The organism is Brevibacillus sedimenti (assembly GCF_020923495.1).
GTDB lineage: Bacteria > Bacillota > Bacilli > Brevibacillales > Brevibacillaceae > Brevibacillus > Brevibacillus aydinogluensis.
This window is the reverse complement of record NZ_CP064048.1, coordinates 1877501-1992409: the sequence shown is the minus strand read 5'-3', so window position 1 is coordinate 1992409 and position 114909 is coordinate 1877501. Positions and strand designations below refer to the sequence as shown.

The following is a 114909-nucleotide window of genomic DNA, read 5'->3' as shown; positions in this document are numbered from 1 at the left end:
ATGGCACCGGACAGATAGGAACGCTCTTTGGCAATCAGCCGTCTGGTTTTCGCTTCGTAGTCCGCTTCCTCCAGGCAAAGCTCCCCGGCCGCAAGCGCCAGACTGTTGACACTCCAGCTGACCTGCTTGTCCCGCAGCCGCTCAATCAGCGCGGGCACGGCGACGGCGTAGCCGAGGCGCAGCCCGGGAATGGCGAACATCTTCGTCAGCGAGCGCATCACCAGCACGCGCGGAAACCGGGAAAGCTGGTCGGCCAGCGTAAACTGACGCTCCTCCGCGACAAAGTCGAGAAACGCCTCGTCGATCACCAGATGCGTGTCTGTCCTGTCGGTCCAGCCGGCCATCCGCAGCAGTTCTTCCGGTTCATACAAGAGGCCGGTCGGGTTGTTAGGAGAACCGACAAAGACAAGGTCTGCCTGTTCAAACAGCCGGTCCAGCTCCGCCTCGTCCGGCTTGAAGCCGCGATCTTCCCGCCCCGGGCAGGTCAGCACGCGGGCGCCGAACTGCCTGGAAAGTTGGGCATATTCGGAAAAACAAGGCGTGACGATGCCGACCGTCTGCGGCTTCAGTGCGAGGATCGCCAGGGCCATCGCCTCGGCCGCCCCGTTGGTCGGCAGAAGCCACGATGCCGGCAGGTTCAGCTTTGCCGCCAATGCGCTGCGAAACGACCGGTGCCCCGGATCGGGATAGTGAACCACCCGAGGCAGCACCTCCCGCAGTCCTTCCAGCACGCGGGCAGGCGGGCCCAGCGGGTTGATGTTGGCGCTGAAATCGACAAATTGCCCGACTTCCACACCGAAGCGCTCCGCCGCCGTAACCAGATCGCCGCCGTGACCGAACACCTCCAACACGGCGGTCATCAATACTCCACCCCCAGCACGGCGGGGATGCCTTCGTCATAGTAGTGCTTGACCGCTTTCATCTCCGTTACCAGATCGGCAATCGCGATGATTTCCGGCCGCGCGTCCCGTCCCGTAATCACCAGATGCACGTGGCTCGGCCTGTTTTTGATCGTGTCCACTACATCGTCCAGCGGCAGCACGTCCGCTACGGGAAAACGATCAATCGCCAGCGCGTTGTTCAATTCGTCGAGAATCACCATGTCGTATTCGCCGCCCAATACCTGCTCCTTGGCGTATCGCCACGCTTCCCGCAGAGCGGCGCGATGCTCCTCGGGCGTTTTCGTCCAGGTAAAGCCGATGCCTTTTTGCATCATCTCGATGCCCAACCGGTCAAAGACGATTTTTTCCCCGTAGGTGCGTTCCGGCGACTTGATAAACTGTACCACCAACACACGCTTGCCGCGGCCGGTCGCCCGTACGGCCAGCCCCAGCGCCGCCGTTGTCTTCCCTTTTCCGTCCCCGGTGTACACCAGGACCAGTCCTCGCTTGTTGTCGGATTTGTTCATCGACCATTTCCTCCCCTCTGGCCGGCCAACCAGGGACGCGATGCCAAACGGTCCGCCCCTTGTGCCAGCTCATCTACCGTTCACGGTGTCTTTTCAGATACAATAAAAAACGCTTTGCTTTCCTCGAAAACCAAAGGAAGCAAAGCGTCGACACGACGTCCACGACAATCCTCACCTTTTCCTTTGACCCGAAGGAAATCAGTGCTCACGCAAAACAGGCAGGTCTCCTGGCTTGAGGATCGCCGCTTTCCTTCTCCTTCCCACTCCCGCTGGAGCAGTGGATGGCTGTCGCCGCGAAGGAAAACTCCCCTCTTACAGTGGCGGGACCGCGTTGGATTTTCACCAAACTTCCCTTTTAACTTCACCCGCCCGGAAGCGTCCGCGCAGGTGAAGACCTGTTTGCCGTATGCAGTTGTCGGTGCCGCACATGACCGGCACTTGTCTCCATCATAACAAAAGTGGCCGTGGATAGGAAGGAAAAAGCGAGCGGGCAATGGGCTGACTCTTAATCGACGGGCGCCATCGAGCCATCTGGATTCAAGATTTCTTCTGCTCTGGTTCCATTCACATTGGAGTAAACATGCAGATTGCGATTGGGGCCTTGAAGGTAAGCGATGGTGTACAGGTAGACTCGTTCATCTTTCCAGCCGATGAAGAAGGCGGCTCCTACTTTTCCGCTGCGAATCCCCTCTTGATCAATGACATGGTCGGGCACAGAGGACTGGTAATCCTCCTCGGTGAAAAAGCGGTACAGCCAGATTTCATCACAGCCGTTTTCGAGATCCCCCTGGTCATCCACGAGAACGTACCTGTCACCGAACAGTGCGGCGACTTCTTGTTTGGTTGAGCCGATTGTTACGTTGTCTTTTATCCTGGCAACGGTTTGCAGCACTTCTTCTTCACGGACCGTCTGTCTTTCGGGCGGGAGTACGAAGATTCTGTCAAATAAATCAAAGGGATAACAGGCGACCAGGATCGCGGCCATGACTGCGGGAATCAGATATAGGTACGTTTTTCCTTGCAAAATGGTTTGTCCCCCTTCGTTCTTTGAACAGCAGCGAAAACACGTCACGCTTGCATTTACCTTCTACCAATATTTACTATAATATTATACTGCTGGAATTTATTGAACCCGCCCGAACCAATCAGGCCTGATCTGATAATGCTCCACGCACAAAAAAGCAGCCCTGCATGCAGCCGGAGATCATTCCGGTGCACGAGGGCTGTGTTCGCCTTTTAGTTTATCTTCTTCCCCGCTCCGCTGTTTTGGGCCGTACCTGTGCAGCGGGTATGCTTATCCGCTCTTTGCCCATCAGCAGGATCCCTACGACCGCCAGACAGGCCGGAATCAGCGCCCACATGAACGTCTGCGCAATCGACGAGGAGAGGACTGCGGTAATCTGCTCCAGGACAGGTGCCGGAATGGACGCCCGGGTTTCCGGAGTCAGCACCGCCCGCGGGTCAACCAGCCCCCCTGCCGGAATGCCGCTTCCACCGGCAAATACCTCTTCCAAGCCGCTCTGGAACAGGTTGCGCTGTACGATTCCAAACACGCTCACGCCCAGCGTCATGCCCAGCGAGCGGAAAAACGAGTTGGTCGAGCTGGCCGAACCGCGCTGACGCATGTCAAAGTTGTGGATCGCAGCCATGCCCAGGACGGAGAAGGAAAAACCGACGCCAAACCCGGTAAGGACCATGTAGACGGTCACCAGACTGCGCGAGACCTCCGGTGTCAGCGTCCCCAACAAAAACAAGCCGGACAGGAAAAAGGCGGCGGACAGCAGCATGATGTTGCGGTAGCTGGTCTTCGTCGTCAGCATCCCGCCCGTTTGGCTGCCGAGTACCGATCCGAGCATCATCGGAGTGAGCAGCAGCCCCGAGTTGGACGCCGAGCCGCCAAACACTCCCTGGATAAAGATCGGAATGTAGACGGTCGTGATGATGAAGGACGCGCCGTACAGAAGAGACACCATATTGCTCGCGGCAAACAGCCGCTGTCTGAACATGGAAAACGAAATGATCGGCTCGGCCGCCCGTCTCTCCACGTACAAAAACACGGCAAACAGCACGGCAAACGCGGCAAACAGACCGAGAATCACCGCAGAGTCCCAGGCGAATTGATTGCCGCCCAGCTCCAGTGCAAACATCAGGCTGACCACCGCTCCCACCAGCGTGATCGCACCCCACCAGTCAATGCTCTGCTTGCTGTGTTCCAGCGACTCCTTGTAGTACGCGGAGATGAACCAGAGCGACAGAAGACCGATCGGCACGTTGATGTAAAAGACCCAGTGCCAGCCAAAGTAATCGGTGATGTAGGCGCCGAGCAGGGGACCGACAACGCTGGACGTGCCGAACACCGCTCCGAACAGGCCAGTCATTTTCCCCCGCTTCTCCGGTGGGAACACGTCAAAAATGATCGTAAAGGCAATCGGCATCAGCGCTCCACCGCCAATCCCCTGGATGGCCCGGTAGATGCTGAGCTGAACAATGCTGCCTGCCGTCCCGCAGAGGATCGATCCGAGCAAAAACACGATCAACCCAAACACGTAAAACCGTTTGCGGCCGTACATGTCGGACAGTTTGCCGAAGATGGGCATCCCCGCCATCGTCGCCACCATGTACGCCGACGTGACCCAGACAAACTTGTCCAGACCGCCCAACTGGCCGACGATCGTACCCATCGCGGTGGCGACGATCGTGTTGTCCATGGACGCCATCAACAGACCGAGCAGGAGCCCGGCAACCACAAATTTCACATTCGACTTCTTGGCAATCACGCCGATCTCCTCCTCTTTCAACTTCTCTATGAACTTGATTATTGCCAATGTGGCCCGGAAAAAATAAACCTTCCCTCCTGGTCTATACGGAGAGAAGGATATGGAAATTTCAACAAGTATCAGCTTTTTAGCACGTCGTGGTCGACGTAGCGCTCGCCGTTCAGCTCGCTGATGACGTTGATCGCCACCCTGGCCCCGTCACCGGCGGTGATGATCGTATGCACACTGACGCCGGCGCACGTTCCGGCCGCCCAAATGCCCTCCACACTGGTCTTGCCGTCCCGGTCGACGTCAATCACCGTTTTGATCCGCGGCTCGGTACCGGGCTTGGTCGCCACGCCGATCTTTTCCGCCAGATCGACCAGGATGCCGGTAGCGAGAATCACGTGTTTCGCTTCAAACGTCCCTGCGCTGTCTGTCTCCAGCGTAAAGCCCTGTTCCGTTTTGACGATGTTGGTCACCTGGCCGGACACCAATTCCGCGCCAAATTTTTCCGCCTGCTTTTTCCCGATATCCACCAGGTCAGGCCCGGTGATCTCCATTACGCCGTAGTGATTTTCCACCCAGGCTCGTTTGGTGATGCTCTTGTCACTGTCGATCAGCAGCGTTTTTTTGCCAGCCTTCGCCGTAAACAGCGCCGCGCTGGCTCCTGCCGGTCCTGCCCCAATAATCGCAATCTCGTACATTCTGACATGCCCCCTTCCAGTTTTTATGATACCCAACTTAATCATATACCAAGTATGGAAAAAAGAAAATCCACCGGGCACATCGGGGCCAGTCTCAACAAAAAAACCTCTTGAGCTTGATAGCCCAAGAGGTTTCGCCTCGTTTCGCCTTGTCTTTCGACCTTACTGCACCATGGTGTTGAAGCTCATGACCCAAATGGAGCCGGCGACGATCGTCAGCACGATCACTCCGCCCAGGATCAGTGCCTGCACATTGTAGCGGGGTTTCTCCCCTTCGCGGATGTGCATGAAGAAGAACAACTGTACGAACAGCTGCAGAACGGCCATCGCCATGATTGCAACAACCAGTGCAGTACCGGTCAGCACCTTGTTCATGACCAGCACCAGCGGGATGATGGTCAGCACGATCGACAGAACAAACCCGATGACGTACGACTTGAGGGAGCCGTGCCCCTCTCCGTGACCATGACTGTCGTGTTGCATCATCTTACATCACCCCCATGAGATAGACGACCGTAAAGAGGAAGATCCAGACGACGTCAAGGAAGTGCCAGTACAGGCCCAGATTGGTGACTTTCCGCTTGGTGACCGCCGTGATGCCGTGTTTGCCCAACTGAATCATCAGCGCAGCCATCCAGAACAGACCGAGCGTCACGTGCAGACCGTGCGTACCCACCAGCACGTAGAACGCGGACCAGAATGCACTGGTGGAAATGGCGGCGCCTTCCGAGACCAGATGTGCAAACTCGGTCACTTCCAGCACGACGAACGACAGACCCAGGATGGCAGTGATCGCCAGCCAGCCAATCACCTGTTTCACTTTTCCCTTGTGCATGGCCAGCATCGCCACCCCGCTGGTGAAGCTGCTGGTCAGCAGGATAAACGTAGAAGCAATCACGCCCGGGAGTTGGAACAGCTCTTTACCGGTCGGCCCACCCGCGTAGCTGTGCATCAATACGGCATAGGTGGCAAACAACGTGCCAAACAGAACGCAGTCCGTAACCAGGAAGATCCAGAACCCGACGACCTTGAGAGATTCGTGGTCCTCGTGTCCGTGGTCGTGGTCATGATGTGCCATCGCTTGTTGCATTATACAGCCCTCCCCAGAGAAGCCTCGGTGCGTCTCACTTCGTCCACAGGGATGTAGTAGTCCGTGTCATACTGGAACGAACGCACCAGCATCGAGATGCCGACACCTGCCAGACCAATCACGATCCACCAGGTCCAGCCCCATACGAAACCAAATCCGGCAATGAACCAGAAGAACGACATGATAAACGGAATGCCCGAGTTTTTCGGCATGTGAATCGGCTCCAGCTTGGCCGGCGTTTCGTTTGCCGTGCCGTTTGCTCTCGCCTGCTTGGTCGCCCACCAGTCATCCCGCTCTTTGACCTGCGGAATGACAGCGAAGTTGTACAGCGGCGCCGGAGACGGAATCGACCATTCCAGCGTGCGTGCGTTCCACGGGTCGCCCGTGGTGTCGCGCTCGCCGTGTTTAATGCTGTAGGCGATCTGCCATACCTGGAAGATGAAGCCGAATCCCATCAAGAACGCGCCGACGGTAGAAACCATGTTGAGCGGTGCCCAGCCGAGGTCCCATCCGTACGTGTAAAGGCGTCGGGTCATGCCCATGAAGCCAAGTGCGTACTGCGGCATGAAGCAGACGTAGAAACCGATGTTCCAGAGCCAGAAGCCCCATTTGCCCAAGCGTTCATCCAGCTTGAAGCCAAACATTTTCGGCCACCAGTAGTAAATCCCTGCGAGGTATCCGAACACGACCCCGCCGATCAGCACTTGGTGGAAGTGCGCGATCAGGAAGTAACTGTTGTGGTATTGGTAGTCCGCCGGAGCGACAGCCAGCATCACACCGGTCGCACCCCCGACCAGGAAGCACGGGATAAATGCGATCGTCCACAGCATCGGCTGTTTCAACTGAATCCGTCCGCGGTACATCGTGAACAGCCAGTTGAACACCTTCACCCCGGTCGGAATGGCGATTGCCATCGTCGTGATCGCAAAGAACGCGTTGACGTTTGCCCCCGCACCCATGGTGAAGAAGTGGTGCACCCAGGTGAAGAAGGACAGCACGCTGATGATCACCATTGCGAAGACCATCGACTTGTAACCGAAAACCTGTTTCTTGGCGAACGTTGCCACGATCTCAGAGAAGATACCAAAGGCCGGCAGCACCACGATGTATACTTCCGGGTGGCCCCACATCCAGATCAGGTTGACGTACATCATCGGGTTCCCGCCGCCGTCCATCGTGAAGAAGTGAGCGCCGAGGAAGCGGTCGATGAAGAGCAGTGCCAGCGTCACCGTCAGGATCGGGAACGCGTAGATAATCGTGATACAGCTCGACAGAACCGACCAGGAGAACAGCGGCATCTTCATCAGCGACATGCCCGGTGCACGCATTTTCAGGATGGTCACCAGGAAGTTGATCCCGGTGGCCAAACTACCGATACCGGAAATCTGAATCCCCCAGATGTAGAAGTCCTGTCCGACACCCGGGCTGAACATTTTCTCCGACAGCGGCGGATACGCGAGCCAGCCGGACTCTGCAGAACCCCCGATCACAAAGGAGAGGTTGAACAGCATTGCACCAAAGAAGAACAGCCAGAAGCTGAGTGCGTTCAAAAACGGATACGCGACGTCGCGCGCGCCGATCTGCAGCGGCACGACGATGTTGAACAGCGCGAACATCATCGGCATCGCCATGAACAGAATCATGATCGTGCCGTGCGTCGTAAAGATCGCGTTGTAGTGCTCGGAGTGCAGAAACTCCACATTGGGCATGGTGAGCTGCATCCGCATCAGAAGCGCATCCACGCCGCCGCGGAACAGCATCAAGAGCGAGCAGATCAGGTACATGATCCCGATCTTCTTGTGATCGACGGTTGTCAACCATTCGCGCCACAGCCAGCCCCATTTTTTGTACTTGGTCAGGACAAACACGATGGCCAGGGTGGTCAGCACAATAGCCACATCCGCCCCGTAAATCAACGGGTCACCGGTGACAAAAAACGTGGATGCAAAAGACTTGATGTCCTCCCACATACGGTGATCCTCCTCCCTTTCCGTTTATGTGTTACTGGTTCGATACGGACATTTCATGCTGGTGTGAAGCCTGGGCGTCATTCGCGCCGTGGCTGCTGTGTTCTCCACCGCCTTGATGTCCTTCATGTTGATTGTCGTTGTTTTTCAGATTGTTCTTGTAGTGGTTCATGCCGTTTGGATGATTGCCGTGTACGTGGCCGTATTTCATCACGATTTCCTCGAACAGCCCTTTCGGGAAAGCCGAATACGTCAAGCGGTCGGACAGACCCGGTTTCACCAGGTTTTCGTAATCCTGTTTGGTCATGCCCGGCGCAGTGTTTTTCACCTGCTGCACCCACTGGTCAAACTTCTCCTGCGGTTCGGCAATTACCTTGAACTGCATGTGGGCAAAGCCTTTCCCCGTGAAGTTGGCCCCGGTGCCGTAGTACTCACCCGGCTCATCCGCCTGCATCCACAAGCCCATCGCCATGCCCGGCATCGTATAGATCTGGCCAGCCAACTGCGGTACCCAGAACGAGTTCATCGGCGCCTCGGCGGTCAGCTCAAATTGAACGGGAACGTCCGTCGGAATATGCACGTAGTTAACAGTAGCGATGTTTTGTTCAGGATAAGTAAACAACCATTTCCAGTCGAGCGACGTAACCTGTACCGTGATCGGCTTTACGTCTTTTTTGGGAGGCTCAACCAGCGCATAGGTATCGCGCACCGTAAAATAACCAAGAATGGCAATAATGACGACAGGAATCCCCCACCAGATTAGCTCCAGCGTGGTGTTGTGCGCCCATTCCGGTTGGTACGGAGCCTTGTTCCCCGGTTTGTCCCGATAGCGCCATACGATGTAGAAGGTGATCGCAAACACCGGCAGGATCACGATCGAGACGAGAATAATGGAAGTAATAATCAGATTGTACTGCGTTTCAGCAACGGGCCCCTTCGGATTGAGGACCAGGTATTCGCTCCCGCATCCGCTCAACAGGACGCAGGCCAATACCGCCATGATCCAAAACTGGACCCGTCCGAGCCACTTTCTAGCTGCCATTTCTTCCTACCCCTCCTAACGTTCCAACAGAAAGGAAACGACCGTTCACATTCAGTTTTAATAAACTTGCTTTTTGCCTTCATATCGTATCAAAAGCGCATTTGTTTTGTACCTTCGTTTGCACACCGTTCAAGAATTCGCCGCTTTTTCGTGACAAAGTGTTCACATATACTTCACTTTTTGCTCAAAACTTTGTTACCAATATCCTGTTTTTCTAACCGCCACCTAATAATGGTTGATTTTTCAAGAAAAAAAGCCCCCTCAAGATCGCTCGTCTTGAGAGGGCTTTCACCCAAATTCTTCATTATTACTATATTTGATCAGTTCATGAATTGCCGTATATTTCCTACGATTCGGTGTGAAGTAACTGGAACACCGTGCTCAGCAAAAAGATGTTCATGCCGCCGATCAGCAATCCAATCGCCGCCATCAGTCCAAAATTATCCGCACGGAAATCGCTTACATTCATCATAAGCAAAACAGCACCAAGTATTGTAGCTGCCCACGCGAGCCATTTCAAGGTTGTCGCAGCTTTGATACCATTGCTCAATTGGTCCATCGCATCCAACCCCTGTCCGTTTTCTTTGATTGATGGCTCTATTGTAACACATTTTTCACACTTTGTTCACGTTTTGTTCAATTTTTTCTCAAAAAAATGTCGTTTTTTTCGAGAGGATGGGGGACGTTTCCAATCTCGTGGACGGAACAGCTGTTACACGCAGAGCAGAGATCGCCATTTCCATGTTACATACTATGCGGACAGGTTTGACGAGCCGGGGCGGGTTGGAAAAGTTCGCGAGCGATGGCATGTGTATACCCGGAGAGGCCTTGAGATGTGCAAGCCGGAGACTACACCGGATATGCTTTCAACGATTGGCCAAGTTTCCCCCTTGTAACTCATCCTGTAATCTATTGATAAATGTTTTCGCCGCATGGCTAAGAAACCTGTCAACGCGATAAATAATACCGATATCCCGAGTTGGGCCTCCCTCGATCTTGATGGCACGCAAGTCGGGATCATTCATGGATAAAATTAGTGGCAGTGGTTGAATTGTCGCACCGATATTCGCTTTGACTAATCGAATAAGCGAAAAAGGTGTTGTCGTTTCAATAATAGGATCTAAGCTGAAGCCACGCTTTCTACAACAATCATCGACTATCTCGCGTCCAAGAGTGCCTTTCGGGTACATCACGGTTCTAATATGTCGAAGTTCCTCCAACTCGATGGAGCTTCGATCCGCCAATTCGTGGTTCACCGATACGACCAGCACATACTCTTCGCGGGATAAGGGAATTCTCACAATCCGCTCATCTGGGAGAGGCAGGATTGCAATTCCAATATCCACCTCCATATCCAATACTTGCTTCAAGATTTCGATTGATGTCAATACGGTTAGTCGTATTTGAGGAAATTCATGGTGAAAATCGATTAATAGTTGTGTAATTCTGTAATCGAGATCAGATGGGATCGCGCCAATGACCAGTGTTCCACGCTGTTGATTGCGCAGTTCATCAATGGCGTCGATTGCATTTTTACGGGTTCTGAACATCTGGATACTGTATTCTAGCAGCAGTCTGCCTGCTTCGGTTAGTGCGATTCGTTTGCCAATCCGATCAAACAACGGCATCCCAATTTCATCTTCCAACGATCGAATCTGGTGACTGAGCGTCGGTTGCGATATGCCCAATTTGTCCGCTGCTTTGGTAAAGTGCAGTTCCTCGCATACAGCGGCAAAGTATTCTAGTTGCCTAAGATCCATAATGGCCCCATCCCATTTCAATCATTCTTTTTTTCTATCATTTTAATAGAAATCATAATATTGATCAATTAACTTGTGTATTTTAAACTTAACCTCATTCACAAGAAAGTATTCACGCCAGTGATGTTTTAAGGAGTGAGTGTAATGAAACCTCGTTCAACGCTTTTGGTAATCGCCCTATTTTTGGCATCTCTAAACTTGCGGCCGGTTATTTCTTCGATTTCGCCGCTATTAGAGACGGTTCGGAGCGATCTCGGAATGAGCGCATCCTCTGCCAGTCTTCTCACCTCTATACCGGTTCTATGTATGGGAATCTTCTCTCCGATAGCTGTCAAGTTGGGAATTCGTCATGGAATCGAACGGATGATAGCGTTAGCTCTAGTGCTCGTGGGCGGAGCTACTGTTCTCCGATGGTTTACGCCTTCTTATACATTCCTGCTACTGACCTCACTGATCGCTGGCATCGGTATTGCGACTGCAGGTCCGCTTCTATCTGGTTTCATTAAACGTTATTTTCCCAGCCAGGTGGCTGCCATGATCGGTGTCTATTCCGTAGCAATGGTGGCTGGAGCAGCCCTAAGCGCAGGTCTATCCGTTCCCTTCCAAAATGCCTTAAATGGCTCCTGGCGATCAGCATTAGGCTTATGGGCAATACTTGCCGTTATCGCTTTGCCTGCCTGGTGGTTATTTGTACCAAGACGTGTAGAGCCGAATCTTGATCAATCATCTTCTCTGAAAAACGCGGGGCAGTTGCCCTGGAGAAATCATAGGGCATGGCTTTTGACAGTATTTTTCGGAATGATGGCGTTTTTGTTCTACTCCATTACAGCATGGCTTGCACCAGCCGTCTCAAACATGGGGTACAGTAAGATTTACGCTGGCAACATGCTTACACTTTTCACATTGGTTCAAATTCCGGCGACCTTCTTGATTCCGATGCTGGTTAATCGTTATCCAAATCGACTTCTATGGATGGTTGCATGCTCTTTGCTTGAATTGGCAGGGTTACTGCTTGTCATCCTTTCTGGTTCACCATGGATTTCTGCGATTCTTCTCGGTATTGGCTGTGGTGGTCTCTTCCCTCTAGGGTTGATGCTGCCGATTGACGAAACATCGAACGCACAAGATGCCAGCTCATGGTCCGCCATGACACAATCGGTGGGATATGCGATTGGAGCACTTGGACCGTTTTTGGTTGGATGGATACAAGACATGACAAACAGCATTGTGTTCGCCTTCGTCGGACTAGCCGTGATCTGCACAGCGATGATTTTCTTGCAACTTTTCATCGGTTCCAAAAAGGAGCCAGACAGAGAACTGCCCGCATTCCCGAAATCCTCAAACTCTCTTGGCAATACCAACTAATTTAAACGATATTGACCTTCCGATCGCGTTCTAGCATAACTGGGGCTTGGCTCCTCCTGTGACCGGACTCTCACCGGCAAGAAAATAAGCTGAGCAACACCGCGCATAAAAAGAGAAGGCATCCTTGAGAATGCCTTCTCTTTTTTATGTGCTTTTGCAGACCCCATTATGCTCTTTAAGATGCTTCTCATCCGTCAACGCGGGCAGCTTAATGTTTCTGATCTTTGGAGAACACCGGCAGCAGCACCTCATCCACCAGACGGGTCAAATACGCGGCAGTGATCCTCTCGTGGCGGATAACATTTTCGACACGCAGAAGATCGAAGGGGAGACGCATTTGCAACTCGGTAAAATCATGGGTGATTTCTCCGCGCCGCTTGGCGTTTTCTTCCACCGTCTTCATAATCCTCACATTGCTGTCGAGCGCCTGTTCGAACCAGTCCCGGAACCGTTCATAATCTCTGCTGAATTCGGTCATCACGGCGCTCATCAGCTTCTGCCCGATGGCATCGAAAAACCGCTGGTAGATGCGGACGACCTCAAGCAAATCGGCGCGCAGACTTCCCTGGTCCCTGAGCAAATCGATCATTCTGCCGCCCATCGCCCGGGTGGACCTGTACTGGACCAGGGCATGCAGCAAATCAACGGGCGTTTCGTACCGGCGGTAAATGACCGTTCGGCTGGTTTGCGCCTGTCGGGCAACGCGTTGAAAGGTCATTTCCTCGTACCCCGATGTTTCGATGATTTCGTACGCAGCGTCCAGAATCGCCTTTTCCAGTTCTTCTCCCCGTCTTCGTTCCGCTTTCAATGACTTTTCCTCCCGAAAGATGCTGCAATCATTATACAACAAATAAGATACATGTTGCACCTTATTCAAAAAGCATGTATACTTATTTCGAAAATAAGATACATCATGTACCTTAATTAAGGAGTGGACGCACGTGAATCAAACCGACGGAACACTGCCGAAAGATCTTGTCCGCGTCGCACTGGTGCTGGTGTTCGGAGCGGTCGCCCCCATGCTGGACACCACCATGGTGAACATCGCGGTGAATCATTTCAGCCGGGATTTTCAAACTTCGCTGGAAACGGTGCAGTGGGTCATGACCGGCTATGTGCTGGCCCTGGCCATCGCCGTCCCTTTCTCCGGCTGGCTGGTTCAGCGGTTTGAGGGTAAATCCGTATATTTCATCGCGGAGCTGCTGTTCCTGCTCAGTTCCCTGCTGGCGGGGTTGTCCTGGAACATCGAAAGCCTGATTGCGTTCCGCATTGTGCAAGGGTTCGCCGCCGGGCTGATCATTCCCCTGCTGACCACGCTGCTTGTACAAGCCGCGGGACAGGATCAAATGGGGCGCTTGATGGCCATCGTGGGCTTGCCCATCATTCTCGGCCCCATCCTCGGCCCGGTCGCCGGTGGACTGCTCGTGGAGTATGCCTCTTGGCGCTGGATTTTCTACATCAATGTCCCGATCGGAATCATATCCCTGGCTTTGATTTACATGAAAATGCCGAGATTTCCCGCCACCAACAGACGCGCTGCGCTGGATTGGACCGGCATTCTGCTGCTGGGCGGACTTTCCGCAAGTTTCATCTACGGGATCTCGCGAGGGCGGAAGGCGGCAGTTTTGGCGGCGGGGCTTCGATCGGCTTTATCGCGCTGGGCGTTATCTTGACGATCGCCTATATCGTTTACGCCCTTGTCCGCTCCTCGGCCGTCATCGTGCCCCTCAGCCTGTTCCGATACAAAAGCTTCACCGGGTCCGTCATCGCCTTGTTCCTGGCCGGTTTCGGGACGAACGGCGCCATGCTGCTGCTGCCTTTGTACTTTCAAAATGTTCGGCACGACTCCGTCATCTCCGCCGCGCTCGCGCTCATTCCGCAAGGTGCGGGCATGCTGCTCGCCAGACCCGTTATTGGGACGCTCACCGACCGGATCGGAGCCCGGCTTATTGTCCTGGCCGCTACGGCGATTACGGTCGCGGGAACCGTTCCGTTCATCCTTTTCCCGCCGGACGTTCCTTATTGGCAGATCGGCCTTGCACTGTTTATTCGGGGAATCGGTGTCGGCGGCATCACGATTCCGGTGATGACGGATTCCTATACGGGGCTCTCCGGCCATCAAGTTCCGCAAGCGAGCGTCGCCACGCGCATCATCCAGAATATCGGCGGTGCCTTCGGTTCGAGCGTACTGGCAACGGTCGTGGCCCTGCAATTGCGACAAGCCGTTCCCGCTCTCCCGCATGAAGCCGCCGCCTATCACACCGGCTTTCTTGTCGCTACCGTGATGACCGCGGCAATGGCCATACCCGCCTTCCTCTTGACAAGCAAGACGAAGGCAAAGGCCCGAGCGTGACCAAGTGCTATTGAAAATACTTGAGTCCGCTTGGAAAACAAAGGGAAATTGTGGCAAAGCAAAGCCCCAAACTTCCCTGCTGATCAGGGGGTTTGGGGCATTGCTTTTGTAAGCCGCGGTGAGGGGGGAGTCTGGGCTGTGCCTTTTGTCTTCTATCTATATCATTACTCATTTACAAAAACCGTTTGTGCACCTTTTTTCCATCGTAGGTAAACTGCACCGCACGCTCCTCGATCACCGTCTCCAGATGGACGTTTTTGCCCCAAAGCTGGTAGATGTACGGCAGCGTCTTTTCCAGGTACTTGACATCCAGCTCCAATCCCTCGTAGTAATGCTTCAGGTACAGCTCGCCGGCCCGCAGGTAATCGCCGTCTTCGACCATGACGTACGGAAAGCCGCCGTTGACACGCGTCGCGGCCAGGCCGTCCCGCACCTGTTCCCAGGATTTTTCCGTCACCACCCAGTCGTTTCCCTGCTTGCCGAACAGGTACAAGTCCAGCTTTTCGACCAGCTCCTTGGTCAGGTAATTGCGCAGAAAGCTGATGTCCGACTCCAACTCGCGCACCTCGAAAATCTTTGCCCTTCCCTGTCCCGGCTTGCGTCCATAGCGCTCCTGCTCTTCCTTGGTCGGGTTATCCCAGCGCTCCTCGATATCCTCAAAAATTTTCAGCCCGAGATGATACGGATTGATGCTGGTCGGCGACGGTTGGATCACCGAGGCGTGCAGCTTGGCAAAGTCGATCGTCTCCGCTTCCGTCAGGTCCAACTCCCGCAGGATGCGCAAGTGCCAGTAGGTGGCCCAGCCTTCATTCATGATCTTCGTCTCCAACTGCGGCCAGAAATAGAGCATCTCTTCGCGGATGATTGTCATGATGTCCCGCTGCCAGTCCTCCAGAACGGTGCTGTACTCCATGATGAACAACAGCAGGTCTTTCTCCGGTTCGGGCGGGAACTTGCGGGTCGGCTTCCCTTGATCGGCTGGCTGTTCGTCTGTGCGATCCAGCCGCCACAGGTCGTCGTACGGCGTGGTCCGCTCTGTTTTGCCCGGTTTGCCGGTCGTCTCCTCCACCTCCCGCTTCCAGCGCAGTTTCGGCCGCAGCAGACTGGGATCGATGTGCTCCTGAATGGACAGGCAGGCGTCCAAAAACGACTCCACTGCCTCCTTGCCGTGCTTGATCTCGTACTGCCGAATCCGCTCCGAGCTGGCCGCCATGCTCTCCACCATGTCGCGGTTGGTGTTGGAGAACCGCACGTTGTTTTTGAAAAAGTCGCAGTGGGCCAAGACGTGGGCGACGATCAGCTTGTTCTGGATCAGCGTGTTGCCGTCCAACAGAAAGGCGTAGCACGGGTTGGAGTTGATCACCAACTCGTAGATTTTGCTCAAATTGAGGTCGTACTGCAGCTTCATCCGGTAAAAGGATTTGCCAAAGCTCCAATGCGAGAACCGCGTCGGCATGCCGTACGCGCCAAACGTGTAGATGATGTCCGCCGGGCATATCTCGTAGCGCATCGGGTAAAAGTCAAGGCCGAAGCCTTTGGCGATTTCCGTGATTTCTTCAATCGAGCGCTCCAGTTCCTTGCGTTCGTCGTTGGTCATGTCGCTTCCCCCCATTTCTTCTCTCCACTATGTATATGGGAGCAGCTTGCATGAGAGCACTCGACAAGACGACGATGTAAAGCCGACCACCTTTGAGCTGGCCAATGACAAAGACGCCCCTTTTGCCGGGACGTCTTTGCCGCTGTCTGCACCGATCCGGTTGTTAACCTTGGATCCAGTCGCGTACGCCATAATAGATGAGTGCACCCGAGAACACGACTGCCGCCACGATACCAACACCATCGACGACAGGATCGATAAAGGAGAGGAACGTGCCTTCCAGCGGAATTTTCAAGAAGGACCAACCGCCTACGAGGCCGCCCACCAGCGTTGTCCATTTGCCCATACTGCTCACCTCCTGCGGCGGCGACATCAGAAAGCTGCCGCCTTACTGCATCCTATGTCGCAAGTTGTGAGACGGTCTGGACGAAAGGCCAAAGTGCGCGTTCAACAATTTGCAATTGGGCATGGACGCCGTGATTGCGGTACAATAACGCTATATATGCATATCGTTACACAAAGGAGCGAATGTTTCGTGCGTATCTTTTTATTGCTTGGCGCTATCAGCGGTTTTCTCTCCGTCGCCTTGGGCGCATTTGGTTCCCATGTGCTGAAAGGCAAACTGAACGACTACCTGCTCGGCGTCTACCACACCGGGGTTACCTACCAGACGACACATGCGCTGGCGCTGGTGCTGGTCGCCCTGCTGTGCAAATGGTACCCTGAATCGTCTGTCCTGACCTGGGCGGGCTGGTGCTTCACTGTCGGCACCCTGCTCTTTTCCGGCAGCCTGTACGCCCTCAGCTTCACCAACATCAAAGCGCTCGGGGCAATCACGCCATTTGGCGGCGTCCTGTTCCTGGCCGGCTGGGCGCTTATCGCCGTGCACGCCTGGAAATCTGTCTCGTAAGGAGGTTTTCCATGTCGCGGTTACCCGCTTGGGCATCTGCCTATCTCCATCATCTGGGAATAGCGCCGCGCCCGGCCAGTTACGCCTTCCTCAGCGAACTGTGCCGCGCTCATCTGCAGGCGTTTCCGTTTGAAAACGTCGGCAAACTGCTGCAGGCCCGGCGACCGGGGTACAAGAGCCTCCCCTCGCCTGAACAGTTTGTTGCCGATGCCGTCCGCTGCGGGTTTGGCGGCACCTGCTACGCCATCCACGCCAATCTCCTCTGGCTGCTGCGCGAGCTGAGCTTTTCTGCACATCTCGTGCCGGTGGGAACCTCCCATACGGCGGTCATCGTCCGGCTGCCGGAATGGGGAGGAGAGCAGGTCTACGTCGATCTGGGCTCCACCGCCCCCGTGTATCAGCCGGTCCGCTTTCGCCGCGATCCCGACAACTGCATCCGCTTTGGCCCGGAGACGGTGCGAATCACACCGGATGCGGAGCGGCCGGGCCGCTACCAATACCTGCATTACCGGGGGAGAAGCTGGTGAACGAAGACTGGCACTTTGACCCGGAGGAGCGGCGGGAGCCGGACGATTTCGCCGAAGCGATCGACCGCTCGTTTGCCCCCGGCGCCTTCTTTCTCAACTGCCTGCGCATCCATGTGTATCAATGGGACAGCGAACGCAGCCTCTCATTGAAAAACAACACACTGCTGATCACGCACGCTGACGGCGGCGAGCGCCGGCTGACGCTCGGTTCCATCCGGGAGCTGGAAGAGACGGTGGCGGACGAATTCCGCCTGCCCCGCTTGCCGGTCAGGGAGGCGGTGGAGATCCTGCAGTCGCGGGGCGTTGATCTATTTGCAAATGAAACCTAGACACGTCTAGCTGGCTGCTGCTGCTGGAACAGCCGGTGTACGGATGCACGAAAAAAACCGCTGAATCAGCGGTTTTTTGGGCGAAAACGAGGTTCGCAAGGCTTTCCTCCCTGATCCTCTCTTTGCGTGACGGCCAGATACATGGTCACCGCCAGCAGGATGAGATCCAGCTCGTACCCTCCTGCGCCGTTCGCACCGATCAGGCCGTTTGACCATTTGACGGTAACGATGGCACCGACCATGATCACAGCCAGAAGCAGCGACGCAGGCCGTACCGCCAGCCCGATCACAAGCGCCATCCCACCCAGCAGTTCCGCCAGCGTCACCAGATAGGCCAACCATGTCGGAAGTCCGACACTCCCGAACCACTCGGCCACCACTCCCAATCCTTTTTGCAGCTTCTGCAGGCCGTGGGCAAAGAAAATCAAGCCCGTCACCATCCGCAGGACGACGAACGCCGTTTTCTCCCGCATCCGACTCCCTCCTCACCACCAGCATATGCCGATGCCCGGACAAACAGCATCACGATATCCGTCCCCGCCAACAAAAAAAGCAGTCGGAAAACCCAATTGTTCCCGACTGCTTTTTACGCTTGTCCGGCGAAGGTCCGCTTTCGCCGATACCTCCAAAGCCGTTTTTCTTACATCAGGACCAGATACAGCACCGCTGCCAGCACGATGCGATAAAGGGCAAACGGAACCAGTTTGATCCGGTTGATCAGCTTCAAGAAGAAGCGGATGAAGAACAGCGCAAAAACGAATGCGCTGATGAAGCCGACCGCAAAAAACGGCAGGGCATCAAGGGTGAAGGAATCCCAGTGCTTCAAGAGCGACAGGCAGCTTGCCCCCAACATGACGGGGACAGCCATGATAAAGGTAAAATCGGACGCAGCGCGGTGGCTCAATCCCAACAGCACCCCGCCTGAAATCGTCGAACCGGAACGGGAGAAGCCCGGCCACAGCGCAATGCATTGAAACAACCCGATCAAGAAGGCCTGCTTGTACGTAAGCTGGTCAACCGTCTCCACTTTCGGCCTGCCCGGTCGGAACCAATCAGCGGCCAGCATCAGGAAAGCGCCCGCCACCAATCCGATCAGCACGGTGTTCACCGAAAACAGGTATTGGTCGATGTAGTCCTCAAACAGGAGGCCCAATACGGCAGCCGGCAGCAGCCCGACGATTACCTGACCCAGCTTCAGTTTGCGGCCGGAGGCTTGTCCGCCTGTCGCGCGTCTCCGCAGCCCGAGCAGATCGAAAAAGCGCTCTTGAAAGACGATTACCACAGCCAGGATCGATCCGAGCTGTATCACCACCTTGAAGGTGTTGGCCACCTCGGGGGAAAACATCTCCTTGGATTTCAGCCACATATCGTCAACGATGATCATATGCCCGGTCGAGGAGACGGGCGCAAATTCCGTCAGTCCTTCCACAAGCCCTAACACGAATGCTACGAACATTGACCACAGATCCATTGTACTCACCTTTCTGGCAAAAGAGGCAGTTTAACGACGCCGTTTGCCTCCTCGCTTGTCTCGCGCATGATCGCTTGCGCCACGCCCTTCATTTTAACGTACTTTCCCATTCACCCCAAGCCTAAATTTTTTTGCTCCGTTCGTCCCATAAAAACCCCCGCCGGAGCTTGAGACACCGGCAAGGGTTACCCTCACGCCGCCGGCAGACGCCTGGCGGATGTGCTGATGTGCAGGGCGCGGGATCAATTCCCATCCGATCGTCGGGATGACGTCCGCTCGCGCTGATATTCCCCGTTTTATTTCGTCAGGTGGAGAAACTCGTCGATGTCGGCGACGGCCCGATCCACGGCCTTCTGCCAAAACCGGACGTCGGTAATGTCCTCATCCAGATGCCGCTTTGCCAGCTCTTCCACGGTCATCCGTCCCGTATCGCGCAGCAGGGCGTCGTACTTGTCGGCAAAGGCCGGTCCCTCCTGCAGGGCGCGCGCGTACACGCTCAAGCTGAACAAATAGCCGAAGGTGTACGGGAAGTTGTAGAAGGGATACGTCGTGATGTAAAAATGCAGCTTGGACGCCCAGAAAAGCGGCTCGTATTCGGCCAGCGCGTCGCTGTACGCCTTTTTCTGCGCTTCCAGCATCATGCGACTCAGCTCCTCTGCGCTGACCAGCCCGTTTCTCCGCTTGGCGTAAAAGTTTTTTTCAAACAGGAAGCGGGCCTGGATGTTCATGAGAAAGGCGATGGTCTGCTGCACTTTGTCTTCCAGGAGAGCCACCCGCTCCTCCGTACTGGCGGCGTTCTTCACCGCCGCGTCCGCCACGATCATCTCGGCAAATGTAGAAGCCGTCTCCGCCACGTTCATCGCGTAGTTTTGCGCCAGCGGGGGCAGATCGTTCATGACGTGCTGGTGATAGGCGTGCCCCAGTTCATGCGCCAGGGTGGACACGTTTTGCATGCTGCCCGCGTAGGTCATAAACACGCGAGACTGGCCCTTGGCCGGAAAGCTGGTGCAGAAGCCGCCTGGCCGTTTGCCTGGCCGGTCCTCTGCCTCGATCCATCCATTCTCGAAGGCGTTTTGAGCAAAGGCGGCCAATTTCGGGCTGAACCGGCCAAACTGTTCGAGGATGAACGCAGCGCCTTCCTCATAAGACAACTTCTTGTGCTGACGGCCGATCGGAGCGGACAAATCGTACCAGCTCAATTTGTCCACGCCCAGCAGCTTGGCCTTGCGCTCCAGGTACGCGACGAGCCGATCCTTGCGGTTGTCGATCGCCTGCCACATCGCGTCCAGCGTCTTTTCCTGCATCCGCCCGATGTCCAGCGGCTCTCGCAGCACGGAGTCCCATCCCCGATGCCGGTACAGCGCCAGACGAAAACCACCCAAGTGATTGAGCGCCTGTGCGCACAGTTCCGCCTCCTGTGCCCAGGCCTCCTTCCATTTGGCAAAAACGCGAGCGCGGACGCTGCGGTCCGGATGGTGCATCAAATTGGCGGCCTGGCCGACGGAGAGACGCTTCGTCTCGCCATCCACCTCCACTTCGATGGTCATGCGGCCGACGACGGTATTGTAGAGGTCCTGCCAGGCGTGGTATCCGTCCACGGCCAGGTCGTTGGCCAGCACCTCCTGCGCGGGCGGAAGTTTTTCCTTTGCCCGTCTGCGTCGTTCATTGAGATTGAACGCGACCGGCTTCACCTCCGGAGCGGCGAGCAGCTTGTTCCAGGCCGGCTCGTCGATCGCGAGCAGGTGTTCCTCCCATTTGGACAGCGCCGCAGCGAATGACGCGGATACGGTTTTCACCCGTCCGCTCAGGAGTTTGGCCTGTTCGTCTTTTACATCTTGGGCGGTCAGGCAGGAGACAAACGCTCCCGCCTCCTTCAGCCGAACAGCAATGCTCTGCACTTGGGTGAGCAGGGAAACAAATGCATCCTTGTCGTCGATCCGCGCGCGATCGGTGCTCACCTGCGCCTGCAGTGCGGCAATATCTCCTTCCAGCATGCTGAGAAATGCGCGAAAGGACTCGGACTCGCTTCCGCCGGAAAACAGCACCTCCAGATTCCAGCGCATCGGCAATGGCGTTTTCATGTATATCCCTCCCTGATTATGTATACGCACAAGTACTCTCTTTCACAGCACTCAGCAAAAACCTCTTTTTCAGTCAAAATTTTTGTATATGATCCTGCTGTAGTTACCACATGCTTCACTTACAAGGAGATTTCTTACATGAATTACCTCTTTCAACGAAAAAAGCAACCTGCAATGTCAGGTTGCTCAGCATGCAGACAAAGTCCGTGGCGCATGGGTGATCGGGCCCGCTCGCTCTCTTGACGACCAAGCAAAGAAGTGGATGATGTCCGCTCCAAAACGCGACGCGGGCAGGGGGCACAAATCTCACCCGCCACATATTGCCCGCTCCCACTACCGTTCTTTCATTATATATCTGTTCAGGATAAACCTGGCCACACCCGCTGCGTCGTCAATGGCGTACACCGGCAGTGTCGGGTGCGCAAACGGCTCCCAGCTAGCCACAGCCACGGGCCGGGTGACTGCCTCCACCAATTCACGGTGCGCCGGGTCGCGGAGCACGACCAGTTTCTCGTAGTCCTCTTGCTTGAATCCCTCGACCAGCACAAGATCGGCACCGGCTTCCGCCATTCGTTCCACCAAAACAGGCAGCGGGACAGGCTTCAGCTCCAGCATCGCCGTCTTGCTCCGCGAGACGATTGCCACCAGTGACGCTCCCGCATCGCGGTATCGCCATGTGTCCTTGCCCGGTCGGTCCCACTCAAAATCGTGACCGCCGTCGTGTTTGATCACGCCGACGCGCAGCCCCTCCTGCTCCAGCAGCGGAATCAGTTTGGTCAACAGCGTTGTCTTGCCCGAATTGGAATAGCCCACCACCTGCAGCACGCTCGGCTTGTTTGCCATGCACTACGCCTCCTCTCTCCACTCCGGCGCGGCGTGGGGAATCACGTCGACGGTCTCCCCCGCCTGTTTGCCCCGGCCACCAGCCGGGATGATCAGGAAGCATTCGCTTTTGCCCAGCGTGGACAGGTTGCCCGCCTTGTCGTTGTGGTCGGGAACGACGTACAGTTTTCCCTCCCGCTCCGTCAGCCGACCGCGCAAATAGCGCGGGAAGGGACACGGTTTCGTGTAGGACTCCGCCAGCGTGGCCCGGATGCGTCGCAGGCCAGTCTCTCGGTCGCCCTGCAGCCGGCGCAGCACGGGACGGACGAACAGCTGGGCGCCGAGAAAACAAGCCCCCGGATTGCCCGACAGCGCACAGACCAGTTTGTCTAGGAACAAAAGGCCGGTTGTCGGTCCGCCCGGCCGCATCGCGACACGGTTGAACAGCAGGGTGACCTCCGGATCGTTGGCCAACGCGGCCATTACGTCGAAGTCTCCGACCGACACACCGCCGCTCGTCACCAGCAGGTCGACCTCCTCCAGACAGTTGGCCAGCTGCCGCTTGGCCAGAGCCAGATCGTCCGGCAATCGTCCGAACCACACCGGGATGCCGCCCGCCTCGGCGATCAAGGCGGACAGCATTACCGCGTTGCTGTTGCGAATTTTGCCCGGCTCAAGCGGCTGGTCCACATCCAGCAGTTCCGTGCCGGTGGAAATCAATCCGACGCGCGGTCTGCGGACGACCGGAACCTGCGCGTAGCCAAACGCCGCCAACACGGCCAAGATCCCCGCGTTGATCCGCGTTCCCGCCCGGGCCACGCACGCTCCGGCAGCGATTTCTTCCCCCCTGCGGGAGATGTTTTCTCCAGGGCGAAGCGCCCGTTTTACCCCGACCCACTCCAGCTGCCGGCCGGGCTGCTCCGTCTGTTCGAACATGATCACGGCATCAGCTCCCGGCGGGATCATCGCGCCAGTCATGATCCGGACGGCTGTTCCGGCGGTTACCGTCTGCCGGGGGACTTGTCCGGCCCCGACCGTTTCCAGCACCCGCAAGCGAACCGGCTGATCCGGTGTGGCTCCGGCCGTATCCGCTGCTCGCACGGCAAACCCATCCAGCGGCGAGCGGTCAAACGGCGGCATGTCACATGTGGCGGCAAGGTTCTGGGCCAACGTCCGCCCATACGCTTCTCCAATGCCTACCAGCTCTTCCGGCAGCGGCGTCAAGTCCGCCAACAGCCTGCGCAGCGCTTCCTCCACGCTGATGGTTTGTCGCTGAACGTGCATCGTCTGTTCCTCCTTTTGCTGCAAGACCCGTCCCCTGAAGTCGGCCGGTGAACCTGCGTAACGTGCAGGACGACAAAAAGACAACCACCCATGAACCAGTCCCTTCTCATCGGACAGAGAATGTCCACGGTGGTTGTCTCAGGCAGGGGCGCTGCCAAGTCCCAACTACGCGCGCGTTTCCCATGCTCTCTTGTCTGCCCGACAAACAGGGTCGCTGCTTCGGCGCAGACTCACGACTCGTTTTTAAACTTCTTCTCGATATCTTGATCAAAGACGAAAATGGACATGCCAAAATCGCGTTCAATGTCAATATCGACGAATAAATCGACGAAGTTTGCGCCCAGAAATGCCTCCATTTCGACCGGCCGGTTTTTGCGGTACATTTCTTTTACCATTTCCGTGCGGGCCGCGCGAAGCATCTGTTTGCCTTCATCAGCCGTCGCAATGAACTTTTCCACCGGGGAAAGATTCCCCTCCATTTCGCAAATTGCCCAGTTCTTGCAAAACGTGGTCACAATCTTGCTGGGGCCTTTGCCCATGTGACGCTTGCGGAAAGCTCTGACTAAATTGCTGAACTCAGCTTCGTATTTATTCATCGAAATGTCACCTTTACAAAATTCTCTTACCTAAAAATTTACCATCTATCAGCAAGCCAATTCAACTGAGTTTTCATTCTGTTTCGCCTGCTCCCGCAATTTCTTGATGTCCAGTCTGATGATCAGCGAGATGACCAAGGCGACGGCGAACATGGCAGCAAAGACGGTCATCGTACCGATGTAGCTGCCGGTGCTCTCGCGCACCCAGGCGGCGAAAATCGGCCCGGCCAGCCCTGCCGCTGCCCATGCCGTCAGGATGTAACCGTGAATCGCGCCCATCTGCCTGGTGCCGAACAGGTCGGCAATATAGGCCGGAATGGAGGCAAAACCGCCGCCGTAACAGGTCATGATGATAAACATGGCCGCCATAAACAGTGCCGGCATAGTCAGGTTGGGCAGCAGGAAGAACAGGACGAGCTGGATCAGGAAAAACGCCGTGTAGGTGTTGGGCCGACCGATGTAGTCGGACAGCGTCGCCCAGCCAATCCGGCCGCCCCCGTTGAACAGGCCGTTCAGGCCAACCATCGTCGATGCCATTGCCGCAGACATGCCCACGATCTCCTGTGCCATCGGCGAGGCGACGGAAATGACCGCGATGCCGCAGGTCACGTTGATGAACAGCATCAGCCACAGCAGGTAGAATCGGCGGGTTTTTACCGCTTCGTTGGCCGTCAGCTGACACAGGTCCTTCTTGATTTGCTTGCCGCTTCCTTCTTCAGCCGAATAGCCCTCCGGCACCCATCCCTGAGGCGGCGGGGAAAGGTATTGAGCGGAAGCAAACATGACGACAAAATAGACGGCTCCCAGAATGAAGAAGGTATTGGCGATCCCTACGCTTTCGATCAGCGCCTGCATGATCTGGCTTGCCACCAGCGAAGCGAAGCCGAAGCCCATGATGGCCAACCCGGTGGCCAGCCCGCGGCGGTCCGGGAACCATTTCACCAGCGTGGAAACGGGCGTTATGTAGCCGACCCCGAGACCGATGCCGCCGAACACGCCGTAGCAGAGGTACAGCAGCGGGAGGCTTTCCAATTGAATGGCCAGACCGGACCCGGCGATCCCCAAACCGAAAAAGATAGACGAAAGAGTGCCTGATTTACGGGGACCGTGTTTTTCCACGTAGTGGCCGAGAAACGCAGCCGACAGGCCCAGGAACAGGATCGCGATGCTGAACGTGAACTGCACCTTCGACAGCTCCCAGCCAAATTGGTTGATGATCGGCTTGGTGAAGACGCTCCAGGCGTACACCGAACCGATGGACAGGTGGATTCCCACCGCAGCCGCAGCAATCAGCCAGCGGTTCTTCAATTTTTCCTGCATGTGATTCATCTCCTTTTAAGCGGGGTAAAGAGCGTCCACTTTCGCGAACAGGCTCTCGCAGAAAGAAAAACTGCCGCATCCATCAGTTCTCCTCGTCGTCCGCGCGTTGGCCCCGAGGAGGGAACAGATGAAACACGGCAGTTAATCATCAGCAGGGTCGCTACTTCAGCATCAACAGCAAGTGTTTGCTATTCACTTTCGGCAGTTCACAAATAAACCGGCGACAGGTGCGCTATCCCGTGTCTATATGTGAACTGTTGCAAGAAAAGTTGAATGTTTTGTGACAAGTAAAACCTCACATAGTATACTATCATGTGAGCGCTTTCTCGACAATACATTACTTTCAAAATTTTGCTACATCCTGCGTGAAACGGCAAGGAGGCTGCTATGTCAAACCTGATGAGTACGATTAGACGGCCGGTGCTGAAGATCGGGCAGGACCGGTTCGCCTGGGAAGACGACGAGATTGTTACGGAATACCCGCTGACGATATTTCTCAATGACGAAGAGTTTGCGACGATTGTCTGCACGCCCGCCGACCTGGAGGAAATGGTGATCGGCTTTCTCGCCGCAGAGGGAGCAATCCGGCAATACACGGACATCAAGCAGATGTCCATCGACGAAAGCCGCGGATTTGCCTACGTGGATCTGCATCAGCAAACCGGACTGTCACACAGTTTTTACACGAAGCGGCGAATCACGTCCTGCTGCGGGAAAAGCCGGCAGTCGTTTTACTTTTTCAGCGATGCGCGAACGGCAAAACCGGTGGCGGGCACAGTCACGCTCACGCCGGCGCAGGTGTTCCGCCTGATGGACGAGTTGCAGGCGTCGTCCCACATCCACCGCAGCACAGGCGGCGTGCACAATGCCGCGCTGTGCACGCCGGAGCAGACGCTGCTAAGGTACTCCGACATCGGCCGGCACAACGCGCTGGACAAGATTTACGGATACTGCCTGCGGGAAAACCTGCCGACGGAGGACAAAATTCTCGTGTTCAGCGGCCGCATCTCCTCCGAGGTGCTGCTCAAAGCAGCCAAGATTGGTGCCGGCATCATTCTCTCCAAGTCAGCTCCCACCGACTTGGCGCTGCAGTTGGCGGAGGAGCTGAACATCACCGCCGTTGGATTTGTCCGCCCCGACAAGATGAACGTGTATACGCATGCGGAGCGGATTGTAGCTCTCGATAATCGAGTAGGAGGGGGTGGTTAACCCCCGTCCTCTCACACCACCGTACGTACCGACCGGTATACGGCGGTTCACCAAGCTTGACGAAGTGTGAAATATCGCTGTATCAAACTCATCAGCCCTTGTTGTTGCCAGTAGGCAATACCAAGGGCTTTGTGCATGTGCGGGGATTTTGTTGTCCGCCACGCCCCCTTTCGGGTGTTTGCGATTTCCAGTGCTCTGTTGTGAGAAAATCCAAGCGAACGAAGTTCGCGGTACCTCGTACGAACTCGTTTCCACTGCGTCCATAGACAGAGCCGGAGCCTTCGGCGAATCCATTCCTCTATTCGCAGAAGATGGGTTTTCGCCTCGGCCAGCGCAAAATACCCGATCCATCCCATGAGGTATTGGTTGAGTTTTTGAATCCTCTCCTGCATGGCCATGCTTCGATGTGGGTTGGTTAATTGGCGAATTCGTCCTTTTAACCGGGTGATCGATTTGGGATGCAGACGTATCCGCGCTTCCTTTCCCGGAATAAAGCTAAAGCCGAGGAACTTCCGGTTGCACGGGCGGTCCACCGCACTTTTCTGTTGATTTACCTTGAGTTTGAGAACCCTGGTCAAGTATCGCTCCACACTTGCCTTTACACGTTCACCCGCACGTTTGGAGCGGACGTAGATGTTGCAGTCGTCCGCATAGCGGCAGAAACGGTGTCCCCTTTTCTCCAACTCCTTGTCCAGGTCGTCTAGCAGAATGTTGGCCAACAGCGGACTTAAGGGGCCACCTTGCGGCGTGCCCTCTTCCGTCGTGACACACACTCCGTTGACCATGACTCCGGATTGCAGATAAGCGCGAATTAGTTTAAGAAGGCGCTTGTCCTTCACCTTGCGGGCAACCCGGCTCATTAGGATATCATGGTTGACCCGGTCGAAGAACTTCTCCAAGTCGATGTCGACCACATACCGGAATCCTTCGTTGATGTACTGTTGTGCTTTCCGCACAGCACTGTGAGCACGGCGGCCTGGACGGAACCCGAAGCTGGAGTCGGAGAACTCTGGGTCGAATATGGGAGTCAATACCTGCAGGATGGCCTGCTGGATGAAGCGATCTACCACGGTAGGGATGCCTAGCAATCGTATTCCCCCGTCAGGTTTCGGGATTTCGACCCTGCGGACAGGAGACGGCTTGTAGGTTCCCTTCTCGATTTGCGACCGGATGGTCGCCCAGTGCTGACGAAGGTAGTCGCGCAGTTGTTCGGTTGAAACACCGTCGATTCCCGCAGCACCTCTGTTGGCCTCCACTCGTTTGAGAGCGGCCATGAGGTTGTCCCGTGACAGCACTTTCTCCAGCATGCCCCTGACGATACTCCTCTCTTCGCACACATGTTGCTAAGCTTGCCGTACGATGCTCAGCCCTTCTCTGTACCCTCGGGGCTTCACCCCTACTATTCAGAGGAAGTTCCATTTCGGAATTCTGCTTCGACGCACCGTATCGAAAGGGATTAGAACATGTGTTGACTTGATGTTCGGCCCTTCCTCCTTCGAGCGTCCTCTATCGGAGTACTATGGCCTCTGCTGACTTCTGCATGTTCAGCGCCCCCTCGCGCAGACGGTTGCCAACGGTAGTAGGCGTATCATGCAGACCTCCCCGGGTAAGGGCGGTAACTTTCGTCCCATGTACCTGCCCAATTTACTGCTGCACTCCTTGGCTGTATGGGGCTTCACCTTGTTCGGCAGGCTCGCCCGAGTACAACAGCCTCAAATTGGGTTCGTGTACCTCAGGTCAGGACTTTGCCGCCGGCTTCCTTCAGATTCCGCCTCACGGCGGACACCCTTGCCTTAAGCTAACGGTTGGTACAGCCAACCCCCGTTCGGGACTTTCACCCTATAGCTACCGCCCATGCCGGGCGCACCGTAAAGGAACCCCCCGGTTTTGCCGGGGTTTTTCCTATTGCTTGATAAAGCCGCGATTCACAACAAACCTACCTCCGCTCCATGTCCCGCGCGTGCTGTTCCGCGAGGGCCATCCGGTATTCTTCCGGCGTGTTGGCGTTGAAGGCAGCCCAGTCATCCAAAAGACCGGGCGGCGTCTCGGCAATCCGCAGCCGCTCCAGCACATCCATCAGTCGATAACGGCCTGATCGCAGTGCTTCTTCCCACATCGGCTGCGTCCTTCTGTGATACAGGGCAAACAACGGATGAAGCCGGCCGGCCGTGTGCGCTGCCACGACATCCCACTCCGCCGTTTGCTGCGCATGGGCGAGCAGGCGGCCGATCTGCTCCCGGTCAGCAAACGGCAGGTCGCAGGAGAGGATGAGCAGCGCTTCTTCCCGCCGCACGCGAAACGCCGTCACGATTCCACTGATCGGACCGGCGGAGGGCACCAGGTCACCGGTGATGCTCACTTTCGCCAGCCTGGTCACTTCCTCCGGCAGCCGTTCAGGGGCGTTGGAGACGATCAGACAGGGCAGGTTCAGCGCAGTCACTTCGCTGACCACGTGTCCGATCAATGTGCCCCCTTTCCAGCTCAGCAGTTCCTTGGGCCGTCCCATCCGGCTGCTGCGGCCTCCCGCCAGCACCACTCCGCCGATTGTCAGCACATCCAGATTCACCACTCCCCTCACCTTACCGGTTATTTTCCATGATAAACCGAGCAAAATATTGGCTGTAATGAAGCCATTGACAAAAGGGGGTATTAGTTTATAATAAGTATTAAATAATAATAATTTTAATTAAGGAGCGGATAAACCATGAAACATCAGGTACACAGTGTATTGAACAAACAAATCGCCAACTGGACCGTCCTGCACATGAAACTGCACAACTATCACTGGAACGTGAAAGGCCCTCATTTTTTCACGCTGCACGCCAAATTTGAGGAGCTCTACAACGAAGCAGCCGCCCACATCGACGAACTGGCTGAACGCGTCCTGATGCTGAACGGCCAACCGATCGCCACTCTCGGCGAATGTCTGCGGGACGCCAGCGTCGAAGAGGCATCCGGCATCGAAACAACCGAACAGATGGTCGAGACCCTGATCGACGATTTCCAGACGCTGGTGGACGAACTGCGGGAGGGCATCAAAACGGCCGAACAAGCAGACGATGAAGCGACCGCCGACATGCTGCTCTCCATCCAGCGCAGTCTGGAAAAACACCTCTGGATGCTGAAAGCCTTTCTGAGCTAATCTCCAGGCCTCAGCTGCTTCCCCAATTCGCTGTTCCCCCGACATCACCCATGCACAAAAAGGGCGTTCGTGCTTGAAACACAACGCCCTTTTTGCGGCTGTTGTCACCGTTTCAGGGAAAAGATCAGCTTGCGGCCGTCCTTGTCTACTTTCACCTGCGGCAGGTGCTTCAACGCTTTTTGGATGCCGATATACGGACTGGCAAACTCCACGCCGTGCCGCTGTTTCAGTTCGCTGCATAATTCCATCAGCGTCAGCGGCGCCGACGCCTCCCGCAAGATGGCTTCTACCTGTTCGGCCACGGCCGCGTAATCATGACGGATAGGCGTCTTTCTTTTCCGCAAATGCTCCAGCACTTCCGTCGGAACTTCCTCGGCCGCGGGCGCCTCCACGTTCGTTTGGTAAGCGTTTTCACGTTCATCTAACTCCCTGATCCGGGCCAACAATTCCTTGATGTCCAATCCCAATTGTTTGTCCTGATCCACATACTGTCGCCGCAGTGCGGCACGCTGTTCCAGCAGCCCCTGCAGCGTCATGTGCAAAGCCTTGCGTTCATCAAAAAACGACGCCATCCCCTGCCCCCTTTTTTCACATTAATTTCTTTATTCATTATCATAATAGAAATTTGACTGATTGGAAATTGGAGATTTCCGCTGGTTTCCCGCGCCGCTCGCTATCCAAATCGAGGATGGATGCCAACTGGTGCGTTGGCCTGGGGGATGGGCCTGTTTACGTGCGTATCTGTATCTCACTCCCCTACCTTGTCTTTGATTTCTCGCAGTTCGCAGATGATCAGATCGTACTTGTCGCTGAACTTGTCCAGCAGGTCCTGCAGCCGGGTTTCCCGCTCGCGGTTGGTTTTCATCACGTAAAACAACAGCCAAACAAACAGCGCTGCAAATGGCCCCTGCTGAATCAGCGCGTCCAAGAGCGTATGTTCCATGGCGCCTTCCTCCTTCCTTAACTGGTTTCAACTCCACGTTCTCGCTTCACTTATATAAGGAAAACATCACGGTCGCGTAACAACCGGGTCATCTCTTTTTCTTCCAAACAGAAAAGAGCCTTGCGAAGGCTCGTTCGACGCATGTTTTTTTGTACGACGCAGAAACATGACCGGGCGCAGAAGCGTCTTGCATTTAGAAATAATTTCAATAAATGTAAATTATATATGGATCGAGGTGCGAAAACCAACGATGCTTATACAGATCGTCGCTGTGCTGTGTGCAGCGGTAAGTGGTCTCTATTCCCCGCGTCCTCGGAAACAGGCGCGGACGAACCGGCTGCCTCCCAAGAAAAAGCAGTGTCCGAAATCGTCATTCTGTCCCCTCAAGAACGGAGCGTATTCACACTGCCGCTTCCCGAAAACCAAATCACTGTTGCGGGTAAAATCGACGGTTACGTGCAAACGGGCAAAACGCTTCAAATCGGATTGTATGGCGGTCAGGAGAATTACAAGCAGCATATGATGTACGCGTTTGACTATCCTGTCAATCCTGACGGTACCTTTACCGTCCATTTCCCCGTGGGAAGGTTGGTTCCCTTTCCGAATGCCAAACCGGATCACTATACACTGGAATTGACATATCCGCATGCGCCAACGAAAACGGTGACTGTTGTCATCCAAAAACAAACAGCCTTCGATTAGCTGCTCACTCCATTTCGTATAGAGAAAGGCCGAGAAGCATCAGTTCCCGGCCTTGCATATTCCTTACGGCCCAAAACAAACCGTCATGCAGCCTTTTTTCTACAGGCTTGTCCGCCGTCCAACCTTGCATCAATCAGACAGATGAGCGATGCCATTCGATCAAAACCAAGCTGTCTGAGCATCCGCACGGTCATTCACCCTCGCGGATAAACGCGATAAACTGCGCCTTGATCTCCTGGATGCTGTCTTCTCTCGGCATTTTGATAAACCGGGCGAGCGCGTGAATCTCCGGTTCAAACCATTCCAACAGCTGGAGCAGCGCTTCATTGTCCCCTTTCCGGGCTTCGTCCATCAGCCGTTCAAATGCTGCAGACGCGTGCGCAGCTGTTGCAGCGCTTTCGTTTTGCATTTGTTCACCCCCTGCTGTGACATGGCCAGTTCGCGAGCCACTTCCCGTTCGGGATACCCGTGCAGGATCACGCGTTGAACGATCCACCTGCCCTTGTCCGACGAGATCGCGGCCAACATTTCCCGGACGTACAGCGCAGACATGTCCTGGTCCGTTGATACCAGGGCCACAACCCGTTCGGCCCCCAGGCATTCCCGCTGTCTGTACTTCCTGGCTTGGTATTGGATGCGCCAAGCAAGCCGGCGCAGTACCGTGCGGCATTCTTCCTCTGTCAATGTTTGCTGATTCAATGTACCCTCCCCCTTTCCAACATTCCTCTCATACATGTAGGAAAAATATGGATCACCATAACAACTACATAAGAACACGTGTTCTGCATTGGAAGATATTCACATCATATAGTACAAGAGTCTTGTATGTCAACGAGGAAATACAAGTTTTTTGTACCATATTTCCTAATAACCTCCAATTGTGTACAATATATTTGTACCCATCTCACAGGAAGGAATGGATGGTCCATGCTGTCCCAGCGCTTGCGAATGGCCCGCAGGGCGAAAGGACTGACGCAGGAAGGTCTGGCGGAAATGGTCCGGACGACCAAGGGAACGATCAGCAACTACGAAAACAATCACAGCTCGCCCCCCAACGACATGCTGACCATGTTGGCCGACGTGCTGAACGTCTCGACCGACTGGCTGCTCGGGCGAGTGGACGAGCAGCTTCCTCCATCCGCCGCGAACGACCATAAGCGCGAACGGACACTGGACGAGCTGCTCCAGGAAAAAATCGACGATCCGGACGACTACTATTTTCTCGACGGGTATTTGGAAGCATCCGAAGAAGAGAAAAAAGAGATTCGCCGATACTGGTACGATTTGAAAAAGCAAATGAAGCCCCACCATGTAAAAGAAAGCCATTCTCCCTCCCTGTATGCCATCACGGAGGAGATCAAAAAGATAAAGTAGCCCCGCGACGGGGCATTCTTTCCACCCATCAACCGAACATACGTTCCGCATAAAGGAGGTTTCCATGCACTTCCTCGTAGCTGATATCTGCCAGCCGCAGACGTGGCTGGAATCACGTGTATACCTGCTGCTGCGGCATCACGGGATCCAGCGTCCCGAGCAGATCGACCTTCCCGAACTGTGCGCCAGTTACGGCATCGAGCTGCGCAGCATCCGCGGGCGGAGCCGCACGCACCGTCATCCACAGGAAGCCGGCCGCTTCGTGATCGCTGTCGACGAACGGCTGGACGAGCCCACACGGCGGGTCAAAATCGCTCACGAGCTGGGGCATCTGCTGCTGCATGAAGGGGTTCAGCCGTTGGGCAGCGACCTGATGATTGACTGGCAGGAGGCCCAGGCCAATCACTTCGCCGAACACCTGCTGATGCCGTATTACATGTTTGACTCGCTGATTGGGCATTGCAGTCGCTATGAAGCACCCAGCTACCTGGCCAGGACGTTTCGTGTGCCGCTCGACTTTGCCCACAAGCGGTTTGAACGTTTTCTCAACAGACTGTACACCAAAGGCTATCCTGTTGCGTGGTGATGAGAGGAGGTTGTGGAATGAAGCGCGTGTTTATTGCCGGTGATGCTTACAGCACCCGTTTCTTTGAGCTGCCGTTGGAGGATGAGGAGCTATATTTGATGCCGTATTTGCTTGCGGCCAGCTATCACGTGGCCCGTTTCGCCTTGATCATGCGGGACGACGGGCTTGCAAACATCGGGATTCGGGAGGGGAACGCCCTGCTGATTGCCGACTATTCACTGGAGCCGGTGCGGGGCAGACCTGTGCTGGTGAGGCAGGAGGGGGAGTACATCGTCCGCATCGCCGAAGACGTCAATCCGCTGGAGTGCGTGTTTACCGCCGCCAAAAAGGGCGTCGCACCGCTCGTCTTGCCGTCGGAAAACATCCGCATCATCGGTGTCGTCTCCGGCATCATCTCTCCGCCGTACGAGACCGGACGGATTGGGAATGCGGGAGATACGCTGTTTTGATCAGGGTGGCTACCGCCAAATCCGTTATCTCATCCATGCGTAAAACCGCATCGGTTGCCGACATCGGTGCGGTTGCTTTTGTCCTGAAAAAAGGCTGCTTTTGGAACAAATGCGTTCCTTTTCCTCAATATCATCGGCGTCTGCACGAGATTTGTCCTAGATTTGCCAGAATATGGACAAGCGGCTGCTCCTTTTTTTCTCCTCTCCCTTCGCCTTCTCTCCCTCCCGACGAACTGCACTGTCCTTCCAGTTTTAGGAGGCTTCCGCACAACGTTTTCTCGTACCAACCGATCATGAACATTTGACTGAACCGACATGATTCGGGTGAAGATGTGCCTGTTCCTGCCCCGGTTGGAGCCAGCATGCGAAGGACCAAGGCTGTATAAATTTTTTGGTCTATTCGATCATTTTCCCACTAGCAGTATTTGGTAGAATGGCACTGTCACGAAACATCGACATCATTTGCGAGAAGGAGGAGGATTACAGATGAAAAAGATCGTAACGACCTCTCTCACGGCTGCCTTGATGGTGGGCGCCGTACCTGCAGCACTGGCACAAGCGGAAGAGCTGGCGAACCAAAATCCAGCGGTCTATGCCGAAGTGCAGAGCGAAGATGCTGCAGCGACGACGGATGAAACCGGCACTGACACATCGGCAAACACAGATGAGCAATCGTCGGCGGACAAGCCCTCACAGACCGAAGACGATACAACAACTCCCTCCGCAACTGCACCCGATCAGTCAAACACCACTCTGACTGTCCAGGAAGCAGTGCAGGATGCGGAAAAACTGAGCAAACTCCGCCAGCAGTTGAAAGACGCACCTGAGGTGACAGAGCAGGTGGCAGCCACGTACAAGGAGCTGGTCAACGCACTCGTCGACATCTCCGATCTGCCGCTGGCCATCGAGGTGCAAAAGGAACTGCTGAAGCGAACCTATCAGGCCGGAAATACTGAGCCGTTTCAAACGTTGGGCCAGCTGTACACCAAGGCGAACGTGACGGGTATCAAAGCGTTCGTCAACGGCGTGGAACTCACGCTGGATCAGGCGCCGTTTATCGTAGGCGGACGTGCGCTGGTGACGGAGCGGGTCATCCGCGAGGCGTTGAACGCGGATGTGCGCTGGGATGAGACTACAGGGATCGTCACCGTAACCCGCGGAGACCGCACAATCTCGCTTACGGTGAACAAAAACGTGGCGGTAACGAACAACAACAGGCTCACGACCGACGCCGCGCCCGTTGTGAAAAACGGCAGCCTCTACCTGCCGATTCGCTTGATCAGCGAACAGTTGGAGGCCAAGGTCGACTGGCAAAAAGACGGACAGATCATCATCATCGACGACAATGCAGACCAGGCGCAACCGGCAGACTCCACTGCACCGGACGCAACGGACCAGACGGGCGAAGGAACGTCGGGTGCGGACAATGCCTCGGACAAAGACACTACGGCCCCGGACAACTCCACTGACGGCTCTGATTCGGACCAGTCGGCGGATCAAGACTCGTCTGATTCCGATGATTCCGCGGATGGCGACTCCTCCAGCACGGACGATGCTGCCAATACCCAATAGCGCAGACAAAACTTGGTGAAGTGTGAAATATCGCTATATCAAACTCATCAGCCCTTGTTGTTGCCAGTAGGCAATGCCAAGGGCTTTGTTCATGTGTAGTGTTTTTGTTGTCCACCATGCCTCCTTTTAGGTGTTTGCAATTTCCAGTGTTATGCTGTGAGAAAGACTATGCGAACGAAGCATGCGGTAACGCATACAAACACTTATCCATTGCATCCATAGGCAGATCCAGGACCTTCGGTGACGGAGGCAATCCTGCTGGATGTATTGATCTACTACGGCGGGGATCAAGAGTCTGTATCCAAAAATGGATGATGATTTATAAATTTCCATGTTTTGGTTGACAATCTCATTCTTTCGAACTAACATATTACTTGCTGGTACCAGTCCTTATTCCTATTAATTGAGTATTAATGGAGGTGAAAATATCAACAAATCAAGAATTTTCATAATTTTCTTATGTATTATTTGATTAATAGATGGAGGTGGAATTAATGAAAAAACGTAAACTGATTCCTCGAGTTGCTCTAGCATCTACTATATTCACAGCGCTTTTGCTCCCACAAACTGTAATGGGAGAAGGAACTGGTGATGATCCTAGAATGATCGAAGATGTTAAGACTGAAAAACAGGTAAAAGCTGAAAAAGAAAAATTGAGGAAGGTAAGAGAACACATTACTAACAAGAGAGAAGCAGCGGAATCGGAAGGGAAAGTATCTGCTTTAGGTCTTTTTCGAGTCATCTCGGTCCCAAGTTTCGAACAGGAGACAAGTTATTGGTGTGGTCCTGCCACCGTTAAACAGGTACTGGATTACATCAATGGCACATCGAAAAGTCAACGTTACTATGCCGACGAACTTGGTACAACTAAAGACGGTACAGTCTTCTCTGTTGTGGATGACGTATTAAATGATCATCAGGATGAAAATTATTATGTTTACACAACTCATGATTCCGATGAACAAAGTAAATTTAATGATAAAATTGAATGGGGAATCGACAACGGATATCCTAGCATACTCGATTTGAAGATTGACCCGGATTATATGCCCAAATATACCAGGTCCGTTGCAGGACACATCGTAAACACCTCAGGGTATGACTGGGATGATTGGGAAATTCGTATCACAGATCCTTTTGACCAAGGTAATCGCGGTGTAACCCTTGGTAATGTATGGCATCCTGCAGACGGTATTTGGGAAGCCAACCAAGCACACTTCAGACAAGCTATGATTTGGTGAGTAGTTAGAGTCCTAGGGGGAAAAATATTCCTCCTAGGACTCCTATCTTTGCGAATGGAGGAAATCAAATGGGGAGACGGACGATTACAATTGTTGCAATTGCTGGAGTAATGGTATTAGCAGCCTTTGGAATTTGGTATACCCAGTATGATAACCATCAAATGACAACTTCGAATGAAACTGATGATGAGATAATTGAGAACAAAGAAATGAAAACAGTTGAGGATGGTCGAACATTAATCAATATTGAAGAGACCCCCGATGTAGAAATTAACTCCGTTGAGGAATTTTCTTATCCGTTCCAGATTGAGGAGTATGTAGTAGAAAGTCCTGATTTTCGCTGGGCTCCAACCGCACCACAGTTTGTAAACGATCGAGTGATTGCTTTCGATATGGACGACAGTAAGCTCCAACAGTCGTTTGTCGGACTGTTTGACCGGAGTAGTAAGAAATATGAAAAAATATATAGTGCCCCTCCATTTTTTATCATTAATTCTTTAGTGGGAATTGATAACGTTTTATATTGGGTAGAATATGACAGAAATCCCTCCCTAGAACTAAAGTGGAGGATCATGTCCATGGACTTAGGGAATAAAAAAATTGAAATGATCAAGCAGGGCATAAGTCAGGACGGTACAGATCCTCCTATCCTGCGGGTTTACGGAAAAAAAGTTACTTGGATCGAGTATGAGGTAGAGAACCAAATCGTAACAAGTAAGGCGATGATCCTGCATCAAGATCGCCAGAAAGCTATAGAGGTTATTGCAGAAACAAAACTAAGCGAAAAAGATGGTCGGGACGGATATTATTTTGCAGTACAAACCCCCACTGATCGAGGACTAGTCATCCAACAGTCAAAGTACCAAAATAAGGACGGAAAGTCACAAAAGAGTTATGTCATCACTTTGTTTCCTTATGATCGTTCCAAAGCTGTTGATTTGTTAATTGGTGAACGCATCATTGATTTCAACGTTCATGGGAACTGGTTTGTATGGACTGAAGAGGGAAAAGTATCCGTAGCTTCATTGCAGGACGGAAAAGTAAAATACAGATTTTCTGGAAAATCAAAAACCTTGACGAACGATACCCCCTTTATTAAGAACGATTTTCTGATTTATCGCTATGGAATGAACCGAGTTTTTATTGCCAATCTGAAAACAGGCAAGCACCAAGGTTTATTGGAAGAAAAAATAATCACGACGAAACTATTTAGGTCTGGAGAGTATCTGTCTTATGGAATAATTGAAAGAAATGGTCAAAATAGTCGCATGAAGTTCGTCGTGATAAAATAGCTAGAATAGACTGATGACAACTGCTCATTTTTTAGTAAGGTCTCGCTAGAAACCGATCTTCCCATAAAATCCAGTCCAGAGGCTCGGTTTGCCCCCTGCCCGCGTCGCGTTTTGGAGCGGGCGCTATCCACTTCTTTACTGGTCGTCAAGAGAGCGCACGGGCACCATCACACATGACATCACGGACTTTGTCTACAAACGGAACCCGGACCATTGACTGGTCCGGTTTTTCTGTCGCGGCTGCACAGATTTCCCTCCGGATTATGCCTCCCGCCTCATCCGGTTGGTGAGACGGCCCAGCTTTTCGATCTCGATCGTCACCACGTCCCCGTCCTTCAGCCACACCTGCCGCTCCTTGGGATAGCCGAGGATCACGCCCTCCGGCGTACCGGTCAGGATGACATCCCCCGGCTCCAGGGTCATGTACCGGGAGATGTAGTGAACGATTTCGTCGCAGGCAAAAATCATGTCCGAAGTATTGGAGTGCTGCCGCACGTCCCCGTTGACAAAGGAGGTGATCTCCAGATTGTTGGGATTGCCCACTTCATCGGAGGTGACCAGGTAGGGACCGAGCGGACTGAAGCCGTCACAGCTTTTGCCCAGCAGCCACTGGCTGGTGCGCATCTGCAGGTCGCGGGCGGACAGGTCGTTTGCGTTGCAGTACCCGGCCACGTACGAGAGGGCCTCCTCTCGCTTTACCCGCTTGGCCCGCCTGCCGATCACGATGGCCAGCTCCGCCTCGTAATCCACCTGCTGCGCTTCCGCGGGCAGCGTGATCTCGTCGTTGTGCGCGGCCAGCGCGTTGCTGTACTTGTTGAACAGCACCGGATATTCGGGCACGGCCATGTTGGACTCTTCCGCGTGCTTCCGGTAGTTCAGTCCCACACAGATGATCTTGCCCGGCTCCGGCACGCACGGCCCGAAGCGCAGCGACTCTTCGTCCAGGAACAGCTGCGCCTCCCCCGCTGACTCCATGCGGCGGACGTGGGCCGCAAGCGCCTGAAACGCCTCCTCCCCTCCCTCGAGAAACTGACGGATGGTCTGCGGAACAGCAGCCGTTCCGCCGTGCCGCTCCACCGATGCCGCTACGTCCAGCACACCGCGGTCCGTCTTGACGCCAAGCGTCAGGCCGCGCTCCGCATAAAAGGTCAACAGCTTCATCTTACTCCCCCCGTCTGTCTTCTGGCATGTATGCAAACACGAACCCGCTGTCGATGTACAAGGGTGATTCCATCATCAGGCGGGACTCATCTGCTCCAATCACAGAGCAGCCTTCCTCCTTTGGTTCTTGTATGTAAAACCAGGTTTTATATCATGATTACTCTCATCATAGCAACGATTTTCGCACCAAACAATCACCAAATTTGAAAATATTTTTTATTCAGAAAACAGTTGCAATTGCGCTTCCATTTGCTCTATCATAAAAATTGCCAACCATTATACGATATTGTCGTATGTCGTTTTATATTATAAAACTACTCAGACGTTCTGCCGAACATGCCTACACGTCCCTTTCTTGCACCCGACATCCCGGTATTTCCATCCCCCGTGTTACATACGGAAAGGAGGCTTGTCCATGTCCGCCTATCGCGCCATCATGATGCAGCCGCATGACAACGTGGCCACGGCCCTCGAACCCATACCGGCAGACAGCCGCGTCACCGTTTCCTGTCTGGACGTGCAGCATACGGTGACGCTCCGCCAGGCGATTGAATTCGGGCACAAGTTTGCCGTCCGCCCGATCGGAAAGGGAGAGGACATCGTGAAATACGGGGAGGTCATCGGAGTCGCGACCCGTGACATCGCCCCCGGCGAACACGTCCATGTGCACAATTTGGAAGGAAAACGCGGGAGAGGAGACAAAATCGCTCATGAAGCATGACACAACGTTTTGGGGTTACCGCCGTCCGGATGGCCGCATCGGCGTGCGCAACCACGTCCTGATTCTGCCCACGATTACATGTGCCACACAGGCGGCCAGGCATATTACCGAACTGGTGCAGGGGACCGTCTCGTTTATCCACCAGCACGGCTGTGCCCAGGTGGGCAGCGACTACGAGCAGACGTTTCGCACGTACGTCGGAATGGGCGCCAACCCTAATGTCTACGGCGTCGTCGTCCTCGGACTCGGCTGTGAAACGCATCAGGCGCGGAGCGTAGCCGAGGAAATCGCCAAGACGGGCAAGCCGGTGGAACTGGTCTCCATCCAGGATCACGGCGGCACGCTGACGGCGATCGCGCAGGGCGCAAAAATAGCTGCCAAGATGGTGCAGGACGCATCCGTCTTGCGGCGGGAGCCGTGCGATTTCAGCGAACTGATCGTCGGAACGGAATGCGGCGGTTCGGACGCCTGCTCCGGTCTGTCCGCCAACCCGGCCGTCGGCGTGGTCAGCGACATGATTGTCGACCTTGGCGGCACCTCCATCCTGGCGGAGACGACGGAGCTGATCGGCGCGGAACATCTGCTGGCCAACCGCGCCGTGGACGACAAGGTGGCCAAGCGCGTCTACGAAGTCATCCACGCCATGGAACAGCGCTCCATCCAGATGGGCGTGGACATCCGCACCGGCAACCCCAGTCCCGGCAATATCAAGGGCGGCCTCAGTTCGCTGGAGGAAAAGTCCCTGGGCGCGGCCAACAAGGCCGGCACCCGGCCGCTGCAGGAGCTGATTGATTACGCCCAGCGGCCGACCAAAAAAGGCCTGGTCTGGATGGATACCCCCGGACACGACATCGAGCAGCTGACCGGCATGGTGGCTGGAGGAGCACAGGTGGTGCTGTTTACGACCGGCCGCGGCACGCCTACCGGTTCACCGATCGCTCCGGTGATCAAAATCGCCACCAACACGCCCATTTTCGAGAAAATGGGGGACAACATCGACCTGAATGCAGGCACGATCATCGAAGGAAAAGAAACGCTTCAATCCGTGGGGCAGCGGATTTTTGACGAATTGGTCCACGTCTGCTCCGGCAAGCTGACCAAAGCGGAAATCCTGAAGCAGCACGACTTCGGCATCTGGCGGATCGGCCCCACGTTCTAGCAGTTGTTTCCCTGTAAAACCATACGTTGAGAGGAGGAATCATCGTGAGCGTTCATACACAAGCGCAAACCTACCAAAACTACATCGGCGGCGAGTGGCGGCCGTCCGCGTCCAACCAGGTGGAGGCGAGCATCAATCCGGCCAACCGACACGAGGTGATCGGATACGTGCAAAAATCGACAGCCGAGGATCTGGATCAGGCGGTGAAAGCGGCCCAATCGGCACAAATCGCCTGGCGGAAGCTCTCCGGTCCCGCCCGCGGCGAATACTTGTACCGCCTGGCCAACGTGCTGGAGCGGCACCTCGACGACATCGCGGCAACCATGACGCGGGAGATGGGCAAAACACTGCCGGAAGCGAAAGGTGAAACGGCCCGCGGCGTGGCCATCCTGCGCTATTACGCGGGGGAAGGCATGCGCAAAATCGGCGACGTCATCCCCTCCACCGACAGCGAAGGGCTGATGTTTACCAGCCGTGTGCCGCTGGGCGTCGTGGGCGTGATTACGCCCTGGAACTTCCCCGTCGCCATCCCCATCTGGAAAATTGCCCCGGCCATCGTCTACGGCAACACGGTCGTCTTCAAGCCGGCACAGGAGACCGCTGTCACCGCCGCCAAGCTGATGGAATGCGTGGACGAAGCGGGGCTGCCCCCGGGGGTCGTCAACATGGTGACCGGCGCGGGTTCGGTCATCGGCCAGGGAATCGTCGATCATCCCGGCATCGCCGCCGTTACGTTCACCGGCTCCGATCAGGTGGGCAGGCAGGTGGGCCTGGGAGCGCTCGCCCGGGGAGCCAAGTACCAACTGGAGATGGGCGGCAAAAATCCGGTCATCGTCGCGGCCGACGCCGACCTCGATCTGGCCGTGGAGGCGACGGTAAGCGGCGGTCTTCGCTCCACCGGCCAGAAGTGCACGGCCACCAGCCGCGTCATCGTCCAGAGCGCCGTTTACGACGCGTTCAAGCAAAAGCTGCTGGAACGGGTGGCCGCTCTGAAAGTGGGCGACGGCCTCGCCCCCGACACCTGGATGGGACCGTGCGCCAGCGAACGGCAGATGCAGACAGTGCTCGGCTACATCCAGAAAGGGCTCGAAGAAGGAGCCGTACTGCTGTGCGGCGGAAAACGCGTGACCGCGCCCGGCCTGGAACACGGATTTTACGTGGAGCCGACTGTGTTTGAAAACGTAACGCCGGACATGACCATCGCCCGGGAGGAGATTTTCGGCCCGGTGCTGGCGCTGATGAAAGTGGACACCCTGCAGGAAGCCCTGCAGCTGGCCAATGATTCCCGCTTTGGACTCAGCGCCTCCATCTTCACCCGGGACATCGGCAACATGCTGGAATTTATCCGCGACATGGACGCCGGCCTGGTGCGCATCAACGCCGAGAGCGCGGGTGTGGAGCTGCAGGCCCCGTTTGGCGGCATGAAGCAGTCCAGCTCCCACTCCCGCGAGCAGGGTCAGGCGGCCATCGAGTTTTTCACCGCGATCAAGACGGTGTTTGTGAAAGGATAAAAACAAGCCAAGGGGAAGCCTCTTTCAGCTTCCCCTTTTATTTTTCTGCCGCTCGCGAAACCGGCCGACTTTCTTGTGGTTGTTGCCCATCTCGTCGTCACACCAGCGGCGGGCCCGGTTGCGGCTGTGTCGCCAAAAATCCGGCAGGTCAGCTCAGCGTACAGGCAATGCAGCACGTTGAGAACGGTGGGTTGCAGCACGTCCAGCGCCTGTAGATTTACTCTGCAAGCGTTACGACGTTGCCTGGAATGGTAATTTTCACGTAATTACGGTTCCATATGGTTGTTTCCACGATTACGTTCTGCTGCTCCTTTGTAAACAGATAACCGCTGCCCATTTGTGTGTCGTAGGTCCAGCCTTCCTTGTTCATTCGCTCTTGCAGAAGTGTTAGAACATCAGAGCTGCGTCGTTTGTCCGTCAGATATATGCCATGCCCTTCCGGGGTGACTGTGACCGGAACGAGAGGTTGATCTGTTGTGTTTAAGATGTGCATGGGCATGAGGTAATCGCGATCGGCTTGCTTCAGCGTAAGCAGCAGTTGCAAATTGTCGTATCCGATCCGATTCACAAGCAGCACGACTGCTGTCACACCGAGAACCACCGCGCCAGCCAAGCCAAAAAAAGCAATCTCCACGGATTTTTCATGATTGAACCTCACCGTCCCTTTACATCTTAATTATTTATTATCTTTCAAAAAATTCACCGTCGCCAAGAAACGACGGTGAATTCTCTGCATAAATCAATTTGTAGCTTTATCCATTTCATACCCGTAGACTGTGTAACCATCATTGTACCACTTTGCCAGAGGATCAAGTTCATCTTTGTGTGTAAATTCCCCACGGTTAGAGAAATAAACCAGCTGTCACCGCCGGGATATAATTGACCCAGGTTCGCCGGAAAGAAAATGACCCACCCATAGCGAATATATCCCCTTCGTAATTAACGGCCAAGTTAATCTTCGGAGGGAGACACATGCTAAGGAGTGGGATAGTGATATCGTTACATACCATGAGGGCAGAAGGCAAGAGTATTCGTGAAATTGCCCGTCTAACGGGGCATTCTCGAAATACAGTTCGCCGATATCTCCGGGGTGAATTCTCCCCCGAAAAGGGAACCCGTAAATCTCGTGGTTCCAAGCTTGATCCGTATAAACCGTTCCTGCAGGAACGTCTTCAAGAAGGTATCTATAACTGCGAGGTTTTATTCGATCTTCTACGAGAAAAGGGGTATACCGGGGGACGTACCATCTTGAAAGACTATGTGAAGGACTTCCGTCCTCCCAAACAAGTTCCCGCTGTTCTTCGTTACGAGACGAAACCTGGTGAATATGCACAGGTCGACTGGGGACTGTGTGATTACGTAGATTTGGACGGTACAGTCCGAAAAGTGCCGGTATTTGTCATGGTATTGGGGTACTCTCGTTCCACCTATATAGAGTTCACTAAGCGTTGTGACATTCACAGCTTTCTTCGTTGCTTGATTCATGCTTTTGAATATTTTGGGGGCATCCCAAAGGTAATGCTGACCGACCAGATGAAAACCGTCGTACTGGGCATGGGAGATGATCGAAAACCTCGCTGGCATCCGCTTTTTGCCGACTTTGCTGCAGCGATTGGGCTTGTTCCAAAAGTATGCAAAGTTCGACGCCCCGAAACAAAGGGAAAAGTGGAACGAGGCGTTCAATACGTAAAAAACAACTTTCTTCCTGGCAAACGCTTCGTTGATTTACAGGATCTCAATCAACAAGCCCTACACTGGTGCGAGCGGATTAACCGCCGTATTCATGGAACAACCGGCGAACGTCCCATCGACCGACTCCGTGAGGAAAATCTGTCGCCTATCCCTTCAGCTGAACGATGGGAAAAATACTTGCATGAACCGAGACAGGTCAGCCGAGACGGATTTGTTAGCTACGATGGTGTACGATATGGGGTTCCATGGAGGTACAGTGGACGTGAGGGTACCGTGCGAGAAGTGAATGGGTGGGTGGAAATCTGGGCCGACGGCACATGTATTGCTCGACACCAAAAGGTCTATCGATCCCGTGCAACTGTTTTTTGTGAAAACCAGTATGCAGGTCTTACGACTGCTCAAGGATATGCCTATCCACGTCCGCAAGCCCGACAGATTTCATCGCAGCAAGTGGAAGTGCGTTCGCTGGATGTCTATGAGCAGCTGACGGGGGTGGGAGCATGATTGAACTGGAACAGGCACGGCTACGTCTTGAGGAACTTGGGCTTCAGCAAGCGGCTCTCCTCTTGGATGCCCATTTGGAAGCGGCAAGTCATGGACAGCCCACCTATCTGTCCTTTCTCAACATGCTTCTAGATGCAGAGATAGCGGAACGTCAAAAACGGAATATGGAGGTACGCACCAAACTCGCACACTTGCCTTACCGAAAAACGCTGGAGGAGTTCGATTTTGCTTTCCAACCCAGCATTGACGAACGGTTGATTCGAGAGCTGGCCACGATGACTTTTGTAACCCGACACGAGAATGTCTTGTTCTTAGGGCCTCCCGGAGTAGGAAAAAGTCATCTGGCGGTGGCGTTGGCTGTAGAAGCCATCTCGCAAGGGATATCCGTTTACTTTGTCAGTCTCTCGCAACTCATCGAAGATCTGCGAAAAGCTTACACGGAAAACAGGCTGGATAAACGCCTACGCATCTATATTCGACCAAAGCTCCTGATTATTGACGAAATTGGTTACTTACCGTTTGACAGTTTGGCAGCTAACCTCTTTTTCCAGGTAGTAAGTGCAAGATACGAGAGAGGGAGTATTCTGTTGACCAGCAACAAGAGTTTCGGTGAATGGGGGGAACTGATGGGCGATCCGATACTTGCTACGGCTATCCTGGATCGGCTCTTACACCATTCCCACATCGTCAATATTAGGGGGAATAGTTACCGACTTCGTGAGAAGATGAGGACTGGAGCCTACGGCTCCCCCTCTACCACCTAACCAACAAAAAATCGCCGGGTGGGTCAATTCTAAACCGGCGATGGTGGGTCAAAATAAAGTCGGCGTTGACACCAGCCAACACGAATCACTTTAGACAACGCAGTTGTGGCCTGCATTTCTCGCCATTCTAAGTACTCTCCCATATCGAGATACTTTTTGCCGCCTGCCCATTTTTTGTCTATCTCCATAAGTAAAGCTCCGATTAGGCGGATAACCGATTCACGGTTAGGCAATATGCGAATGACACGTTCTCGTCGGCGAATTTCTTCGTTGAGTCGCTCCATGCCATTCGTTGTCCGAAGTCAATCTGACCTTCCCAGTCGATCATTTCCACTAAATAATCTGACACAAGTTCGGCAAGATCAGCCTTAGCAGGTCGCTCCTGTGTAAATCACGTTACTTTCCACTAAATAGTGGTCAGGAAAAGAGTCGACATAACAAATAACATCCAGCACTCTGCATGGGGTATATATTGCGATTTAATAGCGAGGGGATAATAAACTAGAATCGCCAAGCAAAATTTTAGTGATTTCGAGCCTTTAATCGGATCCATTCGCCTAAAACAGTGCTGTCATAACGACTACAAAAAGAATTAACGCAACAAATAATAAGGCAAAAATAATGCCCCATAAAACTTCTTGTTTTTTATTATCGGCAGAGCGAATATGGAGTATTTTTTTTAAAGCGAACAAGCCAATCAAAACGATCAACCCGATAACAAATGTACCTATTGAAGCGTAGTATAATGTTATTTCTTCTTGGGTTGCTATAATAATAGCTAGAACTGTTAACCATATGATTGCATATATTGCAATTATTTTTGACATGATTTTGTCCATATATTACTCCTTGTTATTGTTTTCAACAAATCCACATTTTTACTAAAGTAAAGGGAGGAAATGAACTGCCAAGCTATTTTCCTCCCTCTTTTTTATTTCCCATGCTTATTTAATTTTTAGAGCGATCGTCATATGCTCCTGTTAACGCTTTTTCTACATAGTATGGTGTTCTTGGGTGTTTACGCATTGTACTATGTCCTCCAAACTCATCATCCCAAATCAGGAATCTAGTATTCATTTCTACTGGAGAATCACCGAAGTCTTCCTCTGGGTCATAATCCGAGCCAAGAGCTGAATCAATATTTACTGGACCATCTTCAATATCTCCGTACAAAGGATAATCTCCCGTTTTATCATAATACTTTTCATTTACATATTCATTCCAACTCGAATAAGTTTTTGTCGGTCCAACCCCTAGTCCAGTCTGATATATGTTTCTTATATCGCCAAAATCCCCAACCAGTGTATTATAGCTCGGGTTCCATCCAGCAAAACCAATAAGTGGTTTGCTGAAATCATTTTCAAGCTTCCTGGAACCATTCCACAATTCACTATCATCTCTATCTAAATCTCCAAAAGGTGCCTGATCGCTTCCAAAATGCGGAGTCCCCAAGGTAACCACCCTTTCAACATCTGCGCTTCTGATATTCTCAACTAAATACCGAGAAACCAAGCCTCCCATGCTATGCCCAACCAGATTTACATCCTGCGTTGAACTACTGAATACACTATTTTTCAACTCACGAATAACTGAATTTAGATGGTTAGCTGCTGTTCTAACACAACCTGAAGTACCATCAGCGTTATATATAAATGTAAAAATATCTTCATTAGGGGTATACCCGTAATCAATAATTAACATTGGACCAAGCTCTTCATCATCAACAATTCCAGTTATTGAATGAACATCAATATTTGAATATGTAGTTTCTTCATGAGTGCTATAGCTTTCTCCAGTTATCGTTTCATAAGAACGAATGGGTTCAGAGGCCCAAGGTTCATCGTATCCAATATGATACCATCTATCTTCAAATCCCCAAGTGTCAGCCCCTCCCAATAAGCCATGAACTAAGATAACGGGTGTCTTTCCAGACTGGGTGGTGACAGCAGTAGCAGTAGCTATTGTCTCATCCCCCTGTTCATACACATCTTCTATTTTATAAGTAGACTCCAATAAATGGGTGTTATCAACATCATCCGCTTCGCCATCCAGACTGATATCATCATCATATTTTACAGTCTTTGAAATTTTAAATGTCCCATCATCACCAATGCTCTCAGCGTCGATTTCTAGTGGTAAATTGATAAGTTTTACTTTCCCTTTTTTCCTCTTGAATTTTCCTCTTTTAGCTTCTTTTGTTGGTACATATTCTGTAAAATCTTTGCTGGATAGTAAAACAAAAGTCCCTCCTCCTACAAACTCAACCTCTATTGAATTTGTCCTTTTGGAATACTTTTGTTCCTTAATAGGTTCTAACTGAACTTTCTTTTCATTGTATTTATATAAAACATAGTCTTCATTTTTTTCTTTCTCATTAACCGGTATCGACAGATTAAATTCTATGTTTGGATCCAAGCTTACAATATTGAAAGTTAGCGCACTCCTTATTTTTTGGGCTAACAGAACCGGTGTCTGACGGACAATTACTTTCTGAGGAACGTTTGAAATTCCGATCATTTCGCCTTTTATGCCAAATTCATTTTTTGGAAATGTGTATTTATGTTTCTCATCCCCATCCAACTTTTTGTTGTTGTTTTCATCAGAATTTAATGGATCCGATCCTAAATACGAAATTTCAATACCATCTTTAAGACCGTCTCCATCAGTATCTGCAACTGATGGTTTTGTTTGGTATTTATCTATTTCAACTTTATCATCTAAACCATCGCCATCACTATCTTTAGCATCTAATTTTGTTCCCAATTCCTGCTCTTCAAGATTTGTAAGTCCGTCACCGTCATAATCTTCATCACCATCTAATATCCCATTACCATTAGTATCATTGTTTATTGTGCTGGTAATAAACAATTCATTAAAGTCTGTTAATCCATCATTATCGCTATCCTGTTTAAACTCTATACTGTCAATAGTTTTTTGCTTAGATTTTGCATAAGCTTCAGGTGTCATCACCCCTTGGAAGAAAAATAATGTAACAAGTGATGCTGATAACGTTAGAATATGTATTTTCTTCATTAACATTATTAAACCTCCTATTTTTCAATTTTTTACCTTTACGTTGGTATTATATTCTTATAATTTTGACATATCAACACTTTATATGTCATATTTTAGGATTGATCTTTAATCGTGCTTGAAATTTTTCTAACGTAGTTTTCGTTTTTTATATGGCTTGTTTACGAATCTCTACAGTCCCAAAAAAGTGCACAGCCCAAACTGGTACGTCGCCTGCAATTCTATGAGTCCCTGATGCACCACTTCCTGTCGTCAGGAATTTGCTGTAGGGGCGGGACCACTCATTGAGCCGTCTGAGACGGTCACTCCCGCCAAATCTTGGCCATCGTTCCTCTATCTTCATTTGTCGAGTACATATTTTTTCGAAAAGCTTGAATGCCATGACCTTCATCTGCGGCTAGCCTTTAGCAAGTACGCCGTAGCTATAAACGATTGAATTATCGATGCCTCATCAAATAGATGTCTATTATTCATGCTTTGTACATATACATATTTCTCCCTTTCTACTAGACGCCCTAATTTCATTTAAGTAGCTTTTCCAATAGCCAAGTATTGCTCGGCGTGATATCCTTTAATAAATCTTTCGGTAACCCCAAAAGCAAAGCAAGCAAAAAAATAAACCACCAGCACTGAAGTGACCCCAAAAAGTTAGACAGTAATTTTAGTTAAGCCGCAAGTAAGGTTTGAGTTCGGTATTGCACTGGATTCAAGCCTTTTAATTTTGCCTTGATGCGTTTGTTATTATAGTAGTCGATGTATTTTGCCAACTCTTGTTTAAAATGCTTAATGCATTCAAACTCTTGCATATTATAATAATTCTGATTTCAGGATACCAAAGAAGTTCACAGCATTGTCATGACAGTTTCCTTTCCGCGACATACTCTGCATAACGTTCTTCTCTTTCAATGCATGTTGGTACTTGCTCATTTGGTAATGCCAGCCTTGATCTGAGTGAATAAGCGTCTTCACTTTCGGGTAGATAACTGAAGTCAAATAGCCGTTGACCTGCTTTGTCAACGGCTTTACACTTTCATCTCGTCTTGTCAAAAATCAATTGCAACGTGACCCCCGGTCACGCACGACGCGCTCCTTCCTCCAGCGCCTCGTCGCTTTCCGGAAGCTGGCGGATTGACGCGATCAAGCGCGCGATCATCTCCCGCTGGCGTGCAGTCTCCTCGTCGTCCCACTGCAGTGCATCGGCCATCAGCCTGACGACCTGCTCCGCCTTTTCTTCCGCCTTGTGCAGTTGAAAATACGTCCAGCCGGTGCGCAGCCGCAGGAAGTCCACGGCGTGCACTGTCATCTCCTCCTCCACGGCGTACTGAATCTGCGCCCGCAGCAGCTGTTCGGGGGTGAGCGGCGGTTCCGGCAGCCGGTCGTAAATCCGCAGCGTGTTGGTGCCGTATGTGTCGAGCCACTCCTGCGCCGTATGGCGATCGACGCCTTTTTCCATCCCCATCCGCAGCATCTCCTGCTTCCAGTCTTCATACCGCTCCCATCCTCGCCGCTCTCCGCCGCTAATCACGATCCGGTCGGTCGTGCAGCCGGGAAAGGATCGGCCTTTCCGCTCCTGCAGCCGCTGCGCCACCAGATCGACCACCTTCTCCGCCATCTTGCGGAAGCCGGTCAGCTTGCCTCCTGCAATGGTGATCAGTCCGGAAGGGGAATGAAACACCTCGTCTTTCCGCGACAGTTCCGACGGTCCTTTGCCCTCCTCGTAAATCAGCGGGCGCAGTCCGGCCCAGTGGGAGAGCACGTCCTGCGGCTTCAGCCTGACATCGGGGAACATCGCGTTGACCGCACGCAGCAGGTAGTCGCGATCTTCCACGGTGGTGCGGGGCTGGTCGATGTCGTTGCGGTAGGGCGTGTCGGTCGTACCGATGTAGGTGACCGCGCCGCGCGGGATGACAAACACCATGCGTCCGTCCGGGGTGTCAAAATACGCCGCTTGCGACACCGGCAGACGATCGTAGGCGACCACCAGATGGACGCCTTTCGTCAGGTAGAGGCGCTTGCCGGCAAGCGAGCCGTCCAATTGTCGCAGTTCGTCCACCCAGGGTCCGGCGGCGTTGACGATGCAGGCGGCGTACAGATCAAACGTCTGGCCCGACACGCCATCCGCGACGCGCACCCCCGTCAACCGGCCGTTGTGGTAGAGAAACTGGCGCGCTGCCGCGTAATTGACCGCCCGCGCTCCATGTGCCACCGCCGTCTTCATGATGTCGAGCGTCAGCCGGGCGTCGTCCGTGCGGTATTCCACGTAGAGGCCGCCTCCTTTGAGCCGGTCCCGCCTGAGCAGCGGCTCCTGCCGGATCGTCTCGTCGCGGCTGAGCATTTTCCGCCGCTCCGCTCGCTCCACGCCGGCCAGCAGGTCGTACAGGTAGAGGCCGACCGACGTGGCCAGGTAGCCATAGGTTCCCCCTTGGTAGATCGGCAGCAGCATCGGGGCGGGAATGACCAGATGGGGGGCGTTTTTGTACAGGATGGCTCGTTCTCTCCCCACTTCCCGCACCAGCTTCACTTCTCCCTGCTTCAGATACCGGAGCCCGCCGTGAATCAGTTTGGTGGAGCGGCTGCTCGTCCCCGAACCGAAGTCCGCTTTTTCCACCACGCCCACCTTCATGCCGCGGACGCTGGCGTCCAGGGCGATGCCCGCACCGGTAATCCCGCCGCCGATCACGAGCAGGTCAAGCGTCTCTCCTGCCATTTCCTGAAGTACAGCCAGTCGGCTGCTCGCTGAAAATGTCATGTTCACACAAAAGCCTCCTCTCCGGCGGGAACAAAGCCTCCCTGCTGCTTCGCCCGCGCCGGTTCTTCTCACGCGCTCCAATGTTTCATGAAAAAACCCCCGTGAAAAGTGCAGCCTGCCGTCATCAGACAAGCTGTCCTTTCAAGGGGGTTCTCCTGTTCTCTTCCCTGTATCCTATTTATGAAAAATGATCAAGAAGACTTGCGATACAACACGCCGCTAGTACCACAGTTCCTTGGTGCCGACCGATACAGCCAGCGCCCCGGCGGCAAGCGCGTCGTCAATTTCCTGCTTGGTGCCCACCAGTCCGCCGGCAATGATGGGCAGCGGCGTCAGGTCAGTCATCTCCCGGATCACCCGCGGCATCACCCCAGGCATCACTTCGACCGCGTCCGGCATGCTCTGCTCCACGACCTTGATGCCTTTGATCACGGCGTTGCGGTCGATCAGAAAGATGCGCTGGATTGCCATCAGCCCCATCTCCTTGGCGACCCGAATCAGGTTGCTGCGGGTGGAGATGATGCCGGTCGGAGCGATGTATTGAGCCACGTACGCCACGCCGCTTTTATCGGGCGCGATGCCTTCGATGAACTCCATGTGCAAAAAGACGCATTTGCCGGCCTGCTTGATCCGGTCGACCAGCTCCTTGACGTTGAAAATCGAGCCAGTCAGCAGAAAGACGATATTCACGTCGCTGTTGATCGCGTCATCCACATCGGCTTCCGCTTGAACCGCAGCGATGGTCTGGTGTTCGACTAGATCGACAATAGGATACATCCGTTACCCTCCAGGTCAGGTTGGTTGTACCTATTATACCACCAGTTTCTAAATATTCACAATTTCTTTAATGCTATTTAAAATGTAGCGCGGACGGTATTCGCTCCGCTCGGCCATCTCCCTCGTGGAGATTCCGGTCAGCACGAGGACGGAATTCATCCCGGTATCGTTGCCCATTTTAATGTCTGTTTCCAAACGGTCGCCCACCATGTAGCAGGAAGCGTAGTCCAACCCCAGGTGGCGGACGGCCTCTTCCGCCGCGATCGGAGAAGGTTTGCCCACCACGAGGTCGATCGGCCTGCCCGTCGCCCCTTCCAATGCGCCGATAAACGCGCCGGTGTCCGGGATTTGTCCGTCTTCCAGCGGGCACGTCCGGTCCGGGTTGGTGGCGATCACCTTTGCTCCCCGTACCGCCGCCTGATACAACGTGTTCAGCGTCTCGTAGCTGAACCGCCGATCCCACGACAGGACGACGTACTGCACATCGTACGGGTCGTCGCTCATGACGATGCCATGGGCCGCCAGCTCGTCACGGATCGGCTGCTCCCCGATGACCAGCACCCGCTCGCCCGGCTGCAATACCCGCTGCAGATACCGGGCCGTGATCAGCGAAGAGTTGAGCACGTCGTCCACTGTTGTGGGGATGCCCATGTTTGTCAGCTTCTCCGCGTAGGACTGGCGGGTGGCGATCGGCTTGTTGGAGAGGAACACCACCTTGTCGCCGCGCGCTCGCAGCGTCCGAATCGCCTCCGCCGCCCCCTCAATCAACCGATCACCCAGATAGACCGTACCGTCGAGGTCAAAGATAAACCCTCTCATTGTCCGTTCTCCTTAGTACAGTTGGTCTTTGGTCAGTTTTTTTGCCAGAGACTGCAGTGCGATGACAATGGCGATGATCAGGATCGCCATGGCTGAAGCGGTGTAGTACTCGCCCCGCAGCAGGTTTTGAAACACAGCCAGGCTCATCGGCGCCCAATCCGTCGGCGCCAGCAGCAGCGAGATGCTGGTCTCCTTGATTACCGTCACGAACACCAGGATCGCACCTGCCGCGATGCCCGGCAGCATCAGCGGGCCGATGACCGTAACGGCTGCCAGCAGGTTGGAGGCGCCCAGGTTGACGGCCGCTTCTTCGATGTCTTTGCGGATCGCCATCATTGAGCTCATCGTCGAGCGGATCATGTACGGCATCCGCCGGATCGTGTAGGCGACGATCAGCAAGAGGGCGGTGCCGGTCAATTTCAGCGGCGCCGTATTAAACGTCTGGATCAGCGCAATTCCCAGGGAAATACCCGGCACGATCAGCGGGATCGACGAGACGAAGTCAAGTCCGCCGGAGCCGCGCCGCACCACGAAGTAGGAAACAAACGTGGCAATCACGACGCTCAGCACCAGCGCGCCAGCCGCCAGCACCAGGCTGTTCACAATATTTTTATGCGACGTGCTGAAAATGGTCAGATAATGCTTCAGCGTGTAGCCGTCGGGCAGGGCGTGATGCCCCCAGGTGGTCGCCAGCGACGAGAGAAAGACGGAACCGACTGCCAAAAGCGGCACCAGCATCACCAGGAAAGTGTAGACGGTGAGCACGGAGACGACCCCTTTGTGGTCATTCAGCTTCTGCCGCGTCGGCTTGCCCGAGATGGTGCCGTACTCCTTCCCTTTGATCACTAACCGCTGCAACCAGAAAAAGAAGGCGGCCACCAGCAGCATGATGACGGTCAGGACGGCCGAGCCCGCCCAGTTGTAGAAGCCGGCGATCTCGCGGTACGCTTCGACCACGATCAGGTTCAGGTCTTTGGGCGCCAGAATGATCGGCGTCCCGAAATCGGAAAAGCTGACGGTAAAAATCAACAGCATGCTGGAGACGATCCCCGGCACGGCCAGCGGCAGGGTCACCCGCAAAAAGGTGTACCAGCCTTTCGCCCCCAGGTTTTGCGACGCCTCCTCCAGCGTCAGGTCGCTGATCTTGAACGCCGCCACCATCGGCCACAGCGCGTAGGGAAAGAAGAAAAAGACCTGTACCAGCACGATTCCCAGCATCGACTGCACGTCAAACAGCACGCCTTCGCCGCCCAGCGACCGGTAGATGTGGTTGACCCACCCGGTCTTGCCGAACATCAGCGTAAACGCGTAGGAGGAGATGAACGTCGGCACCACCAGCGGGATGGTGCAGAGCGCGGCGAAGAACGGTTTCCACGGCATGGTGGTGCGGGCGAAGGCGTAGGCGATCGGCAGCACCAACACCGTCACCAGCAGCGCCACCCCCGTGCTCAGCTTCAGGCTGTTCATCAGCGCGGCAAAGTACCCGGTGCCTTCCACCAGCGACGAGTACGCGTCCAGCGACAGGTTGGAGAGCTTCTTCAGCGTGGACATCAATATTTTTTGACTGGTCAGGCTGCCAAACAGGTTGACCGGCTCTCCGGTCAGGCTGACGAGCAGGATGGAAAACAGCGGGACCAGCAAAAACACGAGGAAAAAAAGATACATCAACCATTTCAGCACGGTAAAGCCGCTGAGGGCAAAAGAGTACCGCTGTTTCATAAGATCACCACGACATTCGGATCGATTGCCAGCTTCACGTTCGTCCCCGCCGGCAGCACCGGGCTGCCCGCTTCAAAGGTTTTGTCCACTTCCATCTGCAGCTGCCCCACCTGCACGTCGTAGCGGATGGTCGCTCCCAGATAGGTGGACATCAAGATCGTGCCTTCCAGCAGATTGTCTCCCGCATCCGCCTGCGTCCCGTCCGCGAACAGACGGATGCTTTCCGGCCGGATAATCACGTCCACTTCGCTGCGGTTGGTCGAAAACGCGGAGCGGATGATTCCGTCGCCGACGAGCTGCAGCACCGTGCCCGCCTCGCCGGACTCCTTCACCGTCGCTTTAAAGATGTTGGACGAGCCGACGAAATCGGCGACAAACGTGGAGGCTGGCTGGCTGTACAGGGACGTGGGCGTGTCCACCTGCACCAGTTTGCCACCCTGCATCACCGCCACGCGGTCGGCCATGCTCATCGCTTCTTCCTGGTCGTGCGTCACGAAAATCGTCGTGATCCCCACTTTCTGCTGGATGCGCCGAATCGTGACGCGCATGCTGTTGCGCAGCTTTTTGTCCAGGTTGGACAGCGGCTCATCCATCAGCAGGACGGCCGGCTCCATGATCAGCGCCCGGGCCAGCGCCACGCGCTGCTGCTGGCCGCCCGAAAGCTGTCCGGGCAGTCGGTCGGCGAGGTGGCCAAGCTCGACGAAGTCAAGGGCGTCACGCACCTTTTGTTCGATCTCCTTGTCCACTTTCCCCAGCTTGCGGTTGAGCATGTGGGCCAGCACGGACAGCTTCGTGCCCAGGCCGCCCTGGTAAAAGCGGCGCACCTGCAGGCTGTAGGCGACGTTTTCAAATACGCTGAGATGGGGAAAAAGCGCGTAGCTTTGAAACACCATGCCGCAGTTCCGCTGGTTGGCGGGCACGTGGCTTACATCCCGCTCCCCGATGAAAATCTTTCCTGAGGTGGGGCTTTCAAAACCGGCCACACAGCGCATGGTCGTCGTTTTGCCGCAGCCGGATGGCCCCAGCAGAGCGAAGAATTCGCCTTCGCGAATCTCCAGATTGACGTCTTCCAAAGCGGTGATTCCGTTGAATTGCTTGTGCAAGTGCTCGATTCGAACCGACCCCATGCAAGAGCCTCCTTACTGGAATTTTTGCCGCCACTCGTTGCGCACCCGGTCGTAGTTGCTCACGACCCAGTCGATGTCCAGCTCCTGCGCGTGCGGGATGACTTTCTCCAGGGTAAGCGGCGTTTTCGACTCCACGTCTTTGGAGATCGGGATATGGTACCAGTTGGCCAGCGTTTGCTGCCCTTCCTTGGACAGCAGGTAGTCGATCAGCGCCTTGCCGCCATCAGGATTCGGGCCGTCTTTTACGAGCGACACCGGGTTGACGATGACCGGCGTCTTGTCCGGCACGATGAAATCGATTTTCTCCCCCTTGGCCTTCATTTCGTACACCATGAAGTCAAAGGCGATCGCAATGTGCGCCTCCCCTTTGGCTACTGCTTTGGAAGGTGCGGAGCCGGAGTCGGGCATGGCGCTCATCTGTTCCACCAATTTTTTGAAGTAGTCCCAGCCCTGCTCTTCGCCGCGGGCCATCAGTTGACTCAGCACAGTGAGGGTGGCTGTGCCGGAAGCGGCGGGGTTGGGCATCTGGATTTTGCCCTTCCATTTGGGGTCAAGCAGGTCGTCCCAGGTTTTCGGCGCCTCTTCCGGCTTCACCAGGTCGCTGTTGTAGGCAAAGCCGAGTACGAACACTTCCGCGCCGATCCACTTCCAGTCCTTGTCGCGGAGCTTGATGCCGTCCCGCACTTCCGGCCAATCCTTGATTGCTTCCGGCGTGTACGATGTGATGATGTCCTTGTCCTTGGCCGCTTCAAACGGCAGGAATCCTCCGCCGCCGTACCAGACGTCCGCCTGCGGGTTGTCTTTTTCCGCAATCATGCGGTTGACCAGCACGTTGGTCCCCGCGTACTGCACGTTGATGGAAGACCCTTTGAAAGCCTTTTCAAAATTGAGACCAATTTCTTTGGTCATATCCGGCGTCTCAGGGGAATACAGCGCGATCGGGCCCAGTTCTTTTGTTCCTCCCGATCCGTCTCCCGCCGGTGTGCTGCCGGACGAAGCCTCCTGGCCGGAGGAGCACCCTGCCAAGGCGACAGTGGAGAGCAAAACGGCTGTGGCTGCTACGTTCAACCATTTTTTCAACATGTGTCAGACCCCTCTTTCTGTGATTGTTGATCGAATAGTCAAACAGTTTCCGAGGAAAAAGAAAAACCCTCACGTAGATAAACACATCCCCCTTTGGGAGTGTGTTTACGGGTAAGGGTTTCTCCGTTTCTCCGCCTAACCGTATGGGAAAATATGCTATCCGATCAGTGTTTCTTCCAGTATAACCAGTTTCTTTTCTAACTGTCAACGAAAATGATCGAATTTTTCGGACAAGTCAGTCTAGAATGAAGGAAATTACTGGGTCCCAAACGTAAATAAATAGGTATGCGGAAAATAGTTTTGAGTGAAGGAGTCCTTCCCCCGCTTACCTTGCTTTTGTTGTGATGTTGGGGCAGCCGTTTTATTTCATCAGAAAGCTTGTAAAAAATGAATATCTCATGGCTGGTCTTGTGCATGTTCTTCAATAAAAAATCATTTCAGCTAATCGCTTTGTATGCAAAACGACCTCTTACAGTTTTTAGTGCTTGATTTTGCCGCGATTTTCTATATACTTGAACCGTAACAAAACTTCACAGATTATCCTCATCACATGCGATGGGGATAGAGGTCGCGGCTTTTATATGATTCTGGCACGAGATCCAGAGAAGATCGATGACTCCAGAGGAGGGAAAAGCCGCCGAAGTCCGCTGTGCATTCTCTGGGCACACGGGCTGGGGCTGTACTCGAAAGGGGCAGAACTGTCACGTTTGCGAGCCGGGCAAACGTGATGTGCTATCTTCAACGAAGGCTTGGTGGGGATGTAACAGTACCGCCCTGTTCGTTGGGGCGGTATTTTTTATGTCCGACCTTCCTTCTGACTATCTTTGTAGAAAGGTCGTGCAAGCACTCATGGAATCCAATCAACTGCAGCGGGGCCTCAAGGCCCGACATCTGACCATGATCGCCATTGGCGGCTCCATCGGCACGGGGCTGTTTTTGGCGAGCGGCGGCTCCATCCACTCCGCCGGTCCGGGCGGCGCACTCGTCGCCTACGCGGCCATCAGCCTGATGGTCTACTTCCTGATGACCAGTTTGGGCGAGATGGCGGCGTTTCTCCCCGTCTCCGGTTCATTTTCCACCTACGCGACGAAGTTCGTCGATCCGTCCCTCGGCTTTGCGCTGGGGTGGAACTACTGGTACAACTGGGCCATCACCATCGCCGTCGAGCTGTCAGCCGGGGCCTTGATCATGAAATACTGGTTCCCCGACACGCCGTCCATCTTGTGGAGCGCCCTGTTCCTCGCGCTTATGTTTGGTCTGAATTATTTGTCTGTAAAAGGATACGGCGAATCGGAATACTGGTTTTCCCTCATCAAGGTAGCGACCGTAATCATCTTCATCGTCATCGGCCTGCTGATGATCTTGGGCATCATGGGCGGTGAAGCAGTCGGCTTCCGCAACTTTACCGTCGGCGATGCACCGTTCAACGGCGGCTTCATGGCGATGCTCGGCGTCTTCATGATCGCCGGCTTCTCCTTCCAGGGGACGGAGCTGGTCGGGATCGCTGCGGGTGAAAGCGAAAACCCTGCCAAAAACGTGCCGAAAGCGATCAAGCAGGTGTTTTGGCGCATCCTGCTGTTCTACATCCTGGCGATCTTCGTGATTGGGCTGTTGATCCCGTACGACAACCCCAACCTGGTCAACGGCGACATCGAGAACATCGCGATCAGCCCGTTTACGCTGGTGTTCCAAAAAGCCGGACTCGCCTTTGCCGCATCCGTCATGAACGCCGTCATCCTGACCTCCGTCCTGTCGGCGGGCAACTCCGGCATGTACGCCTCCACCCGTATGCTGTGGACGCTGGCCAAGGAAGGCAAGGCGCCCAAGCTGTTCAGCAAGGTAAACAAGCGGGGCGTTCCGGTTAATGCGCTGCTGCTGACTGCCAGCATCGGGATGTTTGCGTTTCTCGCCTCCCTGTTTGGCGACGGGACTGTCTACATCTGGCTGCTCAACGCCTCGGGGATGTCCGGGTTTATTGCCTGGCTGGGCATCGCAATCAGCCACTACCGCTTCCGCAAAGCGTTTGCAGCCCAAGGCCGCGATTTGAACGAACTGCCGTACCGGGCGAAGTGGTTCCCGTTTGGCCCGATTTTCGCATTCGTCGTCTGCTGTTTCGTCATCCTCGGCCAAAACTACACCGCCTTCACCGGGGAGACGATCGATTGGAACGGCATTCTCGTCTCGTACATCGGCCTGCCGCTGTTTTTAATCGTCTGGCTCGGCTACAAAGCCGTGAAAAAGACGAAAGTGGTGCCGCTGCGGGAAGTGGATCTCTCCACGGACGAATCAACGATATCCAACTAATCGGTATAGCAAAGGCCGGGGAACCCCCGGCCTTTCCCTTTTTACGACAGTCGCTGCACGAACCGCCCCATCCGTTCCAGCGCCTTCCCAAGCTGATCCAGGGAAGTGGCGTAGGAGCAGCGGATGTGGCCTCTGCCGCTGTCGCCAAACACATCACCCGGCACCACGGCCACCTTTTCCTCCATCAGCAGCCGCTCGGCAAACTCGCCGGCATCCAGCCCGGTGGACGCGATCGAAGGAAACGCGTAAAACGCCCCTTCCGGCTCGTGGCAGGACAGGCCGATCTCCTTGAATCCCTGCACGACGAAATTGCGCCGCTGCCGGTAGCTTTCCACCATCCTCTCCATGTCCGCCTGACCATGCCGCAGCGCCTCCAGAGCGGCCATCTGCGCCATGATCGGCGCGCACAGCATGGTGTACTGGTGAATCTTCAGCATGCCGCCGAGCAGATCTTCCGGCGCGCAGACGTAGCCGAGGCGCCAGCCCGTCATCGCGAACGCTTTGGAAAAACCGGAGATCAGGATCGTCCTCTCCTTCATCCCGGGCAGGGCGGCGATGCTCTCATGCCGCTGACCGTAACTCAGCTCCGCGTAAATCTCGTCGGAGATGACCAGCAGATCGTGCTTGACGAGGATCGGGATCAGCCGCTTCCACTCCTCCGCCGACATCGTGCTGCCGGTCGGGTTGTTCGGGTAGCAGAAGATGATCGCCTTGGTGCGCGGCGTGATGTGCGCCTCCAGCTCCTCAGGCGTTAATTTAAACGACTGCTCCGCGCGCGTGTGCAAAAACACCGGCACCCCGCCGGCCAGACGGATGACCGGTTCGTAGGAGACATAGCAGGGCTCGACGACCAATACCTCGTCGCCAGGATCGACGATGGCCCGCAGCGCGATGTCAATCGCTTCACTGGCGCCGACTGTAATCATGATCTCTTTTTCCGGATGGTACGAGACGGCGAAGCGCTCCTCCAGGTACTTGTGAATCTCCCTGCGCAGCTCGATGAGACCGGCATTGGAGGTATACGCCGTGTAGCCCCGTTCCAGCGAGGCGATGCAGGCTTCCCGCACGCGCCACGGGGTGACGAAATCCGGTTCCCCTACCCCGAGCGAGATGACCCCTTCCATCGAAGCGGCCAGGTCAAAGAAACGGCGGATGCCCGACGGCTTGAGCGAGGCGACCGTGGCGGACAAGCGCTGACGTACACTGATTTGCTGACTCATGGGGTTACCACCATCCTGTGGTCTTCGTCTCTGTCTTCAAACTGAATGCCGTCGTGTTTGTACCGCTTGAGGATAAAGTGGGTCGCGGTCGAGACGACGGAATCCAGCGTGGCCAGCTTTTGCGACACAAACGACGCCACTTCCCGCATCGTTTTTCCTTCCAGCACGACGGACAGGTCGTAGCTGGCGCCGGACATCAGGTAGACGGCCTTCACTTCCGGGAAACGGCAGATTCGCTCCGCCACCTCGTCAAAACCCACTTCCCGCTTCGGCGTCACCTTGACATCGATCATGGCCGTCACGTACGGATGGTCCTCCACCAGCTCCCAGTTGATCAGCGCGGGATACTTGACGATCACTTTATCCGCTTCCAGCCGGGCGATTGTCTCTTTTACGCTATCCACTGGTTCGGCCAACAAGCTGGCGATCTGTTCCGGGGTCAGGCGGCTGTCCTGTTCCAGCAGCCGCAAGAGTTCACGCTGCTTTTGACGATCCATTACTTCCACTCCATTCCTGTAAAATTGCGCGTGGCCAACCCGCGTACTCCAACAAAAAATCGCCCCGCAACCGAACCCGGAACATTCGTCCCAAAGATTCGATTGCTGAGGCGACGGAATCGCGGTACCACTCAGCTTTTCTGCTCTCCTCACGAAAAGCAGACTCGGAAAGTCCTGCACAGACTTTCACCCGATAACGGGGGCTGATCCGCTGCTTTCTACTCGCAATTTCAAAAGCAGGAGCTCCAAGGCGGCTTCAAAGAGAGATGACGGCCCCCCTCTCAGCTTGCAGGCAGGCTCTCTGAACGTCAGCGCCCTCTCTTACTCTTCCTCTTCAATGCCGTGGTATGCTATGCATCTGTCGGCTCCTTCGCTGGTGCAAGGAAGGAGGTAAGCATGAGAGATTATAAAAACAGTTGACCGCGTTTGTCAATACGCCCTACCTTCCTCCCCGCAGGCCGGTTTCCCAAACAAGGGGGACATCATCACTGGGCGTACTCGCCGTTGTAGCTGACCAGCACCACGTCCTTGACCCCTTCCAATGCAGAGAAATCGTTGACAAACGCGGTGTTGTCGTCGCGAATCCGCAGTTCCACCGTCAGCTCGGTCAGCTCCTTGCGCACCGTCTTTGACTTCAGCACGGCGTTCATTTTCCGAATCCGCCGCTTGACCTCGTCTTCGGCAATCGCTTCGTAATGCAGGATCAACAGATAGGGGGAGGAGGCTTCCTTGCGCCGCGTCAGCCACCAGATCGTAAGACCCACCACCAGCGAACCGACGATGGCAACGGAGTATATCTTCGCCCCCGCGGCAATGCCCGCCGAGATAGCCCAAAACATGTAGACGATGTCCATCGGATCCTTGACCGCCGTCCGAAACCGGACGATGCTGAGTGCTCCGACCATGCCGAGCGAGAGCACGATGTTGGTGCTGATGGTCATGATAATCAGCGCGGTGATAATCGTCATCAGCACGAACGTGACGTTGTAATTGTGGCTGTATACCACTCCCCGGTAGCAGACGCGGTACACGTAGTAGATAAACATGCCGACCGCAAACGCGACCAAAAGACTCAGACACATGTCCACCCACGATACATTGGTAAACGCCCCGAGGTTGAGCACGCTTTTTTTGATGATATCCCGAAACGTAATCAGCTCGTCCATAACGCACTTCCTTTCCCATCCATACAGTGCATCCCACCGCGTATCCGCCGTTAGCGGTCGTATACTTTTTGCCTCTCCTTGCACAGGACGTACTTGGAGATCGCCGAACGCTGGTGAGCCGACACCTGCGCCAGCGAGCGAATCGTCCCCGGCAAAAAGCGCCGGAATTTGATCTCCATGATCATCCGCGGCCCCTGGATCGCTTCCCAGGTAGCCAGGTTGGGGTCAAACAGGTCAAACGAATGAAGCCCGGCTGCCAGCTGTTTGTCAAAGGTAACCCGGGTGTTGGTGGAAACATCCACATACGCCTCCCGGATGTAGTCGACGATGACGGACGGCCTCATCGCACCTGCCTTGAGATCCTGGTAAAAATCAGCCAACAGGCGCTGCCCCTTGTCCGCCAACCAGTCGATGTCACCCTCCAGCAGCCGGTACACCTGACTGCGGGTCAACGGGGCCGATTCCTTGAGCACGTACTCGTTCCACTTGCTTTTTCGCTCCAGCCGGATGATCCGGTCGCTGACGTTGTAGATGCGGATGCGGTACTTTTTCCGCTGGAAGTAACCGCTGATCTTGTCGTACAGCGCGCTCTCCCGGATGTCGTCAAAATACAGGCTGCGGATGTGGTAGCCTTCGTCGTTTACGGAATGGCGGTCCAAGGGAAGGAGCGCCCGCAGCCGGTTGCGCAACCCGACGTAATCGTGCGGATGAATATAGTACTTCAGTTCATGACGCAGCGTGTTTCCGTTTCCATGCACGCACAGGCTCCCCTCCCGTCATTTCACGTAAAAGTCGCGGACGCCGTTATAGACGTTGCCGTTCTCGTCAAAGAACTTGTCAAAGGCCGTCATCACGTGCCCCTTCGCGTCCTTCACCGTGACTCGCCAAAAGTAACGGCCCTTGCCGATGCCGTTCAGCACGAGCGAGGTTCCCTTCAAACCATCGCGATCCACCAACGGGCGGGCAAACGACGGCTCTTTCGCCAACTGGAAGCGGTAGGTCAGCTCATCGCCCTGCAGGTCGTACGACATCCCCCAGCGAAACGTCAGCGTTCCGTTCGCCTGCTCCACATCTGCCAGATAATACGGCATCGGTGCCTGCAAGCTGGCGATGAATGCCTGCTCATTCTTCACGGGCATTTGGATGATCCGCTCCAGCTCCTGCTCGTACAACTCCACCCGCCCCGGCAGGTAGCGGATGTCCGGTTCGCGTCTGACGAAAGCGGACACGACCGGTTTGTACGTCTCGATCATGCGCCGCGAGTTTTCCGGATTGATGATGGTGCGAAGTTGGCGCACTTTGGCCACAAGCTGCTCGACGTTTTGCGGATTTTTAAAAAACCGGTTGGCCAGCACGCTGCCCCAATAGTTATGAATCCCCCGCTCCCACAATGCGCGCTCATTGGGATTACCGGCCGGGCTGCCGTAAAAATCAAACGCCGCGTCGTAATCCCATGGGAGGAAATACCATTTTTCCGCGTTCAGCGGAGAATAGAGGAAAAAGTTTTGTGTCATCGTGTCAACATTGTCCATCAGGATGTTGGCCGCCATCCAGGTCAGGAAGTTGTCGCGGTCGAAATGGCGGTCAAAGACTTCGTCGAAATCCTTGGTCATGTCATTCACATCATCCAGCATGCGCAGCAGTTTGGCATGGTCATTGGAACCGTTGATTTCCAGGACGGACTCGAAAGCCTGTTTGTCGTACGTGGGATCGTCCGCCATTTTCAACTTGTCGGGATAGCGGAAAAACTCAAAGTTGGTAGCCTTGTACAGATGGCCGTAGGGGTCCAGCCCGTGCGTCCGGAGAAACGACTTGTTGGGCTGTTCAATCTGGGTGTACAGGCCGTAATCCTCAAACGGCGCCTGCGCCCGCCCGCTGGTGAGATCCCTGACATGCAGGTGAACGAACTGGGTGCGCAGGCTGGTGATGTCCGGCAGCTGCTTGAAGTAGTCAAAGCTCAGTTTGTTGCGCAGCCGGGAAAAATCGTACACGTGCTTGTTCAGGTTGATGGTCCGCTGATCCCGCCAGTAGCCGGCATTGTCAAAGAGCCTGATCTTGTACGACTTCTGCATCGCCTTGATCGACGACTTGCCCCGAAGGGTGATGGAAGCGTTGGGCTCGTTCGTTCCGTAACCAAACATCCCCTTTTGTGGTCCCTGATCCGTCCCTTCCTGCACGATGACGTTCAGTTTTCGCTCGACCGTGTTGTCGTTCTCGTTGGCGATGCGGTTCAACTCCGCCCAGGTCATCGGCCGCTCGTCGCTGAGGTTGTCATCCGTCACGGTAATGTACAGGTGTACGACGCTTCCCGGCTGATCCTTATCGTAGACCAGCCGATTTTCCTGCAATTTGGGCGCGTACTCCACGGCAGGCGGCACGACCGGCCCCTCCACCTGCGGCTGGCTGACATCTGCGTCCGGCGCACAACCGCCAGCTGCGACGCTTATCGCCAGCAAGACAGCCAGCCACCCGCTTCTCCATATCTGTTTCATTCCATTTTTTCCTCCTCCATTGTCACCCTGCCCTGCCGCGCATCCGGTCTTGCTCCCGCGATGCCAGCGGCTGTGCGCTGAACGTCGCGTAGTGCAGCCGGCGCAGCCGGTATATCAGCCTGCTCAGAGTGGCGATGAGGACGGGAAACGAGGCGGCAAACAGGGACAGCCCCTGGTATTCGATGTCGCGCAGGGCCCAGGCAGCTGCTATGTTGGCCGCCAAAAAGATCGCCGAGAGCGCCAGCGCTCCCTTTCGATCATCAAAGTAGAGCAACAGCAACAGCGAAACACTGGTCATGATGTACGTGTAAAAGGACATAACCAAAATGTTGAAGGTATCCACCTGTTGGGCGGTAAAACCGATGTAGGGCAGATACAGGATGCCGCAGGCTACAGCCACCAGCGAAAAGACGAGTTGAATCCCCATCAGCTTGGCCATCTCGCCGATCAGCACCTGTTCCATCTCGCGGCGGGCGCGGTCGATCTCGATAATGCTTCCCTGTCCAAGAATCGCGTCGTAATACTGGCGATACTTCGGGTAAAATGCCGTCTCCACCGACACCACGAACCAGACCAGCGTCGGCAGCACGGAGAGGACGGCGTAGTAGACGGCCACATCGTATTCCGGAGCAAGCAGAAACGTCCCCTCCAGCCACTCGCCGTGAAACACCCACTGGGCAAACTGATGCGCATACATCGAGAAGGCGGTGAACAGGCCGATCGCCAACAGGGAGGGATACTGGCGCAGATACGAGACCAATCCATTCGGATACAGCGGCTTGGGTGTGCGAAAGAAACGCTCAATCTCCCACAGCAGTACCGATGCCGTGACAAAAAATCCGCCGGCCAATCCGGCAAACAGCCCCCACGCTGCCAGATGCTCCCCTTCCAGACGAACGTACAGCCAGACCGCAATCATCGCCAGCAGCATGCCTGCGAAAAATGCCCCGGCAATCCGGCGGTACGCTTTCATCGCCGACACGTACACCACGCCCATCCAGATGACAATCAGCTCCATGTACATCACAACCAACACCAGCTTCTCCGCCAGCTCCAGCGGCGCCAGCAGGAGAAAAGCCGCAGCGGGCACCGCAGCGCTGCCCAGCGCCAGCTGCAGGCTTCTATAAAACGTCGGCAGCAGTTCGTCGTAGCGTTTATCGTAGAGCTGGTCGGACGCAAGCCGGGTAAACAGCATGGAGAACGGAGCCGCGACGATAAACGAAAAGGCAAAGACGTACGCTGTTCCCGCCTGAAACAGCAGCCGGGCCCGATACGGCGCCATTTCTGTGACGAGCAGCCAATGGACGGCCGCGACCGCCGCCATACAGCTCAGAATCGGCCCCACCGTCACCAGCGAAGCGTACGAGATGGCCTGCACGCGGCCAAACAGGCCTTCACGGTCAAACAGCCGCTTTAGCTGGAAGCCGATACCTGCCATGTCTTCTCCTCCTTTCCGAGCGAGGCGTACAGCGATTCGTAACGGGAAATGAACTGCTCGTGGGTATACGCCGACAGGACGCGGCGCCGTCCGTTTTCTCCCATTTCCCGGCGCAGCGATTCGCTATTGCACAAGGTGATGATGGCGCGGGCAATCTCTTTGTCGTCCAGCACCGGCACGACCAGCCCGGCGCGGCCTTCCACCCCGCCCGCCTCGCTGCCGTAGAGCAGTTCCCGACAGCTTCCGACGTCGGTCGCCACGACCGGTTTGGCCGCCGCCATCGCTTCCAGAACGGCCAGCGGCTGCCCTTCGCTGATGCTGGTAAGCACGACCACGTCCAGCTTGCCGATGCGAGTCTTGACGTCGACGCTGCCCGTGAATGTGAGATCCCGCACGCCCAGCATTTCCGCCAGTTCCACGCATTCGCGGTAGTAGTCCGGGTCCTCGTCGTACGGCCCCATGATGCTAAACCTGGCTTGCGGCACTTCCCGCTTGACCACAGCGAAGCTCTGGATCATCGTCCGGATGTCCTTGATCGGCACCACTCGCACGATGGCACCGATGTGAACGGCCGGGTCGTCCGCCGTTTTTCGCGGCAGGTCGACGTATTCGTCCGCCTTGATGCCGTTGGGGATAATCGCGATTTTTGACTCAGGGCAGCCCAGCTCGATCTCGATCTCCCGGTTTCGGTTGAACAGCGTCACCACCTGGTCGGCATACTGGTAGGCGCAGCGGGCCAGACCGTAAAAATAGCGAATCCACAAGTCTTTGAAATACCCTTTGACCCAGTCCGCCTTGATGATCTCCTCCTCCCGCTCGCGGGAATAGATGCCGTGCTCGGTCAAAAGCATCGGACGGCCGTAGCGGTGCTTGCCCAGACTGGCGATGACACCGGCGTACCCGGTCGAGACGGCGTGGTACAGGTCCGCCTCGGGAAGCGGGTGGCGAAGCAGCTGCATCAGCGGCAGCAGCATGGAACGGACCGTCCAGAACAACTCCCGAAACGGAAGCTGCTCGTACCGCTGTCGTGCCACATCGCTCAACAGATCAAAGTAATCCTGGCTCATCAAAAATTCCGTGGACGCATCCCAGCGCCCGCCGCACAGCAGCTGAAACAGTGTCTCCCAGTCGGTATCCCGCTCGCCGACAATCAGCCCCTGCAAGGCGTCCCGTTCTTTGCCGCTCAGTTCAATCCGGCGGCCCCAGCGGCCTTCTTCCTGCAAAAAGGTGTCGAGAAACACTTCACGAACCTCGCATACATTGTCGGGCGGCCGGTAGGAGAATCTCCCCCTGTTTCGCTCCTCCGCTCCGATGGCAAATATGACAAACTCGTGCTGGGGCATGGAGTTGATCAGGTCATGAATCCAACTGGACACCCCGCCGGTCACATACGGATAGGAACCTTCCGCAACAATACAAATTTTCATGGTTTATCCGTCCAATCAATTGAAAAGATTTCTTGATCGGCGCGCACCAGAAATGCGCCCTGATCGATGCGCCGCACTTCGCACTGCTTCGTGCGCACGATGTTTCGGTCGGTCCGCAGCAGAAAGTACTGCGGGCCGGAAAAGCCGTTGATGTAGCCGGTTAGGCCATCTGGACGCCGTTCAAACACAGGCTGGCTCACTAGCGTACGCCTTGCCTCAGCGCTCGCCTCTGCCGAGGTCATGGGCCGCAGCCAACCGTATTTGTCCTGCACCAGTTCCAGGAACTCATCCAGGCGCGTGTACAGATCGCGCCAGCTTTCTTTGCCGCCCCGTTCCTCATCAATCACGTCGTCCGGGTGAACAAAGTGGGAAAAGATGCCATGAGCGGTGACTGCGTTGGCCATCGCCCAGCGGTCGTACTCATCGATCAAGTGCCCGGACGTCACGCGCGGCAGCTCCACCAAGCCGTCGGGAGCCAGTTTGTATTCCTGCACATAGGAGATATCCTGGTGGTCTTCGATGTAGAGGGACGAGATGTTGTCAAGGTCGGGCAACGCCTGTTTCAGCACCTGCCGCCCCGCACCATCCAGTGCGTTGGACGGCGGCACGTAGGTACGCAGCGGGTAGTGGGGAAAGACAGACTCGACGTACTGCCGCAAGGAGCGAAGCGAGTCCTTCATCTCCTGCTGGCTCGACCACACGTTGTAGCCAAACGCCCGCGACAACCGCGGAATGGTGGTCAGCGACTGATGGTTGTAGCCGTGGATGCCGATTTCTCCCCCTTCCTTCAGCAGTTCGCGCCCGTACATCACCAGGCTGGAGACGTCCGCTTCGTTCTCCCAGTCAAACGGCGGGGTAACCCGGTCGCTGTAAGTGACGATGAGCGCCCCTGTGTACTTCAGATCGTGCCTGCGCGCCAGCCGGATCATGTCCGGCCACCACACTTTCTTGAAAAATTGCGGCAAATCCATCCGGTAGTCCCGGTCGATGATGGGATGGGTTCCCTGGGGGAACGGGGCGGGAAAGTCGTCGAGAAACATCAGTTTGGCGTTGAGCACCGGATAGATCAGGTCGGGCAGCAGCACGCCGATGGCGCCCGCAAACAGTCCGCGGTTGATCTTCTCCTGCAGCAGCACGCTGTTGAACACAATGTAGGCTCCCTTTTCATACGGCGCCTCCCACAACAGCGGCACATGTTCCCCCGCCGAGACGTGAACGCGGCTGCGCTGTCCCAGCTTGACGCGCAGCACGTGATTCTGCAGGCCGGGATCGCGAAACACGCTGTCGGCAAACCCGAGCAGCACGTTGGTGTGGAGGTGAATCTCGCTGGTATCCACGTACGTGCCGATCTCAACGATATCCAGCCGGCGGTACATGGCGGAAAACGCCTCGTTGTTGTCCGGCTCGATCGCCAGCAATACGCGGCCGCCCCGCGCCACGTAGCCGTTCAGCCATTCCGATCCGGCAAGCCGCGTCAAATCGGACACGGTCACAATCACGCCATCGGGCGCTGGAACAGGCACGGCGCTTCCCACAGGCAACCGCTCAAACTGCTTTTTCATCCCGATCAGGAGTTGTTCCGCCTGATACGCCACCTTTTGGCTCATCGCGTCATTCGGGTCTGCCAGGATGACCAGCCGTTCCTGATCGATGCGGGCCAGCTCCGCAGGCGTCAGCGCGTTGCGGGCCGCGGCCTTGGCACTAAGTCCGTCGTTGAACCCATTCCAGCGCATCACCAGCGTTGAACGGGACATCTGCATCAACAGCGTCAGCAGGAGTACGAAGACGAGCAGCACAATCATGCGTCTGAGCGATTTTGTCCTGATTATCATACGAAATCCCTGCTCCAGTACCGGATAATCTGCAAAGTCGGATACGACACGGTGATGGACGATTCTTTCAGCCTGTTCAGCGTCTCGTGAAACTTCATGACGGCCCGCAGCGAGTAATACAGTTTCAGCGCCGTGTAATAAGCCATCTCCGATTGCGGATAAGCCTGGAGAAACCGCTCGCAGGCTGCTTCTGCCCTGTCGTAGCGGCGCAGGAGAAGTTCGCATTCCACCTTGTCGGCAAACGCCTCTTCCCCGCAGTCCTCACGTCGGATCAAACGCTCCAGTACATCCGCCTGCTGCAGGCGGTAGGTGCGCTCCATCTCGGCATCCATCAGCCCGCTGCCGATATACCGCTTCAACGCGTTGGCATACCCGGCCAACACGGTCGGATCATCAGGGGAACGCTCCCGTTCGGCCGACCACCGCTGCAGTTCGGCCATCATCCCCCGTTTCATTTCCACAATGGCGGTGACGGCGTAGTGGGCGGTTTCACTGTCATCGTTACGGGCGGCCTTGGCGAGGTAGCTGACGAGGTCCAGCGTTTCCTCCTTGAGAGCGTCCATCACGATCCGGCGGCGGGTGGTGTGATCATTGAGCACCAGTGCCTCTTCAATCGGCACAATCGACGTCTCCTTCTCCAGATCCACTTTGACCAGGACGCCTCCCGAATCCGCCTTCAGTCCCACCACGTCGGCGAATCGGTCCGGATTGGCGGACGCACTCTTGGCCCCCGCCCTGCTGGCGACCAACACCAGCGGCAACCCGGCAAACGGGAGCAGGCAGGCCAGCGCTGCCCTGCCGCCGCGCATCGGTTCCCGGCGGCGAAACAGGATCACCAGATACACCGCCGTCAGCACGTAATAAGCCGCAATTGCTCCGTTAAGCATAGACCGTATCCTCGCTCACCAGGCGCGTTGCCACGCCGTATTTTTGCAGCCGCTCCATTGCCGCCCCGGCCTCTTCCGGCCCGGAGTTGGACAGGAGCAGCACCAGCTGTCCCCGCAACAGCCCGATATAATCCGTGTCGCGCAGCAGGTGGGCAAGACGCGCAGCCGTTTCCTTGAAGCCGTTTTCGGAGGTTTCCACGTGCAGCAAGGTGTACGCGGCCTGGTACCGTTTCTTGGCCGCCTGTTTGCTGCGCAACACTTCCAAAAAGGCTCCCTCCTGCAAAATCGGGGTCTCCTCCACGAAGCGTTCGCTGCGCGTGGCGGCCACGTAGATAAAGGCACGGGAGAGCGAGCGGGAAATCATGTCTACGGCAATCCGAAACAGGTTTTCGTGGTACAGGGTAAACTGTTCAAACCCCTGCTCGTGCACGCAGACCAGCGCGACCGTCTCTCCCTGGTGAACCACCGGCGCTGCCAGCATCGGCAGCTCCGGCACCAGATTTTTGTTCACCCACAAGCGCTGCGACGTAACGACCTCGGAGAGTTCCGGCACGTCTCTCAGGTGCAGCGAACGGGGGGCGCGCAGTTCGTCGTCGTTGGACTGCAACAGCAGCCGCAAGTAGCCGGTCGCCGATACGGCATAGATCGAGATTTTCCTGGACTCCATCAGGTCTTCCATCACATTCACCGCTGCGCTGACCACCTGTTCCGGCTCCAGGCTCTCCAGTTCGGTCACGAGCGCATGGATGCGGCCCAGGCTGTCCCTGTTGGTCAGCACCTGTCGCTGCAGGGACTCCTTGACGCTGCGCGTGTCCTTGTACACGTCCATCAGCAGCTTATACCGCTGCGCTTCCACCGCCAGCTCGTTTTTGGCAAACGCCAGCTCTTTTTTGTATTTGTCCCGCACAAACCCGACCGACAGGCCGAAAAACAGGTAGACTGCGGCGACAAACAGCGTTTCCGGGTCAAACAACAGCGAGCCCCAGGCGCGCCCGTTGGCCAGGTTGTCGGCCACATACAGGCTGATCACCGCCGCAGCGGAGAGAAACGACTGGCGCGAGCCGTAGAGCAGCCCGATCAGCAGAATGTACAACAGCCGAAAATCAATGCCATATTCGTATAAAAGACCGCTCTGGTCGCGGGACAGCAGGACGACTGCGGCAAAGGCCAGCCCGTTTTCCACATACGGCCGGACGATCCGCCACCATCTGGGCGTCTCTCTTGCGGGTGCTGCCTCTTCACGGGCCGCAACCGCCTCCTGCCGCAGCATCCATTCGTAGGTTTTGGCAATCCCCTCCTGCAGCGAATAGAGCGGCACCCAGTCCAGGTCGTGCTTCAGCCGGCTGTTGTCCAGCAAGGAGCGGGTGATCTCGCCCGGCCTGCTGTCGAGGTACTGGACATCATTTATCGGAACCAGCGTTCGGACCAGCTCGATCAGCTCGTTCACACTGGTTTCCACGCCCGTCGACACGTTGTAGATGCCCGTCACATTGCTCGTGGCGCCGCGGTAAATGGCATCGGCCACATCGTCGACGTAGATGAAATCGCGCGTCTGCGTTCCGTCGCCAAAGACATACAGCGGTTTGCCTTCCCGTGCCTGGTTCAGAAAGGCGGAAATGACGCTCCCTTCCCCTGAGCTGCTCTGACGGGGGCCGTATACGTTGGAGAAGCGCAGGCACAAGGTATCGAGCTTGTACAACTCCTGCCATTTCTCGCAGTACATCTCTCCCAGCCGCTTGTTCATCCCGTAGGGCGACAGCGGATGGCAGGCTGTCTCTTCACGGATCGGAAGCTGGGCGGTATCGCCGTAGACGGCCGCGGACGAAGCGAAAATAAACTTTTTGACGCCGTGCAGCCGCGCGCAATTCAGCATGTTGAGCAGCCCGAGGATGTTCGCCTCCGCATCGTGGCAGGGGCGTTCCAGTGAGTCCATGACGCTCGTATGGGCCGCCAGGTGAACCACGACGTCGAATCCCACGCTGCGAAATACTTCTTCGCAGGCCCGGTCATCCACGCTGTAGATGTACGCTTTGTGGGGGACGGTCACGCGTTCCCGCCTGCCCGTAGACAGGTTGTCGATAATGTACACCCGATGACCCTCTTTGTGAAAACGTTCGACCACCGAGGACCCGATGAAGCCATATCCTCCCGTTACGAGAACGTTCACGCACAGACACCTCCAATAGACAATCGACAACAATTGACAATTACGTTCGTTTTATTCGGAATTCCCATCCGCTTTGGGACATAAGACCTTGAACAAGTACGAAAACCTAGATCATTTGATTCATTCGTTGCATTCCTGCTTGTGCTGTCGTGTCTGCTCACGCAGGCCGCAGACGCCTCGTCTCCGACTGCTGCCGCTGCAGATGCGCCTAGTCTGCCGGCTGTTGGTCTGCTTTGATATTTCAACGGGCGTTAAGCAGGTATGAGGTGAATACAGGGCGGTCGGGACGAGGAAAATTTCCATACATAGCCAATGAATAGGACTATTATACTATGGCGATCAACCATCTTGCCACGTATGATTATCGAGTTTTTTCGCGCGGAGGCTTTTCATCCGCTCGCTGTCGGGCGATCACTTGTGCGTGGTTCCCGAAACCGTTCGCGGCTTGCCGGCTCTGCTCGGTACTTTTCTCCTATCTGTTATCCGATTTCTTTGAGGTGTTGAATGGCCCATGCCACCCGGTCTTTCTGCAGCGGTTTGGCCAGAAAGTCGGACGCGCCCGCGTCGATCGTCCGCATGATGGCATCCCGCTGCACAACGGCTGAACAGACGATGATCTTGGCCTTTCCGTCGATTTTCCTGATCTTTTTCACCACCGCCAATTCGTCCATGGCGGGTGTAGATACATCCACGGCGACCAGGTCGGGACGGAACAGCATAAATTGTTTGACCGCCTCCTCTCCCGACTCCGTCTCCACCACCACCTTCAGCCCGAGCGATTCGAGCATGTCGCGAAGGATTCCCCTGGTCAACGCCGTGTCATCGACAATCATGGTCGTTTTCACTGGTACTCCCCATTTCTTCTGTCCTGGTGCCGCACTAGTATATTCCCTCCTTCTTACCATATTTCGCCGCTCGCAAAGCATGACATGACGCACATGACTTTCGAGCCAATCCGGGGCCGAGAAGAGACTACCTGCTTTGCGTTTTCTTCCAACGCAGATACCACTCCCGAACGGCCTTGTGGGGGGCGACGCCGTACTCTTCGCTCAACATCCTGTTCAGGTTCATGTACTCTCTCACCACGGCATTGCGGTCGCCTAGTCTGTCATACAGCTTCATCAGCTTTACGTACGTCTCTTCCACATGCGGGTGAAAGCGCTGGATGCGGTGATAGACGGCCAGCGCTCGGGCGTATTCGCCAACAGACTCCAGATAGCCGGCTACATGATTCGCGTGGTAAAACCAGTGCGTCCGCAGCCGCTGCCGCTCGCTTTCCGCCCATATGTAGTCGTAGTCGTCCAGGTAATCTCCGCGGTACAATTCAAGCAAGCGCAAGTGTTCGGACAGTCTTTCCCGCGTAACGGGGGACCACATCCTTATGCCGCGCTCCCATTCATCCACATCCACCCTGACGTGTTTCATGTCCAGCAGATAGCCGTCGTCGCAGTTGCTGATGTGAATGCCGACGTTGAGCTCTTTCAATGTTTTTCTGATCTGGTAGATGGTTGTGTACAGCAGGGCAAAACCTTTTTTGTGGTCCGCATCCGGCCAGAACAATTCCAGCAGCGCATCTTTGCGAACGGGCTGGCCCCGCCGATGAACCAGGTACGCAAACAGTTCCTGCGCTTTGGCCGTCCGCCAGCGGATGGGTTCCGGTCCGCGCGGCGGAATCTCGATCTGCAGGGACTGAAAGCAGCGGATCATGATGGCTTGTCCTGCGAGCGAAACGACGTGCGTCTCATACCGCCTGTCAATCAGCCGCTGCACCGTTTTGATCAGGCGGTCGCGCTGAACCGGTTTTAGCACGTAGTCCAGTGCGTTGAGCTCAAACGCCTTGACCGCGTACTCATCATAGGCCGTTACAAAGACAAGATCCGTTTCAGGCGAGAGTCTGAGCACCTGTTCCGCCGTTTCGATGCCGTTCAACTCGGGCATCTCCACATCTAGAAAGATGACGTCGGGCTTTACCTGCGAAAGCTCATCCAAAGCGCGGCGGGGATTTTGATATCGCCCGACGATTTCCAGACCTCCGCATTCCCGCAGCAGTGTTTCCAGGTGGTACAAAGCCAGAGGTTCATCGTCAACCAATACGGCTTTCAGAGTTTCACACCTCGCTTTTTCAACCCGAATCCGACACAAGCCGCACATTCTATTATCATAGGCATTCGATCTCAACAATTTCTGAACACGATCACGGGCGGCCCGCAAAGACAGGCCGCCCGTTTTCAGCTGGCCTCCGCCAGCCATCTACGACGCTCCCAACTGTGCCAGCATGTTCATCAGCACATTGGATTGCCGCAGCTCGTCTTCTGCTGCTCGGGTGAACCCCCTTCTGATCGCGAGCGTCACCGCCCGATCGGCAATGTCCCGGTACAGATCGGCGGCGGCCAGCTCGTCCCGGATGGCAAATTCCAATCCCCGGGCAAATGATTCCGGTGCCGGCACTTCTTCCCGCCTCACTTGCGGCGCCCGTCCGGTCAACTGCCGGTAGATTGTCGCGAATCGCTGGGAATGCTTGATCCGCTCGTCGCGGATGATGTTCAAAACCGTCCGGATGCTGTCGTTGGGGGCCAGCTCTATCAGCCTGCTGAAATAATTGATGGCCCGCTCTTCACGTTGGGTGGCCCGCAAGATATCGGCGGCCAGCGCCCGATCGCGCGGTTCGCTAAATCCCGGCTGCTGTACGAGCCTGGGCCAGTAGCGGGGAAAAGCTATCGGATAACCATGCATGAGAATCTCCTCCACATGTGTAAAGATGATGTATACCCCAGCTTATGGTTGTGCCCATGAGGTAGTGAACCCAGATGCGCAGGGAATATCGTGGGCTGCCAGAAAAAAATGAAAAAGACCCTTTGCCAGGGTCTTTGCATCGCTCGCGCCATCTGACGCGTTCAGCCCGCTTTTCGCAGCGTGGCCGCCTGTCCCGGCGGGAAGGAGACTATCGCTTCCATGTCGCCCGCCAGTCTGTACCTGCCCAATGTTCTCGGTAACAGCAGGTGATCCCCTTTTTTCACCGTAAGCTCACCGCCGCTCCATTCCAGCAGGGCTGATCCGGCGAGAACGGACACGAGGGAGAACCGGTCCCCGGACTCTTCTTCGCGCGAGCCGTGCAGCGTCCATTTTTCTACCGTGAAAAACGGGCTGTCCAGGTAGTGGTTCACCTGCAGGAAGCGGCTGCCTGCTGTCTTTGCCCGGATCTGTGCCGGCTTGTTCGGCACATTGGTTACCTGCAGCACCTTGTCGATGTGCAGTTCGCGCTTCCGTCCGGACTGGTCGACGCGGTCGTAGTCGTAGGCGCGGTATGTGGCGTCTGAGTTTTGCTGAATTTCCAGGACGACAATGCCTTTGCCCAGCGCGTGGAGCGTGCCGTGCGGAATGTAGAAGAAGTCGCCGGTCCGCACCGGGACTCGCACCAACAGGTCGTCCCAGCGGCTGGCCTTCACCATCTCCGCCAGTTCCTCCCGCGTCCTGGCGGTATGGCCGTACACGATTTCTGCTCCAGGTTCGGCGTGCACGACGTACCAGCATTCCGCCTTTCCCAGTTCGCCGTTCTCATGGACATGGGCAAAGCGGTCGTCGGGATGTACCTGTACGGATAACGAGTCGTTGGCGTCCAACAGTTTCACCAACAGCGGAAAGCGGTCCGGACGCTTCGGCGCAAACCAATCGGGCTGTTCCGCCAGCAGTTCGCTGATCGTCTTTCCGCGATAGACGCCGTTTCTGATCGTGGTTCTGCCTTTCGGGTGATCGGATATGACCCACGCCTCACCCGTCTGCTCACTGGGAATGGGATAGCCGAATAATGTACGCAGGCGATTGCCGCCCCAAATCCGTTGATGATACATCGGTGAAAACAGTAACGGATACGCGTTCATTTTCCTCACTCACCCCGGTTGATCTCAGTATGCAAACAGGCACTACCAGCGAATCACGACAAGATGGTACGGGTACACGAGTCCGCTGTTTCGAGGTTACCAGTCCACCGTCAGCGCGGAATCGGCAAACGCAAGAGACTTCTCGATCTCCCGTTTGATCTCGGCCAGCCCTTCCGCCGATTCCGCCTCCGCCCGCAGGACCAAAATCGGCTGCGTGTTGGAGGCGCGGATCAGTCCCCAGCCGTTCGGGAAGATCACCCTCGCGCCGTCCACGTCAATAATCTCGCGCTCGGGCCGGAAATACTGTTTGACCTTGTCCAGGATGGTCCGCTTTTTGCTTTCCTCGCAGGGGACTCTCGTCTCCGGCGTGGCGTGGTAGCGGGGAATGTCGGCAAACAACGCTGACAGCGGCTTGTCGCTGTTGGTCAAGATGCGAAGCAGCCGCCCCGCCGCGTAGAGCGCGTCGTCAAAGCCGAAATACTCGTCCTTGAAGAAGATGTGGCCGGACATTTCACCGGTAAACGGCACGTTCAGCCGTTTCATCGAGGCTTTGATATGGGAATGGCCGGTGCGGTGAAACACGGGCACTCCGCCCAGCTTCTCGATTTCTTCCACCAGTGCCCGCGAGCATTTTACTTCCACCAGCGCCTGGCATCCGGGATGTTTCGGCAGGATCTCCCGCCAGAACAAAATCATCAGCTGATCGCCCCACAGGATATTGCCCTGCTCGTCGACGACACCCAGGCGGTCGCCATCGCCGTCGAAGGCCACCCCGAGGTCGGCTTTTTCCTCGCGCACCTTGCGAATCAAGTCCTGCAGGTTTTTCGGGTCGACCGGATCGGGGTGATGATGAGGGAAATTGGGATCGGATTCACAGTAGAGCGGAACCACTTCGCAGCCCCACTGGACCAGCGCTTTCGGCACGAACGGCGAGGGGGTGCCGTTGCCGCAGTCCGCCACCACCTTCACTTTGCGCGGTCCAAGGACAATTTTTTCCCTGAGCATCGCCAGATAGGGCTGTTCGATGTCCACCCGCTCCACTCCTTCCTGTAGGGAGAAAGGTTGGTGCGGCACGCCTTCCTCGGCGAGCAGCGCGCGCATGGTGTTGTACAGGTCCTGAATCGCCTCGCCGTAGATGGTGGTCTTGTCCATGGCAATTTTAAAGCCGTTCTCGTCACCGGGGTTGTGGCTTGCCGTCACGATCAGCCCGGAAGGAATGTCCAGATGCTCCAGGCTGTAGTAAAACATCGGTGTCGTCACCTCACCGATATCGACGACGCGGATGTCCGAGCGAAGTAGCCCGGCCATCAGAGCGGTTTGCAGCTCCGGCGAGGATTTCCGGTTATCCCTCCCCACGACCGCCTTGTCCAGCCCGGCCGCCTTCAGCTTTCGGCCAAACGCTCTCCCCAGGAGCCAGGCAAACGCCGGATGAATCTCTTTCCCGGCTCTGCCCCTGATGTCGTACTCCCGGAAAACGTGGGACGGGATGTGAATGCCGTGTGCAGCCGTAACGTCCATATGCATCAACCTCCAGTCACCGCATTGTGATAAATCGCTTCCGTCAGCAAGTAGGACAGGGTCGATTCCGCTCCCCGATTCAGATTGGCTCCGTTTGGTGTCAGTCCGTCGCAGCAGCTGCCTTCCGCCGCATCTGCCATCGGCACGGCTCCATCGTTGCCGCCGTAAAACCACGCCCGGCATTTTTCCACTGTTTGCCAGTACATAGGATCAGCCAGTACCGCATGGGCTTCCGCCGAAGCGAGCGCCAGTTTCATTACTTCCAACGGCTGCTGATCCCAGTCGCTACGGGACTGCGGCGTGCACCAGCCCCGGTTGCCGATGGGGCGAATCACGCCGTTTTGTCCGGTCATCCTGGCGATCAGAAAATCGAGACTCTCTTTGGCAATGGACAGCGTCTCCTCCCGCTTCGTCACGCGGCAGGCGGAAAACAGCGCCCACGGCAGCACGCCGTTTCCGTAGGTCATCACCGGTTCGAACCAATGCCAACCTTCTCCGGACGCCTCCCGGTACAGCCGGACCAGCCGTTCTTCAAACAGCTCGATCAGCTCCATGCAGACGGCGGAATTTGCATAACCGCTGCCGTTCCTGAGCAAAAAGCTGCACGCTGCCAGCGCGAAGGCCCATCCGCGCGGAAACTTCATCGCCGTCGCCCGCGGCAGCCCTTTGGCAAGCAGTTGGGAGGCGACAAACCGCCGGCCGCTGTCGGGAAGCGACGCCGATGCGACCGCGCACGCCCACAGCGCACGTCCGAGACAGTCGTCGGACGGCTTCTCCGGTTCCGGCCTGCGGTCGTAGCCGATGTTGTTGTGAAAGCTGCCATCCTCCTGCTGAACCCACAGAAGAAACCCGAGATAGCGGTCGATCAGGCGGTCAAGGGTCGCCAGCAGATCGCGGTCGCCTGTCCGGTTCGCATGCTGCCGCCAAACGGCACACGCCCACAGCGCTCTGGCGTTGTCATCGGTCGTATAGCCCTCCCGGCGGCGCGGGATGTTTCCGAGACAGTGCTCCAACAGTCCGGTGTCATCGGTCATTCTCTCCAGGTGTCGAAAGCTAACGGGAAAGGGCCGCAACGGGTGTCCCCTCCGTCTGTTCAAACGTGCTGCCGGGCTGTTTGGAGAGGGTGGCAAACAGGGAAGCGCAGCGCTTGCCGATCTGCGGCCAGTGCATGGCGGAGCCGACGCGGCCGATCTTTGCCTCCCAGTCCCGCCTCAGGCTGTCGTCACGCAAGAGCGACGCGATTTTTTCCGCCCACCGGTCGGGCTCGCCATACGGAATCAGCAGCTCGTCGCAGCCCTCCAGCAAATCCTGGGCATAGCTGTACGGCGTGCTCAACACCGGACGTCCCAGCCCGACGGCATAGGCCAGCGTGCCGCTGGTGATCTGCTCCATTCCCGGGTAAGGGGTGACGTACAAATCGCACGCCGTCAGAAATTGGACCAGTTCCGCTTCGTCCACGTACCGGTCGATCATCACCACATGGCGTTCCAGGCGGTTTCGCCGGATCAGCTCCATCAGCTCCTCCCGGTACGCTTCTCCTTCCCGTTTCTTCACTTCCGGATGGGTTTGGCCGACCACCGCGTAGAGCAGGTTGGGGACATCCTTGACCGCTTGCGGCAGCGCCTCCAAAATCAGTTCCAACCCTTTTCCGCGGCTGAGCAGGCCAAACGTCATCACGACTTTTTTATCCGCCCAGTTCAACCGCTGCCGAACAGCCTCCCGCTGCTGCGGGTCGGGGACGGGGGTGCCGTGCGGGATAAACGCGATTTTCGCTTCCGGAATCCCGAACGACTGCCGCAGATAGCCGACGGCCCGGCGATTCATTACGACGATCCGATCGCTCCGTTCGGCAATCTCCCGCTGAATCGACCGGTACGGTTCCTTAGGCGAGGCAAACACGGTGTGGAAGGTCGTGACCAGCGGTTTTTTCAGCTCGCGTACAAAGTCCAGCACATACGCCCCTGCTTCCCCGCCAAAAATGCCAAACTCATGCTGCAGGGAGACGACCGACACGCCGCTCGCGTTCACTCTCTGCGCCATCGCCCGATACGCCTCCCTGTCGTGTTTGGCAAGCGGCCACAGCGCCTGATCGTTCCCGTACTCCTGTTCATCCCCGTCGGTCATCACGATCACCGGGTCCGCTGCGTTCCACAGGTTCGCCTGTTTCACGTAATGCCGCAGGTGATGGGTATACGTCGCCAGTCCGCACCTTTTCGGAACGTACGTGCTCATGTAAGCCACCTGGATCATCCTTGTCCTCCTCCCGCTGTCCGGTTCATCACCGCTTCATGCAATATGTGGCTGGCTTCCAGCTCCAATCCGTATCCAATGATGCAGTTTTTCAACTGGGCCGCGTCACGCACCTTGCAGCCGTTCCACATGATCGTTTCCGAGCAGCGGACGCCCTTGCCCAGTTCGCAGCCGTCGCCGATCACCGCATACGGTCCAATCACGCTCCGCTCGCCGATTTTTACCCGCCGGCCGATCAGCACCGGCGGCACGATCAGCACGCCTTGGGCGACCTCGCTCTCCTCCCCGATCAGGATGCCCGTGCCGTGTTCTTTTTCTCGCAGCGGCAGGGACAGCTTGCGGTCCAAGAGGTCCCAGTGCACCTGCCGGTAACGGTTTTTCGTCCCCAGATCCATCCAGTAGCCGTCGATCAACGTGCCGTAGACCCCCACGTTCCGTTCGATCAGCAGCGGGAACGTCTCCCGTTCGATCGAAACTTCCCGTCCCTGCGGTATCCACTTCAGCACCTCTTTTTCCATCACGTAGATACCGGCGTTAATCCGGTTGGACGGCGCCGACTCCTTGTCCGGCTTTTCCACGAAGCGGATAATTTCCCCGGTGTCACGCTGTTCCACCACGCCGAACTGCGACGGGTCATCCACCTCGGTCAGCCCGATCGTGACGCCTCCCTTGTGCTTCACGTGGAAGTCCAGCAGCGGGAGCAGCGAGACCTGGTGAACGATGTCCGCATTGACCGCCAAAAAACGGTCGCTCAGCAGTGTTTCCGCGTTTTTGATCGCCCCTGCCGTGCCCAACAGTTTTTTTTCCACGGCGTATTCGATGTTGACGCCCCACGCCTGTCCGTCGCCAAAGTACCGTTGAATCATTTCCGGATAATGCTTGACGGCAATCACAAAATCGACGATTCCCTGCTGTTTGAGGTGAACGATGAGATGCTCCAGCCACGGGCGGTTTCCCACCAAAGCCATTGGTTTTGCCAGATTTTCCGTCAGCGGTCTCAGCCGGGTGCCCAAACCACCCGCCAACAGCAATGCCTTCACGAGTCATCATCCTCCCTTTTTTGAGAAAATAAAAAAGAAGCTTGCACATAAACGAAATCTTTTACCTTCATTTGGAAAAATGAGAAATAAAAAATTTCCATTTATGAACAATCTTCTTTTTTGTTACACAGCACTCAGGAACTAACAGCGATGTGCCGTATGGGTTCTGGAAAGACAACGGTAACGTGCGGCGTCGAACCGGCTGAAGCCTGTGTTCTTCACGCTTGTCGCACCACTACTGTTAGCACTCGATTGGTGTGAGTGCTAACAATTCATATGGTAAAATTATGATAACTTCCTGGCAACCGTGGATTTCAGCGATTTTTCCCGACTTTCACTAAAAATGAGGATATTTCCCACATTACAATTCGTTTTCTCCATACTCTTCCATAAATCTCGCTATTAGGCCGTTTTTTTGTAGACTTGTCCCTCGTCGCATTGGTCGCAAACGCATGAGCTGCCGAGGAAGAGCGGCCCGTTGTGTATGCGGTACCCATTTCCAAAGCGCCTGGAGCCGGGCAGACAGGTTTTTCCCAGCCCTCCCGAACATGACACACAGCTGTCACGGACGCCGGTCAACTGTCTGTGCCATAATAAAATCTGTACCATAGCAAAAACGACCCTGCGAGGGGCCATCGCTCAAGGAAAGGAACCAAAGCTGATGAACAACATCCGCACGATTCGCGAAGAACTGTTGAAACACCCCGTGTACCGGGAGATCAACACGCCCGAGCGCGTCCGTATCTTCATGCAGCACCACGTGTTTGCTGTATGGGACTTTATGAGCCTGTTGAAACGGCTGCAGCGGGACCTGACCTGCACGGAGGTTCCCTGGATGCCGTCCCGACACAGCCAGTACGCCCGTTTTATCAACGAGATTGTGCTGGGCGAGGAGACCGATGAAGACGGTCAAGGCGGCTATGCCAGCCATTTCGAATTATACGTGGAAGCGATGAACGAATGCGGCGCGGATACCGGTCCCATCAATCGCTTTCTGGCCGAACTGCAGGCCGGACAAGACCCGCTTGCAGCGCTCAAGGCCGCGGAAGTTCCGGAATCCGTCTTTCGCTTTGTCCGCCATACCCTGGACCTGGCGAAAAACGGCGGAACCCACGAAGTATGCGCTGCCTTCTTCTTCGGACGGGAAGACATCATCCCGGACATGTTTCAGGTGCTGGTCGACGAACTGAACCGAAACGGCCAGTCGACCAAACGGCTGAACTACTACCTGCAGCGGCACATCGAACTGGACGGGGACGAACACGGCCCGCTGGCGGAAAAGCTGCTGACCGCCTTGTGTGAAGACTCCCCGGAAAAACAGGCGGAGGCGGAACGAACGGCCGTGCAGTCGCTTCGTGCCCGCATCGATCTGTGGAACGGAGTGCTGGCCGTACTGTAGCCGCACCGGAGGAACAGACGCAAAAAACCGGACGGTACCCGTCCGGTTTCCTCTGCACTCATCCCGTACTGACTTCCTTTTTCCCGAAAAACGTCTTGAGCGCTTTGTACACTTCCCCCTTTTCCCGGATCACACAGTGCATGAACTTCGGATCTTTGATGTGCCGGAAGGCGGACATCAGGGTAGAGTGCCGGTTGTACTGATTCACTTCTCCATATCCAAATATGTTGCAGCGTTCCATCAATTCCTTGACCAGCTTGACGCATCGCTCGTTGTCGGACGTCAGATTGTCGCCGTCTGAGAAGTGGAAGGGATAGATGTTGTACTGGGACGAAGGATAGCGGCTGTCGATGATCTCCAATGCCTTCTTGTAGGCGGAGGAGCAGATCGTGCCGCCGCTCTCTCCTTTTGAAAAAAAGACCTCCTCCGGCACTTCCTTGGCTTCGGTATGATGAGCGATAAAGACCATTTCCACCTTTTCGTACTTGGTGCGAAGAAAACGCACCATCCAGAAGAAAAAGCTGCGGGCGATGTACTTTTCAAACACGCCCATCGAGCCGGAAGTGTCCATCATGGCGATGATGACGGCGTTGGAATGCGGCTTGACGATCTCCTCCCACGTCTTGAAGCGCAGGTCATCGTCGCTGATGCCCAACTCCAGGTCGTTGTAACCGGCCAGGGCATTGCGGCGGATGGCGGCGAGCAGCGTCCGTCTTTTGTCGATGTTGCCCATCAACCCTTTTTTGCGGACGTCGTTGAAACGCGTCTCCTCCACGATGATCCTGTCCTCGTCCTTTTGCTGGAGGTTGGGCAGCTCCAACTCGGCAAACAGCATCTCTTCCAGCTCTTCGACAGTAATCTCCGCTTCAAAATAATCGACACCCGGCAGATCGCCCGCTCCCTGTCCCTTGCCAGGGCCCTGGGCAGCGTCCCCGTCTTTGGCGATGACGTCGCCCACTTTGCTGTCTCCTTTGCCCTGACCGCCGTGCTTTCCCTTGTGAAAGTTAAAGCGGAGCCGGTACTCATCCAGGGAACGGATCGGGATTTTGATCACTTCCCGCCCGTTGGACATGATGATGTTTTCCTCACTGACCAGATCGGGCAGGTTTTTTTTGATCGCTTCCTTCACTTTTTCCTGATGCCGGTTCTGATCCTGGTATCCTTTGCGGTGCAGCGACCAGTCTTCCCGGGAGACGACGAACGGTGACGAATCTTCCATACAGACTCCCCCCTCCTGCTGGCGCATCTTCGGCGAATGGGCTTCCCTGGCAAGCCAGCTCCGGGTGCCCCGCGAGCACGTTATCTGTTCAGCAGACTGCCGACATACCGGAGAAGCTCATTGGCGCACACAGGGCAGTAGCGGTGTTCATCGATCAGCCGTCTGGTCACCTCGTTGATTTTTTTCAACTGGTGTTCGTCCGGTGTTTTGTTGGAGGTGGTAATTTTTACCACATCTTTCAAATCGGCGAACAGCTTCTTCTCAATCGCTTCCCGCAAGCGATCGTGCGTGCTGTAGTCAAAACGCTTCCCTTTGCGTGCGTAAGCCGAAATGCGAATCAGGATTTCTTCGCGGAACGCCCGCTTGGCGTTTTCTGAGATGCCGATCTGCTCCTCAATGGAGCGCATCAGGCGCTCATCCGGGTCCATCTCTTCGCCGGTAACGGGGTCCCTTATTTTATTCATATTGCAATACGCTTCCACATTGTCCAGGTAGTTGTCCATGAGCGTTTTCGCCGATTCTTCGTAGCTGTAGACAAACGCTTTCTGCACTTCCTTTTTGGCCAGTTCATCGTACTCCTTGCGGGCCATGGAAATGAAGTTGAGATATTTCTCACGTTGTTCCTTGGTGATGGAGGGGTGTTGGTCAAACCCGTCCTTCAGCGCACGCAGGATGTCAAGCGCGTTGATGCATTCCGTGTCCCGGCGAATCAATGCGCTGGAGATCCGGTTGATCACATAGCGCGGGTCGATCCCGGACATCCCTTCGTCCGGATATTCGTTCCGCAATTCCTCCAGATCGGAGCCTTTGAATCCTTCCACCGACTCTCCGTCGTACAGGCGCATCTTTTTCAGCAGATCAGCGCCCTGTTTTTTCGACTCCTTCAGCCGCGTGAGGATGGAAAAGATGGCGGCGGCCCGGAGCGCGTGCGGCGCGATATGGACGTGGCCGAGATCAGACTGCTTGATCAGCTTGGCGTAGATCTTTTCCTCGTCGCTGACGCGCAGGTTGTACGGAATCGGCATGACGATGATCCGCGACTGCAGCGCCTCGTTTTTCTTGTTGGCGATAAACGCCTTGTACTCCGCCTCGTTGGTGTGGGCGATAATCAGTTCGTCTGCGGAAATCAGGGCGAAACGGCCGGCCTTGAAGTTGCCCTCCTGGGTAAGCGAGAGCAGGTGCCAGAGAAACTTTTCGTCGCATTTCAGCATTTCCTGGAATTCCATCAAGCCGCGGTTCGCCTTGTTCAGCTCCCCGTCAAAGCGGTATGCCCGCGGGTCCGACTCGGAGCCGTATTTGGTGATCGTGGAAAAGTCGATACTCCCGGTCAGGTCCGCGATGTCCTGAGATTTCGGGTCGGACGGACTGAACGTGCCGATGCCGACGCGATCGGCTTCGGAAAAGAGGATACGGCGAACGGGAAAATCCTCAATGCGCCCGCCGTATTCCGTCTCCAGCCGCATGCGGTTGTACGGGGTCAGTTCCCCTTCAATTTTGATTCCCAGTTCTTCCTCAATCTCCGGCCGCAGTTCGCGAGGGATCAGGTGGAGCGGTTCCTCGTGCATCGGGCAGCCGTCCAGCGCGTACACAGCGCCCTCATCGGTGCGGGTGTACTCCTCCAATCCGCGTTTCAGCAGCGTCACGATGGTGGATTTCCCCCCGCTGACGGGTCCCATCAGGAGCAGAATCCGTTTGCGTACATCCAGGCGGCGGGCAGCAGAGTGAAAATACTCTTCCACCAGCCGCTCGATCGCCCGATCCAGTCCGAAGATCTCCCGACTAAAAAACTTGTACGAGCGGGTGCCGTCTTCGTTTTCTTCGACTCCTGCTGCTTTAATCATGTTGTAGACCCGCGCATGTGCGGTTTGGACGATCTTCGGATTTTTCCGTACCATCTCCAAATATTCGGCAAATGTGCCTCTCCACATCAGTTTTTCTTCACGGGCCCTGTGCTCGGCGATGCGCTTTAAAATGTCCATGCTCGTCTCTCCTCCTTCATAAGCCCCTCTCTCTTCGCGAACAACAGTGTACTTTCATGTATATGTCCGACTGGGGCCACGCATGCGCATGGTCCCGTTCCATCGGAGCAGGATGCACAATCCTTTTCATATGTGTATGCACAATGACAACACATGTTTCAGCCCTCCCGTGACAAAACTGGCCCTGCCCGGTTCACTGTCAGCCGGCGAAACATTCATGAAAATGACAGAAACGGCAAAGCGTAACTCTCTTGCAAACAGGGCAAGCTACGCTATAATGGGAGTAGTTTGGAAATACGAAAGGAGCAGTCCAACATGGGTACGTTTATCGTAGGGTTGGTCTTTGCCGCTTTCCTGTTCTTCATTCTCACGGCGGGATACAACGAGGACAAAACCTGGAATCTGTAGGACCGGGCCGAATCGTCGGCTTTCCTTTTGCCATCGCTCCCAGGAAAAAAAGCAGGCTGCCTGAATTGGGCAACCTGCTTTTTTTTGCTTCGCACTCGCGGGTGTCGGCTTGTTTTTTGGCAAAAAAAAGACCGTCGCTGCATCACAGTGACGGTCGGCTGTATTCGTGTGATTCCCCGTCTCAGCGGGCAAACACACCTGTCCGTTGGGAAATGGCGGCGTAGAGTTCTTCCAAGGTGCCCCGCTGATCGACCGGATACTGCGGTTCGCCGCGGTCTTCCAGCCAGTTGGTGACCAGAAACGTCTTCATCCCCAGCGTACCGGCAACCATGTCTTCCTGCATGTGGTTGCCGACCATTACGCATTCTGTCGGCTGCACGCCGAGCTGTTGGCAAATCTCGGCGAAGTAGGCGGGATTGGGCTTGGTGAAGTGGGATTCCTCGTACACCGTGACCAGCTCAAAGTCATGCGGCGCCAGCTCGATCCAGGCCAGCCGGTGATGAATGGCGGCGCGAGGAAAGACCGGATTGGTGGCGACGGCGACGCGGAATCCTTGCCGCTTGGCTTCCGCCACGATCCGTTTCGCCCACGGCGACGGGTAGGTCATGTGGGAAAGCTTGGGAAAAACATCCCGGTAAAACGCGTCAAACACCGGCCACAGTTCGTCCTTGTCCCACTGGCCGTGTCTGCTGAAATACTCGACAAACACCTGCTCGTTGGTCTTGTCCGGCTCCTGATTGGCAATCATCGCCTTGGTCGCGTCCCAGATCAGCGCGAGCATTTTTTCGGCGTCATAGCGGTCACCGACGTAGCGGCCCAGCTCCTTCAGATAGCCTTTGACAAACGGCTCCGTCTGCATCTCCAACAGCGTGCCGTCCAGGTCAAACAAAATGGTGGTCACCGTCATCGCATCGTTCTCCTTTTTCTTGTCGCACGGTTGGGCGGCGCGATGATGTGCTTCCTGCTGTCCGGTCCGCCTCCTTTTCGTCACCGCATCGAGCAAGATGGTCGTGTTCGGCTTGTCCGTTACGAGAGCCCGGGGAAGCCCAACTGCCTGAGCCCTTCAAACAGGACGATGGCGGCGCAGTTGGACAAATTGATGGAGCGGGTGGCGCCGCTCATCGGAATGCGGATCGTCTGTTCCCGGTACCGATCAGTCAGCTCGGTCGGCAGGCCAGTGGTCTCTTTGCCGAGGATGATGTAATCGCCGTCGCGGAAGGAAACCTCCGTGTACAGCTTTTCTCCCCACGTTTCCACGAAGTAAAAGGTGCCGGCATTCTCTCCCTGTGCCTCGACAAAGTGCTCAAAGCTGTCGTAGTGATGAACCTTTACCGCGTGCCAGTAATCAAGGCCGGCCCGTTTCAGGTAGCGGTCGTCCGTGGAAAATCCCAGCGGATGTATCAGATGCAGATGAGCCCCCGTCGCCGCACAGGAACGGGCTATATTGCCCGTGTTGGCGGGAATGAGCGGCTCGTGCAGGACAATGTGCAGTGGCATGTCAACAAACTCCTTGTCAACCGAACTTTCAAACATCCTATATTATACCGAATCCCCCATGGAGATGACCACCTTCCGAGGTGCAGGCCCCCCTCCCCGCTCTCACCCCGACGCTCACGTTGGCTGCATCCAGACAGCAAGAGGCGGTTCCTCCCATAGAGGCCGCCTCTGTTGACTCACATGCCCTGAATGTGAAAAAACGCGTAGCGGATATTTGGAGTGTAGGCCGTCGAATCCCGATAGTTCCAGTAGCGCATACGGCTGTTGGTCGTATGGGCGTTGACCAATGGCATGTGGTTGGCGTCCTTGGCCACGACGATCGTGGTGTGCTGGAACCGTCCGTCTCCGTCAAAGTCGTAACAGATCACATCTCCTGGCACCAGCTGCTCCGGCGACCGCTTCTGCACGGCACGCATCGGCGGGCCGCCCGATTTCAGCAGCAGGTACAAGCTGTGCGCCACCGCCCAACTGTAGCTCCAACTGGCCGATTTTCCCGGCCGCATCCACCAGCCGCGCCCTTTTTCCCGGGAAAACAGCATCGGGATGCCGCCCGCATAGAGACATTGCGAGATGAAATTGGTGCAGTCGTCGGTAAAATGGGGGAATGCTGGATTGGCTGAGTTCCAGTACTGCTCGGCATAGGCGACCGCCTGATCCGCTCGGTACCCCTTTGACCCGTGAACGAGTGATGGCAGCGGCATCCCTTCCTCAGTCTCGTTCATCTCCAGCCATGCATCCGAATCGTTCAATACGGCCGTGTTCATCTCCCCGTCCGGGCTCGGCTCGATCCAATCCAGCTTCCATCCCGTTCCCTGCCTGATGACGGCCATCCGCTGCTGCCGGCGCGTCTCTTTCACAAGATCGGTGCCGTGCAGCCGGTACAGCTGCCGGACGTGCCAGGCAAATTCCACTTGTACGCGCCCGTTGGACTCCAGCCAATACAGCGGCACCACGTCGCCCTGGACAGCAGTGATTTCCGCTCCCCTGTCCAGATACTGTTCCTGTTCCCGCATCCACAGCTCCCGCTGCCGCGCCCCCGCATCGGGAACAGCTCCCAACGGCTGCAGGCGCTCCCATCGGCCGTCCACCCAGCATTGTTGTACCGCATTACAGTAGTTCTGCAGGAAGTTCAGCCAATCTTCCATCCGCCTCCTCCTTTCCCCGTTGGCCCGCGCCTGTTTTCTCACAGCAGGGTTCATGCTCCGGCGCCGGCCTCTCCCTGATGCTTATGAAAGTTCGGGCCCGTTCAGAAGGACTGGGAGCATGAAAAAAGCTGCCCGGATTACCGGACAGCTCAGACTGAAGACAAACGGTTCATTGAGTTAGCGTCCACAAAAAATGATTTCCAGGCCGAAAGGCCTGCCTATTCATCAACCGAAGCGGAAGACAATGTGCATCGCATGGCGGGATGGGCCAAGCGAGCTCCTTTGACGACCGACTCAGCGGAAAAACGAAGACGCGGGAATCAACAGGGGACACAAGTCTCACTTCATCGAAACACCCAGATGTTTGTCCCCTGCCCGCGTCTCGTTTTGGAGCGAACTTCATCCGCTTCTGTGCTGGGCGGGCGTCAAGCTAGCGGGCCCGATCCCCATGCGCCGCGAACTTTGTCTACACGCTGAGCTGCCCGGTTTACCGGACAGCTTTTGGTGAATCGGGATGGAGAGACGCTGCATGTGCGCCTTCCAACGCCAGCAGGTGTGCCTTGATGGAGAGCCCGCCTCCGTATCCGACGAGCGCTCCGTTGGAACCGATGACGCGATGGCAGGGAACGACGATGGGGATGGGATTGCGGTTGTTCGCCCCGCCGATGGCCCGGACTGCTTTTGCTGCACCGATGGACAGCGCGATCTCCTTGTAGGAACGCGTCTCGCCATAGGGAATGCGGGTAAGTTCGGTCCAGACCGCTTTTTGAAACGGCGTGCCGTACATATCCAGCGGGATGTCAAACGTCTTCCGCGTACCGGCAAAATACTCCTCCAACTGCTCGCGGACAGACTGGTTTCCCTGGTCGTCCCGGCTGATGGGGACGCCCATGAAGGTCTTGCGGCACCAGCGCTGCAAGCTGGACAGAGCCTGCTCCCCGTCGCCAAATTCAATGAAGCACAGTCCGTTTTTCGTAGAAGCAATCAAAAGCGGTCCAATCGGCGAGTCCATGGTGGTGTATCCCAATACTTGTGCCATCCATCGTTCCTCCCTACCCGTTTTTTATGTGAATGGTTCTACGCGTGTGCCCCCTTGCCGCTCCTCACGTCGTGCGATTTGGCTGCTCCGGATGCACCGTGCTGGCGCAATAGGGCAAATCCTTTCTCCACTTCGGCCAGCACCTCCGGCGATGACTCCCGCTCCCGGGCCGCCGCAAGCGCCGCTTCCGCCTCTTCGCCACCGATCTTGCCCAACGCCCAGGCGGCCGTTCCCCGAATGACGGGGCGGGGATCCTCTTCGAGCAGCCGGATCAGGTCGGGAACAGCGGAGCGGTCGTGAAAATGGGCCAGCGCCAGAATGGCGTTTCGCTGAATCGGCTTTTTTCCGCGCCATGCCGCAGAGGAAGCGCCGAACGTCTGCTTGAATTCCTTGTTGCTCATGTGAAGCAGCGGACGCAAGAGCGGCTTGGCCACTTCCGGATCGGGCCGGAATTCCGCGTGATGGGCGAAGTGCTTGCCGCGGTTTTTGGGGCAAACCATCTGACAAGTGTCGCAGCCGTACAGCCGGTTGCCGATCTTCGCCCTGTACTGGTCGGGAATGAAATCTTTTACCTGTGTTAAAAAAGCTACGCACTTCTGGGCGTTGAGCTGCCCTCCCTGGACCAGCGCCCCTGTCGGGCAGGCTTCCACACACAAATTGCAATCGCCGCACCCTTCCTCCACCGGCTCGTCCGGCGGCAGCGGCAGGTTGGTGATCAGTTCACCCAGGTAGACCCATGAGCCAAACTCCGGGGTAATTAGCGCGCAGTTTTTGCCTACCCATCCCAAGCCGGCCCGCTCCGCTACGGCACGGTCGGACAAGGCACCCGTATCCACCATCGATTCCACCCGGGCGCCGGGCTCCAGTTCACAGATATACCGGGCCAGCTTGTCCAATTTCTCGCGCAGGACGTGATGGTAGTCCGTTCCCCACGCCGCTCGGCAGAGGATGCCGCGATACGCGCCCGGTTCCGATTTGGGCGGATTATCCATCTTGGAAGGATAGGCCAGCGCGATGGCAATCAGCGACCGCGCCCCATCCAGACTGAGGCCAGGATCGGTCCGCTTGTCCAGATCTGGCTCCTCAAACCCGGATTCGTAGCCTTTTTCCCGATGCTCCAGCAAACGCTCTTTCAGGGTCAAAAACGGATCGGCACTGGCAAACCCGATCTTGTCTATTCCTAACTCGCGGGCATAGGCAATAATCGCCTGCTTCGTCTGTTCCCAGTACTGCCGGTCACTCACAGTTGTTTGATCGCCCCCGTCGCCAGTTCGTCACAGCGGTTGTTCCACACGTTGTCCGCGTGACCTTTTACTTTCACGTACTGAACCTGGTGTATTTCCATCAAACGAAGCAGTTCCTTCCACAGGTCCTGGTTTTCCACCGGCTGGTTCTTGCTGTTCTTCCAACCGTTGCGCTGCCAGCCCTTGTACCACCCCTGCTGAAAGCAGTTAACCAGGTAGGCGCTGTCGCTGTACAAGGTGACCTTGCACGGCTCCTTCAGCGCGGACAGTGCCTCGATCGCCGCCTTGAGCTCCATCCGGTTGTTGGTCGTATTGGCTTCCGCACCGGACATTTCCTTTTTGTGCTCGCCGTATATCAGCACGGCACCCCAGCCGCCCGGTCCCGGATTGCCGGAGCAGGCACCGTCGGTATAAATGGTTACTTCACGCATTGTCGGGGAATCCCTCCTGTTCACTATTTATTGTACCGAAGGACAGCCGCTTCCACAAAATTTTTTGCTGCCGGGCCCGCAAGAATATGCCCCGCAGTACGGCTGTAAAAGACAAAAAGCATCCGCTATTGACGCAAAAAACCGCTTTGATATACTTCCATCGCCGTTTTTGTTATACTACCAAAAAACAGTTGAGAGACAAGGAGTGACACCGATGAAGGTACGCTTGGACTCCACAGTGGTTGAACGCCTGCCGCGTCTTTCGCTGGGCGTCATTCACTACGCCGGCGTGACCGTAAGCCCCTCTCCCAAAAAGCTGCAGGGGCGCATCAATCTGTTCGTGGAATCGCTGCGTTTGGAACGGGATCTCGCCAAACTGGCCGAGATCGAAGGCGTGCGTGAATGGCGAGCCTGCTTCAAGCGACTGGGGATCGATCCCTCCCGTTACCGTCCTTCCTCGGAAGCCCTGATTCGCCGCTTGCTGCAGGGTCATCCGTTTTTCTGGATCAACGGCGCGGTCGACGTCAACAACTTCTTCTCCGTACTGCACGCCCTGCCGTACGGCATTTACGACGAAGATCACCTGCACTTTCCGGTGGTCTGCCGTCTGGGACAAGCCTCCGACGCTTACCAGGGGCTGAACGGCCGTGACATGCAGATGGAGGGAAAACTGCTGCTCGCAGATGAGCAGGGCGCATTCGGCAGTCCGATCGTCGACTCGGTGCGCACGTCCGTCACGGACAACAGCCGCAATCTGATGCAGGTGATTTTTTTCCACGAGCACGTGTCGCCAAAACAGCGGGACGAAATACTCGGTGCGACGGCCCGCATGTTTACGGAAATCAACGGTGGCGAGGCTCAGCTCTCCTATCTCGTCACTGCGTAACCTCTCCTGGGACAACATGCCAAACAAAAAGACGGTCCGTCACGCAGAGCGGCCGTCTTTTTGCAATTCTGTCGCCGGCTCCGAATCCGCCGGCCGGGGAAATACCACGTGTTCCAACAGCAGACATACCACGACGCCGAGCAAAAGCCCGTTGCCAAACAGAAAGCTCACCAGCGGGGGAAGGTGCTGCCACGCCGAAGCCGGCACAAACATGACGCCGATCCCCACCAAGAGCGAACTGCCGCCGATCGTGATGGCCCGGTCATCCAATCGGATTGACGCCAGGTCTTTGATGCCAAATCCAAGCAACTGCGTATAGGCGATAAACATGCCGGCGTAGGCGACCGGCGTCGGCAAGGCGGCCAGGAACTGGGAGACAGCTGGCAGCATGCCAATCACCATCATCCCCGCCATCGCGGCCATGAACGGCAATCGGGCCGCCATCCCCGTCGTCTGGATCACGGCCGCCGCCAACGACAGCGGAATCATGCCGACAACCCCGGCCAATCCTGACAGGATGTGAGACACCCCGGTAAACACGCCGCCCCGATTGTACTGCTGGATGGTCGGTTCCGACTGGGTTGCCTTGCCCACGACGGACAAACTGGTGACCAAATTGGTCAGCAGGACGAACCCTGTGAGCAGACTGGTCAGGATGACCCCCCAATCCCACTTGGGCTCTCCCCAGAAAAACAGGGTGGGCAGCACCACCCACTCGTCACTGGGCCGGATCGGTTCCGTCCAGCCCACCACAGCGTACAGTCCCCATCCGATCGCCATCCCCAACAGCACGGCGTAGCTGGCCAAGCGCCTGCTGCGCAGAAAGACGAGCACCAGCGCGACGATCAAGACAGACACCAGGGCCATGCCGGGATGCACTTCCTGCGCGTGCCGGTAGCCGATCCCCAGCATGCCGGTCACAATGCTGCTGCACAAGGAAATCGCCAACAGCATCATGTAGGTACCGGACACGAGCGGCGTAAACCAGCGCTGGATTTTGCCGATCCAGCCCAGCATCCCCAACAGCAAAAACAAGCCGCCGGCCAGAATCAACCCCACCTGGAACGATTGGCCGATCAGCCGCGGCCCCATTCCCACACTGGCACCAATCTGTGCCAATATGACAAAGATGCCCCACCACAATCCAGCAGGTCCATCCATCATCGGATAGCGGTGACCCAGCCACGTCTGCAGGAAAGAGGCCAAGCCGATGAAAAACATGGTCTGCTGCATCAAGTGACTGATTTCGTCCGGCTGCAATCCGTACACGTCCCCGATCACCAACGGAATGGCGACACTGCTGGAAACCGTAACAATCAGCCATTGCATGGAGGCCAAAACGGTTGTGCCCACAGGCGGCCGTTCATGCAATCCGTAACGCATCCCCAACACCCTTTCGTTGTCAATCCGCCACTGGCATACTGACCTGCTCTGTGAAGGAAAACAGAAAGCACGCCGATTCCAGCGTGCAAAATCCGATCTCGCAAAAATAATCGTAGGAACACATCAGTCGATCATGCCTTGCCTGTGACTTTTTCATCTTACCACAAGCCCGATTCATTTGGTAATCCCAACGGGTTCGGTACAAATGTGAATACACGAGGAAACTGTACGATGCTTCGTTGTGAAACGGAGCACTCTCCTCATTTGCGGGAAGCTTGTTTGCCTGCAGAAAAATAGTCCCGCGTCGCTTGGCGAACAGGTTCAGGCAAAACATGAGCAAGCTCCTGATGCAACCACGCCAACGTCTTGCCGCGTAAATACGCGCGCATCTTCTCTTCCGCTTCGAGCATCGCGAAGCCGACGCAGCGGCGGCAGCTTTTGCAAGCGAGCACTGAGTGCACAAAAACGGCGAGTCATCACGGATGTGATGGCCGCCGTTTTTGATCGTCCATCTGTTTCAGCAGTTCGGCAGGCGCAAGGCGGTAACCAGGCTGCCTTTTGTCGCACCACCTTTCCCGGGAGGAATGCAAATCAGGCAATCGGAATCTTTAATCGAGCTCATGACGCTGGATTTGTCCTGTCCAACCGGTTCTACATACACGTGACCGTCATCGGAAACGACAGTCCGGCCTCTCACATACCGCGTGTACGCATCGGGTTTCGCATACGTCTCCGACAGTATAGCCGCAAATTCAGGCAATTGTGTTTCGCCGCACCCCTGCATTCCCAGCAGCACCGGCCGTACAAACAGATGAAAGCCGACAAAGCACGCTCCCGGATTTCCAGACAGGGCGATGCAGATTTTGCCGTCAAGAACGCCTGCAGTAGTCGGGCTTCCCGGCCTCATCGCCACTTTGTTGAATAACGTTTTCCCTTCCCACTGAAGAAACAGGTCGGCTAACACATCATAATCGCCCACGGATACGCCGCCCGTGCTGATCACGAGGTCTGCGGTGTTTACAGCTTCCGTCATCTTTATGCGGGCTTCCTCCACGTCATCGCCGATTTGCCCGAGCCATCGAGGCACGCCTCCCGCTTGTCTGACCAATCCCGCCAGCATGTGCGCATTGCTGTTGCGAATTTTTCCCGGTTGTACAGGCTCATCCACTCGCAGCAATTCCGCACCGGTAGAAAAGATGGCGACAACAGGGGAGCGGAACACCTGCACCTGGTGATACCCGTATTCCGCCAGGATTGCCATTTCGCCGGAACGAATGGTACGTCCGCGCGTTACTACCACCGCTCCTTCATGCAGCTCCGAACCGACTTCCGACACATTGGCGCCCGGCTGTATGGGTCTCGTTACAGAAAGATACGATTCCCCGTCGATCTCAAATTCTCGCGTCATTTCCAACCGGATTACCGCATCTGCCCCCTCTGACACCATCGCTCCGGTCATCGTCCTGGCAGCCGTTCCCGGCTCCAAGCGTTTTTGCGGAACAAAACCGCATGGAACGTTTTCGATCACCTTCAGACAAACGGGCTTTTCAGATGAGGCGTCCCGGATGTCGTCCGTGCGAACGGAAAATCCGTCCATGCCGGACCGGCGGAAATGCGGCAGCGGGTGTGCCGCAGCGATGTCTTCCGCCAAATACCTGCCGTAAGCCTGTTCAAGACAAACCAATTCTGTATCCAGAGGAGCAATATACGGCTCGATCATCTTCTGTGCTTCCTTTACCTGTACGGCATGTCTGCGAAACCGGTCTTGCCGTTGTTTTTGCTCGATCTTCATCTTCTCCTCCATATCGTGTCATACCGCAGAACTGGACCGGCGGCTATCCATTCCGCCGCGTCCAGTCGGTTTCGCTATATATGCATGTTGTTTTGAGCGGCGTGAGTCGTATCAGACACGAACGATTTTCCCGTCTTCAAACCGATGACAAACCAGGCCAGACCGACGATCCCCAAGGCGAATATCGTATCGCCCACGGCTCGGAACCACACCAGGTTTTGAATGACATTTTGCTGCAGAAATTCAGCCGAACGCGCGTACCACATACCGTGTTCCATGCTGGCCAGCGTTTGCAGGATGCCCACCGGCAGCAGGCTCGTTACGCCCATGAGGAGCAGTCCGATGTTTAGCGACCAGAACGAAAAGCGGAGCAATTTGGTCTTCCATGGTCTTTGTCCGGTCAACCCGCGCAGGCAAAACAGCATCAGCCCGATGCCGAGCATCCCGTACACCCCGAAAAACGCCGAATGGCCGTGCAGCGGTGTCGTATTCAGCCCCTGCATGTAGTACAGGGCGATCGGCGGATTGATCAGGAAGCCGAAGATGCCGGCGCCCAGCAGGTTCCAGAACGAAACGGCGACAAAAAAGGCAATTGGCCATTTGTACCGCTCCACCCACGGCTTCGCTCTCCCGTGCTTCACATTTTCATACGCTTCAAAGCCGATCAGCAGCAGTGGAACGACTTCCAGAGCGCTGAACACTGCGCCAAACGCCAATACCCCTACCGGTGTGCCGGAAAAATACAGATGGTGGAACGTGCCGATAATTCCCCCAAAGAGAAAGATGATCGTCGAGAAGAGAACAGATGCAGTCGTTGTTGCCGCTCGAACCAATCCCATCCGCAAGAAGAGGAAGGCAATGACGACCGCGGCGAACACCTCGAAAAAGCCTTCCACCCAAAGGTGGACGATCCACCAGCGCCAGTACGTCGATATCGACAGATGCGTGTGTTGTCCCCACATCAAACCGGGAATGTAAAACACCGGAATGGCGACCGACGCAAGCAGAAACAAGGTCAGCAAATGGCGGTTTTCACTCTTTTTCTTCAGCGCCGGCCAAATCGAGCGCGCCATTAGATAAAACCACAGGAACAACCCGACCGTCAGGAAAATTTGCCATGCCCTTCCCAGATCGACATATTCGTAGCCCTGGTGCCCGAAGTAAAAATTGTGGGTCAGATTGCTGATATATCCTTTGACGGCCGCCCATTCCCCGGCCATGGAGCCAACGACAATCACCAACAAACAGAAGAACAAAAAGTTGACGCCGAGACGCTGGTATTTCGGTTCGTATCCGGACATCGCCGGCCCGATGTACAGACCGGTCGCAAGCCACGCCGTCGCAATCCAGAAGACTGCCAGCTGCTGGTGCCATGTCCGCGTGACGGAGTAAGGCAGCCAATCGGCGAGGGGAATGCCGTACAAGCCGTCGCCTTCCACCGCGTAATGCGCAGTAATGATGCCCAATCCCACCTGCACGACGATCAGTGCGGTCACGACCCCGAAATATTTGTACGTCGCTTTCATGGACGGTGTCGGCTGAATCGCGATGAGCGGGTCTTTTTCGGGAGCCGTCGCTTCTGAATGCCCTTCTTTTCCTCGCAATACCGCAAAATACCAGGCCAATGCGCCCACGCCGGCGATCAGCAAAATCACGCTCACGATCGACCAAATCAGCGAAGAGCGCGTCGGCACATTGTCGATCAACGGCTCGCCCGGCCAGTTGTTCGTGTAGGTGATGTCCATCCCTTCGCGGTTGGTGGACGCAGACCAGGACGTCCAGAAGAAGAACGCCGACAGTTTCGCGCGGTCTTCAGCGCTGGCGACCGTATTGGGGGGTATGGCGATTTGCTTGCGGTATTTGGCCATCTCCGGGTCGTCGCCGAATACTTTGTCGTAATAAGCGCTTACCTCCCGGATCGCCTCCGCTCTCGTTTCGGAAACAACGATTTCATTTGTTTCGCGATGATAGGTATTTGTCCGTATTTCCTGTTTCAACAATGTTTTCAATTCCGCCTGCTGCACATCGGAGAGCTTGCTGTAATCCGTTTGGTACCTGTCGTTCGCCCATTTGTCGAGAATCCACGTCAGTTCGCGATGCAGCCAGTCCGCCGTCCAGTCCGGAGCCACATAAGACCCGTGTCCCCATATGCTGCCGACCTCCTGGCCGCCCATGCGCTGCCATATGTTTTGCCCTTCGCGGATATCGTCTCCGGTGAATACGACTTTTCCGGTATTCGTCACGACACGGTCCGGAACAGGCGGCATCTCCTGATAAATTTCCCCGCCGTAATACAGAAGGACCGCAAAAGACGCGGCAAACACGAGCGCAAGTACAATCCACAGTTTTTTATATTGCATGTTCATTCACCTCCATCACACGTGTCTTGCTCACAGGCATCCTACCCTTTTGGCACGTAGGCGCAATACGGGTCGCTGGCCAAATAATCCCCGGTGACTGCATAGGCCCGGGCCCTCGAACCGCCGCAAACTTGTTTAAACTCGCAAACGCCGCATTTCCCTTTTAACAGCGACTTGTCGCGCAATTGCTTCATGATCGGTGAATGCCGGTAAATATCGGCGAGCGGACGTTCCCTGACATTACCGCATACCAACGGAAGAAATCCGCTTGGATACACCTCTCCGATATGGCTGATAAACACAAAGCCGTCGCCGTCATTCACGCCTTTCGGGGCGCGGCCGAGCACATCTTTCCGTTTTGTCCCGGCCTCGGCCGCAACCATGCCGAGACGGCCGGTTTCCTGCAATAACACCCTCCGGTAATGGGGTGCTTCCGTCGTTTTCACCCCGTACGGCATCCTTTGTTGAACGTGCACGAGCCATTTCATCACCTCTTCGTGCTGTTCCGGCGTGATCATGTCTTGTATCATCCCGCGCCCCGTCGGCACGAGGAAAAAGACGCTCCACAGCACGGCATCCATGTCCCTGACTTTTTCTGCAATGGCCTCAAGATCGTGCAGGTTATACGTTGACACGGTGGTGTTCACCTGAATCGGAATGTTCAGTTCCTTTAAATAGTGAATGCCCCTCATAGTGCGTTCGTAGGAACCCTTTGTTCCGCGAAAGTGATCGTGAATGTCCGCACACGAGCCGTCCAGGCTGAAAGCCCAACGCGACAATCCCACTTCCTTTGCTTTCCGTATCGCCTCCCGCGTCACTTTTGGCGTAGCGCTCGGCGTCATCGAAACGGACAGCTTCTTTTCCTGGATGGCGTATCGGGCGAGATCGAACAGATCGGGACGCATTAACGGATCACCGCCCGTAAACACAACGAGCGGACTGTCCATCTCGGCAATGTCGTCGATCAACTTGATCCCTTCCTCGAAGGTAAGCTGCCGCGGATCCGCTTTATACTGTGCTTCCGCCCTGCAGTGCAGGCATTTCAACGCGCAGGCGCGGGTCACTTCCCAGATGACGATAAACGGATTCTCGTGATAATCCCTTTCTTTCCCTGGAGGCAACATACACTCCCTCCTCTTCCCAAAATACGCCGGCGACAGTTTTATCCTAAGGCAAAATAAAACGCCGAAACGTGAGGCCCATCACATCTCCCGAACTGTTCAACACTTTTTCACAGTTTGCAACAAACGGCTTGAATCCGGCCGCTGGTGACGAAATATCCGGCGGCAAACGTTCATGATTCTGTAGAATTCTGCAGGGTGCCTTTAGGTCGGGACATCCCCATTTCAGGTAAAATATAGAATAAGGCGGGTGCGGAATAAGGCGAGTGTTACTGCCCGAAATACAACGCTGATGGAGGAAAGAATGCGATGCAAAAGCAAGTGATGTCCGCGTTTCTCAGGCAGGTCCCCATGTTCCATGATCTGAGCGATCAAGAAATGGAACGGGTAGCAGAAATCGCGATATCCCGCTTTATTCCCAAAAAGTCCGTCATTTTTTCGGAAGGAAGCGAGAAGGAAGCCGTCTACTTTATCCAAGAAGGATTGGTAAAAACCTTTAAAACGGACGAAAACGGGCACGAGCAAATTGTCTCATTGTTAAAACCTGTGGACATGTTTCCGCACACCGGCTTTTTCAATCAGAATCCGTACCCGGCGACGGCGGAAGCGATCATTGATACGCATCTGGTGGCGATTCCCGTCCGTTTGTTCGAACGCTTGATGCTGAACACTCCATCGATTGCCGTCAAGATGATGCGCGTCATGGGGGATAAAATCGTGGAACTGCAAGAAAAGCTGCAATCGCTGTCCGGACAGCACGTCAAACATCGTGTGCTGTCATTCCTGCTGAAGCTCGCAGAACAGCATGGAGAAGTAAACGGAAACAGCATTACGATCAACCTGCCGATGACTCACCAGGAGATTGCCAGCTCGATCGGCACCACCCGGGAAAGCGTCAATCGGCTGCTGAATCAGTTCAGCAAGGAATCGCTGTTGAAGTTCGAGCGCAATCGCATCGTAATTATGGACCTGGAGGCGCTGAAGCGGCAAAAAGAGCTGAAGTAGCCTCCAGACGCTCCTGGCCGCCCAGGACCAGAAAAGCCCCGAAACGCGATGGTTTCGGGGCTTCAGACTGAAGACGGGGTGAAAGGCCTGCACAGTGATCCACCGAACCGCGGGTCTATCCTGTGTTGCCGGTCGGTTCGCCTGCCTTGCCGATGTCGCTGAACATGCCCGCGTAGTATTTGACTTCGCCGGCGTCGTTTCGGATGGCCGAGATGGTCAGCCACTCCAGATAGATCTCTCCGTTTTTGCGCTTGTTCCAAATTTGCCCCTGCCAGTGTCCTTTCTCCCGCAAGGAGCGCCACAACGCCTCGTAGAAGCTTTTGTCCTGCTTGCCCGATTTCAGGATGCTCGGCTTCCGCCCGATCGCTTCCTCCGCGCTGTAGCCGGTTACAGCCGTAAACGCCGGATTGACGGAACGAATGATGCCGTCAGTATCGGTCACCACAATCGCTTCCACTGTGTTCTCCAGAATGTTGGCCGCCAGGTGCAGCTTTTCCTGATAAAACAGCCAGATCACCAGAATCAGACTGGCCAGCGCCACCTGCGAAAGCGCCATAAACCCGATGGCATAATGCCCCGTCATGCTGTACAGCGTCGTCAAGATCAGCGGCGGGAAAAAGCCTCCCAGCCCGCCCATCGCCGAGATCATCCCGTTGGCGATCCCGGCCTGCTTGGTGAAATAGAGCGGCACCAGCTTGAAAATCGTGCCGTTGCCAATGCCCGCGCACAACGCCACGGTCAGGCAGCCGACCGTATACAAATGCATCGACGGCGAGAACGACAGCAGCACGGCGGCCACCGTCATCCCGGCAAAGACGAGCATGAGAATTTTGAACGGATTGAACCGGTCACCAAGCCAGCCCCCTACCGGCCTCATCGCCGTCGCCAGCACGATAAATCCGGCTGTCCTCATCCCCGCATCGACTTTGGTCAATTGAAAATGGCTCACCAAAAAGTTGGGCAAATACACGGTAAAAGCGACAAACGAACCGAACGTTAAGAAATAGAACAGGCAGAGCAGCCACAGCTTCTCATTGCGCGAGACATCCTTGATCTGCTGGCCAAGCGGCGTCTTGACCGGCGTCTCCTGCCGGTCGCCAAGCACGAAGTTGAGGCCAGCCATTGCCAGCAGCAGAATACCGTAGCTCATCACCGTGTTGGACCAGCCAATATAGCTGGCGACGACCGGTGCGCCAAACGACGAGATCGCCGTTCCCAGATTGCCGATGCCGTAGATGCCGTTGACGAAGCCGTGCCGTTCCTTGGGAAAGTATTTGGGCAGCGAGGTGACACCAACCGAGAACACCGCGCCGCCGATCCCGAGCAGGATGCCGCCAATGACGAGGTCGGCAAACGAATCAGCCCGGCTGATCCAGTACACGGGGGCGAGCAGCAGCACGAAGCTGATCATGAACAGCTTGCGGGCCCCATAACGGTTCGTCCAGTACCCGACGGGAATGCGCAGGACTGACCCGAACAAGACCGGTATAGCCGTCACCCAGGCCAGCTGGGCGCTGGTCAATGCGATTTCTTCCTTAATGAAAGGCATCAGTGACGACAAAATCACCCACACCATGAAACCAACGACGAGGCTGATCGTCTGCAGCGGCAGTTGATAAGCTCCCTTGCTCCCCATCTTTCCATGGCCTCCTTCCTGTTCTACCGGTCATAAAGCGCGGCTTCGGCCCCCGCTTCACCTCTGCGCCGATACAGCACGTAGCTGCGCCGCAAATACCCGAGCGGCAAGCTGAACACATGTACAAGGCGCGTGAACGGCATGACGAGATAGAGCACAAACGTGGTCAAAATATGAATCTTGAAGCCAAGCGGCACCGTCCGCATCAGTTCGGGGTCCGGCTGGAAGACGAACAAGCCGCGCAGCCATGGATTGATCGTCGTCCGGTAATCAAAGCCGGAGTGGCTTACCGCATTTGCCGCCGTTGCCGCGAGGCCGCTGAGAATGACGATCGCCAGCACCACGAGCGCGATCTTGTCGCCGGCGCTGCTCGTCAGCCGGATGCGGGCGACGGCGAACCGGCGGTACAGCAGGATCAGCACGCCGATGAACGTAATGATGCCCGCCGGCAAGCCGCCGACGATCGCAACCAGGTGATACGCCTCGTCGCTGATCCCCAAAGAGCGGTACACGGAGACGGGAACGAGCAATCCGGCGATGTGGCCGCAGAACACGGCGATGAGGCCATAATGGAAAAACAGGCTGCCCCATCGCAGAATCCGCTTCTCCAGCACCTCGCTGGACTTGGATGTCCAGCCGAACGGATCCGTCACATAACGCCAGATGATCGCCGTGATAAAGATCGCCGCAATGATATAGGGCAAGACACCCCATACGAACAGCTCCATCTTGCTCAATTGTCTCCCCTCCCTGTCAGCGTCGGTTCCGCTGCAAGCTCCGCAGGCGCCTCGGGGACAATCTGCAGCAGCAGCTCAAACAGTCCTGTATACGGACTCCCCGCTTCTGCCAGCGAAAGCCGGATCGAGTGCAGCGCAGGCCGGCTCCAGGCCAGCACCTCCTGCGCCGCCGACCAGGATGCCGATGCCGCAAACTCCAGTACAAGCGGCAAGTAATCAGCCAGCTCGCCGTCCTCCAGGATGAAGCCGGCTTCGGCGTAGCGGCGCTTCCATGCCAGCAGCGCCGCGCCCCGCTCCCGTTCCTCTCCGTGCTGCTCATACGTCAGATACAAATTCGTCGTTCTGCCGAAATCAAAGGTGCGCACATATTGCTCCTGCCATGCGATCTCGCCTGCCGATTCGGCTGCATTCAGGAATGCTTCGATGTGTCTGGCCGCCTCCGCGTCGGCAGCCGCGATCTCTGCCGCCATCTCGCGGGCCGCAGGCAGATGCTGCCGCCACTCGCTGCTCGGATACTCCAGCAGCCGCGACAGCAGGCCGCACACGCGCTGTGATGTTCCGATATCCATACGAGCCGTCTCCTCTCCAATCAAATCAAAATACGCCGCACGAGCCGGGACCGCCAGCAAAACTCAGTCCGCATCCGCCCTGCTCATGGAACAGATCGGCCACCTGTTCGCGATGCGCCGGCGGGATGACAAAACGGTCATCGTACTTGGCGATTGCCAGCAGACGATACATATCCTCGACGGTCTGCTCATCCATCCCGATTTCGCTCAGCAGTGCCGGATCAGTCGCTCTCTGGGTCTGCTGGTTCCGCATATACATGCGCATCACCGCCATCTTGCGCAAAACGTTTCGAATCACCTCGACGTCACCTGCAGTGAGCAGGTTGGCCAAATATTCAAGCGGAATCCGCATCCCGTCGATCGCCGGAAAAATATCGTATGGATCGCGTTCGCTTCCTATCCCTTCGATTCGGTTCATGATCGGGCTGAGCGGCGGCACGTACCACACCATCGGCAGCGTCCGGTATTCCGGGTGCAGCGGCAGTGCGATGCCCCAGTCCATGACCATTTTATAGATCGGCGATCTTTGCGCCGCCAAAATCCAATCTTCCGGGATGCCTGCCCTCCGCGCTTCCCTGATCACATCCGGGTCGTGCGGATCGAGGAAAATGCCCAACTGGGATTTGTAGAGATTTTTTTCATCCGCCACCGACGCGGCTTCCTTCACTTTGTCCGCGTCGTAGAACATCAAGCCGAGATAGCGGATGCGGCCGACGCAGGTTTCCGAGCAGATCGTCGGCATCCCGGCCTCAATCCGCGGGAAGCACAGCGTGCATTTTTCCGCCTTGTTCGTCTGCCAGTTGAAGTACACCTTTTTGTACGGGCAGCTCGATACGCAGAACCGCCACGCTCTGCAGGCATTCTGGTCGACGAGAACGATGCCGTCCTCCTCCCGCTTGTACATCGCCCCGGACGGGCAGGACGAGACGCAGGCCGGATTGATGCAGTGCTCGCAGATTCGCGGCAGGTACATCATGAACACCTGCTCGAACTCCATGAGGATCGATTCCTCGATCCCCCGCAGATTTGGGTCCTCTCGTCCTGTCTCATTCACTCCGGCCAGGTCATCCTCCCAGTTTGGTCCCCATGTCAAATCCATATATTTCACGGTCACTTTCGATTTCGCCCTGGCCACCGGTTGATGCTTTTGTTCGGGACTGGCGGTCAATTTTTCGTAATCATAGGTCCACGGCTCGAAATAGTCGTCCAGGGTCGGCTGGTCGGGGTTGTGAAAAATGTTCAGCAGTCGCGCTGCCCGTGTTCCCGATTTCAGTTCCAGCTTGCCGTTCTTCAATTCCCATCCGCCGTTGTACCGTTCCTGATCTTCCCACTGTTTGGGATATCCGATGCCCGGCTTCGTCTCCACGTTGTTCCAGTACATGTATTCTGCCCCGGAGCGGTTTGTCCACGTGTTTTTGCACGTGACGCTGCACGTGTGGCAGCCGATGCATTTGTCCAGATTCATCACCATGCCGACCTGCGCTTTAATGTTCAAGCCAATCCACCTCCTGCAATTTCCGGATGATGACGTTCAAATCCCGTTGGTTGCCTGTTGGTCCGTAATAGTTGAACCCGTAACTGAGTTGGGCGTAACCGCCGATCATATGCGTCGGCTTGACATGGACGCGGGTCGGGCTGTTGTGCGTACCGCCGCGGGTCTCTGTAATCGGCGTTCCCGGAACGTGGATATGGCGGTCCTGAGCATGGTACATGAACGCCATCCCGCGTGGAATGCGATGTGTCACGACGGCGCGGGCCACGACGACGCCGTTGCGGTTGAAGCATTCGATCCAGTCGTTGTCGGCGATCTGCGTTTCGGTCGCATCCTCGTGGTTCAACCAGATCGTCGGCCCCCCGCGGAACAGCGTCAGCATCGGCAGCGCGTCGTAGTACATGCTGTGAACAGACCATTTGTTATGCGGCGTCAGGTAGTTCAGGACAATTTCCTTGCCGTCCTTGACCGGCCGCTTGCTGTTTGGATGAAACGGCGCATGTTTGAGGGTCGGCTTGAATGTCGCCAATGTCTCGCCGAATTCGCGCAGCATTTCATGGTCGATGTAAAACTGCTGTCTCCCGGTTAACGTTCGCCACGGAATAAGCCGCTCCACATTGGTGGTGAACGGCGAATAGCGGCGTCCGCCTTTTTCCGAACCGCTGAACGCGGGGGAGGTGATGACCGTTTTCGGCCTTGCGGTGATCTCCTCAAACGTGAAACATTCTTCCTCCCGTTCTTCCGCCAAATCTTTCAGGTGCAGCGCCGTTTTCTTCTCCAGCGCTTCCCATGCCTTGACCGCCATTTTTCCGTTTGCGGTCGAAGAAAGCGTGAGAATGGCCTCGGCCACATTCCGGTCCGTACTCAAATCGGGACATCCCGTCGCAACCCCGTTTCCTCTCCGGACGCCAAGCACGCGCTTTAATCGGTCGTATTCGTCCGACGCGGACCAGACAATGCCTTTTATGCCAAACGGTTTGTTTTCTACCAGCGGGCCGAGGGAGATCATTTTTTCGTACACGGACGCATAATCCCGCTCGACGACGTGAACGTGCGGCATCGTTTTCCCCGGAACCGGCTCGCATTGTCCCTTGCTCCAATCACGCACGAGCCCGTACGGCTGCGCCAGTTCATCCGGCGAATCGTGAAGGAGCGGCGTGGTGACGATATCGTTTTGCGGCCCGTCGAACTGCCGGGCGGCCATCGTCGAAAAAGCGCGCGCCAGTTCCTTGAACGTCTCCCAGTCCGAACGCGATTCCCATTGGGGGGACACGGCCGGATTGAACGGATGAATAAACGGATGCATGTCGGTGCTGCTCAAATCGCTCTTCTCATACCAGGTCGCGGCAGGCAGCACGATGTCCGAATACAGCGCCGTGCCAGCCATCCGGAAATCAAGGTTGACGAGCAAATCCAGTTTGCCTTCCGGCGCATTCTCCTTCCACTCGATTTCCTGGGGACGCAGCCCGATGTTGTCCTCGTTCAGCAGCCCGTTTGAGGTGCCCAGCAAATGTTTGAGAAAATATTCGTGCCCTTTGCCGGAACTGGAAATCAGGTTGGCTCTCCATACAAACAGGACACGCGGAAAATTAGCCGGGTCATCCGGATTCTCGATGGAAAACTTCAAGGTTCGATTTTTCAGCTGTTCGGCGACATAAGCGGCGATCTCTTCCCTGGTGCGGGCACCCGCTCGCTCTGCATCCCGGTACAGTTCCAGCGAATTGCGGCTGAACTGGGGATAGGATGGCAGCCAACCAAGCCTTACTGCCAGCACGTTATAGTCGGCGCTGTGCTCGTATCTGGCTTTCCCCGCCAGCGGTGACACCAGACTCTCGATCTGAGTATCTTCATAGCGCCATTGGTCGGTCGCGAAGTAGAAAAAGGACGTCCCGTTTTGCAGACGCGGCGGCAAGGACCAGTCCCTGGCAAAGGCGATCGTCTGCCAGCCTTCCGCGGGGCGCAGCTTCTCCTGGCCGACGTAGTGCGCCCAGCCACCGCCGTTGACGCCCTGACAGCCGGTCATCAGCACGAGGTTGATAATCGCCCGGTAGATGACGTCGGAATTGTACCAATGGTTAATCCCGGCGCCCAAAATAATCATCGACCGTCCCTTCGTCTCCACCGCGTTTTGCGCAAACTCGCGGGCGATTTGCACGACAGTATGGCGGTCCACGCCCGTAATTTTCTCCTGCCAGGCCGGCGTGAACGGTTGGTCGTCATCGTAGCTCTTCGGGCACGAGTCCCCCAGGTTCCGGTCGATCCCGTACTTGGCCAGCACGAGGTCGCAGACGGACGTCACGAACAGCGTTTTGCCGCCCTGTTCAATTCGCTTGACCGGTACGGCTCGCTCCATCACGTGCCGGCCGTCGTCGTCAAAATACGGGAGCTGAATCGTCAGCACTTCATCATGGACACCCAGCAGGGAAATGCGCGGGTCGATCGCGGTTCCGTTCGCGTCTTCCATGCGTAAATTCCATCGGCCCTCTTCGCCCCAGCGGAAACCGAGGCTGCCGTTGGGAACGGCGAAAGACCCGCTGTTGTCGTCGTACACCACCGTTTTCCATTGAACGTTGTTTCCCGCAGCTCCCAGGTCCTCCGCCAGCAGGAAACGGTCGGCCGTATACGCGCCGTTGTTTTCCGTAAGCAGCACCAGGTTGGGGAAATCCGTATATTGTTTGGCATACTGCAGAAAATAATCAGTCTGATTCTCGACATAAAATTCCTTCAGGATCACGTGCCCCATCGCCATGGCGAGCGCACCGTCCGTCCCGGGCTTGACCGACATCCACGTATCGGCCAATTTGACGAACTCCGCATAATCGGGACTGATGGAGACGACTTTCGTGCCGCGATAGCGGGCCTCAGCAAGAAAATGGGCGTCCGGCGTCCGGGTCATCGGCAGATTGGACCCCCATACGAGAATATAGCCGGAATTGAACCAATCGCTGCTTTCCGGAACATCCGTCTGATCTCCCCAAATTTGCGGCGATGCCGGCGGCAAATCGGCGTACCAGTCGTAGAAGCTGAGCAGCGGTGCACCTATGAGCGAAAGGAAGCGGGAGCCAGCCGCATAGCTGACCATGGACATCGCCGGAATCGGCGAAAACCCGATGATCCGATCCGGTCCGTACTTTTTGATCGTATGGATCATCGACGCCGAGATGATTTCCGTCACCTCATCCCAGGAGACGCGGACAAACCCGCCTTTTCCGCGGGCCGATTTATAGCGCTTCGCCTTCTTTGGATCTTCCACAATGCTGGCCCATGCCCGCACCGGGTCTTTCTCTTTGTTTTTCGCTTGTTTCCACAAGTCGAGGAGCGCGCCTCGTATGTAGGGGTACTTGACGCGCAGCGGGCTGTACAAATACCAGGAGAAGCTGGCTCCCCTCGGACATCCGCGCGGTTCAAAATCCGGCATGTCCGGACCGGTCGAGGGATAGTCCGTATGTTGCGTTTCCCACGTGACAATGCAGTCTTTGACGAATATTTGCCAGCTGCAGGAACCGGTGCAATTCACGCCATGGGTCGAACGTACGACCTTGTCGTGCTGCCACCGCCTGCGGTACATATCTTCCCAGTCCCGGTTCTCGGGGGACATTTCACTCCAGCCTTCGGAATATTGTTCCCGTTTGGAGAAGTATCTCAGTTTCTGAAACAATGGCGTTTTCTTGCCCATGATATACCTCCCTTGTTGTAGGTGCGGCGCTATGCTTTGTTCATCCCGTTGCTTCTCAATGTAGCATTCCATGTTCACTTTTCATGTGAAAAAAATCACAATATCACCGCGTTGGACGCCCGATAAACACCAGGTTTCAAAAAATCGACAAAAAGCGGACTCCTCCGTACGAAGAAGTCCGCTTTTTCCCCAGCTACGTTCATCCGCCGATTTGCGGCATACACCGGGCGGTTGGCGTATGCGCCGTCATTTTCATGCCTCATTTCTGCCCGTTGTTCCATTGATCAAGCATCTGGCTCATTTTTCTTTTCGCTTCGGCAACGACTGTTTCAATGTCCTGGCGGGACGGTTGACCCAGATGGATCCCCGCCAATACAGCGACGGTGCGGCCAAGTGTGCGGCATGCCGTCTCTGCCAGTTCGGCAGCGAGCGGTCCTTCCCGATGGCCGGGCAGAGCCAACATCTCAACTTGTACGTCCTGATCATTGGTGACGTATGCTGTTGCTGACGCCCCGATGTGGGCCGTCCCCCCGGTAACCAGGAAGACCACGTCCCTTCCCATCATGAACGGGCGAATCTCTACCGTCTCAAAATGAATTGATTTATCCATAAAGCTCGACGCCTCTTCTCTTTCAGTCCTGACCTGTCCTGCACTCATCATAATAACACCGCAGTTCCGCATCACGAATGATCTTGGTCACACGCTGAAAAAAGGTTGCAGATATGTGACCAAGATCACAATAGCGGCACCTCCCTTTTTTTATGATGAAAAACGTAAAGCAAACCAGCACGTACGGGGGAATACTGAGTTGGGTATTTTGGACGAAATTTCCTCATCATGTGGTCTTGCTATGTCCTTTCGTGTTATGCTGTTCACACCACATGCGGCTCCGTTTATATATGGTGAATCGGGATTATCGAAACAGGAGGGAACCACCGATGATAAAAGCGGATCTCGCAGGGAGCATTCGGAATACGTCCTGCTTTTCAGAGGGGAATTTTGCCAAACTGAAGGAAATCATGTGCGACAACCATTTTCCTGCGGGATCGCATTTATTTTGGGAAGGGGACCCGGCGGACAAACTGTACTTTCTCCATAAAGGAAGGGTGCGCATTACCAAAGCGACTGATGACGGCAAACACTTGGTCATTTACACGCATCAGGCAGGAGATCTCTTCGGCCAAGTGGACCCTTTTCGCGAATCTGTTCATTTTTTTGGCGCGGAAATTCTTGAGGATGCCGACGTCGGAATCATCCAGCAACAAGACTTGGAAGCGTTGCTGCTGCAGCATGGCGATCTGGCCGTAGAGTTCATGAAGTGGATCGGACTGATGAATCGGTTGACGCAATCCAAATTGCGCGATTTGATGTTGTCCGGCAAACTGGGAATTCTGTGTTCGCTGCTTATTCGTTTGGGGAATACATATGGAATCGAACAAGGCGGGCGCATCCTCATTTCCAATAAGTTGACCAACTCGGAGTTGGCGGATATGATCGGCACAACACGGGAAAGCGTGAACCGCATCCTCGGGGATTTGAAAAAAGCGGGTGTCATTTCTTACGAAGATGGGCATATTGTCATCCAGGACTTGGATTACCTGCGTGATACGTGCCAGTGTGAAAACTGCCCGAAGGAAATTTGCCGGGTCTAAAGACATTGCCATTTTACAACACAATTCACGAAAGAAGGCTGACTGTTGACCATGCTGACTGTGTGCGAGTTGATTGCCGGATGAACGCAGCGAACCGATCAACTATAAGGTTAAAACGCATTTACGAACCGCCCTCTCCGGAAGACGGCGTACGCATTCTGGTCGACCGGCTCTGGCCGCGCGGCATTTCAAAAGAGCAGGCGTCCCTCGATGAATGGATGAAAGAAATCGCTCCGAGTCCCGAATTGCGCAAGTGGTTCTGTCATCAACCGGAGCGATTTGCGGAATTTACGCGAAGATACGAACTGGAATTGTCAGAAGATCCGACCCGGTGCAGACTCGTCGATCGGATATGGGAACTCGCGTCTGAAAAAAACGTCACGCTTGTTTATGCCGCAAAAGATCCCGTCCACAACCACGCCATTGTTCTGCAGCAATGGCTGAACCGCCGCTTACATTCGGATGGGTGATACCAACAGTGCTGAACCGGCTTCCTTATGGCTGCATGTGGAATGCACTCCCGGATGGCACTTGCCCTGCTTTGTCAAATGGAATCACGGCAAACCGCACGGCTGAGTTCTGCTTTTTCTTCCGCGTTCAACATGTTTTCCGCCATGGGAAACAGCACGTTTTCTTCTTTCATGAAATGATCGGTTAAGACGGCATGGGCCTGAAGCGCATAGGAAGCAATCTCTTTCGCCCGTCCGGCATCCGCCGTCCCCTCCAACTGTTCCACGGCCTCCAGGAATTTCTTCAAGTTTTGTTTGGCCAACTCGTGTTCATATTCCATCACGGCGATTGGCCCCATCTGTCTGCCAATATATTTTGCCATGAGGGGAAAGAGCGCACCTTCTTCCCGTTCCGAATGAGGGTCGAGTTCTCTCACAAAGGCTTCCACTTTTTGTTTCAGCGCTGCAAGCTGAGCGGTCCAGTCCGTTGTTTCCTGATCCGCGCCGATTTCAGCCGCCTCCCGGGCAAACGCATCCATTTGTTCCCGAAGCGGTCCGTGCTCGCGTTTCAGTTGGGCAAGCGGTTCGCACAGTGCTACCTGGGCTCGGCCTTCCGACATCATGTGGCCACAATGATGAGGCATTTGTTCCATACAAGATGCTCCTTTCGTTTTTTATGTGCACATTTGAAACGCTCAAAACCGTATCCATGCAGGATTTAGTCTGGTTGGCAACTGGTGCAGATATGCGGCACGATTCCGGCCCCCCACAACAGCCCTGCGCATAGGAAAGGCTCATTTTATGCCACATACACGACCAACACTGTACCGGCAATCAGCACGGAATAGGCAATCTCAAGTATGCCCGTCTGTTTGACGGATAGTTTCGTGTGCGGTGACCAGACGGCCCGAACAGCCAAAACGGCCAGCGGCACCAACAACCCGGGAGGGAACCATAACGCCCCTGCGACGAGTAGAGCAAGATGGTACATGACAGAGAATCTGTAATACATCGCATTGTGCTTTTCCCGAATCATCGTCTTTACGTAAAAAACCGTTCCCGTAAAATACAGGATGCTGAATCCGAACAGCTCAGCCGCAAGCCTCCAATCGGTTCCTCCCCCCGCCTGATACGCAACAAACACCATCAGGCTGAACTGTACGACAGCGGCCAGGTCGTTGAGAAGGGCCCTTTCCTGATTGCGCCTGGCGTAATAACAATTGACGAGAAACAACGGGATGAAAAACGGAACCAACCGCGCCAGTGCCGGGTCCAATACGAGCAGCAGGAAACCGATTGGAATCAGCAAACTGCCATATACCTGCATCGGTCTCCGGTAGATCGTGGTCTTTTTCGTCCGCAGCCACTGCAGAAAAGCGTACGAGAACAAGTAGGCGAGAAACCAGCCGAGAAAAAGCAGCACATGCAGCCAAACGGGCTTTGCCGCGAACATGCCGAATAAAAACGGAATAAGCAGCATCGCCCAGGCCCCATGTTGGTTGGGTATATATCCCTTTTTCATCCGATCCCCCTCCAGGTTCACTGGGCCTTGTCAAACGTTTTCCTCCATATCTGCAATCTTACCGTTTTACACGCGGAAATAACACATTGTTTTCCAGGTGTATGTGTTCGAACAAATCCGATTCCAGTTCTTCGAGCTTCTGAAATGTCAGGGTATACGTCCGGCATGCCCCTTCAGGCAGCCGATAATCTTGCGTGACCGCCCTCATTTCTTTTAACAGTGTGCCCACAGCGCTGTGGTCGGCTTCCAACTCCTCAATTGTATGTGCCGCCTTTGAGATGTCTGTTTCAGCGCCTGTTTGTTCAGCTTTACGAATCAGTGGAAAGACCATTTCCTCTTCCGTGATCAGGTGCTGCTCCAGCTCCATCTTCATTTGATGGAACAGTTTGTGAAGTTGGGCCAACTCCGGATGCAGCTGACCGTGCACCCGAAGGATTTTGGTAGTAAATTCACTGAGCAGCGGCAGTTCTTTGAGCAAATAGGCATGATGGGTTTGCACGATATGGTCGATCAAATCGGATAGGCTCGCCTCCCGCCAGTCTGTATCCTGCCCCCGTTTCTCCTGTGCCTGCTGAAACATTTGATTCAAACGTGCAAGAAACGCGCTCTTGTCAATCTGTTGCTGCTCCAGCACCGCGGATAACGTGCGGCTGCCGCCGCAACAAAAATCGATCTGATATTCCCTCAACAAATTGCTGGCGCCGGGAAAACCGGCTACAATGTCACCGATCGTTTCGGAACCGTTGAATGTCTGACCCATGTTCCGGCCTCCTCGTCTAATGTAATGGCGATGCTTCTGTCTAACAGTTTACCGCTGTCGGACATTCGGCAATGTGACGCGAATCACAAAAATCGCGCTTTGTACGGTTCCATTTCAGCTGCACGCAAAAAAGCTCTTAAGATACGGTTCGCATCTTAAGAGCTGTTTCGTTATGTAATGGTGCCGGTAGAGGGACTTGAACCCCCACGGTTTCCCTCACGATTTTGAGTCGCGCGCGTCTGCCAATTCCGCCATACCGGCACGTTTATGGAGGAGGCACCCGGATTCGAACCGGGGAATAAGGGTTTTGCAGACCCGTGCCTTACCACTTGGCTATGCCTCCATGTTCTGTTTTATTTATATTCGGCATGGGCTGACCATGTTCCGCCCAAAGCCTATCGAGGAGACAAATGGAGCGGACGACGGGTCTCGAACCCGCGACCTTCGCCTTGGCAAGGCGACGCTCTACCAATTGAGCTACGTCCGCATAAATGGCTGGGGCACTAGGATTCGAACCTAGGAATGACGGAGTCAAAGTCCGTTGCCTTACCGCTTGGCTATGCCCCAATATGAGATTAAAAATGGGGCGATCGATGGGAATCGAACCCACGAATGTCGGAGCCACAATCCGATGCGTTAGCCACTTCGCCACGACCGCCACGCAATGGCAGGGGCAGTAGGAATCGAACCCACACCAAAGGTTTTGGAGACCTTCGTTCTACCGTTAAACTATGCCCCTGTATATGGTGGCTCGGGACGGAATCGAACCGCCGACACGAGGATTTTCAGTCCTCTGCTCTACCAACTGAGCTACCGAGCCATCGCTTAACGAAAATGGCGGAGCTGACGGGACTCGAACCCGCGACCTCCGGTGTGACAGACCGGCGTGAACTCCAGCTTCACCACAGCTCCAGATTTGGTTGCGGGAGCAGGATTTGAACCTGCGACCTTCGGGTTATGAGCCCGACGAGCTACCAGACTGCTCCATCCCGCGACGATAACAATTCTACTGTAATGGTGGAGGCTGACGGGATCGAACCGCCGACCCTCTGCTTGTAAGGCAGATGCTCTCCCAGCTGAGCTAAGCCTCCACGTCACCCCGCAAAGCCGCTGTATGCTATTAAGCATATCACGTTTGCTTTGCAGGGTCCACTTCATTTAGATGGTGACCCGTAGGGGATTCGAACCCCTGAATGACAGCGTGAAAGGCTGCTGTGTTAAACCTCTTCACCAACGGGCCATGATGGCGGATGGAGTGGGATTTGAACCCACGAGACGAGTTATCCCCGCCTACACGATTTCCAATCGTGCTCCTTCGGCCTCTCGGACATCCATCCGGGATAATGGCTCCTCGGGAGGGACTCGAACCCCCGACCAATCGGTTAACAGCCGATTGCTCTACCGACTGAGCTACCGAGGAACGTTGAAGACTTCGCGCCTTCAAAACTGGATATGCATGGTGCAAAGGATCATTGGAGTGGATAAGTCCTCGACCGATTAGTATTCGTCAGCTCCACGCGTTGCCGCGCTTCCACACCGAACCTATCAACCTCATCGTCTTTGAGGGGTCTTACCAGCTTGACGCTGTGGGAAGTCTCATCTTGGAGGGGGCTTCACGCTTAGATGCTTTCAGCGCTTATCCCGTCCGCACATAGCTACCCAGCTGTGCTCCTGGCGGAACAACTGGTGCACCAGCGGTGCGTCCATCCCGGTCCTCTCGTACTAAGGACAGCTCTCCTCAAACTTCCTGCGCCCGCGACAGATAGGGACCGAACTGTCTCACGACGTTCTGAACCCAGCTCGCGTACCGCTTTAATGGGCGAACAGCCCAACCCTTGGGACCTACTTCAGCCCCAGGATGCGATGAGCCGACATCGAGGTGCCAAACCTCCCCGTCGATGTGGACTCTTGGGGGAGATAAGCCTGTTATCCCCAGGGTAGCTTTTATCCGTTGAGCGATGGCCCTTCCATGCGGAACCACCGGATCACTAAGCCCGACTTTCGTCCCTGCTCGACTTGTAGGTCTCGCAGTCAAGCTCCCTTCTGCCTTTACACTCTGCGAATGATTTCCGACCATTCTGAGGGAACCTTTGGGCGCCTCCGTTACCATTTAGGAGGCGACCGCCCCAGTCAAACTGCCCACCTGACACTGTTCCCCGACCCGATCAGGGCCGCGGGTTAGAACTCCGATACGATCAGGGTGGTATCCCAACGGCGCCTCCACCGATGCTGGCGCACCGGCTTCCCAGGCTCCCACCTATTCTGTACAGATCGTACCAAAGTCCAATATCAGGCTACAGTAAAGCTCCATGGGGTCTTTCCGTCTTGTCGCGGGTAACCTGCATCTTCACAGGTATTATGATTTCACCGGGTCTCTTGCCGAGACAGCGCCCAAGTCGTTACGCCTTTCGTGCGGGTCGGAACTTACCCGACAAGGAATTTCGCTACCTTAGGACCGTTATAGTTACGGCCGCCGTTTACTGGGGCTTCGGTTCAAAGCTTCGCTTGCGCTAACTCATCCCCTTAACCTTCCAGCACCGGGCAGGCGTCAGCCCCTATACTTCGCCTTGCGGCTTCGCAGAGACCTGTGTTTTTGCTAAACAGTCGCTTGGGCCTTTTCACTGCGGCCCCCTCGGGCTGTTAACCCTACCGGGGCGCCCCTTCTCCCGAAGTTACG

103 protein-coding genes, 13 tRNA genes, 1 rRNA gene, 2 pseudogenes, 2 riboswitches and 1 other annotated feature (2 of these 122 only partly in view) are annotated in these 114909 nt (G+C 55.5%); of the genes and pseudogenes, 26 read left to right on the top strand and 93 right to left on the bottom strand.

Annotated elements, in window-relative coordinates; translation table 11 throughout:
* The 11 genes from cobD to IRT44_RS09795 all read right to left on the bottom strand — a co-directional run.
* Positions 1-860 carry the 5' portion of a threonine-phosphate decarboxylase CobD gene (cobD, locus tag IRT44_RS09845; RefSeq protein ID WP_230076594.1) on the bottom strand. It extends 250 nt beyond the left edge of the window, so only the first 860 of its 1110 coding nucleotides appear in the window; its start codon is at positions 858-860; its stop codon lies beyond the left edge, outside the window.
* Entirely contained in the window at positions 860-1408 is a 549-nt protein-coding gene (gene cobO / locus IRT44_RS09840) for a cob(I)yrinic acid a,c-diamide adenosyltransferase (protein ID WP_230076593.1), read from the bottom strand. The genes cobD and cobO overlap by 1 nt, the downstream gene beginning before the upstream one ends.
* A 199-nt stretch (positions 1409-1607) precedes the next feature.
* A riboswitch (cobalamin riboswitch) is annotated at positions 1608-1822 on the bottom strand.
* Between the two features lie 91 nt (positions 1823-1913).
* Positions 1914-2432 carry a hypothetical protein gene (locus IRT44_RS09835; RefSeq protein WP_230076592.1) on the bottom strand — a complete coding sequence of 173 codons (519 nt, stop codon included), beginning with the start codon at positions 2430-2432 and terminating at the stop codon, positions 1914-1916.
* Between the two features lie 217 nt (positions 2433-2649).
* Entirely contained in the window at positions 2650-4185 is a 1536-nt protein-coding gene (locus IRT44_RS09830; RefSeq protein ID WP_171565849.1) for an MDR family MFS transporter, read from the bottom strand.
* 119 nt (positions 4186-4304) lie between these two features.
* Positions 4305-4871, bottom strand: a complete 567-nt coding sequence (locus IRT44_RS09825; RefSeq protein WP_171565850.1) for an FAD-dependent oxidoreductase — start codon at positions 4869-4871, stop codon at positions 4305-4307.
* Positions 4872-5033: 162 nt separating this feature from the next.
* Complete coding sequence (gene cyoD, locus IRT44_RS09820) at positions 5034-5357, bottom strand: cytochrome o ubiquinol oxidase subunit IV (RefSeq protein ID WP_171565851.1); 324 nt, start codon at positions 5355-5357, stop codon at positions 5034-5036.
* A 1-nt stretch (position 5358) separates the two neighbouring features.
* Positions 5359-5961 carry a cytochrome o ubiquinol oxidase subunit III gene (gene cyoC / locus IRT44_RS09815; RefSeq protein ID WP_230076591.1) on the bottom strand — a complete coding sequence of 201 codons (603 nt, stop codon included), beginning with the start codon at positions 5959-5961 and terminating at the stop codon, positions 5359-5361.
* A complete protein-coding gene (locus IRT44_RS09810; RefSeq protein WP_171565852.1) occupies positions 5961-7931 on the bottom strand; it encodes a cbb3-type cytochrome c oxidase subunit I in 1971 nt (656 codons plus the stop codon). The genes cyoC and IRT44_RS09810 overlap by 1 nt, the downstream gene beginning before the upstream one ends.
* Before the next feature lie 31 nt (positions 7932-7962).
* A complete protein-coding gene (gene coxB, locus IRT44_RS09805; protein ID WP_212132330.1) occupies positions 7963-8970 on the bottom strand; it encodes a cytochrome c oxidase subunit II in 1008 nt (335 codons plus the stop codon).
* A 346-nt stretch (positions 8971-9316) separates the two neighbouring features.
* Positions 9317-9529, bottom strand: a complete 213-nt coding sequence (locus tag IRT44_RS09800) for a hypothetical protein (RefSeq protein ID WP_230076590.1) — start codon at positions 9527-9529, stop codon at positions 9317-9319.
* Between the two features lie 307 nt (positions 9530-9836).
* On the bottom strand, positions 9837-10730 hold the full coding sequence (locus IRT44_RS09795; RefSeq protein WP_230076589.1) for a LysR family transcriptional regulator: 894 nt from the start codon (positions 10728-10730) through the stop codon (positions 9837-9839).
* A gap of 144 nt (positions 10731-10874) precedes the next feature.
* On the opposite strand from IRT44_RS09795, the gene IRT44_RS09790 reads away from it, so the two are divergent.
* Complete coding sequence (locus tag IRT44_RS09790; RefSeq protein WP_230076588.1) at positions 10875-12095, top strand: MFS transporter; 1221 nt, start codon at positions 10875-10877, stop codon at positions 12093-12095.
* A 208-nt stretch (positions 12096-12303) separates the two neighbouring features.
* On the opposite strand, the gene IRT44_RS09785 is transcribed toward IRT44_RS09790, so the two are convergent.
* Positions 12304-12903, bottom strand: a complete 600-nt coding sequence (locus tag IRT44_RS09785; RefSeq protein ID WP_171565856.1) for a TetR/AcrR family transcriptional regulator — start codon at positions 12901-12903, stop codon at positions 12304-12306.
* 133 nt (positions 12904-13036) lie between these two features.
* Between IRT44_RS09785 and IRT44_RS09780 the strand changes: the two genes are divergently transcribed.
* Both IRT44_RS09780 and IRT44_RS09775 read left to right on the top strand, forming a co-directional pair.
* Complete coding sequence (locus tag IRT44_RS09780) at positions 13037-13768, top strand: MFS transporter (RefSeq protein WP_230076587.1); 732 nt, start codon at positions 13037-13039, stop codon at positions 13766-13768.
* On the top strand, positions 13765-14448 hold the full coding sequence (locus IRT44_RS09775; protein ID WP_230076586.1) for an MFS transporter: 684 nt from the start codon (positions 13765-13767) through the stop codon (positions 14446-14448). The genes IRT44_RS09780 and IRT44_RS09775 overlap by 4 nt, the downstream gene beginning before the upstream one ends.
* Before the next feature lie 172 nt (positions 14449-14620).
* On the opposite strand, the gene IRT44_RS09770 is transcribed toward IRT44_RS09775, so the two are convergent.
* The gene (locus tag IRT44_RS09770) at positions 14621-16045 is read right to left on the bottom strand and encodes a SpoVR family protein (protein ID WP_171565857.1); all 1425 of its coding nucleotides are present in this window, start codon (positions 16043-16045) and stop codon (positions 14621-14623) included.
* Between the two features lie 163 nt (positions 16046-16208).
* The gene (locus IRT44_RS09765; protein WP_171565858.1) at positions 16209-16391 is read right to left on the bottom strand and encodes a hypothetical protein; all 183 of its coding nucleotides are present in this window, start codon (positions 16389-16391) and stop codon (positions 16209-16211) included.
* A 189-nt stretch (positions 16392-16580) separates the two neighbouring features.
* Between IRT44_RS09765 and IRT44_RS09760 the strand changes: the two genes are divergently transcribed.
* From IRT44_RS09760 to IRT44_RS09750, 3 genes are read left to right on the top strand one after another with little or no spacing between them, the layout of a single operon-like run.
* Complete coding sequence (locus IRT44_RS09760) at positions 16581-16955, top strand: DUF423 domain-containing protein (RefSeq protein WP_230076585.1); 375 nt, start codon at positions 16581-16583, stop codon at positions 16953-16955.
* Positions 16956-16966: 11 nt separating this feature from the next.
* Complete coding sequence (locus tag IRT44_RS09755) at positions 16967-17482, top strand: arylamine N-acetyltransferase family protein (RefSeq protein WP_230076584.1); 516 nt, start codon at positions 16967-16969, stop codon at positions 17480-17482.
* Complete coding sequence (locus IRT44_RS09750) at positions 17479-17811, top strand: hypothetical protein (protein ID WP_230076583.1); 333 nt, start codon at positions 17479-17481, stop codon at positions 17809-17811. The genes IRT44_RS09755 and IRT44_RS09750 overlap by 4 nt, the downstream gene beginning before the upstream one ends.
* Positions 17812-17876: 65 nt before the next feature.
* On the opposite strand, the gene IRT44_RS09745 is transcribed toward IRT44_RS09750, so the two are convergent.
* The 7 genes from IRT44_RS09745 to IRT44_RS09715 form a co-directional block, all read right to left on the bottom strand.
* Entirely contained in the window at positions 17877-18284 is a 408-nt protein-coding gene (locus IRT44_RS09745) for a DoxX family protein (RefSeq protein WP_230076582.1), read from the bottom strand.
* A gap of 167 nt (positions 18285-18451) precedes the next feature.
* Positions 18452-19282, bottom strand: coding sequence for an undecaprenyl-diphosphate phosphatase (locus IRT44_RS09740; RefSeq protein ID WP_171565862.1), 831 nt, complete (start codon positions 19280-19282; stop codon positions 18452-18454).
* A gap of 296 nt (positions 19283-19578) precedes the next feature.
* A complete protein-coding gene (locus tag IRT44_RS09735; protein WP_230076581.1) occupies positions 19579-21363 on the bottom strand; it encodes a M3 family oligoendopeptidase in 1785 nt (594 codons plus the stop codon).
* A gap of 333 nt (positions 21364-21696) precedes the next feature.
* Positions 21697-22206 carry a molybdopterin-guanine dinucleotide biosynthesis protein B gene (gene mobB, locus IRT44_RS09730; RefSeq protein WP_230076580.1) on the bottom strand — a complete coding sequence of 170 codons (510 nt, stop codon included), beginning with the start codon at positions 22204-22206 and terminating at the stop codon, positions 21697-21699.
* Between the two features lie 3 nt (positions 22207-22209).
* Complete coding sequence (glp, locus tag IRT44_RS09725; protein ID WP_230076579.1) at positions 22210-23469, bottom strand: molybdopterin molybdotransferase MoeA; 1260 nt, start codon at positions 23467-23469, stop codon at positions 22210-22212.
* 230 nt (positions 23470-23699) lie between these two features.
* On the bottom strand, positions 23700-24065 hold the full coding sequence (locus tag IRT44_RS09720) for a Na-translocating system protein MpsC family protein (RefSeq protein ID WP_171566619.1): 366 nt from the start codon (positions 24063-24065) through the stop codon (positions 23700-23702).
* Positions 24066-24113: 48 nt separating this feature from the next.
* Entirely contained in the window at positions 24114-25385 is a 1272-nt protein-coding gene (locus IRT44_RS09715; RefSeq protein WP_171566618.1) for an L-lactate MFS transporter, read from the bottom strand.
* Positions 25386-25772: 387 nt separating this feature from the next.
* Here IRT44_RS09715 and fdhD point away from each other — a divergent pair, with 387 nt between their 5' ends.
* Positions 25773-26594 carry a formate dehydrogenase accessory sulfurtransferase FdhD gene (fdhD, locus tag IRT44_RS09710; protein ID WP_230076578.1) on the top strand — a complete coding sequence of 274 codons (822 nt, stop codon included), beginning with the start codon at positions 25773-25775 and terminating at the stop codon, positions 26592-26594.
* Between the two features lie 47 nt (positions 26595-26641).
* Here the strand turns inward: fdhD and ltrA are convergent, their stop codons facing one another.
* Both ltrA and IRT44_RS09700 read right to left on the bottom strand, forming a co-directional pair.
* Positions 26642-27901: a group II intron reverse transcriptase/maturase gene (gene ltrA, locus IRT44_RS09705; RefSeq protein WP_230077222.1), complete on the bottom strand. Its 1260-nt coding sequence runs from the start codon at positions 27899-27901 to the stop codon at positions 26642-26644.
* Between the two features lie 629 nt (positions 27902-28530).
* Entirely contained in the window at positions 28531-29160 is a 630-nt protein-coding gene (locus IRT44_RS09700; protein WP_230077834.1) for a molybdenum cofactor guanylyltransferase, read from the bottom strand.
* 138 nt (positions 29161-29298) lie between these two features.
* Here IRT44_RS09700 and IRT44_RS09695 point away from each other — a divergent pair, with 138 nt between their 5' ends.
* Positions 29299-29736 (top strand): Dps family protein, encoded by a 438-nt coding sequence (locus IRT44_RS09695; RefSeq protein WP_171566616.1) that lies wholly within the window; start codon positions 29299-29301, stop codon positions 29734-29736.
* Between the two features lie 104 nt (positions 29737-29840).
* Here IRT44_RS09695 and IRT44_RS09690 read toward each other — a convergent pair whose 3' ends face one another.
* The gene (locus IRT44_RS09690) at positions 29841-30308 is read right to left on the bottom strand and encodes a hypothetical protein (RefSeq protein ID WP_171566615.1); all 468 of its coding nucleotides are present in this window, start codon (positions 30306-30308) and stop codon (positions 29841-29843) included.
* Between the two features lie 176 nt (positions 30309-30484).
* Positions 30485-30679, bottom strand: coding sequence for a BhlA/UviB family holin-like peptide (locus IRT44_RS09685; RefSeq protein WP_171566614.1), 195 nt, complete (start codon positions 30677-30679; stop codon positions 30485-30487).
* A gap of 225 nt (positions 30680-30904) precedes the next feature.
* On the opposite strand from IRT44_RS09685, the gene IRT44_RS09680 reads away from it, so the two are divergent.
* Positions 30905-31381 (top strand): hypothetical protein, encoded by a 477-nt coding sequence (locus tag IRT44_RS09680; protein ID WP_230077833.1) that lies wholly within the window; start codon positions 30905-30907, stop codon positions 31379-31381.
* Positions 31382-31571: 190 nt separating this feature from the next.
* On the opposite strand, the gene IRT44_RS09675 is transcribed toward IRT44_RS09680, so the two are convergent.
* Positions 31572-31790, bottom strand: coding sequence for a helix-turn-helix domain-containing protein (locus IRT44_RS09675; RefSeq protein WP_230077832.1), 219 nt, complete (start codon positions 31788-31790; stop codon positions 31572-31574).
* On the bottom strand, positions 31733-32080 hold the full coding sequence (locus tag IRT44_RS09670; RefSeq protein ID WP_171566612.1) for a sigma-70 family RNA polymerase sigma factor: 348 nt from the start codon (positions 32078-32080) through the stop codon (positions 31733-31735). Before IRT44_RS09670 ends, IRT44_RS09675 begins: the two co-directional genes overlap by 58 nt.
* 228 nt (positions 32081-32308) lie before the next feature.
* Between IRT44_RS09670 and IRT44_RS09665 the strand changes: the two genes are divergently transcribed.
* From IRT44_RS09665 to IRT44_RS09640, 6 genes are all read left to right on the top strand, one after another.
* A complete protein-coding gene (locus IRT44_RS09665; RefSeq protein ID WP_230077831.1) occupies positions 32309-32755 on the top strand; it encodes a helix-turn-helix domain-containing protein in 447 nt (148 codons plus the stop codon).
* A gap of 64 nt (positions 32756-32819) precedes the next feature.
* The gene (locus IRT44_RS09660) at positions 32820-33341 is read left to right on the top strand and encodes an ImmA/IrrE family metallo-endopeptidase (protein WP_230077830.1); all 522 of its coding nucleotides are present in this window, start codon (positions 32820-32822) and stop codon (positions 33339-33341) included.
* A 17-nt stretch (positions 33342-33358) separates the two neighbouring features.
* Complete coding sequence (locus IRT44_RS09655; protein WP_230077829.1) at positions 33359-33790, top strand: LexA family transcriptional regulator; 432 nt, start codon at positions 33359-33361, stop codon at positions 33788-33790.
* Between the two features lie 486 nt (positions 33791-34276).
* Positions 34277-35362, top strand: a complete 1086-nt coding sequence (locus IRT44_RS09650; RefSeq protein ID WP_230077828.1) for a copper amine oxidase N-terminal domain-containing protein — start codon at positions 34277-34279, stop codon at positions 35360-35362.
* Between the two features lie 494 nt (positions 35363-35856).
* On the top strand, positions 35857-36603 hold the full coding sequence (locus IRT44_RS09645; RefSeq protein ID WP_230077827.1) for a C39 family peptidase: 747 nt from the start codon (positions 35857-35859) through the stop codon (positions 36601-36603).
* 68 nt (positions 36604-36671) lie between these two features.
* The gene (locus IRT44_RS09640; protein ID WP_171566606.1) at positions 36672-37895 is read left to right on the top strand and encodes a hypothetical protein; all 1224 of its coding nucleotides are present in this window, start codon (positions 36672-36674) and stop codon (positions 37893-37895) included.
* Positions 37896-38156: 261 nt separating this feature from the next.
* Here IRT44_RS09640 and IRT44_RS09635 read toward each other — a convergent pair whose 3' ends face one another.
* The gene (locus IRT44_RS09635; RefSeq protein WP_171566605.1) at positions 38157-39056 is read right to left on the bottom strand and encodes a fumarylacetoacetate hydrolase family protein; all 900 of its coding nucleotides are present in this window, start codon (positions 39054-39056) and stop codon (positions 38157-38159) included.
* Between the two features lie 415 nt (positions 39057-39471).
* On the opposite strand from IRT44_RS09635, the gene IRT44_RS09630 reads away from it, so the two are divergent.
* The 3 genes from IRT44_RS09630 to gucD are packed head-to-tail and all read left to right on the top strand — an operon-like array spanning position 39472 to position 42447.
* Complete coding sequence (locus tag IRT44_RS09630) at positions 39472-39777, top strand: UxaA family hydrolase (RefSeq protein WP_171566604.1); 306 nt, start codon at positions 39472-39474, stop codon at positions 39775-39777.
* Entirely contained in the window at positions 39767-40936 is a 1170-nt protein-coding gene (locus IRT44_RS09625) for a UxaA family hydrolase (protein WP_230077826.1), read from the top strand. Before IRT44_RS09630 ends, IRT44_RS09625 begins: the two co-directional genes overlap by 11 nt.
* Positions 40937-40980: 44 nt before the next feature.
* Positions 40981-42447 carry an alpha-ketoglutaric semialdehyde dehydrogenase GucD gene (gene gucD, locus IRT44_RS09620; RefSeq protein ID WP_171566602.1) on the top strand — a complete coding sequence of 489 codons (1467 nt, stop codon included), beginning with the start codon at positions 40981-40983 and terminating at the stop codon, positions 42445-42447.
* A 24-nt stretch (positions 42448-42471) separates the two neighbouring features.
* Here the strand turns inward: gucD and IRT44_RS09615 are convergent, their stop codons facing one another.
* Together IRT44_RS09615 and IRT44_RS09610 are read right to left on the bottom strand one after the other, a co-directional pair.
* A complete protein-coding gene (locus IRT44_RS09615; protein ID WP_212133530.1) occupies positions 42472-42594 on the bottom strand; it encodes a CGNR zinc finger domain-containing protein in 123 nt (40 codons plus the stop codon).
* 70 nt (positions 42595-42664) lie between these two features.
* Complete coding sequence (locus IRT44_RS09610; RefSeq protein ID WP_230077825.1) at positions 42665-43105, bottom strand: hypothetical protein; 441 nt, start codon at positions 43103-43105, stop codon at positions 42665-42667.
* 314 nt (positions 43106-43419) lie between these two features.
* Between IRT44_RS09610 and istA the strand changes: the two genes are divergently transcribed.
* Both istA and istB read left to right on the top strand, forming a co-directional pair.
* Positions 43420-44643 (top strand): IS21 family transposase, encoded by a 1224-nt coding sequence (gene istA / locus IRT44_RS09605; protein ID WP_008409807.1) that lies wholly within the window; start codon positions 43420-43422, stop codon positions 44641-44643.
* Entirely contained in the window at positions 44640-45407 is a 768-nt protein-coding gene (gene istB / locus IRT44_RS09600; RefSeq protein ID WP_008409491.1) for an IS21-like element helper ATPase IstB, read from the top strand. The genes istA and istB overlap by 4 nt, the downstream gene beginning before the upstream one ends.
* A gap of 29 nt (positions 45408-45436) precedes the next feature.
* Here the strand turns inward: istB and IRT44_RS09595 are convergent.
* The 10 genes and pseudogenes from IRT44_RS09595 to IRT44_RS09550 form a co-directional block, all read right to left on the bottom strand.
* A pseudogene (locus tag IRT44_RS09595) lies at positions 45437-45709 on the bottom strand (transposase); the annotation flags it as partial.
* A 255-nt stretch (positions 45710-45964) separates the two neighbouring features.
* A complete protein-coding gene (locus tag IRT44_RS09590; RefSeq protein ID WP_029097907.1) occupies positions 45965-46246 on the bottom strand; it encodes a hypothetical protein in 282 nt (93 codons plus the stop codon).
* A gap of 109 nt (positions 46247-46355) precedes the next feature.
* Positions 46356-48446 (bottom strand): esterase/lipase family protein, encoded by a 2091-nt coding sequence (locus IRT44_RS09585; protein ID WP_212133205.1) that lies wholly within the window; start codon positions 48444-48446, stop codon positions 46356-46358.
* A 659-nt stretch (positions 48447-49105) separates the two neighbouring features.
* Positions 49106-49400 (bottom strand): annotated as a pseudogene (locus tag IRT44_RS09580) (IS3 family transposase); the annotation flags it as partial.
* A gap of 112 nt (positions 49401-49512) precedes the next feature.
* Positions 49513-51189: a glycerol-3-phosphate dehydrogenase/oxidase gene (locus IRT44_RS09575; RefSeq protein ID WP_230077874.1), complete on the bottom strand. Its 1677-nt coding sequence runs from the start codon at positions 51187-51189 to the stop codon at positions 49513-49515.
* Between the two features lie 219 nt (positions 51190-51408).
* Positions 51409-51966 carry a glycerol-3-phosphate responsive antiterminator gene (locus IRT44_RS09570; RefSeq protein WP_171566600.1) on the bottom strand — a complete coding sequence of 186 codons (558 nt, stop codon included), beginning with the start codon at positions 51964-51966 and terminating at the stop codon, positions 51409-51411.
* Between the two features lie 48 nt (positions 51967-52014).
* Complete coding sequence (locus tag IRT44_RS09565; RefSeq protein ID WP_171566599.1) at positions 52015-52785, bottom strand: HAD-IIA family hydrolase; 771 nt, start codon at positions 52783-52785, stop codon at positions 52015-52017.
* Positions 52786-52797: 12 nt separating this feature from the next.
* A complete protein-coding gene (locus tag IRT44_RS09560) occupies positions 52798-54504 on the bottom strand; it encodes an ABC transporter permease (protein ID WP_171566598.1) in 1707 nt (568 codons plus the stop codon).
* A complete protein-coding gene (locus IRT44_RS09555) occupies positions 54501-55631 on the bottom strand; it encodes an ABC transporter ATP-binding protein (protein WP_230077824.1) in 1131 nt (376 codons plus the stop codon). Before IRT44_RS09555 ends, IRT44_RS09560 begins: the two co-directional genes overlap by 4 nt.
* Before the next feature lie 12 nt (positions 55632-55643).
* Positions 55644-56714, bottom strand: a complete 1071-nt coding sequence (locus IRT44_RS09550) for an extracellular solute-binding protein (protein WP_171566596.1) — start codon at positions 56712-56714, stop codon at positions 55644-55646.
* Positions 56715-57268: 554 nt separating this feature from the next.
* Positions 57269-57457, top strand: a riboswitch (Lysine riboswitch).
* Between the two features lie 106 nt (positions 57458-57563).
* Here IRT44_RS09550 and IRT44_RS09545 point away from each other — a divergent pair.
* The gene (locus IRT44_RS09545) at positions 57564-59018 is read left to right on the top strand and encodes an amino acid permease (RefSeq protein ID WP_171566595.1); all 1455 of its coding nucleotides are present in this window, start codon (positions 57564-57566) and stop codon (positions 59016-59018) included.
* 41 nt (positions 59019-59059) lie between these two features.
* Here IRT44_RS09545 and IRT44_RS09540 read toward each other — a convergent pair whose 3' ends face one another.
* From IRT44_RS09540 to IRT44_RS09455, 18 genes are all read right to left on the bottom strand, one after another.
* On the bottom strand, positions 59060-60238 hold the full coding sequence (locus IRT44_RS09540; protein ID WP_171566594.1) for an aminotransferase: 1179 nt from the start codon (positions 60236-60238) through the stop codon (positions 59060-59062).
* Positions 60235-60735 carry an Lrp/AsnC family transcriptional regulator gene (locus tag IRT44_RS09535; protein ID WP_171566593.1) on the bottom strand — a complete coding sequence of 167 codons (501 nt, stop codon included), beginning with the start codon at positions 60733-60735 and terminating at the stop codon, positions 60235-60237. Before IRT44_RS09535 ends, IRT44_RS09540 begins: the two co-directional genes overlap by 4 nt.
* A 103-nt stretch (positions 60736-60838) precedes the next feature.
* Positions 60839-61082, bottom strand: a binding site (T-box leader).
* Positions 61083-61220: 138 nt separating this feature from the next.
* The gene (locus IRT44_RS09530) at positions 61221-61901 is read right to left on the bottom strand and encodes a DUF4956 domain-containing protein (RefSeq protein ID WP_171566592.1); all 681 of its coding nucleotides are present in this window, start codon (positions 61899-61901) and stop codon (positions 61221-61223) included.
* 50 nt (positions 61902-61951) lie between these two features.
* On the bottom strand, positions 61952-62659 hold the full coding sequence (locus tag IRT44_RS09525; protein WP_171566591.1) for a polyphosphate polymerase domain-containing protein: 708 nt from the start codon (positions 62657-62659) through the stop codon (positions 61952-61954).
* Between the two features lie 18 nt (positions 62660-62677).
* Positions 62678-64393, bottom strand: coding sequence for a CotH kinase family protein (locus IRT44_RS09520; protein WP_230077823.1), 1716 nt, complete (start codon positions 64391-64393; stop codon positions 62678-62680).
* Between the two features lie 22 nt (positions 64394-64415).
* Positions 64416-65831: an exopolysaccharide Pel transporter PelG gene (pelG, locus tag IRT44_RS09515; RefSeq protein WP_171566589.1), complete on the bottom strand. Its 1416-nt coding sequence runs from the start codon at positions 65829-65831 to the stop codon at positions 64416-64418.
* Positions 65807-67258 carry a GT4 family glycosyltransferase PelF gene (gene pelF, locus IRT44_RS09510; RefSeq protein ID WP_171566588.1) on the bottom strand — a complete coding sequence of 484 codons (1452 nt, stop codon included), beginning with the start codon at positions 67256-67258 and terminating at the stop codon, positions 65807-65809. Before pelF ends, pelG begins: the two co-directional genes overlap by 25 nt.
* Entirely contained in the window at positions 67255-69090 is a 1836-nt protein-coding gene (locus IRT44_RS09505; RefSeq protein WP_171566587.1) for a DUF2194 domain-containing protein, read from the bottom strand. Before IRT44_RS09505 ends, pelF begins: the two co-directional genes overlap by 4 nt.
* A complete protein-coding gene (locus tag IRT44_RS09500; protein ID WP_230077822.1) occupies positions 69087-69977 on the bottom strand; it encodes a hypothetical protein in 891 nt (296 codons plus the stop codon). Before IRT44_RS09500 ends, IRT44_RS09505 begins: the two co-directional genes overlap by 4 nt.
* The gene (locus IRT44_RS09495) at positions 69970-72144 is read right to left on the bottom strand and encodes an NAD-dependent epimerase/dehydratase family protein (protein ID WP_171566585.1); all 2175 of its coding nucleotides are present in this window, start codon (positions 72142-72144) and stop codon (positions 69970-69972) included. Before IRT44_RS09495 ends, IRT44_RS09500 begins: the two co-directional genes overlap by 8 nt.
* A 479-nt stretch (positions 72145-72623) precedes the next feature.
* On the bottom strand, positions 72624-72989 hold the full coding sequence (locus tag IRT44_RS09490; RefSeq protein ID WP_212133198.1) for a response regulator: 366 nt from the start codon (positions 72987-72989) through the stop codon (positions 72624-72626).
* Between the two features lie 127 nt (positions 72990-73116).
* Positions 73117-74295 (bottom strand): response regulator, encoded by a 1179-nt coding sequence (locus IRT44_RS09485; RefSeq protein WP_268255226.1) that lies wholly within the window; start codon positions 74293-74295, stop codon positions 73117-73119.
* Positions 74296-74394: 99 nt separating this feature from the next.
* A complete protein-coding gene (locus IRT44_RS09480) occupies positions 74395-74877 on the bottom strand; it encodes a ferritin-like domain-containing protein (protein WP_212133196.1) in 483 nt (160 codons plus the stop codon).
* Between the two features lie 161 nt (positions 74878-75038).
* A complete protein-coding gene (gene manA / locus IRT44_RS09475) occupies positions 75039-76022 on the bottom strand; it encodes a mannose-6-phosphate isomerase, class I (protein WP_171566582.1) in 984 nt (327 codons plus the stop codon).
* Between the two features lie 96 nt (positions 76023-76118).
* Complete coding sequence (locus IRT44_RS09470; RefSeq protein ID WP_230077820.1) at positions 76119-77540, bottom strand: phosphomannomutase/phosphoglucomutase; 1422 nt, start codon at positions 77538-77540, stop codon at positions 76119-76121.
* A gap of 5 nt (positions 77541-77545) precedes the next feature.
* The gene (locus IRT44_RS09465) at positions 77546-78574 is read right to left on the bottom strand and encodes a glycoside hydrolase family protein (RefSeq protein ID WP_230077819.1); all 1029 of its coding nucleotides are present in this window, start codon (positions 78572-78574) and stop codon (positions 77546-77548) included.
* 19 nt (positions 78575-78593) lie between these two features.
* A complete protein-coding gene (locus IRT44_RS09460; RefSeq protein WP_230077818.1) occupies positions 78594-79790 on the bottom strand; it encodes a glycosyltransferase family 4 protein in 1197 nt (398 codons plus the stop codon).
* A complete protein-coding gene (locus IRT44_RS09455; RefSeq protein WP_171566578.1) occupies positions 79787-80830 on the bottom strand; it encodes a nucleotidyltransferase family protein in 1044 nt (347 codons plus the stop codon). Before IRT44_RS09455 ends, IRT44_RS09460 begins: the two co-directional genes overlap by 4 nt.
* 661 nt (positions 80831-81491) lie before the next feature.
* On the opposite strand from IRT44_RS09455, the gene IRT44_RS09450 reads away from it, so the two are divergent.
* Complete coding sequence (locus IRT44_RS09450) at positions 81492-82229, top strand: DUF3050 domain-containing protein (RefSeq protein WP_212133192.1); 738 nt, start codon at positions 81492-81494, stop codon at positions 82227-82229.
* Positions 82230-82287: 58 nt separating this feature from the next.
* Here IRT44_RS09450 and yhbH read toward each other — a convergent pair whose 3' ends face one another.
* The 8 genes from yhbH to rnhA all read right to left on the bottom strand — a co-directional run bounded on the left by yhbH (position 82288) and on the right by rnhA (position 91191).
* Positions 82288-83448 (bottom strand): sporulation protein YhbH, encoded by a 1161-nt coding sequence (gene yhbH, locus IRT44_RS09445; protein WP_230077817.1) that lies wholly within the window; start codon positions 83446-83448, stop codon positions 82288-82290.
* An 80-nt stretch (positions 83449-83528) separates the two neighbouring features.
* Complete coding sequence (locus IRT44_RS09440) at positions 83529-85427, bottom strand: PrkA family serine protein kinase (RefSeq protein WP_212133190.1); 1899 nt, start codon at positions 85425-85427, stop codon at positions 83529-83531.
* A 589-nt stretch (positions 85428-86016) separates the two neighbouring features.
* The gene (locus tag IRT44_RS09435; RefSeq protein WP_171566574.1) at positions 86017-86742 is read right to left on the bottom strand and encodes an HAD family hydrolase; all 726 of its coding nucleotides are present in this window, start codon (positions 86740-86742) and stop codon (positions 86017-86019) included.
* 119 nt (positions 86743-86861) lie between these two features.
* Complete coding sequence (trmL, locus tag IRT44_RS09430; protein WP_171566573.1) at positions 86862-87332, bottom strand: tRNA (uridine(34)/cytosine(34)/5-carboxymethylaminomethyluridine(34)-2'-O)-methyltransferase TrmL; 471 nt, start codon at positions 87330-87332, stop codon at positions 86862-86864.
* Between the two features lie 176 nt (positions 87333-87508).
* Entirely contained in the window at positions 87509-88477 is a 969-nt protein-coding gene (locus tag IRT44_RS09425) for an amidase domain-containing protein (RefSeq protein WP_212133209.1), read from the bottom strand.
* 487 nt (positions 88478-88964) lie between these two features.
* Positions 88965-89516 carry a methylated-DNA--[protein]-cysteine S-methyltransferase gene (locus tag IRT44_RS09420; RefSeq protein WP_230077816.1) on the bottom strand — a complete coding sequence of 184 codons (552 nt, stop codon included), beginning with the start codon at positions 89514-89516 and terminating at the stop codon, positions 88965-88967.
* Between the two features lie 38 nt (positions 89517-89554).
* Positions 89555-90760, bottom strand: a complete 1206-nt coding sequence (gene queG / locus IRT44_RS09415) for a tRNA epoxyqueuosine(34) reductase QueG (RefSeq protein ID WP_230077815.1) — start codon at positions 90758-90760, stop codon at positions 89555-89557.
* On the bottom strand, positions 90757-91191 hold the full coding sequence (gene rnhA, locus IRT44_RS09410) for a ribonuclease HI (protein ID WP_171566570.1): 435 nt from the start codon (positions 91189-91191) through the stop codon (positions 90757-90759). The genes queG and rnhA overlap by 4 nt, the downstream gene beginning before the upstream one ends.
* A 214-nt stretch (positions 91192-91405) precedes the next feature.
* Here rnhA and IRT44_RS09405 point away from each other — a divergent pair, with 214 nt between their 5' ends.
* Entirely contained in the window at positions 91406-92077 is a 672-nt protein-coding gene (locus IRT44_RS09405; protein ID WP_230077814.1) for a B3/B4 domain-containing protein, read from the top strand.
* Positions 92078-92116: 39 nt separating this feature from the next.
* On the opposite strand, the gene IRT44_RS09400 is transcribed toward IRT44_RS09405, so the two are convergent.
* The 4 genes from IRT44_RS09400 to IRT44_RS09385 form a co-directional block, all read right to left on the bottom strand.
* Entirely contained in the window at positions 92117-93460 is a 1344-nt protein-coding gene (locus IRT44_RS09400; protein WP_171566568.1) for a purine/pyrimidine permease, read from the bottom strand.
* Between the two features lie 517 nt (positions 93461-93977).
* Entirely contained in the window at positions 93978-95252 is a 1275-nt protein-coding gene (gene glp / locus IRT44_RS09395) for a molybdopterin molybdotransferase MoeA (RefSeq protein ID WP_230077813.1), read from the bottom strand.
* Between the two features lie 74 nt (positions 95253-95326).
* Positions 95327-97612 (bottom strand): nitric-oxide reductase large subunit, encoded by a 2286-nt coding sequence (locus IRT44_RS09390; protein ID WP_230077812.1) that lies wholly within the window; start codon positions 97610-97612, stop codon positions 95327-95329.
* A gap of 41 nt (positions 97613-97653) precedes the next feature.
* The gene (locus tag IRT44_RS09385) at positions 97654-98736 is read right to left on the bottom strand and encodes a TIGR04053 family radical SAM/SPASM domain-containing protein (RefSeq protein WP_230077811.1); all 1083 of its coding nucleotides are present in this window, start codon (positions 98734-98736) and stop codon (positions 97654-97656) included.
* Positions 98737-99042: 306 nt separating this feature from the next.
* Here IRT44_RS09385 and IRT44_RS09380 point away from each other — a divergent pair, with 306 nt between their 5' ends.
* Positions 99043-99738, top strand: a complete 696-nt coding sequence (locus IRT44_RS09380; RefSeq protein ID WP_212133186.1) for a Crp/Fnr family transcriptional regulator — start codon at positions 99043-99045, stop codon at positions 99736-99738.
* Positions 99739-99853: 115 nt separating this feature from the next.
* Here the strand turns inward: IRT44_RS09380 and IRT44_RS09375 are convergent, their stop codons facing one another.
* The 6 genes from IRT44_RS09375 to IRT44_RS09350 form a co-directional block, all read right to left on the bottom strand.
* Positions 99854-101374 (bottom strand): nitrate/nitrite transporter, encoded by a 1521-nt coding sequence (locus tag IRT44_RS09375; RefSeq protein ID WP_171566563.1) that lies wholly within the window; start codon positions 101372-101374, stop codon positions 99854-99856.
* Between the two features lie 23 nt (positions 101375-101397).
* Positions 101398-102102, bottom strand: a complete 705-nt coding sequence (narI, locus tag IRT44_RS09370; RefSeq protein WP_171566624.1) for a respiratory nitrate reductase subunit gamma — start codon at positions 102100-102102, stop codon at positions 101398-101400.
* Positions 102103-102107: 5 nt separating this feature from the next.
* The gene (gene narJ, locus IRT44_RS09365) at positions 102108-102680 is read right to left on the bottom strand and encodes a nitrate reductase molybdenum cofactor assembly chaperone (protein ID WP_212133185.1); all 573 of its coding nucleotides are present in this window, start codon (positions 102678-102680) and stop codon (positions 102108-102110) included.
* A 25-nt stretch (positions 102681-102705) separates the two neighbouring features.
* Positions 102706-104175 (bottom strand): nitrate reductase subunit beta, encoded by a 1470-nt coding sequence (narH, locus tag IRT44_RS09360; RefSeq protein WP_230077810.1) that lies wholly within the window; start codon positions 104173-104175, stop codon positions 102706-102708.
* Positions 104165-107851: a nitrate reductase subunit alpha gene (locus tag IRT44_RS09355; RefSeq protein WP_230077873.1), complete on the bottom strand. Its 3687-nt coding sequence runs from the start codon at positions 107849-107851 to the stop codon at positions 104165-104167. The genes narH and IRT44_RS09355 overlap by 11 nt, the downstream gene beginning before the upstream one ends.
* 256 nt (positions 107852-108107) lie before the next feature.
* A complete protein-coding gene (locus IRT44_RS09350) occupies positions 108108-108458 on the bottom strand; it encodes a prenylated flavin chaperone LpdD (protein ID WP_230077809.1) in 351 nt (116 codons plus the stop codon).
* Between the two features lie 329 nt (positions 108459-108787).
* Between IRT44_RS09350 and IRT44_RS09345 the strand changes: the two genes are divergently transcribed.
* Entirely contained in the window at positions 108788-109501 is a 714-nt protein-coding gene (locus tag IRT44_RS09345; protein ID WP_230077808.1) for a Crp/Fnr family transcriptional regulator, read from the top strand.
* Positions 109502-109581: 80 nt separating this feature from the next.
* The gene (locus IRT44_RS09340; protein ID WP_171566558.1) at positions 109582-109971 is read left to right on the top strand and encodes a DUF488 domain-containing protein; all 390 of its coding nucleotides are present in this window, start codon (positions 109582-109584) and stop codon (positions 109969-109971) included.
* Between the two features lie 74 nt (positions 109972-110045).
* On the opposite strand, the gene IRT44_RS09335 is transcribed toward IRT44_RS09340, so the two are convergent.
* The 17 genes from IRT44_RS09335 to IRT44_RS09255 all read right to left on the bottom strand — a co-directional run.
* A complete protein-coding gene (locus tag IRT44_RS09335; protein ID WP_171566557.1) occupies positions 110046-110603 on the bottom strand; it encodes a hemerythrin domain-containing protein in 558 nt (185 codons plus the stop codon).
* A 146-nt stretch (positions 110604-110749) separates the two neighbouring features.
* On the bottom strand, positions 110750-111472 hold the full coding sequence (locus IRT44_RS09330) for a YwiC-like family protein (protein ID WP_171566556.1): 723 nt from the start codon (positions 111470-111472) through the stop codon (positions 110750-110752).
* A 58-nt stretch (positions 111473-111530) separates the two neighbouring features.
* Positions 111531-112232: an iron-sulfur cluster repair di-iron protein gene (ric, locus tag IRT44_RS09325; RefSeq protein ID WP_171566555.1), complete on the bottom strand. Its 702-nt coding sequence runs from the start codon at positions 112230-112232 to the stop codon at positions 111531-111533.
* A gap of 178 nt (positions 112233-112410) precedes the next feature.
* Positions 112411-112493 (bottom strand) — tRNA-Leu (locus tag IRT44_RS09320).
* Between the two features lie 7 nt (positions 112494-112500).
* A tRNA-Cys gene (locus tag IRT44_RS09315) sits at positions 112501-112575 on the bottom strand.
* Positions 112576-112643: 68 nt separating this feature from the next.
* Positions 112644-112719, bottom strand: a tRNA-Gly gene (locus tag IRT44_RS09310).
* A 5-nt stretch (positions 112720-112724) separates the two neighbouring features.
* Positions 112725-112799, bottom strand: a tRNA-Gln gene (locus tag IRT44_RS09305).
* A gap of 15 nt (positions 112800-112814) precedes the next feature.
* Positions 112815-112890, bottom strand: a tRNA-His gene (locus IRT44_RS09300).
* A gap of 7 nt (positions 112891-112897) precedes the next feature.
* Positions 112898-112971, bottom strand: a tRNA-Trp gene (locus IRT44_RS09295).
* A 5-nt stretch (positions 112972-112976) separates the two neighbouring features.
* Positions 112977-113052, bottom strand: a tRNA-Phe gene (locus IRT44_RS09290).
* Between the two features lie 15 nt (positions 113053-113067).
* Positions 113068-113144 (bottom strand) — tRNA-Asp (locus tag IRT44_RS09285).
* A gap of 5 nt (positions 113145-113149) precedes the next feature.
* Positions 113150-113226: transfer RNA gene (locus tag IRT44_RS09280), tRNA-Met, on the bottom strand.
* A gap of 21 nt (positions 113227-113247) precedes the next feature.
* Positions 113248-113323 (bottom strand) — tRNA-Val (locus IRT44_RS09275).
* A gap of 72 nt (positions 113324-113395) precedes the next feature.
* Positions 113396-113472: transfer RNA gene (locus IRT44_RS09270), tRNA-Glu, on the bottom strand.
* A 4-nt stretch (positions 113473-113476) separates the two neighbouring features.
* Positions 113477-113569: transfer RNA gene (locus tag IRT44_RS09265), tRNA-Ser, on the bottom strand.
* A gap of 7 nt (positions 113570-113576) precedes the next feature.
* Positions 113577-113652: transfer RNA gene (locus IRT44_RS09260), tRNA-Asn, on the bottom strand.
* Between the two features lie 57 nt (positions 113653-113709).
* Positions 113710-114909 (bottom strand): 23S ribosomal RNA (locus IRT44_RS09255); it runs 1729 nt beyond the window's last position.

What these genes read in the sequence shown, in the direction of transcription:
- trmL (WP_171566573.1), bottom strand. Translation starts at nt 87,332, where the DNA reads ATGCCACTGCACATTGTCCTGCACGAGCCGCTCATTCCCGCCAACACG.
- IRT44_RS09380 (WP_212133186.1), top strand. Translation starts at nt 99,043, where the DNA reads ATGCAAAAGCAAGTGATGTCCGCGTTTCTCAGGCAGGTCCCCATGTTC.
- IRT44_RS09550 (WP_171566596.1), bottom strand. Translation starts at nt 56,714, where the DNA reads ATGTTGAAAAAATGGTTGAACGTAGCAGCCACAGCCGTTTTGCTCTCC.
- rnhA (WP_171566570.1), bottom strand. Translation starts at nt 91,191, where the DNA reads ATGCGTGAAGTAACCATTTATACCGACGGTGCCTGCTCCGGCAATCCG.
- IRT44_RS09790 (WP_230076588.1), top strand. Translation starts at nt 10,875, where the DNA reads ATGAAACCTCGTTCAACGCTTTTGGTAATCGCCCTATTTTTGGCATCT.
- IRT44_RS09795 (WP_230076589.1), bottom strand. Translation starts at nt 10,730, where the DNA reads ATGGATCTTAGGCAACTAGAATACTTTGCCGCTGTATGCGAGGAACTG.
- IRT44_RS09590 (WP_029097907.1), bottom strand. Translation starts at nt 46,246, where the DNA reads ATGGACAAAATCATGTCAAAAATAATTGCAATATATGCAATCATATGG.
- istA (WP_008409807.1), top strand. Translation starts at nt 43,420, where the DNA reads ATGCTAAGGAGTGGGATAGTGATATCGTTACATACCATGAGGGCAGAA.
- manA (WP_171566582.1), bottom strand. Translation starts at nt 76,022, where the DNA reads ATGAACGCGTATCCGTTACTGTTTTCACCGATGTATCATCAACGGATT.
- IRT44_RS09385 (WP_230077811.1), bottom strand. Translation starts at nt 98,736, where the DNA reads ATGTTGCCTCCAGGGAAAGAAAGGGATTATCACGAGAATCCGTTTATC.
- IRT44_RS09335 (WP_171566557.1), bottom strand. Translation starts at nt 110,603, where the DNA reads ATGGAACAAATGCCTCATCATTGTGGCCACATGATGTCGGAAGGCCGA.
- IRT44_RS09635 (WP_171566605.1), bottom strand. Translation starts at nt 39,056, where the DNA reads ATGAAGCTGTTGACCTTTTATGCGGAGCGCGGCCTGACGCTTGGCGTC.
- fdhD (WP_230076578.1), top strand. Translation starts at nt 25,773, where the DNA reads ATGTCAAACCTGATGAGTACGATTAGACGGCCGGTGCTGAAGATCGGG.
- IRT44_RS09645 (WP_230077827.1), top strand. Translation starts at nt 35,857, where the DNA reads ATGAAAAAACGTAAACTGATTCCTCGAGTTGCTCTAGCATCTACTATA.
- IRT44_RS09435 (WP_171566574.1), bottom strand. Translation starts at nt 86,742, where the DNA reads ATGACGGTGACCACCATTTTGTTTGACCTGGACGGCACGCTGTTGGAG.
- IRT44_RS09695 (WP_171566616.1), top strand. Translation starts at nt 29,299, where the DNA reads ATGAAACATCAGGTACACAGTGTATTGAACAAACAAATCGCCAACTGG.
- IRT44_RS09470 (WP_230077820.1), bottom strand. Translation starts at nt 77,540, where the DNA reads ATGGACGTTACGGCTGCACACGGCATTCACATCCCGTCCCACGTTTTC.
- narJ (WP_212133185.1), bottom strand. Translation starts at nt 102,680, where the DNA reads ATGGATATCGGAACATCACAGCGCGTGTGCGGCCTGCTGTCGCGGCTG.
- IRT44_RS09745 (WP_230076582.1), bottom strand. Translation starts at nt 18,284, where the DNA reads ATGCGGGAGAAAACGGCGTTCGTCGTCCTGCGGATGGTGACGGGCTTG.
- yhbH (WP_230077817.1), bottom strand. Translation starts at nt 83,448, where the DNA reads ATGGAAGATTCGTCACCGTTCGTCGTCTCCCGGGAAGACTGGTCGCTG.
- IRT44_RS09375 (WP_171566563.1), bottom strand. Translation starts at nt 101,374, where the DNA reads ATGGGGAGCAAGGGAGCTTATCAACTGCCGCTGCAGACGATCAGCCTC.
- IRT44_RS09505 (WP_171566587.1), bottom strand. Translation starts at nt 69,090, where the DNA reads ATGATAATCAGGACAAAATCGCTCAGACGCATGATTGTGCTGCTCGTC.
- IRT44_RS09535 (WP_171566593.1), bottom strand. Translation starts at nt 60,735, where the DNA reads ATGGATCGTCAAAAGCAGCGTGAACTCTTGCGGCTGCTGGAACAGGAC.
- mobB (WP_230076580.1), bottom strand. Translation starts at nt 22,206, where the DNA reads ATGGCAAACAAGCCGAGCGTGCTGCAGGTGGTGGGCTATTCCAATTCG.
- IRT44_RS09545 (WP_171566595.1), top strand. Translation starts at nt 57,564, where the DNA reads ATGGAATCCAATCAACTGCAGCGGGGCCTCAAGGCCCGACATCTGACC.
- IRT44_RS09405 (WP_230077814.1), top strand. Translation starts at nt 91,406, where the DNA reads ATGAAGGTACGCTTGGACTCCACAGTGGTTGAACGCCTGCCGCGTCTT.
- IRT44_RS09560 (WP_171566598.1), bottom strand. Translation starts at nt 54,504, where the DNA reads ATGAAACAGCGGTACTCTTTTGCCCTCAGCGGCTTTACCGTGCTGAAA.
- IRT44_RS09735 (WP_230076581.1), bottom strand. Translation starts at nt 21,363, where the DNA reads ATGAAAACGCCATTGCCGATGCGCTGGAATCTGGAGGTGCTGTTTTCC.
- IRT44_RS09400 (WP_171566568.1), bottom strand. Translation starts at nt 93,460, where the DNA reads ATGCGTTACGGATTGCATGAACGGCCGCCTGTGGGCACAACCGTTTTG.
- IRT44_RS09350 (WP_230077809.1), bottom strand. Translation starts at nt 108,458, where the DNA reads ATGGATAAATCAATTCATTTTGAGACGGTAGAGATTCGCCCGTTCATG.
- IRT44_RS09540 (WP_171566594.1), bottom strand. Translation starts at nt 60,238, where the DNA reads ATGAGTCAGCAAATCAGTGTACGTCAGCGCTTGTCCGCCACGGTCGCC.
- IRT44_RS09630 (WP_171566604.1), top strand. Translation starts at nt 39,472, where the DNA reads ATGTCCGCCTATCGCGCCATCATGATGCAGCCGCATGACAACGTGGCC.
- IRT44_RS09810 (WP_171565852.1), bottom strand. Translation starts at nt 7,931, where the DNA reads ATGTGGGAGGACATCAAGTCTTTTGCATCCACGTTTTTTGTCACCGGT.
- IRT44_RS09685 (WP_171566614.1), bottom strand. Translation starts at nt 30,679, where the DNA reads ATGGAACATACGCTCTTGGACGCGCTGATTCAGCAGGGGCCATTTGCA.
- IRT44_RS09570 (WP_171566600.1), bottom strand. Translation starts at nt 51,966, where the DNA reads ATGTATCCTATTGTCGATCTAGTCGAACACCAGACCATCGCTGCGGTT.
- IRT44_RS09390 (WP_230077812.1), bottom strand. Translation starts at nt 97,612, where the DNA reads ATGCAATATAAAAAACTGTGGATTGTACTTGCGCTCGTGTTTGCCGCG.
- cyoC (WP_230076591.1), bottom strand. Translation starts at nt 5,961, where the DNA reads ATGCAACAAGCGATGGCACATCATGACCACGACCACGGACACGAGGAC.
- IRT44_RS09345 (WP_230077808.1), top strand. Translation starts at nt 108,788, where the DNA reads ATGATAAAAGCGGATCTCGCAGGGAGCATTCGGAATACGTCCTGCTTT.
- IRT44_RS09340 (WP_171566558.1), top strand. Translation starts at nt 109,582, where the DNA reads ATGAACGCAGCGAACCGATCAACTATAAGGTTAAAACGCATTTACGAA.
- IRT44_RS09740 (WP_171565862.1), bottom strand. Translation starts at nt 19,282, where the DNA reads ATGGATCTGTGGTCAATGTTCGTAGCATTCGTGTTAGGGCTTGTGGAA.
- IRT44_RS09755 (WP_230076584.1), top strand. Translation starts at nt 16,967, where the DNA reads ATGTCGCGGTTACCCGCTTGGGCATCTGCCTATCTCCATCATCTGGGA.
- IRT44_RS09765 (WP_171565858.1), bottom strand. Translation starts at nt 16,391, where the DNA reads ATGGGCAAATGGACAACGCTGGTGGGCGGCCTCGTAGGCGGTTGGTCC.
- IRT44_RS09450 (WP_212133192.1), top strand. Translation starts at nt 81,492, where the DNA reads ATGAACAACATCCGCACGATTCGCGAAGAACTGTTGAAACACCCCGTG.
- IRT44_RS09420 (WP_230077816.1), bottom strand. Translation starts at nt 89,516, where the DNA reads ATGGCACAAGTATTGGGATACACCACCATGGACTCGCCGATTGGACCG.
- IRT44_RS09655 (WP_230077829.1), top strand. Translation starts at nt 33,359, where the DNA reads ATGAAGCGCGTGTTTATTGCCGGTGATGCTTACAGCACCCGTTTCTTT.
- IRT44_RS09465 (WP_230077819.1), bottom strand. Translation starts at nt 78,574, where the DNA reads ATGACCGATGACACCGGACTGTTGGAGCACTGTCTCGGAAACATCCCG.
- IRT44_RS09555 (WP_230077824.1), bottom strand. Translation starts at nt 55,631, where the DNA reads ATGGGGTCGGTTCGAATCGAGCACTTGCACAAGCAATTCAACGGAATC.
- IRT44_RS09625 (WP_230077826.1), top strand. Translation starts at nt 39,767, where the DNA reads ATGAAGCATGACACAACGTTTTGGGGTTACCGCCGTCCGGATGGCCGC.
- pelG (WP_171566589.1), bottom strand. Translation starts at nt 65,831, where the DNA reads ATGGCAGGTATCGGCTTCCAGCTAAAGCGGCTGTTTGACCGTGAAGGC.
- ric (WP_171566555.1), bottom strand. Translation starts at nt 112,232, where the DNA reads ATGGGTCAGACATTCAACGGTTCCGAAACGATCGGTGACATTGTAGCC.
- IRT44_RS09715 (WP_171566618.1), bottom strand. Translation starts at nt 25,385, where the DNA reads ATGCAGGAAAAATTGAAGAACCGCTGGCTGATTGCTGCGGCTGCGGTG.
- ltrA (WP_230077222.1), bottom strand. Translation starts at nt 27,901, where the DNA reads ATGCTGGAGAAAGTGCTGTCACGGGACAACCTCATGGCCGCTCTCAAA.
- glp (WP_230077813.1), bottom strand. Translation starts at nt 95,252, where the DNA reads ATGAAGATCGAGCAAAAACAACGGCAAGACCGGTTTCGCAGACATGCC.
- glp (WP_230076579.1), bottom strand. Translation starts at nt 23,469, where the DNA reads ATGCACGTTCAGCGACAAACCATCAGCGTGGAGGAAGCGCTGCGCAGG.
- IRT44_RS09330 (WP_171566556.1), bottom strand. Translation starts at nt 111,472, where the DNA reads ATGAAAAAGGGATATATACCCAACCAACATGGGGCCTGGGCGATGCTG.
- IRT44_RS09720 (WP_171566619.1), bottom strand. Translation starts at nt 24,065, where the DNA reads ATGAATAAATACGAAGCTGAGTTCAGCAATTTAGTCAGAGCTTTCCGC.
- pelF (WP_171566588.1), bottom strand. Translation starts at nt 67,258, where the DNA reads ATGAAAATTTGTATTGTTGCGGAAGGTTCCTATCCGTATGTGACCGGC.
- IRT44_RS09485 (WP_268255226.1), bottom strand. Translation starts at nt 74,295, where the DNA reads ATGTGCGGCTTGTGTCGGATTCGGGTTGAAAAAGCGAGGTGTGAAACT.
- IRT44_RS09660 (WP_230077830.1), top strand. Translation starts at nt 32,820, where the DNA reads ATGCACTTCCTCGTAGCTGATATCTGCCAGCCGCAGACGTGGCTGGAA.
- IRT44_RS09825 (WP_171565850.1), bottom strand. Translation starts at nt 4,871, where the DNA reads ATGTACGAGATTGCGATTATTGGGGCAGGACCGGCAGGAGCCAGCGCG.
- IRT44_RS09650 (WP_230077828.1), top strand. Translation starts at nt 34,277, where the DNA reads ATGAAAAAGATCGTAACGACCTCTCTCACGGCTGCCTTGATGGTGGGC.
- IRT44_RS09665 (WP_230077831.1), top strand. Translation starts at nt 32,309, where the DNA reads ATGCTGTCCCAGCGCTTGCGAATGGCCCGCAGGGCGAAAGGACTGACG.
- IRT44_RS09440 (WP_212133190.1), bottom strand. Translation starts at nt 85,427, where the DNA reads ATGGACATTTTAAAGCGCATCGCCGAGCACAGGGCCCGTGAAGAAAAA.
- cobO (WP_230076593.1), bottom strand. Translation starts at nt 1,408, where the DNA reads ATGAACAAATCCGACAACAAGCGAGGACTGGTCCTGGTGTACACCGGG.
- IRT44_RS09480 (WP_212133196.1), bottom strand. Translation starts at nt 74,877, where the DNA reads ATGCATGGTTATCCGATAGCTTTTCCCCGCTACTGGCCCAGGCTCGTA.
- IRT44_RS09425 (WP_212133209.1), bottom strand. Translation starts at nt 88,477, where the DNA reads ATGGAAGATTGGCTGAACTTCCTGCAGAACTACTGTAATGCGGTACAA.
- narI (WP_171566624.1), bottom strand. Translation starts at nt 102,102, where the DNA reads ATGGAGCTGTTCGTATGGGGTGTCTTGCCCTATATCATTGCGGCGATC.
- IRT44_RS09500 (WP_230077822.1), bottom strand. Translation starts at nt 69,977, where the DNA reads ATGCTTAACGGAGCAATTGCGGCTTATTACGTGCTGACGGCGGTGTAT.
- IRT44_RS09770 (WP_171565857.1), bottom strand. Translation starts at nt 16,045, where the DNA reads ATGACCAACGACGAACGCAAGGAACTGGAGCGCTCGATTGAAGAAATC.
- IRT44_RS09460 (WP_230077818.1), bottom strand. Translation starts at nt 79,790, where the DNA reads ATGATCCAGGTGGCTTACATGAGCACGTACGTTCCGAAAAGGTGCGGA.
- coxB (WP_212132330.1), bottom strand. Translation starts at nt 8,970, where the DNA reads ATGGCAGCTAGAAAGTGGCTCGGACGGGTCCAGTTTTGGATCATGGCG.
- IRT44_RS09565 (WP_171566599.1), bottom strand. Translation starts at nt 52,785, where the DNA reads ATGAGAGGGTTTATCTTTGACCTCGACGGTACGGTCTATCTGGGTGAT.
- cyoD (WP_171565851.1), bottom strand. Translation starts at nt 5,357, where the DNA reads ATGATGCAACACGACAGTCATGGTCACGGAGAGGGGCACGGCTCCCTC.
- IRT44_RS09640 (WP_171566606.1), top strand. Translation starts at nt 36,672, where the DNA reads ATGGGGAGACGGACGATTACAATTGTTGCAATTGCTGGAGTAATGGTA.
- IRT44_RS09680 (WP_230077833.1), top strand. Translation starts at nt 30,905, where the DNA reads ATGGATCGAGGTGCGAAAACCAACGATGCTTATACAGATCGTCGCTGT.
- istB (WP_008409491.1), top strand. Translation starts at nt 44,640, where the DNA reads ATGATTGAACTGGAACAGGCACGGCTACGTCTTGAGGAACTTGGGCTT.
- IRT44_RS09675 (WP_230077832.1), bottom strand. Translation starts at nt 31,790, where the DNA reads ATGCAAAACGAAAGCGCTGCAACAGCTGCGCACGCGTCTGCAGCATTT.
- IRT44_RS09530 (WP_171566592.1), bottom strand. Translation starts at nt 61,901, where the DNA reads ATGGACGAGCTGATTACGTTTCGGGATATCATCAAAAAAAGCGTGCTC.
- IRT44_RS09575 (WP_230077874.1), bottom strand. Translation starts at nt 51,189, where the DNA reads ATGACATTTTCAGCGAGCAGCCGACTGGCTGTACTTCAGGAAATGGCA.
- IRT44_RS09520 (WP_230077823.1), bottom strand. Translation starts at nt 64,393, where the DNA reads ATGAAACAGATATGGAGAAGCGGGTGGCTGGCTGTCTTGCTGGCGATA.
- IRT44_RS09585 (WP_212133205.1), bottom strand. Translation starts at nt 48,446, where the DNA reads ATGTTAATGAAGAAAATACATATTCTAACGTTATCAGCATCACTTGTT.
- IRT44_RS09690 (WP_171566615.1), bottom strand. Translation starts at nt 30,308, where the DNA reads ATGGCGTCGTTTTTTGATGAACGCAAGGCTTTGCACATGACGCTGCAG.
- IRT44_RS09800 (WP_230076590.1), bottom strand. Translation starts at nt 9,529, where the DNA reads ATGGACCAATTGAGCAATGGTATCAAAGCTGCGACAACCTTGAAATGG.